The sequence below is a fragment of the Kluyvera sp. 142486 genome (genome assembly GCF_046569695.1).
In the GTDB taxonomy this organism is placed as follows: Bacteria; Pseudomonadota; Gammaproteobacteria; order Enterobacterales; family Enterobacteriaceae; genus Kluyvera.
The window spans coordinates 1-115,343 of the sequence record NZ_JBKHUI010000013.1 but is presented as its reverse complement, the minus strand read 5'-3'; the positions used below and the strand labels follow the sequence as shown (position 1 = coordinate 115,343).

The 115,343-nt window shown below is 56.1% G+C and carries 100 protein-coding genes, 1 rRNA gene, 2 pseudogenes and 1 riboswitch; of the genes and pseudogenes, 51 read left to right on the top strand and 52 right to left on the bottom strand.

The genetic code is table 11. The features are described 5' to 3' along the window. Positions 1–1,044 precede the first annotated feature (1,044 nt). The 4 genes from ACLGE8_RS15395 to ACLGE8_RS15380 all read left to right on the top strand — a co-directional run bounded on the left by ACLGE8_RS15395 (position 1,045) and on the right by ACLGE8_RS15380 (position 7,698). On the top strand, positions 1,045–2,556 hold the full coding sequence (locus ACLGE8_RS15395) for a hypothetical protein (RefSeq protein WP_410999780.1): 1,512 nt from the start codon (positions 1,045–1,047) through the stop codon (positions 2,554–2,556). 158 nt (positions 2,557–2,714) lie between these two features. Continuing rightward, positions 2,715–4,070, top strand: a complete 1,356-nt coding sequence (locus ACLGE8_RS15390; RefSeq protein ID WP_410999708.1) for a TolC family outer membrane protein — start codon at positions 2,715–2,717, stop codon at positions 4,068–4,070. Positions 4,071–4,169: 99 nt separating this feature from the next. Continuing rightward, entirely contained in the window at positions 4,170–6,356 is a 2,187-nt protein-coding gene (locus ACLGE8_RS15385) for a type I secretion system permease/ATPase (RefSeq protein ID WP_410999706.1), read from the top strand. Then, complete coding sequence (locus ACLGE8_RS15380; protein WP_410999704.1) at positions 6,343–7,698, top strand: HlyD family type I secretion periplasmic adaptor subunit; 1,356 nt, start codon at positions 6,343–6,345, stop codon at positions 7,696–7,698. The genes ACLGE8_RS15385 and ACLGE8_RS15380 overlap by 14 nt, the downstream gene beginning before the upstream one ends. Before the next feature lie 118 nt (positions 7,699–7,816). Here ACLGE8_RS15380 and proP read toward each other — a convergent pair whose 3' ends face one another. Further along, a complete protein-coding gene (gene proP / locus ACLGE8_RS15375) occupies positions 7,817–9,319 on the bottom strand; it encodes a glycine betaine/L-proline transporter ProP (RefSeq protein WP_333497052.1) in 1,503 nt (500 codons plus the stop codon). 683 nt (positions 9,320–10,002) lie between these two features. On the opposite strand from proP, the gene kdgT reads away from it, so the two are divergent. The 17 genes from kdgT (at position 10,003) to phnP (ending at position 23,306) form a co-directional block, all read left to right on the top strand. Then, entirely contained in the window at positions 10,003–11,001 is a 999-nt protein-coding gene (kdgT, locus tag ACLGE8_RS15370) for a 2-keto-3-deoxygluconate transporter (RefSeq protein ID WP_410999702.1), read from the top strand. A gap of 244 nt (positions 11,002–11,245) precedes the next feature. Next, on the top strand, positions 11,246–11,581 hold the full coding sequence (locus ACLGE8_RS15365) for a zinc ribbon domain-containing protein YjdM (RefSeq protein WP_333500044.1): 336 nt from the start codon (positions 11,246–11,248) through the stop codon (positions 11,579–11,581). A 184-nt stretch (positions 11,582–11,765) separates the two neighbouring features. Then, the gene (yjdN, locus tag ACLGE8_RS15360) at positions 11,766–12,212 is read left to right on the top strand and encodes a VOC family metalloprotein YjdN (RefSeq protein ID WP_410999700.1); all 447 of its coding nucleotides are present in this window, start codon (positions 11,766–11,768) and stop codon (positions 12,210–12,212) included. 132 nt (positions 12,213–12,344) lie between these two features. Then, positions 12,345–13,133, top strand: a complete 789-nt coding sequence (gene phnC / locus ACLGE8_RS15355) for a phosphonate ABC transporter ATP-binding protein (protein ID WP_410999698.1) — start codon at positions 12,345–12,347, stop codon at positions 13,131–13,133. Between the two features lie 23 nt (positions 13,134–13,156). After that, entirely contained in the window at positions 13,157–14,173 is a 1,017-nt protein-coding gene (gene phnD / locus ACLGE8_RS15350) for a phosphonate ABC transporter substrate-binding protein (RefSeq protein WP_333497056.1), read from the top strand. 117 nt (positions 14,174–14,290) lie between these two features. After that, positions 14,291–15,073, top strand: coding sequence for a phosphonate ABC transporter, permease protein PhnE (gene phnE, locus ACLGE8_RS15345; protein WP_410999696.1), 783 nt, complete (start codon positions 14,291–14,293; stop codon positions 15,071–15,073). Positions 15,074–15,093: 20 nt separating this feature from the next. Next, positions 15,094–15,819 carry a phosphonate metabolism transcriptional regulator PhnF gene (gene phnF, locus ACLGE8_RS15340; RefSeq protein ID WP_410999694.1) on the top strand — a complete coding sequence of 242 codons (726 nt, stop codon included), beginning with the start codon at positions 15,094–15,096 and terminating at the stop codon, positions 15,817–15,819. After that, on the top strand, positions 15,820–16,272 hold the full coding sequence (gene phnG, locus ACLGE8_RS15335; protein WP_410999692.1) for a phosphonate C-P lyase system protein PhnG: 453 nt from the start codon (positions 15,820–15,822) through the stop codon (positions 16,270–16,272). Then, entirely contained in the window at positions 16,269–16,853 is a 585-nt protein-coding gene (gene phnH / locus ACLGE8_RS15330) for a phosphonate C-P lyase system protein PhnH (RefSeq protein ID WP_410999690.1), read from the top strand. The genes phnG and phnH overlap by 4 nt, the downstream gene beginning before the upstream one ends. A 1-nt stretch (position 16,854) precedes the next feature. Further along, a complete protein-coding gene (locus tag ACLGE8_RS15325) occupies positions 16,855–17,919 on the top strand; it encodes a carbon-phosphorus lyase complex subunit PhnI (protein ID WP_410999688.1) in 1,065 nt (354 codons plus the stop codon). Next, entirely contained in the window at positions 17,912–18,757 is an 846-nt protein-coding gene (phnJ, locus tag ACLGE8_RS15320) for an alpha-D-ribose 1-methylphosphonate 5-phosphate C-P-lyase PhnJ (RefSeq protein WP_220438968.1), read from the top strand. Before ACLGE8_RS15325 ends, phnJ begins: the two co-directional genes overlap by 8 nt. Beyond that, positions 18,754–19,512, top strand: coding sequence for a phosphonate C-P lyase system protein PhnK (gene phnK, locus ACLGE8_RS15315; RefSeq protein ID WP_410999686.1), 759 nt, complete (start codon positions 18,754–18,756; stop codon positions 19,510–19,512). Before phnJ ends, phnK begins: the two co-directional genes overlap by 4 nt. A 228-nt stretch (positions 19,513–19,740) precedes the next feature. Further along, positions 19,741–20,427 carry a phosphonate C-P lyase system protein PhnL gene (gene phnL / locus ACLGE8_RS15310; RefSeq protein ID WP_220439002.1) on the top strand — a complete coding sequence of 229 codons (687 nt, stop codon included), beginning with the start codon at positions 19,741–19,743 and terminating at the stop codon, positions 20,425–20,427. Further along, positions 20,424–21,560, top strand: coding sequence for an alpha-D-ribose 1-methylphosphonate 5-triphosphate diphosphatase (gene phnM / locus ACLGE8_RS15305; protein ID WP_410999684.1), 1,137 nt, complete (start codon positions 20,424–20,426; stop codon positions 21,558–21,560). The genes phnL and phnM overlap by 4 nt, the downstream gene beginning before the upstream one ends. Beyond that, the gene (phnN, locus tag ACLGE8_RS15300; protein WP_410999682.1) at positions 21,560–22,117 is read left to right on the top strand and encodes a ribose 1,5-bisphosphokinase; all 558 of its coding nucleotides are present in this window, start codon (positions 21,560–21,562) and stop codon (positions 22,115–22,117) included. The genes phnM and phnN overlap by 1 nt, the downstream gene beginning before the upstream one ends. Beyond that, on the top strand, positions 22,104–22,538 hold the full coding sequence (phnO, locus tag ACLGE8_RS15295) for an aminoalkylphosphonate N-acetyltransferase (protein WP_410999680.1): 435 nt from the start codon (positions 22,104–22,106) through the stop codon (positions 22,536–22,538). The genes phnN and phnO overlap by 14 nt, the downstream gene beginning before the upstream one ends. 9 nt (positions 22,539–22,547) lie before the next feature. Next, a complete protein-coding gene (phnP, locus tag ACLGE8_RS15290) occupies positions 22,548–23,306 on the top strand; it encodes a phosphonate metabolism protein PhnP (RefSeq protein ID WP_410999678.1) in 759 nt (252 codons plus the stop codon). On the opposite strand, the gene yjdP is transcribed toward phnP, so the two are convergent. Continuing rightward, the gene (yjdP, locus tag ACLGE8_RS15285; RefSeq protein ID WP_270503496.1) at positions 23,303–23,632 is read right to left on the bottom strand and encodes a DDRRRQL repeat protein YjdP; all 330 of its coding nucleotides are present in this window, start codon (positions 23,630–23,632) and stop codon (positions 23,303–23,305) included. The genes phnP and yjdP overlap by 4 nt on opposite strands. A gap of 109 nt (positions 23,633–23,741) precedes the next feature. Then, a pseudogene (locus ACLGE8_RS15280) lies at positions 23,742–23,885 on the bottom strand (GNAT family N-acetyltransferase); the annotation flags it as partial. Positions 23,886–24,236: 351 nt separating this feature from the next. On the opposite strand from ACLGE8_RS15280, the gene fdhF reads away from it, so the two are divergent. Next, positions 24,237–26,384 (top strand): formate dehydrogenase subunit alpha, encoded by a 2,148-nt coding sequence (gene fdhF, locus ACLGE8_RS15275; protein WP_410999676.1) that lies wholly within the window; start codon positions 24,237–24,239, stop codon positions 26,382–26,384. Between the two features lie 92 nt (positions 26,385–26,476). Beyond that, positions 26,477–27,166, top strand: coding sequence for a tetratricopeptide repeat protein (locus ACLGE8_RS15270; protein ID WP_410999674.1), 690 nt, complete (start codon positions 26,477–26,479; stop codon positions 27,164–27,166). Between the two features lie 234 nt (positions 27,167–27,400). On the opposite strand, the gene gltP is transcribed toward ACLGE8_RS15270, so the two are convergent. Then, complete coding sequence (gltP, locus tag ACLGE8_RS15265; protein ID WP_333497071.1) at positions 27,401–28,714, bottom strand: glutamate/aspartate:proton symporter GltP; 1,314 nt, start codon at positions 28,712–28,714, stop codon at positions 27,401–27,403. Between the two features lie 414 nt (positions 28,715–29,128). Here gltP and acs point away from each other — a divergent pair, with 414 nt between their 5' ends. The 3 genes from acs to actP all read left to right on the top strand — a co-directional run bounded on the left by acs (position 29,129) and on the right by actP (position 33,190). After that, positions 29,129–31,087 carry an acetate--CoA ligase gene (acs, locus tag ACLGE8_RS15260; protein ID WP_410999672.1) on the top strand — a complete coding sequence of 653 codons (1,959 nt, stop codon included), beginning with the start codon at positions 29,129–29,131 and terminating at the stop codon, positions 31,085–31,087. 142 nt (positions 31,088–31,229) lie between these two features. Next, complete coding sequence (locus tag ACLGE8_RS15255) at positions 31,230–31,544, top strand: DUF485 domain-containing protein (RefSeq protein WP_106928512.1); 315 nt, start codon at positions 31,230–31,232, stop codon at positions 31,542–31,544. Continuing rightward, positions 31,541–33,190, top strand: a complete 1,650-nt coding sequence (gene actP / locus ACLGE8_RS15250) for a cation/acetate symporter ActP (protein WP_410999670.1) — start codon at positions 31,541–31,543, stop codon at positions 33,188–33,190. The genes ACLGE8_RS15255 and actP overlap by 4 nt, the downstream gene beginning before the upstream one ends. A gap of 207 nt (positions 33,191–33,397) precedes the next feature. Here the strand turns inward: actP and ACLGE8_RS15245 are convergent, their stop codons facing one another. Then, complete coding sequence (locus ACLGE8_RS15245) at positions 33,398–34,963, bottom strand: hypothetical protein (RefSeq protein ID WP_410999668.1); 1,566 nt, start codon at positions 34,961–34,963, stop codon at positions 33,398–33,400. Between the two features lie 47 nt (positions 34,964–35,010). Between ACLGE8_RS15245 and ACLGE8_RS15240 the strand changes: the two genes are divergently transcribed. Then, a complete protein-coding gene (locus tag ACLGE8_RS15240) occupies positions 35,011–36,306 on the top strand; it encodes a Gfo/Idh/MocA family protein (protein WP_410999666.1) in 1,296 nt (431 codons plus the stop codon). Between the two features lie 108 nt (positions 36,307–36,414). After that, positions 36,415–37,698 carry an ABC transporter substrate-binding protein gene (locus tag ACLGE8_RS15235; protein WP_410999778.1) on the top strand — a complete coding sequence of 428 codons (1,284 nt, stop codon included), beginning with the start codon at positions 36,415–36,417 and terminating at the stop codon, positions 37,696–37,698. Between the two features lie 84 nt (positions 37,699–37,782). On the opposite strand, the gene ACLGE8_RS15230 is transcribed toward ACLGE8_RS15235, so the two are convergent. Together ACLGE8_RS15230 and ACLGE8_RS15225 are read right to left on the bottom strand one after the other, a co-directional pair. Beyond that, positions 37,783–38,472, bottom strand: coding sequence for an LrgB family protein (locus tag ACLGE8_RS15230; protein ID WP_333497075.1), 690 nt, complete (start codon positions 38,470–38,472; stop codon positions 37,783–37,785). Then, a complete protein-coding gene (locus tag ACLGE8_RS15225; protein WP_185668468.1) occupies positions 38,465–38,875 on the bottom strand; it encodes a CidA/LrgA family protein in 411 nt (136 codons plus the stop codon). The genes ACLGE8_RS15230 and ACLGE8_RS15225 overlap by 8 nt, the downstream gene beginning before the upstream one ends. A 101-nt stretch (positions 38,876–38,976) precedes the next feature. Here ACLGE8_RS15225 and ACLGE8_RS15220 point away from each other — a divergent pair, with 101 nt between their 5' ends. Then, on the top strand, positions 38,977–39,861 hold the full coding sequence (locus tag ACLGE8_RS15220; protein WP_410999664.1) for a LysR family transcriptional regulator: 885 nt from the start codon (positions 38,977–38,979) through the stop codon (positions 39,859–39,861). Between the two features lie 161 nt (positions 39,862–40,022). Here ACLGE8_RS15220 and ACLGE8_RS15215 read toward each other — a convergent pair whose 3' ends face one another. From ACLGE8_RS15215 to soxR, 3 genes are all read right to left on the bottom strand, one after another. Next, positions 40,023–41,669: a Na+/H+ antiporter gene (locus ACLGE8_RS15215; RefSeq protein WP_410999662.1), complete on the bottom strand. Its 1,647-nt coding sequence runs from the start codon at positions 41,667–41,669 to the stop codon at positions 40,023–40,025. Positions 41,670–41,932: 263 nt separating this feature from the next. Beyond that, on the bottom strand, positions 41,933–43,282 hold the full coding sequence (locus ACLGE8_RS15210; protein WP_410999660.1) for an NCS2 family permease: 1,350 nt from the start codon (positions 43,280–43,282) through the stop codon (positions 41,933–41,935). Between the two features lie 409 nt (positions 43,283–43,691). Continuing rightward, complete coding sequence (gene soxR / locus ACLGE8_RS15205) at positions 43,692–44,150, bottom strand: redox-sensitive transcriptional activator SoxR (RefSeq protein WP_185668464.1); 459 nt, start codon at positions 44,148–44,150, stop codon at positions 43,692–43,694. Between the two features lie 87 nt (positions 44,151–44,237). On the opposite strand from soxR, the gene soxS reads away from it, so the two are divergent. Both soxS and ACLGE8_RS15195 read left to right on the top strand, forming a co-directional pair. Next, complete coding sequence (gene soxS, locus ACLGE8_RS15200; RefSeq protein WP_410999658.1) at positions 44,238–44,567, top strand: superoxide response transcriptional regulator SoxS; 330 nt, start codon at positions 44,238–44,240, stop codon at positions 44,565–44,567. A 250-nt stretch (positions 44,568–44,817) separates the two neighbouring features. Then, positions 44,818–45,099 carry a YjcB family protein gene (locus tag ACLGE8_RS15195; protein ID WP_185668462.1) on the top strand — a complete coding sequence of 94 codons (282 nt, stop codon included), beginning with the start codon at positions 44,818–44,820 and terminating at the stop codon, positions 45,097–45,099. Between the two features lie 47 nt (positions 45,100–45,146). Here ACLGE8_RS15195 and ACLGE8_RS15190 read toward each other — a convergent pair whose 3' ends face one another. Continuing rightward, complete coding sequence (locus ACLGE8_RS15190) at positions 45,147–45,893, bottom strand: IclR family transcriptional regulator (RefSeq protein WP_410999656.1); 747 nt, start codon at positions 45,891–45,893, stop codon at positions 45,147–45,149. Between the two features lie 152 nt (positions 45,894–46,045). Between ACLGE8_RS15190 and ACLGE8_RS15185 the strand changes: the two genes are divergently transcribed. After that, a complete protein-coding gene (locus tag ACLGE8_RS15185; RefSeq protein WP_410999654.1) occupies positions 46,046–47,557 on the top strand; it encodes a transglycosylase SLT domain-containing protein in 1,512 nt (503 codons plus the stop codon). A 154-nt stretch (positions 47,558–47,711) separates the two neighbouring features. Here ACLGE8_RS15185 and ssb1 read toward each other — a convergent pair whose 3' ends face one another. Beyond that, entirely contained in the window at positions 47,712–48,239 is a 528-nt protein-coding gene (ssb1, locus tag ACLGE8_RS15180; protein WP_035896752.1) for a single-stranded DNA-binding protein SSB1, read from the bottom strand. 254 nt (positions 48,240–48,493) lie between these two features. Here ssb1 and uvrA point away from each other — a divergent pair, with 254 nt between their 5' ends. Beyond that, on the top strand, positions 48,494–51,319 hold the full coding sequence (gene uvrA / locus ACLGE8_RS15175) for an excinuclease ABC subunit UvrA (RefSeq protein WP_395596636.1): 2,826 nt from the start codon (positions 48,494–48,496) through the stop codon (positions 51,317–51,319). Here the strand turns inward: uvrA and ACLGE8_RS15170 are convergent. The 6 genes and pseudogenes from ACLGE8_RS15170 to dnaB all read right to left on the bottom strand — a co-directional run bounded on the left by ACLGE8_RS15170 (position 51,316) and on the right by dnaB (position 56,724). Further along, entirely contained in the window at positions 51,316–51,672 is a 357-nt protein-coding gene (locus ACLGE8_RS15170) for an MmcQ/YjbR family DNA-binding protein (protein WP_410999776.1), read from the bottom strand. The two genes, uvrA and ACLGE8_RS15170, sit on opposite strands and share 4 nt — an antisense overlap. 225 nt (positions 51,673–51,897) lie before the next feature. Then, a complete protein-coding gene (gene aphA / locus ACLGE8_RS15165; protein ID WP_185668458.1) occupies positions 51,898–52,611 on the bottom strand; it encodes an acid phosphatase AphA in 714 nt (237 codons plus the stop codon). A 199-nt stretch (positions 52,612–52,810) separates the two neighbouring features. After that, on the bottom strand, positions 52,811–54,004 hold the full coding sequence (gene tyrB / locus ACLGE8_RS15160; RefSeq protein ID WP_410999652.1) for an aromatic amino acid transaminase: 1,194 nt from the start codon (positions 54,002–54,004) through the stop codon (positions 52,811–52,813). After that, positions 53,988–54,180: pseudogene (locus ACLGE8_RS15155) on the bottom strand (hypothetical protein); the annotation flags it as partial. The gene tyrB and the pseudogene ACLGE8_RS15155, both read right to left, overlap by 17 nt. Positions 54,181–54,191: 11 nt before the next feature. Further along, positions 54,192–55,271, bottom strand: coding sequence for an alanine racemase (gene alr / locus ACLGE8_RS15150; RefSeq protein ID WP_410999650.1), 1,080 nt, complete (start codon positions 55,269–55,271; stop codon positions 54,192–54,194). A 37-nt stretch (positions 55,272–55,308) separates the two neighbouring features. Then, positions 55,309–56,724 (bottom strand): replicative DNA helicase, encoded by a 1,416-nt coding sequence (gene dnaB / locus ACLGE8_RS15145; RefSeq protein WP_035896759.1) that lies wholly within the window; start codon positions 56,722–56,724, stop codon positions 55,309–55,311. Positions 56,725–56,790: 66 nt separating this feature from the next. Here dnaB and ACLGE8_RS15140 point away from each other — a divergent pair, with 66 nt between their 5' ends. Beyond that, complete coding sequence (locus ACLGE8_RS15140; RefSeq protein WP_410999648.1) at positions 56,791–57,774, top strand: quinone oxidoreductase; 984 nt, start codon at positions 56,791–56,793, stop codon at positions 57,772–57,774. A 172-nt stretch (positions 57,775–57,946) separates the two neighbouring features. Here ACLGE8_RS15140 and pspG read toward each other — a convergent pair whose 3' ends face one another. The 4 genes from pspG to ACLGE8_RS15120 form a co-directional block, all read right to left on the bottom strand. Next, a complete protein-coding gene (gene pspG, locus ACLGE8_RS15135) occupies positions 57,947–58,186 on the bottom strand; it encodes an envelope stress response protein PspG (RefSeq protein WP_410999646.1) in 240 nt (79 codons plus the stop codon). A gap of 139 nt (positions 58,187–58,325) precedes the next feature. Beyond that, entirely contained in the window at positions 58,326–59,324 is a 999-nt protein-coding gene (dusA, locus tag ACLGE8_RS15130) for a tRNA dihydrouridine(20/20a) synthase DusA (protein WP_410999644.1), read from the bottom strand. A 173-nt stretch (positions 59,325–59,497) separates the two neighbouring features. Continuing rightward, entirely contained in the window at positions 59,498–60,745 is a 1,248-nt protein-coding gene (locus tag ACLGE8_RS15125; RefSeq protein WP_410999642.1) for a conjugal transfer protein TraF, read from the bottom strand. 172 nt (positions 60,746–60,917) lie between these two features. Further along, complete coding sequence (locus tag ACLGE8_RS15120; RefSeq protein WP_035897345.1) at positions 60,918–61,406, bottom strand: cupin domain-containing protein; 489 nt, start codon at positions 61,404–61,406, stop codon at positions 60,918–60,920. Between the two features lie 126 nt (positions 61,407–61,532). On the opposite strand from ACLGE8_RS15120, the gene zur reads away from it, so the two are divergent. Then, positions 61,533–62,048 (top strand): zinc uptake transcriptional repressor Zur, encoded by a 516-nt coding sequence (zur, locus tag ACLGE8_RS15115; protein WP_035897338.1) that lies wholly within the window; start codon positions 61,533–61,535, stop codon positions 62,046–62,048. Positions 62,049–62,103: 55 nt separating this feature from the next. Here zur and ACLGE8_RS15110 read toward each other — a convergent pair whose 3' ends face one another. The 4 genes from ACLGE8_RS15110 to ACLGE8_RS15095 all read right to left on the bottom strand — a co-directional run bounded on the left by ACLGE8_RS15110 (position 62,104) and on the right by ACLGE8_RS15095 (position 64,914). After that, positions 62,104–62,313, bottom strand: a complete 210-nt coding sequence (locus ACLGE8_RS15110; RefSeq protein WP_331388551.1) for a CsbD family protein — start codon at positions 62,311–62,313, stop codon at positions 62,104–62,106. A 136-nt stretch (positions 62,314–62,449) separates the two neighbouring features. Further along, positions 62,450–63,769, bottom strand: a complete 1,320-nt coding sequence (dinF, locus tag ACLGE8_RS15105) for an MATE family efflux transporter DinF (RefSeq protein ID WP_410999640.1) — start codon at positions 63,767–63,769, stop codon at positions 62,450–62,452. Positions 63,770–63,837: 68 nt separating this feature from the next. Further along, the gene (gene lexA / locus ACLGE8_RS15100; protein ID WP_035897335.1) at positions 63,838–64,446 is read right to left on the bottom strand and encodes a transcriptional repressor LexA; all 609 of its coding nucleotides are present in this window, start codon (positions 64,444–64,446) and stop codon (positions 63,838–63,840) included. A 99-nt stretch (positions 64,447–64,545) separates the two neighbouring features. After that, on the bottom strand, positions 64,546–64,914 hold the full coding sequence (locus ACLGE8_RS15095; protein WP_185668449.1) for a diacylglycerol kinase: 369 nt from the start codon (positions 64,912–64,914) through the stop codon (positions 64,546–64,548). Positions 64,915–65,042: 128 nt separating this feature from the next. Between ACLGE8_RS15095 and plsB the strand changes: the two genes are divergently transcribed. After that, positions 65,043–67,472: a glycerol-3-phosphate 1-O-acyltransferase PlsB gene (gene plsB, locus ACLGE8_RS15090; protein WP_410999638.1), complete on the top strand. Its 2,430-nt coding sequence runs from the start codon at positions 65,043–65,045 to the stop codon at positions 67,470–67,472. A gap of 156 nt (positions 67,473–67,628) precedes the next feature. Here plsB and ubiA read toward each other — a convergent pair whose 3' ends face one another. From ubiA to malK, 5 genes are all read right to left on the bottom strand, one after another. Continuing rightward, positions 67,629–68,501 (bottom strand): 4-hydroxybenzoate octaprenyltransferase, encoded by an 873-nt coding sequence (gene ubiA, locus ACLGE8_RS15085; RefSeq protein ID WP_410999636.1) that lies wholly within the window; start codon positions 68,499–68,501, stop codon positions 67,629–67,631. Positions 68,502–68,515: 14 nt separating this feature from the next. Next, positions 68,516–69,013: a chorismate lyase gene (ubiC, locus tag ACLGE8_RS15080; RefSeq protein ID WP_410999634.1), complete on the bottom strand. Its 498-nt coding sequence runs from the start codon at positions 69,011–69,013 to the stop codon at positions 68,516–68,518. A 198-nt stretch (positions 69,014–69,211) separates the two neighbouring features. Next, the gene (gene malM, locus ACLGE8_RS15075) at positions 69,212–70,159 is read right to left on the bottom strand and encodes a maltose operon protein MalM (RefSeq protein WP_410999632.1); all 948 of its coding nucleotides are present in this window, start codon (positions 70,157–70,159) and stop codon (positions 69,212–69,214) included. A 115-nt stretch (positions 70,160–70,274) separates the two neighbouring features. After that, positions 70,275–71,600 (bottom strand): maltoporin, encoded by a 1,326-nt coding sequence (locus ACLGE8_RS15070; RefSeq protein WP_410999630.1) that lies wholly within the window; start codon positions 71,598–71,600, stop codon positions 70,275–70,277. A 101-nt stretch (positions 71,601–71,701) separates the two neighbouring features. Further along, the gene (gene malK, locus ACLGE8_RS15065; RefSeq protein ID WP_410999628.1) at positions 71,702–72,811 is read right to left on the bottom strand and encodes a maltose/maltodextrin ABC transporter ATP-binding protein MalK; all 1,110 of its coding nucleotides are present in this window, start codon (positions 72,809–72,811) and stop codon (positions 71,702–71,704) included. Positions 72,812–73,182: 371 nt separating this feature from the next. Between malK and malE the strand changes: the two genes are divergently transcribed. From malE to malG, 3 genes are all read left to right on the top strand, one after another. Beyond that, entirely contained in the window at positions 73,183–74,373 is a 1,191-nt protein-coding gene (malE, locus tag ACLGE8_RS15060) for a maltose/maltodextrin ABC transporter substrate-binding protein MalE (RefSeq protein WP_185668442.1), read from the top strand. Between the two features lie 125 nt (positions 74,374–74,498). Further along, positions 74,499–76,043 (top strand): maltose ABC transporter permease MalF, encoded by a 1,545-nt coding sequence (gene malF, locus ACLGE8_RS15055; RefSeq protein WP_333497095.1) that lies wholly within the window; start codon positions 74,499–74,501, stop codon positions 76,041–76,043. A gap of 13 nt (positions 76,044–76,056) precedes the next feature. Further along, a complete protein-coding gene (gene malG / locus ACLGE8_RS15050; protein ID WP_410999625.1) occupies positions 76,057–76,947 on the top strand; it encodes a maltose ABC transporter permease MalG in 891 nt (296 codons plus the stop codon). A gap of 199 nt (positions 76,948–77,146) precedes the next feature. Here the strand turns inward: malG and psiE are convergent, their stop codons facing one another. Beyond that, positions 77,147–77,557 (bottom strand): phosphate-starvation-inducible protein PsiE, encoded by a 411-nt coding sequence (gene psiE, locus ACLGE8_RS15045; RefSeq protein WP_035896861.1) that lies wholly within the window; start codon positions 77,555–77,557, stop codon positions 77,147–77,149. 282 nt (positions 77,558–77,839) lie between these two features. On the opposite strand from psiE, the gene ACLGE8_RS15040 reads away from it, so the two are divergent. Then, complete coding sequence (locus ACLGE8_RS15040; protein ID WP_410999623.1) at positions 77,840–78,580, top strand: GntR family transcriptional regulator; 741 nt, start codon at positions 77,840–77,842, stop codon at positions 78,578–78,580. A gap of 44 nt (positions 78,581–78,624) precedes the next feature. Here the strand turns inward: ACLGE8_RS15040 and ACLGE8_RS15035 are convergent, their stop codons facing one another. The 5 genes from ACLGE8_RS15035 to ACLGE8_RS15015 form a co-directional block, all read right to left on the bottom strand. Beyond that, positions 78,625–78,942 carry a PTS sugar transporter subunit IIB gene (locus ACLGE8_RS15035; protein ID WP_410999621.1) on the bottom strand — a complete coding sequence of 106 codons (318 nt, stop codon included), beginning with the start codon at positions 78,940–78,942 and terminating at the stop codon, positions 78,625–78,627. An 8-nt stretch (positions 78,943–78,950) separates the two neighbouring features. Then, entirely contained in the window at positions 78,951–79,610 is a 660-nt protein-coding gene (gene rpe / locus ACLGE8_RS15030; protein WP_410999619.1) for a ribulose-phosphate 3-epimerase, read from the bottom strand. An 11-nt stretch (positions 79,611–79,621) separates the two neighbouring features. After that, complete coding sequence (locus ACLGE8_RS15025) at positions 79,622–80,914, bottom strand: PTS sugar transporter subunit IIC (RefSeq protein ID WP_410999617.1); 1,293 nt, start codon at positions 80,912–80,914, stop codon at positions 79,622–79,624. Positions 80,915–80,977: 63 nt separating this feature from the next. After that, positions 80,978–81,937 carry a type I phosphomannose isomerase catalytic subunit gene (locus ACLGE8_RS15020; RefSeq protein ID WP_410999615.1) on the bottom strand — a complete coding sequence of 320 codons (960 nt, stop codon included), beginning with the start codon at positions 81,935–81,937 and terminating at the stop codon, positions 80,978–80,980. Continuing rightward, a complete protein-coding gene (locus ACLGE8_RS15015; protein ID WP_410999613.1) occupies positions 81,927–83,336 on the bottom strand; it encodes a glycoside hydrolase family 1 protein in 1,410 nt (469 codons plus the stop codon). Before ACLGE8_RS15015 ends, ACLGE8_RS15020 begins: the two co-directional genes overlap by 11 nt. Positions 83,337–83,786: 450 nt before the next feature. Here ACLGE8_RS15015 and ACLGE8_RS15010 point away from each other — a divergent pair, with 450 nt between their 5' ends. Together ACLGE8_RS15010 and ACLGE8_RS15005 are read left to right on the top strand one after the other, a co-directional pair. Next, positions 83,787–84,296: a GNAT family N-acetyltransferase gene (locus ACLGE8_RS15010; RefSeq protein ID WP_410999611.1), complete on the top strand. Its 510-nt coding sequence runs from the start codon at positions 83,787–83,789 to the stop codon at positions 84,294–84,296. Positions 84,297–84,305: 9 nt separating this feature from the next. Then, entirely contained in the window at positions 84,306–84,761 is a 456-nt protein-coding gene (locus ACLGE8_RS15005; RefSeq protein ID WP_410999609.1) for an acyltransferase, read from the top strand. Between the two features lie 120 nt (positions 84,762–84,881). Here ACLGE8_RS15005 and ACLGE8_RS15000 read toward each other — a convergent pair whose 3' ends face one another. The 5 genes from ACLGE8_RS15000 to pgi all read right to left on the bottom strand — a co-directional run bounded on the left by ACLGE8_RS15000 (position 84,882) and on the right by pgi (position 90,650). Further along, the gene (locus ACLGE8_RS15000) at positions 84,882–86,978 is read right to left on the bottom strand and encodes a YjbH domain-containing protein (RefSeq protein WP_410999607.1); all 2,097 of its coding nucleotides are present in this window, start codon (positions 86,976–86,978) and stop codon (positions 84,882–84,884) included. Next, on the bottom strand, positions 86,978–87,715 hold the full coding sequence (locus ACLGE8_RS14995) for a capsule biosynthesis GfcC family protein (protein ID WP_410999605.1): 738 nt from the start codon (positions 87,713–87,715) through the stop codon (positions 86,978–86,980). Before ACLGE8_RS14995 ends, ACLGE8_RS15000 begins: the two co-directional genes overlap by 1 nt. Further along, positions 87,712–88,350: a YjbF family lipoprotein gene (locus ACLGE8_RS14990; RefSeq protein ID WP_410999603.1), complete on the bottom strand. Its 639-nt coding sequence runs from the start codon at positions 88,348–88,350 to the stop codon at positions 87,712–87,714. The genes ACLGE8_RS14995 and ACLGE8_RS14990 overlap by 4 nt, the downstream gene beginning before the upstream one ends. A 61-nt stretch (positions 88,351–88,411) precedes the next feature. Further along, complete coding sequence (gene yjbE, locus ACLGE8_RS14985) at positions 88,412–88,663, bottom strand: exopolysaccharide production protein YjbE (protein WP_410999601.1); 252 nt, start codon at positions 88,661–88,663, stop codon at positions 88,412–88,414. 337 nt (positions 88,664–89,000) lie between these two features. Continuing rightward, positions 89,001–90,650 carry a glucose-6-phosphate isomerase gene (pgi, locus tag ACLGE8_RS14980; protein WP_410999599.1) on the bottom strand — a complete coding sequence of 550 codons (1,650 nt, stop codon included), beginning with the start codon at positions 90,648–90,650 and terminating at the stop codon, positions 89,001–89,003. 243 nt (positions 90,651–90,893) lie between these two features. Then, a riboswitch (Lysine riboswitch) is annotated at positions 90,894–91,091 on the top strand. A gap of 114 nt (positions 91,092–91,205) precedes the next feature. Between pgi and lysC the strand changes: the two genes are divergently transcribed. Continuing rightward, positions 91,206–92,555, top strand: a complete 1,350-nt coding sequence (gene lysC / locus ACLGE8_RS14975) for a lysine-sensitive aspartokinase 3 (protein WP_410999597.1) — start codon at positions 91,206–91,208, stop codon at positions 92,553–92,555. A gap of 86 nt (positions 92,556–92,641) precedes the next feature. Here lysC and ACLGE8_RS14970 read toward each other — a convergent pair whose 3' ends face one another. Continuing rightward, a complete protein-coding gene (locus ACLGE8_RS14970; protein ID WP_410999774.1) occupies positions 92,642–93,427 on the bottom strand; it encodes a nucleotidyltransferase domain-containing protein in 786 nt (261 codons plus the stop codon). An 8-nt stretch (positions 93,428–93,435) separates the two neighbouring features. Continuing rightward, entirely contained in the window at positions 93,436–94,563 is a 1,128-nt protein-coding gene (locus ACLGE8_RS14965; RefSeq protein ID WP_410999595.1) for a slipin family protein, read from the bottom strand. Positions 94,564–95,012: 449 nt separating this feature from the next. Between ACLGE8_RS14965 and rtcR the strand changes: the two genes are divergently transcribed. The 3 genes from rtcR to ACLGE8_RS14950 all read left to right on the top strand — a co-directional run bounded on the left by rtcR (position 95,013) and on the right by ACLGE8_RS14950 (position 98,070). Then, on the top strand, positions 95,013–96,593 hold the full coding sequence (rtcR, locus tag ACLGE8_RS14960; RefSeq protein ID WP_410999593.1) for an RNA repair transcriptional activator RtcR: 1,581 nt from the start codon (positions 95,013–95,015) through the stop codon (positions 96,591–96,593). A gap of 111 nt (positions 96,594–96,704) precedes the next feature. Then, the gene (gene panS / locus ACLGE8_RS14955) at positions 96,705–97,631 is read left to right on the top strand and encodes a ketopantoate/pantoate/pantothenate transporter PanS (protein WP_410999591.1); all 927 of its coding nucleotides are present in this window, start codon (positions 96,705–96,707) and stop codon (positions 97,629–97,631) included. A 166-nt stretch (positions 97,632–97,797) separates the two neighbouring features. Then, positions 97,798–98,070, top strand: coding sequence for a DUF3811 domain-containing protein (locus tag ACLGE8_RS14950; protein ID WP_220440464.1), 273 nt, complete (start codon positions 97,798–97,800; stop codon positions 98,068–98,070). Here ACLGE8_RS14950 and rluF read toward each other — a convergent pair. After that, entirely contained in the window at positions 98,067–98,945 is an 879-nt protein-coding gene (gene rluF, locus ACLGE8_RS14945; protein ID WP_410999589.1) for a 23S rRNA pseudouridine(2604) synthase RluF, read from the bottom strand. The two genes, ACLGE8_RS14950 and rluF, sit on opposite strands and share 4 nt — an antisense overlap. Positions 98,946–99,164: 219 nt before the next feature. Between rluF and ACLGE8_RS14940 the strand changes: the two genes are divergently transcribed. The 3 genes from ACLGE8_RS14940 to pepE all read left to right on the top strand — a co-directional run bounded on the left by ACLGE8_RS14940 (position 99,165) and on the right by pepE (position 101,725). Then, positions 99,165–100,088, top strand: a complete 924-nt coding sequence (locus ACLGE8_RS14940) for a sugar-binding transcriptional regulator (protein WP_410999587.1) — start codon at positions 99,165–99,167, stop codon at positions 100,086–100,088. A gap of 21 nt (positions 100,089–100,109) precedes the next feature. Then, positions 100,110–100,922: a shikimate 5-dehydrogenase gene (locus ACLGE8_RS14935; protein ID WP_410999585.1), complete on the top strand. Its 813-nt coding sequence runs from the start codon at positions 100,110–100,112 to the stop codon at positions 100,920–100,922. A 113-nt stretch (positions 100,923–101,035) separates the two neighbouring features. Then, positions 101,036–101,725, top strand: a complete 690-nt coding sequence (pepE, locus tag ACLGE8_RS14930) for a dipeptidase PepE (RefSeq protein WP_410999772.1) — start codon at positions 101,036–101,038, stop codon at positions 101,723–101,725. Between the two features lie 157 nt (positions 101,726–101,882). Here the strand turns inward: pepE and ACLGE8_RS14925 are convergent, their stop codons facing one another. Beyond that, on the bottom strand, positions 101,883–103,514 hold the full coding sequence (locus ACLGE8_RS14925) for a Na/Pi cotransporter family protein (RefSeq protein ID WP_410999583.1): 1,632 nt from the start codon (positions 103,512–103,514) through the stop codon (positions 101,883–101,885). A 220-nt stretch (positions 103,515–103,734) separates the two neighbouring features. Then, the gene (gene metH, locus ACLGE8_RS14920) at positions 103,735–107,418 is read right to left on the bottom strand and encodes a methionine synthase (protein WP_410999582.1); all 3,684 of its coding nucleotides are present in this window, start codon (positions 107,416–107,418) and stop codon (positions 103,735–103,737) included. Positions 107,419–107,617: 199 nt separating this feature from the next. On the opposite strand from metH, the gene iclR reads away from it, so the two are divergent. Next, positions 107,618–108,442, top strand: a complete 825-nt coding sequence (gene iclR, locus ACLGE8_RS14915) for a glyoxylate bypass operon transcriptional repressor IclR (protein WP_035895219.1) — start codon at positions 107,618–107,620, stop codon at positions 108,440–108,442. Between the two features lie 51 nt (positions 108,443–108,493). Here iclR and aceK read toward each other — a convergent pair whose 3' ends face one another. The 4 genes from aceK to metA all read right to left on the bottom strand — a co-directional run bounded on the left by aceK (position 108,494) and on the right by metA (position 114,519). Then, positions 108,494–110,278, bottom strand: coding sequence for a bifunctional isocitrate dehydrogenase kinase/phosphatase (gene aceK, locus ACLGE8_RS14910; protein ID WP_410999770.1), 1,785 nt, complete (start codon positions 110,276–110,278; stop codon positions 108,494–108,496). Between the two features lie 102 nt (positions 110,279–110,380). Beyond that, complete coding sequence (gene aceA / locus ACLGE8_RS14905; protein WP_185668424.1) at positions 110,381–111,685, bottom strand: isocitrate lyase; 1,305 nt, start codon at positions 111,683–111,685, stop codon at positions 110,381–110,383. A 31-nt stretch (positions 111,686–111,716) separates the two neighbouring features. Continuing rightward, the gene (aceB, locus tag ACLGE8_RS14900) at positions 111,717–113,318 is read right to left on the bottom strand and encodes a malate synthase A (protein ID WP_410999580.1); all 1,602 of its coding nucleotides are present in this window, start codon (positions 113,316–113,318) and stop codon (positions 111,717–111,719) included. 271 nt (positions 113,319–113,589) lie between these two features. Continuing rightward, positions 113,590–114,519 carry a homoserine O-succinyltransferase MetA gene (gene metA, locus ACLGE8_RS14895; protein ID WP_185668422.1) on the bottom strand — a complete coding sequence of 310 codons (930 nt, stop codon included), beginning with the start codon at positions 114,517–114,519 and terminating at the stop codon, positions 113,590–113,592. 155 nt (positions 114,520–114,674) lie between these two features. Here metA and ACLGE8_RS14890 point away from each other — a divergent pair, with 155 nt between their 5' ends. After that, positions 114,675–115,130, top strand: a complete 456-nt coding sequence (locus ACLGE8_RS14890) for an acetyltransferase (RefSeq protein WP_410999578.1) — start codon at positions 114,675–114,677, stop codon at positions 115,128–115,130. Between the two features lie 123 nt (positions 115,131–115,253). On the opposite strand, the gene rrf is transcribed toward ACLGE8_RS14890, so the two are convergent. Next, positions 115,254–115,343: ribosomal RNA gene (gene rrf, locus ACLGE8_RS14885) — 5S ribosomal RNA — on the bottom strand; the annotation flags it as partial.

The following is a 115,343-nucleotide window of genomic DNA, read 5'->3' as shown; positions in this document are numbered from 1 at the left end:
GCAGATGCAGATGCGGACACTGATGCTGATGCTGATGCCGACGCGGATGCCGATGCGGACGCCGACGCTGATGCCGATGCGGATGCCGATGCAGACGCCGACGCGGATGCCGATGCAGACGCCGATGCTGATGCAGACGCCGATGCGGACGCGGATGCGGATGCAGATGCGGATGCCGACGCGGATGCAGATGCCGACGCGGATGCCGACGCGGATACCGATGCGGACGCTGATGCCGATGCCGACGCAGATGCTGATGCGGATGCGGATGCAGATGCGGATGCGGACGCTGATGCCGATGCGGACGCCGATGCAGACGCAGATGCTGATGCGGATGCCGATGCGGATGCAGACGCAGATGCCGATGCGGACGCCGATGCCGATGCTGATGCAGACGCAGATGCAGATGCCGACGCGGATGCCGACGCTGATGCAGATGCGGACGCTGATGCAGACGCCGATGCGGATGCCGACGCTGATGCGGATGCGGATGCGGATGCAGATGCCGACGCGGATGCCGATGCAGACGCGGATGCAGATGCCGACGCGGATGCCGATGCAGACGCGGATGCCGATGCAGACGCCGACGCAGATGCCGATGCCGACGCCGATGCGGATGCCGATGCGGATGCCGATGCCGATGCGGACGCCGATGCCGATGCGGACGCGGATGCTGATACAGATGCAGATGCCGACGCTGATGCAGATGCAGATGCAGACGCTGATGCGGACGCCGACGCTGATGCGGATTCGGACGCCGATGCAGACGCCGATGCCGACGCTGATGCGGATGCAGACGCGGACGCCGATGCGGACGCCGATGCGGATGCGGATGCGGATGCAGATGCCGACGCCGATGCCGATGCCGATGCCGATGCTGACGCTGATGCCGACGCCGACTCCGACATCACCCTCAACGTCAACTTTACAGCCTCTAACCCTACAAAGGTCATCGAAGTTAACGGCGGCAGCAAAGATCCTAGCGGTAACGGCTTTGATGTCGACGGCAGCGGTATGATTGTTGCGGTTGGGGCGAATGTCGTTGTGTGGGTATCTCAAGGTGATGTCGGGAAATATGTTTCTAAGGATATCCCTTCATCCAACATCCATGAATACACCTCCGGTAACGCGAATGGTACCGTGGGTAGATCCGATATCTTTATTCTGCACGATGGCAGTACCTACACGCAGGGAGATAACACCCAGCATGCGATGAATGCGGTCAACGGTAACCGCGAAGCCAGCACCAGTACTGCGCACGACTATATCTTTGTCCCTGGCGACTCATCGTGGAGCAACACGGATGGCACAAAAAACGTCAATGGCAACATTAACTACATCGAAAGCGTCAACCTTACCGTTAATGGACAAACGTTTTATGGTAATAACCGCTTAACCGAAATTATCTCCGGAACGGGGAAAGAAGGTCTGGATCCCGGTCATTCCGACAGTAAAGTCTCCTGGCAGTACGATCTGAATATTGATGCGAATATTGAGGGAAGCAGCGATCACAACATTACCTCAATCAAATTCAGTGGGTTAGCCCCAAAAGCCACCGTCAACTATCTGGGTGTTGACTACACGGCGGACGAAAAAGGGAATCTCACCATCGATGTTCCGGATGGCACCCATCTGGATGCGCATTTAACCCTGACATCGCCAACGCAGATAACCGATCTGGGCTCGGTCAAAGTCGATATTGTCACCGACGTTGACGACTCATCGCCATCTTCCGGGCCGATTGATGCCAACAGCGGCGATCACTCAATCGTCCTCGCTGGCGGTGAAGACAACCACGCCGACGATTCAGCTCATACGCTATCGACGGAGGGAGACGTTCACCACGCGACGCTGGCGCACGCCGGCACCGTTGACTCAACCGAACATACCGACGATGTCTCGGCAAGCGATCACTCGACGGAAAGCGACTCCGCAAATCTGGCGGCGTTGAGCGGTGACAATACGCCTACGGCAACAACCGATTCTGGCGATACCGCGAATACCGGTGAAACCGATACCTCCGAATCGACAGATAACCTTGCCGGAAACCAAACGGTAGACACCGCAGGTCAGGCAGAGGAAACGGATTCAGCAAACGATCATGCCGCAGCAGATCAGGATACCGCTGGCCTGCTGGGCGACAATGAAACTATCGATCTCAGCGCGATTGAGCACGATACCTCCCAGGTGCAGAGCGTGGCGAGCGAAAGCCCTGAGACATCGTTAAGCATGCTGCTGGACGATATTGATAGCCAACTGCATGAGGCCGATACCGCCCAGAACGCCGAGCCGCTAGAGGAGAAACCTGCCTCAACGGCGACGACAGATACACATCAGGTGGAGACTATCGATCTCAGCGAGATTATCCACGATGACAGCACCAATGATGTCAGCTCAATGATTCAGGTAGAAGCGCCAGCGGGAAATACCGAGGCGGCGGGACACGTTCAGGATGTTCCGGCGGAAAGTTCTGGCGGTGAGGGGGCGGATAGCTGGAATGCCCATAATAGTGCGGAGCTGGATCATTTAATACCGCAGCCTGATACGGACGCCTGATGCGTTAGGGTCGGCTACCGCCGACTCTTTTTATTATGAGTTCATCATAGCCACCGTTATTGGTCTGGATGAACCCTTAGCAGTAAATGATATTAATGACATTGCCTCTGGTGGCCAAAGACCTGCAGCCAGGGAAATAAACGTAAGGAAAGGGCGACATGATCAACAAACACATCCGGGTACTCACCAGCTTCTCTCTGCCGCTGCTGTTCGTCAGCAACGTTAGCGCGGGCACGCTCGAACAGGCCGTCAAAGACAGCTTGCTCTGGCACCCGCAGGTGAGCGCGTCGGTCAACAGCCGCTATTCTGCCGATGAGGATTTACAGGCGGCTAAAGGCGGCTACCTGCCCACCTTAAACCTTTCCGCCGGCACCGGCTGGGAACAGACCGATAACGCCAGCACCCGCGCGGCTAACGATCATCGTCGCAACCTGAACCGCAGCGAATCCAGCCTCAATCTGCGCCAGAATGTGTTTAACGGCTTCGCGACCACCAGCGAGGTAGCCCGGCAAAAGGCGACCGTGAACTCCCGGGCATACACGGTGATGAACACCAGTGAAGTGACCGCGCTGAATGCCATTCAAAGCTATCTCGACGTGCTGATGCGTCAACAGATGGTGCAACTGGCGCAGGATAACCTGAAAAGCCACGAGCGCGTGTTTGACCAAATCCGTCTGCGTACCGAACAGGGCGTAGGCCGTAAGGCTGACTTTGAGCAGGCGCAGGCGCGTCTGGCGCAGGCAAAAAACAACCTGCTGACCGAACAAACCAACCTTGAAGATGCCCAGGCCAACTACTACAGCGTGGTCGGCAAAGAAGCGAGCGGCCTGTCAATGCCGATGACCACCAAAGTCCCAGACTCACAGGCGGAAGCCCGTAAACAGATGCTGGAAAACAGCCCGCTGCTCAAGCAGGCCGATGCGGACGTTGAAGCCACCCGCCAACAGTATGAAGCCGCGAAATCCCGCTTCTACCCGAGCGTAGATGTCGACCTCGGTCGCCGCATGGATAACAACACCGACGGTACGCGCGGCCACGATCAGGAGTGGCAGGCGATGGTTCGCATGAACTACAACCTGTTCAACGGCGGCAGCGATAAAGCACAGCTGTCATCTTATGCCTATAAAATGCAGGAAGCGCAGGACGTCAAACGCAACGCTCTTCGCCAGCTGGATGAGGAACTGCGTCTGTCCTGGAACGCCTGGCAGAACGCCAAACAACAGGTGCCGATCGCCAAAGATTACGCCGATCGCAGCGCCGTGGTGCGCACCGCGTATCAGGAGCAGTTCAGCATCGGTGAACGTAGCCTGCTGGATATGCTGGACAGCGAAAACGAAGTGTTCAACGCCAAACGCCGCTACGTCGAAATGCAGTTTGTGGAGATGTTCACCACCTACCGCATCAACGCCCGTATTGGCGATCTGCTAAAACAGCTGAATATTCAGGCACCAACGGCCGCACAGCCGGTGGATGAACAACAGACGGCGCACACCAACTTACCCGAACTGAAATAATTGATTTTGGGCCTGTGGGTTAGCTTACTTTACGGTGAGGTAACCCCTTATACTCTTCAGCCTGTGCGAGTTTTATTCGCTGGTATATAAGGTCTGACTATGGCGTCTTATACTGATCCACTTGAGCAAGTGACTGCTTCTGCTGATAACACCATCAGGCACGATCCGCGGCAACATCATGACGATCCCCTACTTGATTCACTGATGATCGTCTGCCAGTTGCACAACATCGTGACCAGTCGCAACGTATTAACCGGCGGTTTGCCGCTGGATGAGCATCGGCTCACGCTAAGCGCATTTCCACGTGCCGCAAAGCGCGCGGGGCTAAAAGCGCGCGTACTACAGCGGCCGCTGGAGAAAATCACCGCCCTTTCGCTACCCGCTATCGTACTTCTCAAAAACGATCAGGCCGCCGTGCTGATCGAATGGGACGACCAGCAGCGCGCCCGTCTTCTGACAACCGAAACGGAAGGCGGCGAAATAGTGCTTGAGCGCGAAACGCTAGCGGAAAACTACAGCGGGAAAACCATTTTTATCCAGCCAGGACACGAATACGACCGCCAGCCGACGGCGACGATTCCACGCACCCGTTCCTGGTTTAAAGACACGTTAAAACTGTCGAAATTCCTCTACCTGGATTCGGTTGTCGCCAGTTTTATCATCAACGTGATTGCGATTGCTACGCCACTGTTCGTGATGAACGTCTACGATCGCGTGGTGCCAAACCAGGCCACCGCCACGCTCTGGGTGCTGGCAATCGGCATCTCAATCGCCTTTGTGTTTGATCTCATACTCAAGGTATTACGCGGTATTTGTCTTGATATTGCAGGGAAAAAGACCGATCTCATCGTTTCGGCAGCGATGTTTGAACGCCTGCTGGGCATGAAGATGAAAGAGCGGCCACAGCGGGTTGGCAGCTTTACGCAGCAGTTCCAGGAGTATCAGTCGGTACGCGATTTTCTCTCGTCATTCACCCTGACGGCGCTCATCGACTTCCCGTTTACCTTATTGATTTTATTGGTTATCGGTATTATTGGCGGCCCGCTCGCCCTGATTCCGCTGCTCTGTTATCCGATTGCGCTGGGCATTAACTGGATGCTTCAGCGCCCGCTGCTGGAACAGGTGCAAAAAACCTATCGCCTCTCCACTGAACGCCAGGCCATGCTGGTTGAGACGATTACCGGCCTCGACGCGATTAAGGTCAACAACGCGCAAAGCGAGCGTCAGTACCAGTGGGAACAGATTATCGGCCAGTTAAGCAAGCTGGAGCTGCGGGTAAAATCGCTCTCCTATCTTGCGGTCAACCTGACGGCATGGATCCAGAAAATTGCCGGCGTCGTGATGATTGTCGTGGGCGTGTACAGCATTATTGCCGGTAACCTCAGTATGGGCGGCCTGATCGCCTGCTACCTGCTCAACCGCCGTGCCATGATGCCGATTGGCCAACTTTGCAGCCTGATCACCCGCTATCAGCGCGCCAAAATGACCAAGGCCACCATCGACCGCATGATGGATCTCGACCAGGAAGTGCAGGAGGACGAAGTACCACTGAAGCGTGAAACGCTCTCTGGCGCAATCGAGTTCCGCGACGTGACCTTCCACTACCCGCAAAACCAGTACATGTCGTTAAACAGCATTTCGCTCAAAATTGAGCCGGGCGAGAAGGTGGGGATAATCGGCCGTAGCGGTTCCGGCAAAAGCTCGCTGGCAAAGCTGCTGGTCGGTTTCTACCAGCCAGATGAGGGCACCATCCTGATTGACGGCATTGATGCCCGCCAGCTCGACGTCCACGATGTCCGGCATAACATCGGCTACGCGCCGCAGGACATTCACCTATTCAGCGGAACCCTGCGCGATAACCTGTTGAGCGGCGCCAGCTATGTGGATGAAGAGACCATGTTGCACGCAGCCACGCTGGCTGGCGTACATGAGTTCGCCCGTCGCCATCCTTCCGGCTACAACATGCAGGTTGGAGAGCGCGGCATGAATCTTTCCGGCGGCCAGCGTCAGGCCGTCGCGCTGGCGCGCGCGCTGCTGCTCGACCCACCGGTGCTCCTGATGGATGAACCCACCAGTTCAATGGACAACACCAGCGAAGATTTGATTAAAAAAGCGCTGACGCCGCTCGTGAGCAATAAAACGCTGCTGCTGGTCACCCACCGCGCCTCGCTGCTGACGCTGGTCGACCGACTGATCATCCTCGATAACGGCAAAATCATCGCGGATGGTCCGAAAGAAAGCGTCATGACCGCACTGAAGAAGGGACAAATTCATGCGCAACGTTAACCGAATGATGAAGTGGCTTTTTGGCGATAGAAACGCCTCAACGCTCACCTCAAACGAGGTGAACAAAGCGCTACTCGATGACTCTCCGCGCGTGGTACGTATCACGCTGTGGGCGATCCTCGGCTTCTTTATCATCATGATTGCCTGGGCGTCGCTGGCTGAAATCGACGAGGTAACCCGCGGTGACGGTAAAGCGATTCCCTCTTCCCGACTGCAAAAAATCCAGAACCTGGAAGGGGGGATTGTCGCCGAAGTGTTCGTGCACGAAGGGGAAGTCGTCAAAGCAGGCGCGCCGCTGCTGCGTCTGGACGATACCCGTTTTCGCTCTAACGCCGGGGAGTCCGAAGCCGATCGACTGGCGCTGGAGGCGCGCATTCAGCGCCTGACCGCACAGCTGGGTGACAAAGAAACCCTCACCCTGTCGCCGGATATTGTGGAGAAGTCGCCGGATATCGCTAACGGTGAAATGGAGCTCTTTGCCAGCGTGAATAAACGGATTCAGAGCGAGTTATCAGGCCTGGATGAGCAACTGGTGCAGAAGAAACAGGAGCTGCTGGATTACCAGGCCAAAGGCGAGCAGTACCGCCGCAGCCTGGGGCTGCTGCAACAGGAAATCAGCATGTCTGAGCCGCTGGTTGCCAAAGGGGCCATCTCGAAGGTCGAGGTGCTGCGCCTGCGCCGCTCCGAAGTAGAAACCCGCGGGCAGCTGGAGTCGGTCACGCTGTCGGTGCCAAGAGCCCAGGCGGCGATTAAAGAGATTGAAAGCAAAATGGGTGAGACGCGCGGCCGCTATCGCAGCGAAGCGCTGTCCCAGCTCAACGAAGCCCGCACCGAACTCAGCAAGCTTACCGCCACCGGCAAGGCCATCGAGGACCGGGTTAACCGTACGCTGGTCACTTCACCGGTACGCGGCATCGTCCAGCAGCTGATGGTCAACACCATCGGCGGCGTTATCCAGCCGGGTAACGACCTGGTAGAAATTGTCCCGCTGGACGATACGCTGCTGATTGAAGCCAAAATCCGCCCGCAGGATATCGCTTTCCTGCGTCCTGGGCAGGAAGCGATGGTCAAGTTCACCGCCTACGACTTCACCATTTACGGCGGCCTGAAGGCTAAGCTGGAGCAAATCAGCCCTGATACGGTGACGGACAAAGACGGCAAAAGCTTCTATGTCATCCGTCTGCGTACGGAGAAAAACCACCTCGGCAGCGATGAAAAACCGCTGATTATTATTCCGGGGATGGTGGCGTCGGTGGATATTATTACCGGCAAGAAAACCATTCTGGCCTATCTGCTGAAGCCGATTCTGAGGGCCAAAGCCGAAGCGTTCCGCGAACGATAAGCATAAAAAAACCCCGGCATTTCGATAAGGTCGGGGTTTTTATTTGTAGGCCTGATAAGCGCAGCGCCATCAGGCAGTTCGGTGCACCTTGCCGGATGGCGGCGTTGCCTTATCCAGCCTACTCGTTAATTTTCGGATGCTGCATCACCAGCTGCGAACGTTTCTCCTGCAGCGCGGCAATCTCGGCATCGATATCTTCAATCTTATGCTCGATATGGTCGTGATGCTCCTGGAGGATCTCCTTCGCTTCAGCCATATCCGATGCCGCAGGGGTCGCGCCTTTCAGCGGTCGGTTGGCGGTCTCTTTCATCATCACACCGGTCATCAGACCGATTACCGCCACCACCATCAGATAGTAGGCCGGCATCATCAGGTTCTGCGTTGACTCCACCAGCCAGGCGGCCAGCGTCGGTGTTACACCGGCAACCAGCACCGAGATGTTAAAAGCACTCGCCAGCGCACTGTAGCGGATATGGGTCGGGAACATCGCCGGTAACGACGACGCCATCACCCCGGTGAAGCAGTTCAGGATCACCGCCAGCAACAGCAGGCCGGAGAAAATCAGACCAATCGAGTTGCTGTTAATCAGCACGAAGGCCGGAATCGAGAACACCAGCAGCGCAACGCTACCCACCACGATAAACGGACGACGGCCAAATCGGTCACTCAGCAGCCCCATCACCGGCTGCACGAACAGCATACCGATCATAATGGCGATGATAATCAGCACGCCGTGGTCTTCCGAGTAGTGCAGGTTATGCGACAGGTAGCTCGGCATATAGGTCAGCAGCATGTAGTAGGTCACGTTGGTGGAGATAACCAGACCGATACACGCCAGCAGGCTGCGCCAGTGCTTGGTGGCAATCTCTTTAAACGATACCTTTGGCCCATCCTGCAGACCCTGACGATCGCCCTGCTCCAGCTTATCGACGTGCTGCTGGAACGCCGGGGTCTCTTCTAACGCGTGACGCAGATAGAGACCGATAATCCCTAACGGCAGCGCAACGAAGAACGGAATACGCCAGCCCCACTCAAGGAAGTTCGCCTCACCTACCGCAGTAGAGAGCAGCACCACCAGACCCGCACCCATCACGAACCCGGCAATCGAACCAAAGTCCAGCCAGCTGCCCATGAAACCGCGCTTACGGTCAGGGGAGTATTCGGCCACAAAGATAGACGCCCCGGTATATTCACCGCCGACCGAGAAGCCCTGCGCCATTTTACACAGCAGCAGCAGGATTGGTGCCCAAATACCGATGGTCTCGTACGAGGGAATAAGGCCAATACAGAATGTACTGAGCGACATGATAATAATGGTGATGGAAAGGATCTTCTGGCGACCGTATTTATCCCCCAGCATCCCGAAGAATAGACCGCCCAGCGGACGAATCAGGAAGGGAACGGAGAAGGTACCCAGTGCGGCAATCATCTGCACGCTGGGGTCGGCATCCGGGAAAAAGACTTTACCCAGCGCATAAGCCACAAACCCATAAACCCCAAAATCAAACCACTCCATCGCGTTACCCAGTGAAGCCGCGGTAATCGCTTTGCGCAACTTGGCATCGTCGATGATAGTGACGTCACGAATCGTGATCGGTTTTACTTTTTTCCTTTTAAGCATGGTTTTCCTCGTTCAATTTCGCCTTGAACGCACACCCAGTGGTGACAAACACACGATGTGTTTGCGAGGGTGCGTAAAGGGAACCGTGGAGATTCTGGTTCCGTTTATCCAAGCGTAGCAGGTTTGCATGTCTGCGTGAGTTGATATTTGCGGACAATCAAACCTGTTGGGCCTGCTGGCGAGTCAGTTAAAAAGCCGCCCCTCGAAAAATGACCGTTTGAGGGACAATCCTATTTACCCTAACAGCGATTAATATTGTGATCAACTTAACAAAAGATTGAATCATGCTACTAAAGCGAAATATTCCGCTCACATTTGTCTGCTCATTTCCCGCTCAACGCTAGCCCCACCATATCCTTCGCCCCGTTTTTTTGCCTCAATTTCGAAAAGAGTTTTTTCAGAATTTTTCACATTCACTTCACAGCATTTTTATCTTTTCGCTGCGCTCAATGTCAACATTTGAAATATGTGATCCATATATATAAAACGCTGTTTTATTTTCATTGAATCATCATTTCTACAAATGCATTATAACTTCCGAAACAGCGTTGAATATGTCGATAAGTTTCCCTTAATACGAAAACTGACTGACATAAGAACACCAGATGATAGCCATATAACACACTGAAATTATTATACTTAACCTCTTCTATTGCTTGGGCAATACGAAGCGAGGATGTCACATGAAAATCAAAGCAACAATGGAACGAATCCCTGGCGGGATGATGCTTATCCCGTTACTGTTAGGCGCGGTATTAAATACCCTGGCCCCAACAACCGGTGAATATTTCGGCTCTTTCACGAAAGGTATGATTGGCGGAACGGTACCGATTCTGGCGGTGTGGTTCTTCTGTATTGGGGCATCCATTGATTTACGCGCTACCGGCACGGTATTACGCAAATCCGGCACGCTGGTGCTGACCAAAATCGCCGTCGCCTGGGTCGTTGCCATGATTGCGGCCTCCTTTATTCCTGACACCGGTATTCAGACCGGTTTCTTTGCTGGCCTCTCGGTGCTGGCGATCGTTTCTGCGATGGACATGACCAACGGCGGTCTGTACGCCAGCCTGATGAACCAGTACGGCACCAAAGAAGAGTCCGGCGCGTTCGTGCTGATGTCGCTGGAATCCGGCCCGCTGATGACCATGGTGATCCTCGGTTCCGCAGGCCTGGCTTCCTTTGAGCCGCACCACTTTATCGGCGCCGTGCTGCCGTTCCTGATTGGCTTCACCCTCGGCAACCTGGATCACGACCTGCGTGCGTTCTTCAGCAAAGCCACCCCGGTACTGATTCCGTTCTTCGGCTTCGCACTGGGTAACACCATCAACCTGAACGTCATCCTCGACACCGGCCTGCTGGGTATCGTGCTGGGCGTGGCGGTCATCATCATCACCGGTATTCCACTGATTATTGCTGACCGCGTCATTGGCGGCGGTAACGGTACCGCAGGCGTGGCAGCCTCTTCTGCCGCCGGTGCTGCCGTGGCGAACCCGGTTATCATCGCGCAGATTAACCCGTCGTTTGCCCCGGTTGCGGCCTCCGCAACGGCACTGGTCGCCGCCAGCGTGATTGTCACCGCAATTCTGGTGCCGATTATTACCGCGCTGTACGCCAAACGTTATGGCGCCCCACAACCTACTGAAAATAAAACAGAAACGGCACCACAGCCCGCGCACCACTAATCACTCCCCTCTCCCCTTGGGGAGAGGGTTAGGGTGAGGGGAAATGCGCCCGCTGTACCCTCACCCCGGCCCTCTCCCTGCAAGGGAGAGGGGGATTTCCCCCTCTCATTTTCTAACCATTCGTCAACCAAATTCCGGATAACACCGACAAATGCAGGGTTTTATTGTATAATCAGGGCCATTTTCGGCGATTTGCCGTTTTACAGGCCTTTGCCTTTCGCACTGCACTTTTGAGGATATATCCATGTCATTACCCCACTGCCCACAATGCAACTCCGAATACACCTACGAAGACAACGGCATGTTCATCTGCCCGGAGTGCGCGCACGAGTGGAACGATGCTGAACCGGCACACGACAGCGACGAGCTGATCGTTAAAGATGCCAACGGCAACCTGCTGGTCGACGGCGACAGCGTCACCGTGATTAAAGACCTGAAGGTCAAAGGTAGCTCTTCAATGCTGAAAATCGGCACCAAAGTGAAGAACATCCGCCTGGTGGAAGGCGACCACAACATCGATTGCAAAATCGACGGTTTCGGCCAGATGAAGCTGAAATCTGAGTTTGTGAAAAAGAACTGATTTAGTTTGTTGCATAGTATTGCCGGATGGCGCTTCGCTTATCCTGCCTACAGAATGCACTGCTCGTGGTAGGCCGGATAAGATGCGTAGCATCGCCATCCGGCAATACGCCCCCCGCCACGCTTCGCCCCCTGAACCGACACGCACTACACTTAATGAGCACTTCTTACCTGAGGTAACGATCATGCCGTTAAGCCCCTATCTCGCCTTTTCCGGAAACTGCGCCGATGCCATTGCCTATTACCAGCAGGCGCTGGGTGCGGAACTGCGCTACAAAATCACCTTCGGCGAAATGCCGCCCTCCGCCATGGATGAAGAAGGCGGTTGCCCGTCCGGCCTGAAGTTTCCCGATAGCGCCATCGCCCACGCCAACGTCGTCATCGCGGGCAGCGATATCATGATGAGCGACAGCACCTCGCCGGATGCCGTTAGCTACGCCGGCTTTACCCTGGTGCTCGACACCCAGGACGTAAAAGAGGGCAAACGCTGGTTCGACAATCTCGCCGCCAATGGCAAGGTTGAAATGGCCTGGCAGGAGACCTTCTGGGCGCACGGCTTCGGCCGCGTCATCGACCGCTACGGCGTACCGTGGATGATTAACGTGGTCAAACAACAAGAGCCCACGCTTTAACCACGCGGGAGGCCACGGCCTCCCGCCCTGTCATCAAACCTCGGTCAATTATTCATCTTCAAGTAACTATCTCTTAACCCAAATGTCACATTAATTCGCCACGATGAGGCCACCTTAAATGAGGGTCTCAGCATGCAAACGATTATTCGCGTTGAAAAGCTCAACAAAACGTTCAATCAGCAACAGGTGCTCCACGCCATTGATTTGAACGTCCACGCTGGTGAGATGGTGGCTTTGCTTGGCCCATCTGGTTCTGGCAAATCCACCCTTTTACGTCATCTGAGCGGCCTTATCGTCGGCGATAAAACGCCGGGCAGCCGCATCGAACTGCTGGGCAACACCGTGCAGCAGTCGGGCCGTCTGGCGCGTGACATCCGCAAAAGCCGCGCCCACACCGGCTACATCTTCCAGCAGTTCAACCTCGTTAACCGTCTGAGCGTGATGGAGAACGTGCTGATTGGCGCGCTCGGCAGCACGCCGTTCTGGCGCACCTGCTTTAGCTGGTTCACCCGCGAGCAGAAACAGCGCGCCCTGCAAGCGTTAACCCGCGTGGGCATGGCACATATGGCCCACCAGCGCGTTTCAACACTCTCCGGCGGCCAGCAACAGCGCGTGGCGATTGCCCGTGCGCTGATGCAGCAGGCGAAAGTGATCCTCGCCGATGAACCTATCGCCTCGCTGGACCCGGAATCCGCGCGCATCGTGATGGACACGCTGCGCGACATTAACCAGACCGACGGCATCACCGTCGTGGTGACGCTGCACCAGGTCGACTATGCGCTGCGCTACTGCGAACGCATCGTCGCGCTGCGTCAGGGACACGTGTTCTACGACGGCAGCAGCCAACAGTTTGATAACGAACGATTTGACCATCTCTACCGCAGCATTAATCGCGTCGAAGAGAACGCGCAGGCTGCTTAACGTCCCCACAATGAGGAATGGAAATGAGTTATAAAGCCGTTGCCGCGCTGGCCTTTACCAGCATGTTTAGCCTCAGCACCCTGTTAACCCCAGCCCACGCGGAAGAGCAGGAAAAGGCGCTGAACTTCGGCATTATTTCGACGGAATCACAGCAGAACTTAAAGCCGCAATGGGAACCGTTCCTGAAGGACATGGAAAAGTCGCTGGGCGTAAAGGTTAACGCCTTCTTTGCACCGGACTACGCCGGGATCATCCAGGGGATGCGCTTTAACAAGGTCGATATCGCCTGGTACGGCAACCTCTCCGCCATGGAAGCGGTGGACCGCGCTAACGGTCAGGTATTCGCTCAGACCGTGGCCGCCGACGGCTCCCCAGGCTACTGGAGCGTGCTGATCGTCAACAAAGACAGCCCAATCAACAACCTCAACGACCTGCTTGCCAAGCGCAAAGAGCTGACCTTCGGCAACGGTGACCCGAACTCCACCTCCGGCTTCCTCGTCCCGGGCTACTACGTCTTCGCCAAGAACAACGCCTCCGCCAGCGACTTCAAGCGCACGGTCAACGCCAGCCATGAAACCAACGCCCTGGCCGTTGCCAACAAGCAGGTGGATGTCGCCACCAACAACACCGAAAACCTCGACAAGCTGAAGGTCTCTGCGCCGGACAAGCTGAAAGAGCTGAAGGTTATCTGGAAGTCACCGCTGATCCCAGGCGACCCGATTGTGTGGCGTAAAAACCTGTCTGAGTCCACCAAGGACAAGGTGTACAGCTTCTTTATGAACTACGGCAAAACGCCGGAACAGAAAGCGGTGCTGGAACGTCTGGGCTGGGCACCGTTCCGCGCCTCCAGCGACCTGCAGCTGCTGCCGATTCGTCAGCTGACGCTGTTTAAAGAGATGCAGACCGTGAAGGGCAACGGCACGTTGAACGACGCTGAAAAGGCAACTAAAACCGCCGAAATTCAAGCGCGTCTGAGCGACCTTGACCGTACTACGGCGGCGATTGGCGCGATGACGTCGGTGACCAAAGCGGTGCAGTGATCGATCCCCTCTCCCCTATGGGGAGAGGGTTAGGGTGAGGGGGCAACGGCGCACGCTGATGCCCTCACCCCGGCCCTCTCCCACAGGGAGAGGGAGAACTAACCTCGGAGCTCAACCATGCAACACACCATCACCGTTCCCCCGCCCAAGCGCAGCTGGTTCTCGCTTATCAGCTGGGCCATCCTGCTGGCGGTGCTCGTCGTCTCCTGGAAAGGGGCGGAAATGAACCCGGTCACGCTGTTCAAAGACGCGGGCAACATGGCGACCTTCGCCGCCGACTTCTTCCCACCGGACTTTAGCCAGTGGCAGGACTATCTCAGCGAGATGGCCGTGACCCTGCAAATCGCCGTCTGGGGTACCGCGCTAGCGGTTGTACTCTCCATTCCCTGCGGCCTGATGAGCGCCGAAAACCTGGTGCCGTGGTGGGTTTACCAACCGATGCGTCGCCTGATGGACGCCTGTCGCGCTATCAACGAAATGGTCTTCGCCATGCTGTTCGTGGTGGCCGTCGGCTTAGGGCCATTTGCCGGGGTACTGGCGCTGTTTATCCACACCACCGGCGTGCTCTCCAAGCTGCTTTCCGAAGCGGTGGAAGCTATTGAACCCGGCCCGGTTGAAGGTATTCGCGCCACCGGGGCGAACAAAATCGAAGAGATCCTCTACGGCGTACTGCCGCAGGTGATGCCGCTCTTAATCTCCTACTCGCTCTATCGCTTCGAGTCCAACGTCCGCTCCGCCACGGTAGTCGGCATGGTGGGCGCAGGCGGTATCGGCGTGACGCTGTGGGAGGCGATTCGCGGTTTCCAGTTCCAGCAAACCTGTGCGCTGATGGTCCTCATCATCATCACCGTCAGCCTGCTGGATTTCCTCTCTCAGCGTTTGCGTAAGCACTTCATCTGATTAGCGAGGTCTTGTTGGCTATGCACTTGTCTACACATCCGACCAGTTATCCGACGCGTTATCAAGAGATTGCGGCTCGTCTGGAACAGGAGCTGCGCCAGAACTACCGCTGCGGCGACTACCTGCCCGCCGAGCATCAGCTGGCGGCGCGCTTTGAAGTGAACCGTCACACCCTACGTCGCGCCATCGACCAACTGGTGGAGAAAGGCTGGGTCCAGCGCCGTCAGGGGATTGGCGTACTGGTGCTGATGCGCCCGTTCGACTACCCGCTGAACGCCCAGGCGCGCTTTAGCCAGAACCTGCTCGACCAGGGCAGCCACCCCACCAGCGAAAAGCTGCTCTCGGTGCTGCGCCCGGCCTCCAGCCATATTGCCGAAGCGCTGGGGATTGCCGAAGGCGACAACGTTATTCATCTGCGCACCCTGCGCCGGGTCAACGGCGTGGCGCTGTGCCTTATCGACCACTACTTTCCCGACCTGCAGCTCTGGCCGACGTTGCAAAGCTTCAGCAGCGGCTCACTGCACGATTTCCTGCGCGAGCAAACCGGCATTGCGCTCAAACGCAGCCAGACCCGCATCAGCGCGCGCCGGGCGCAGGCCAAAGAGAGCCAGCGCTTAGAAATTCCCAACATGGCGCCCCTGCTGTGCGTGCGCACCCTGAACCATCGTGAAGGCGATGACCAGGTGATGGAGTACTCCGTCAGCCTGACTCGTGCCGACATGATCGAATTTATTATGGAGCACTGAATGCACCTCGATACCGCGACTCGTCAGCACTGGATGTCGGTGCTGTCCCACAGCGACCCCGCCAATCTGGCGGAAAAAATGGTCGCCCTGAACATTACCGCCGACTACGAGACGCTCCGCGCCCCGGAAACTGGCCTGGTCCAGCTCCAGGGCCGCATGGGCGGCACCGGAGAACGCTTTTTTGCTGGCGATGCCACGCTGACCCGCGCCGCCATCCGCTTGAGCAACGGCACCGTGGGCTACAGCTGGGTGCTGGGGCGCGATAAACCGCACGCCGAGCGCTGCGCGGTGATTGATGCGCTGATGCAGCAGCCGACCCATTTTCAAACCTTACTAGAAACCCTGATTACCCCGCTGGAAGCCGACCGTACCGCGCGCATTGCCGCACGTCAGGCCGAAATCAACGCCAGCCGGGTCGACTTCTTTACTCTGGTTCGCGGAGATAACGCATGACCCTGGAAACCGCTTTTTCCCTTCCCGTGCAGGATGCCCAGCACAGCTTTCGTCGCCTGTTAAAAGCCATGAGCGAGCCGGGCGTTATCGTCGCGCTGCATCAGCTCAAGCACGGCTGGCAGCCGCTGAACGTTGCCACCACCAGCGTGCTGCTGACCCTTGCCGACAACGACACCCCGGTGTGGCTATCTAACGCGCTGCATAACGATATTGTCAGCCAGAGCCTGCGTTTTCACACCAACGCGCCGCTGGTTGAGCAGCCGCAGCAGGCAACTTTTGCCGTCTCAAGCGACACCATCAGCAGCGAACAGCTGAACGCCCTGTGCGAAGGCAGCGCCGTGGCGCCAGAAACCAGCGCCACGCTGATTGTGCAGGTCTCAAGCCTCAGCGGCGGCCGCATGCTGCGCCTGACCGGCGCAGGCATTGCCGAAGAACGGATGATCGCCCCACAGCTGCCGAACTGCATTCTGCATGAACTGACCGAACGCCCGCACCCGTTCCCGCTTGGCGTGGATCTGATCCTCACCTGCGGCGAGCGTCTGCTGGCCATTCCCCGCACCACTCACGTCGAGGTTTGCTGATATGTACGTTGCCGTCAAAGGGGGCGAGAAGGCGATAGCCGCCGCCCATGCGCTACAGGAACATCGACGTCGGGGCGACACCGCGCTGCCGGAACTCAGCGTCGCCCAGATTGAACAGCAGCTTAACCTGGCGGTGGACCGGGTGATGACCGAAGGCGGCATCGCCGACCGCGAACTGGCCGCGCTGGCGCTGAAGCAGGCAAGCGGCGATAACGTTGAAGCGATTTTCCTGCTGCGCGCCTACCGTACCACGCTGGCGAAGCTGGCGGTGAGCGAGCCGCTGGAGACCAGCCGCATGCGCCTGGAGCGCCGCATCTCTGCCGTCTATAAAGACGTGCCCGGCGGCCAGCTGCTTGGCCCGACCTACGACTACACCCACCGTCTGCTGGACTTTACGCTGCTGGCGAACGGCGAAGCACCGACCCTGAAAACCGACGACGGCGAGCAGTCTGCCGCCCCACACGTCTTTAGCCTGCTGGCGAAACAGGGGCTGGCGAAAGCGGAAGAGGATAACGGCGCGACGCCGGATGACATCACCCGCACGCCGCCGGTCTACCCCTGCTCACGCTCCTCGCGCTTACAGCAGCTGATGCGCGGCGACGAAGGCTACCTGCTGGCGCTGGCCTACTCCACCCAGCGCGGCTACGGGCGCAACCACCCGTTCGCCGGCGAAATTCGCAGCGGCCATATTGATGTGGAAATTGTGCCCGAAGAGCTGGGTTTTGCGGTGAACGTCGGCGAACTGCTGATGACCGAATGCGAAATGGTTAACGGCTTCGTTGACCCGACGGACGAACCGCCGCACTTCACCCGCGGCTACGGCCTGGTGTTCGGCATGGGCGAGCGCAAGGCGATGGCGATGGCGCTGGTCGACCGCGCGTTGCAGGCCCCGGAGTATGACGAGCACGCCGCAGGCCCGGCGCAGGACGAAGAGTTTGTCCTTGCCCACGCCGATAACGTTGAAGCCGCCGGTTTCGTCTCACACCTGAAACTCCCCCACTACGTCGATTTCCAGGCCGAACTGGAACTGTTGAAACGCCTGCAACGGGAGCAGAAAAATGGCTAATCTCAGCGGCTATAACTTCGCTTACCTCGATGAACAGACCAAGCGCATGATTCGTCGCGCCATCCTCAAAGCGGTGGCAATCCCCGGCTATCAGGTGCCGTTCGGCGGCCGTGAAATGCCGATGCCCTACGGCTGGGGTACCGGTGGCATTCAGCTTACCGCCAGCGTAATTGGCGAAGCGGACGTGCTGAAGGTGATTGACCAGGGTGCGGACGACACCACCAACGCCGTGTCGATTCGTCAGTTCTTCCAGCGCGTGACCGGGGTGAACACCACCGAACGCACCGAGGACGCCACCTTGATCCAGACCCGTCACCGGATCCCGGAAACGCCGCTGGTTGAGGATCAGATCCTGATCTTCCAGGTGCCGATCCCCGAGCCGCTGCGCTTTATCGAACCGCGCGAAACCGAAACCCGCACCATGCATGCGCTGGAAGAGTACGGCGTGATGCAGGTGAAGCTGTATGAGGATATCGCCCGCTTCGGCCATATCGCCACCACCTACGCCTACCCGGTGAAGGTGAACGGCCGCTACGTGATGGACCCATCGCCGATCCCGAAATTCGATAACCCGAAAATGGACATGATGCCCGCGTTGCAGCTGTTCGGCGCCGGGCGCGAGAAACGCATCTACGCCGTGCCGCCGTTTACCCGCGTTGAGAGCCTCGATTTTGACGACCATCCGTTCACCATCCAGAGCTGGGATGAGCCGTGCGCCATCTGCGGTTCGCAGCACAGCTATCTCGATGAAGTGGTGCTCGATGACAGCGGCAAACGGATGTTTGTCTGCTCCGATACCGATTTCTGCCGCCAACAGAGCGAGGCGAAAAACGCATGACGCAACCATTACTCTCCGTTGACCGCCTGACCCATCTCTATGCGCCGGGCAAGGGCTTCAGCAACGTCTCCTTTGACCTGTGGCCGGGCGAAGTGCTGGGCATCGTCGGCGAATCCGGTTCCGGTAAAACCACGCTGCTGAAATCCATTTCAGCGCGTCTGACGCCGCAGGCAGGGGACATTCGCTACGAGGATCGTTCGCTGTACGCGATGACCGAGGCCGACCGCCGCCGCCTGCTGCGCACCGAGTGGGGCGTGGTGCATCAGCATCCGATGGACGGCCTGCGTCGTCAGGTATCGGCGGGCGGCAATATCGGCGAGCGGCTGATGGCTACCGGCGCGCGCCACTATGGCGATATCCGCGCCACCGCCCAGCGCTGGCTGGAGGAAGTGGAGATCCCGGCGTCGCGCATCGATGACCTGCCGACCACCTTCTCCGGCGGGATGCAGCAGCGCCTGCAGATTGCCCGCAACCTCGTCACCCACCCGAAGCTGGTGTTTATGGATGAGCCTACCGGCGGGCTGGACGTGTCGGTGCAGGCGCGCCTGCTCGACCTGCTGCGCGGCCTGGTGGTGGAGCTGAACCTGGCGGTGGTGATTGTCACCCATGATTTGGGCGTCGCACGCCTGCTCGCCGACCGTCTGCTGGTGATGAAGCAGGGTCAGGTGGTGGAAAGTGGGCTGACCGACCGGGTGCTCGACGATCCGCATCATCCGTATACCCAGCTGCTGGTGTCGTCGGTGTTGCAGAACTAACCCTCGCGCGGCGGGTTTTCTCCCTCTCCCTTTCAGGGAGAGGGCCGGGGTGAGGGTAATAACGCACGGATAAAACAGCGAATCCCCCTCACCCTAACCCTCTCCCCAAAGGGGCGAGGGGACCGTCCGTGCTCTTTTTTAAGTTTGTCAGCATTCTAAAACGCTTGTAGGCCTGATAAGCGAAGCACCATCAGGCAATCGAACGCACAAATGTTAAAGAGGCAAAAAATGAACGCGATCCGCGTCGAAAACGTCAGTAAAACCTTTGTTCTGCACCAGCAAAACGGTGTTCAGCTTCCGGTGCTGCGCGAAGCCTCGCTCACCGTCAACGCCGGGGAGTGCGTGGTGCTGCACGGCCACTCTGGCAGCGGTAAATCGACCCTGCTGCGCTCGCTGTACGCCAACTACCTGCCGGACGAAGGCCATATCCATATTAAACACGGCGACGAATGGGTCGACCTGGTCAGCGCCCCGGCGCGCAAAGTGGTGGAAGTGCGCAAAACCACCGTCGGCTGGGTGAGCCAGTTTCTGCGGGTGATCCCGCGCATTTCCACGCTGGAAGTGGTGATGCAGCCGCTGCTCAACATCGGCGTACCCCGTGAAGCCTGCGCCGCAAAAGCCGCCCAGTTGCTAACCCGCCTGAACGTGCCGGAGCGCCTGTGGCACCTTGCGCCGTCGACTTTCTCCGGCGGCGAGCAGCAGCGCGTCAACATCGCCCGTGGCTTTATCGTCGACTACCCGATTTTGCTGCTCGACGAACCCACCGCCTCGCTGGACGCCAAAAACAGCGCTGCCGTGGTCAGCCTGATTACCGAAGCCAAAGCTCGCGGCGCAGCTATCGTCGGCATTTTCCATGACGAAGCCGTCCGCAACCAGGTCGCCGACCGCCTCCACCCAATGGGTACACCTGCATGATTATCAATAACGTAAAGCTGGTTCTTGAGAACGACGTGGTTCACGGTTCCCTTGAGGTACAGGACGGCGAAATTCGCGCCTTTGCCGAAAGCCAGAGCCGCCTGCCGGAAGCGATGGACGGCGAAGGCGGCTGGCTGCTGCCAGGGCTGATTGAGCTGCATACCGATAATCTGGATAAATTCTTCACTCCACGCCCGAAGGTTGACTGGCCCGCCCACTCGGCGATGAGCAGCCACGACGCGCTGATGGTCGCTAGCGGTATCACCACCGTGCTGGACGCGGTGGCGATTGGCGATGTGCGCGACGGCGGCGACCGTCTGGAAAACCTTGAGAAGATGATCAACGCCGTTGAGGAGACGCAAAAACGCGGCGTAAACCGCGCCGAGCACCGCCTGCACCTGCGCTGCGAACTGCCGCATCACACCACCCTGCCGCTGTTTGAAAAACTGGTGGGCCGCGAGCCGGTATCGCTGGTCTCCCTGATGGACCACTCGCCGGGCCAGCGACAGTTCGCCAACCGCGAGAAGTACCGCGAATACTACCAGGGCAAATATTCACTGACCGATGAGCAGATGCGTCAGTACGAAGAAGAACAGCTGGCACTGGCCGCCCGCTGGTCACAGCCGAACCGTGCGGCGATTGCCGGGATGTGCCGGGATCGTAACATCGCGCTGGCGAGCCACGACGATGCCACCCATGAGCACGTGGTCGAATCGCACCAGTTGGGCAGCGTGATCGCCGAGTTCCCCACCACCTTTGAAGCGGCAGAATCCTCGCGTCGTCACGGCATGAACGTGCTGATGGGCGCACCGAACATTGTGCGCGGCGGCTCGCACTCCGGCAACGTCGCGGCGCACAAGTTAGCGGCGCTAGGGCTGCTGGATATTCTCTCCTCGGACTACTATCCGGCGAGCCTGCTGGACGCGGCGTTTCGCGTCGCCGAGGACGATAACAACGCCTTCACCCTGCCGCAGGCGATCCATCTGGTGACCCGCAACCCGGCGCGATCGCTGAACCTGCACGACCGCGGGGTGATTGGCGAAGGCAAACGGGCCGACCTGGTGCTGGCGCACCGCAAAGGTGAGCATATTCATATCGACCACGTCTGGCGTCAGGGAAAAAGGGTGTTCTGATGAAGGGAAAACTGGTCTGGTTAATGGGGCCGTCTGGCTCCGGGAAGGACAGCCTGCTGGAAGTACTTCGCCAGCAGGAGCTTTCCCAACTGTTAGTCGCGCATCGCTATATCACCCGCCCGGCGAGCGCCGGGTGTGAAAACCATATCGCGCTGAGCGAACAGGAGTTTTTCACCCGCGCCGGGCATAATCTGCTGGCGCTAAGCTGGCACGCCAACGGCCTGTACTACGGCGTGGGCGTGGAGATTGACCTCTGGCTGCACGCCGGGTTTGACGTGGTGGTCAACGGTTCGCGCGCCCATCTCGCCCAGGCGAAAGCCCGCTATACTGAGGCGCTGCTGCCAGTCTGTTTGCAAGTTTCACCGGAGATCCTCCGCCAGCGGCTACATGCCCGCGGGCGGGAGAACGGCGTGGAGATTGCCGCCCGGCTGGAACGCGCCGCGCGCTATACGCCATCGGAATGCCATACGCTCAACAATGACGGCAGTCTGCTACAGTCGGTAGAGACCCTCCTCACACTGATGGGGAGAAAGGAGTCACGCTATGCTTGTCTGTGAACTGCGCCATGCCACCTTCGAGGATATCGAGGACGTCTACGCGCTGATGTGCGAGCTGAAACAGGCCGAATACGACAGAGACGCCTTTTACACCGGCTTCGCCGCCAATCTTCAGGATAGAAATCTGCACTATCAGCTGGCCGTGCTCGACGACGAGGTGGTGGGCATGGTGAGTTTGCATTTGCAGTTCCACCTGCATCACGCCAACTGGATTGGCGAGATTCAAGAGCTGGTGGTGATGCCGCAGGTGCGCGGCACCGGCATTGGCAGCCAGCTGCTGGCGTGGGCGGAAGAGACCGCACGCGAGGCGGGTGCGGAGATGACCGAGCTGTCCACCAGCGTCAAACGTCTCGACGCCCACCGTTTTTATCAGCGTGAAGGCTATGCCCCGAGCCACGTTCGTTTCACCAAAGCGTTATGAGGATGCTGTATGAGTTTGAGCCTCACCCTCAGCGGTACCGGCGGCGCGCAGGGCGTGCCCGCCTGGGGCTGCTATTGTCTGGCCTGTACGCGGTCGCGCCGCGCCCCGCAGTATCGGCGGAAAGCCTGTAGCGGCGTGGTCCGCTTTAACGACGCCGTGACCCTTCTCGATGCCGGGCTGCACGATCTTACCGATCGCTGGCCCGCCGGATCTTTTCAGCAGTTTTTGCTCACCCACTATCATATGGATCATGTGCAGGGGCTGTTTCCGCTGCGCTGGGGCGTGGGCGATACCGTCCCGGTTTACGGCCCGCCGGATGAACAGGGCTGCGACGATCTGTTTAAACATCCCGGTCTGCTGGATTTCAGCCATACCGTAGAACCGTTCGTGGTCTTTGATTTGCAGGGATTGCAGGTCACGCCCGTGCCGCTCGAACACTCAAAGCTGACCTTTGGTTACCTGCTGGAAACGCCGCACAGCCGCGTCGCCTGGCTCTCGGATACCGCCGGGTTGCCGGAGAAGACGCTGACCTTTTTAAGCAATAATCGCCCGCAGGTGATGGTGATTGATTGTAGCTATGCGCCACGGGAGCAGACGCCGCGCAACCATAGTGACCTGGCGACGATTCAGATGATTAACGACGAGATCCGCTGCCCGCGGGTCATCCTGACGCATATCAGCCACCAGTTTGATGAATGGATGATGACCCACCTGCTGCCGCCCGGCATTGAAGCGGGCTACGACGGCATGGAAATCTACCTGGATTAACGGTCGTAATCGTCGTCGAGGCGCTGTTCATCGTCCGACAGCTGACGGCGCTCCTGGTCGAGCTGGCGCTGGCGATCGTCAAGCTGGCGACGGCGGTCATCCAGTTGCCGGCGACGATCGTTATATTGCTGGCTGCTCTGCGTGCTGCGGCGATCGTTATAGGATCGATCGTCGTCATCCCGATCGCGGCTGGAGCGATCGCTGCTGCCCGGGTTATAGGCATCGTTGATCGCCTGCTGAATATTGCCGATGGCGTCATCAATAATGTCGGCATGGGCCGTCAGCGAAAACAGGCTAAATAAACAAATGGTGATATAGCGTTTCATAAGCCAATCTCATAGATAGACTGGCGTTACGTTAATAAATGGTTAACAAAGTATGTAGCGGAGTAATCTCAAATTCGGTAAGGCGCACTGGGTTCCATCAGTTGATGAACACGTTGCTTACATAAATCACCTCTAAGACGCGCCCTGAAAGCGAGAACTCTTCGACCACTTCAAAGATACGAGCGATAGTCGCCGGGCTGTAGGTAGCTGGCATCACAATCATATGTGAGTCCCCTTTTATCAGTACTGGCATAATTCCCTTTATATCCTGTTCCACTTAATTTTGCTCAGATTATCAGCACTTGCCGAACAGTGACATTGGTCAATCCTTAATCCGATATCGAAAAGTGAATTTCAGAAACGTGCTCGCATATCTAATGAAAGTGTATGAAACGGCTATCCGTTCATCCGCTTCTGCTGCGTGCTTTGCGTGTCAGTCTTTCCCTTCGACACGTCAAATATGACGACAGCCTGTTTTTCGTCAGCGTTTTGTCCAAAAATCACCCGTATTATCAGGGAATGCCCACAATAAAAAAGTGGCATAAAAGATGCATACTGAGGGCGACAGCGCGTATGCGCGATTTGATTAACTGGAGCGAGACCGATGAAAAAAGTCGTCACGGTTTGCCCGTATTGCGCATCAGGTTGCAAAATCAACCTGGTGGTCGATAACGGAAAAATCGTCCGGGCAGAGGCGGCTCAGGGGAAAACCAACCAGGGTACCCTGTGTCTGAAAGGCTATTATGGCTGGGATTTTATTAACGATACCCAGATCCTGACGCCACGCCTGAAAACCCCAATGATCCGTCGCCAACGTGGCGGCAAGCTGGAATCCGTCTCCTGGGACGAAGCGCTGAATTACGTGGCTGACCGCCTGAGTGCGATCAAAGCGAAATACGGCCCGGATGCCATTCAGACTACCGGTTCCTCACGCGGGACGGGTAACGAAACCAACTACGTCATGCAAAAATTTGCGCGTGCGGCGATTGGTACTAACAACGTCGACTGCTGCGCACGCGTCTGACACGGCCCTTCGGTTGCAGGTCTGCACCAATCGGTCGGTAACGGCGCAATGAGCAATGCCATCAACGAAATTGATGACACTGACTTAGTCTTTATTTTCGGGTACAACCCGGCTGATTCCCACCCTATCGTGGCGAATCACGTGATTAACGCCAAACGTAAAGGGGCGAAAATCATCGTCTGCGATCCGCGCAAAATTGAAACTGCGCGTATTGCCGATATGCACATCGCGTTGAAAAACGGCTCGAACATCGCGCTGCTCAACGCCATGGGTCATGTCATTATTGAAGAAAACCTGTACGACAAAGCGTTCGTCGCTTCCCGTACTGAAGGTTTTGAAGAGTACAGCAAGATTGTCGAAGGCTATACGCCGGAGTCCGTCGAAGAGATTACCGGTGTAAGCGCGCAGGAAATTCGTCAGTGTGCGCGTATGTATGCCGGTGCGAAAAGCGCGGCCATCCTGTGGGGCATGGGTGTTACCCAGTTCTATCAGGGCGTGGAAACCGTCCGTTCGCTGACCAGCCTCGCCATGCTGACCGGTAACCTCGGTAAGCCAAGCGTGGGCGTGAACCCGGTTCGCGGTCAGAACAACGTTCAGGGTGCCTGCGATATGGGCGCACTGCCGGATACCTATCCGGGCTATCAGTACGTCAACAACCCGGCTAACCGCGAGAAGTTCGCCAAAGCCTGGGGCGTGGAAAGCCTGCCTGCGCATACCGGCTATCGCATCAGCGAACTGCCGCACCGTGCTGCGCATGGCGAAGTTCGCGCCGCGTACATTATGGGTGAAGATCCATTACAGACCGACGCTGAACTCTCCGCGGTGCGTAAAGGCTTCGAGGATCTGGAACTGGTTATCGTCCAGGATATCTTCATGACCAAAACCGCTGCTGCCGCAGACGTTATTTTACCGTCTACGTCATGGGGCGAGCATGAAGGCGTCTTCTCGGCGGCTGACCGTGGCTTCCAGCGTTTCTTTAAAGCCGTTGAGCCGAAGTGGGATCTGAAAACCGACTGGCAGATTATCAGTGAAATCGCGACCCGTATGGGCTACCCGATGCACTACAACAACACTCAGGAAATCTGGGATGAGTTGCGTAATCTGTGCCCGGATTTCTACGGTGCCACCTACGAGAAAATGGGCGAACTGGGCTATATCCAGTGGCCTTGCCGCGATACCGGCGATGCCGACCAGGGGACCTCTTATCTCTTTAAAGAGAAGTTCGACACCCCGAACGGTATGGCGCAGTTCTTCACCTGCGACTGGGTAGCGCCAATCGACAAGCTGACCGAGCAGTACCCAATGGTGCTGTCGACGGTGCGCGAAGTCGGCCACTACTCTTGCCGTTCGATGACCGGTAACTGTGCGGCGCTGGCAGCACTGGCGGATGAACCGGGCTATGCCCAGATCAACACCGCCGATGCGGCGCGTTTAGGCATTGAAGATGAAGCGCTGGTGTGGGTGAACTCCCGCAAAGGCCGCGTCATCACCCGTGCCGCAGTGAGCGATCGTCCGAACAAAGGCGCGATTTACATGACCTACCAGTGGTGGATTGGGGCCTGTAATGAGCTGGTAACCGAGAACTTAAGCCCGATTACCAAAACGCCTGAGTATAAATACTGCGCCGTAAACGTTGAGCCGATTGCCGACCAGCGTGCCGCAGAGCAGTATGTTATTGATGAGTATACGAAGCTGAAGGCCGGACTGCGCGAAAGCGCAATGGGCTAAGCGGACTCGTTTCAACGCCCCCATTCGGGGGCGTTTTTTTATCCTGCCAATCTCTTTATACTGCCCCCTTCCTCGACTACCTACACAATAAGATGACACGACTTTTTGCAATGCTATGGTTATGCCTGACGGCGCTGTCAGCGTACGCCGACGAGCCGGGCAGTCAATACCTGGAAGCTGCCGAAGCGGGAGACGCACGGGCGCAATATTATCTGGCCGATACCTGGTTTAGCTCCGGTGACCTGAGTAAAGCCGAATTCTGGGCGCAAAAATCCGCCGACAGCGGCGATGCCGATGCCTGCGCGCTGCTGGCGCAGATTAAAATCACTAACCCGGTAAGCCTCGACTATACCGAAGCCAAAGCGCTGGCGGAGAAAGCCGTCAAGGCAGGCAGCCGGGCCGGTGAAGTAATCCTCGCGCGTATTCTTATCAACAGCCAGGCGGGCCAGACCGACTACCCGCGGGCCATTACCCTGCTCCAGCAGGCGTCGATGAACGCCGAGAGCGATTTCGCGGTGGATGCGCAAATGCTGCTCGGGCTGATTTACGCCAACGGCGTGGGCGTGAAGGAAGATGACGAGAAGGCAACGGACTACTTCAAAAACAGCTCTGCGCTTTCCCGCACCGGCTACGCCGAGTACTGGGCTGGAATGATGTTCCTGAGCGGCGAGAAAGGGTTTATCCCGCAGAACAAACAGAAAGCCTTACAGTGGTTGAACCTGAGCTGCACGGAAGGGTTTGATACCGGGTGCGAAGAGTTTGATAAGGTGAGTGCGGAGTAACAGCCCGCACCAGCCAGTCCCCTCACCCCTTGGGGAGAGGGTTAGGGTGAGGGGTATGTCAGTGATGTAGGCCGGATAAGGCAACGCCGCCGTCCGGCAACCTGCGCCGAATTGCCTGATGGCGCTACGCTTATCAGGCCTACAAGGCGTAGCCCGGCCAAGCGAAGCGCCGCCGGGATCTGCGCCACCCTCCAAAAACAATAATGCCGGGCTTGCCCGGCATTATTGTTCTATTTATTGATCGGCGGTTTTATCAAACCTGCCCAACACCTCGCGCTCATACGCCAGCGCTTTCTTACGGTCAAACTTGTGTTCCCACTTGGCGATAACCAGCACCGCCAGCGCATTACCCACTACGTTCAGCGCGGTACGCGCCATGTCGAGGATACGGTCAACGCCGGCAATAAACGCCAGACCTTCCAGCGGAATACCAACGCTGCCCAACGTCGCCAGCAGTACCACGAAGGAGACGCCCGGCACGCCCGCGATCCCTTTTGAGGTCACCATCAGCGTCAGCACCAGCACGATCTCCTGCCAGATAGAGAGGTCGATACCGTACAGCTGCGCGATAAAGATAGCCGCGATGCTCTGGTACAGCGTCGAGCCATCGAGGTTAAACGAGTAACCGGTCGGCACCACGAAGCTGGTAATAGAAGCCGGTGCGCCGTAGGCCTCCATCTTCTCAATAATACGTGGCAGTACGCTTTCGGAGCTGGCGGTAGAGTACGCCAGAATCAGCTCGTCTTTCAGGATACGAATCAGGATCCAGATGCTCAGCCCGCAGATACGCGCCACGATGCCGAGCACCACCAGCGCGAAGAACAGGATAGCGAAGTGCACCAGCAGCACCAGCTTCGCCAGCGGCCACAGCGAGGCGAAACCGAAGTTCGCCACCGTCACGGCGATCAGCGCGAATACGCCAACCGGCGCGTAGCGCATCACCATGTGGGTGACTTTGAACATGGTTTCCGAGATGGAGCGGAACACCGTGACCAGCGGTTCGCGGTGGGTGGCAGGCAGCGAGGAGAGCCCCAGGCCAAACAGCACCGAGAAGAAGATAATCGGCAGCATGTCGCCTTTCGCCATCGAGGCGATGATATTGGTCGGTACCAAAGACAGGATAGTGCCCATCAGGCCATGCGCGTGGCTTTGCACTTCAGCGGTAGTGCTTTGGTATTTCGAAATGTCCACCGTCGCCAGCTGTGACATGTCGATCCCTGACCCAGGCTGGAAGACATTCGCCATGGTAATACCGATAATAATCGCTACCGTGGTGATCACTTCGAAATAGATGATGGTTTTTGCACCAATTCGTCCTAACTGCTTTGCATCGCCGACGCCGGCTATTCCCACGATCAGCGTAGAAATAACGATCGGCACCACAATCATTTTAATCAGGTGGATGAATATATCGCCAGCAGGTGATAACAGATTCATAACCAGCCAGTCGCGGCTATCACTATGATAATGCAGGTAACTACCGAGAATAATACCCAGCACCAGGGCAATAAGAATTTGCCAGGCTAGGCTGATTCGAGCTTTTTTCATAACTGCAGACTTCCTCAATGAAAAATACCATGCCAAACCGGAATGGTATCCATTTGAAAGGGGGTGATTTGTGTTGCGTTTACTTTTAGAGGTTTTTAACGCGCAGTATCAGTACCATCTGCACGGTATCTCGTGCAAGCCTTTCAGAACAGGGCTTTTCGCTACAAAAAGCCCTATTACCACTGATTTCCACCAGCAATTAATTATAAGTTTTTGTTATAAAAAAAGAAAAATATCATATTTTTCTATAAATCCCTTCCCGTAATTATTTTTGTTCAAAGAATCAAATGAACGTTATTTGAACAATTCCAGTATTGCGTGATCTGCCGCGCAAATAGTAAACAAAGCGTCTTCTCCCTCTGTTATTAACTTTTATGAGACATATTATTAACATCTTACAAGGAGAAAAAAAGCATGAGCCAAATTCACAAACACTCTATTCCTGCAAATATTGCAGAACGCTGCCTGATAAACCCGGAGCAATACCAGACCAAATATCACCAGTCAGTCACCGACCCGGATACATTCTGGGGTGAAGAGGGAAAAATCCTCGACTGGATGCAGCCTTACACCAAAGTCAAAAACACCTCCTTTACCCCTGGCAACGTCTCCATCAAATGGTACGAAGACGGCACCCTGAACCTGGCAGCAAACTGCCTGGACCGTCATCTGGAGACCCGTGGCGACCAGACCGCCATCATCTGGGAAGGCGACGATGCCTCCCAAAGCAAACACATTACCTACCGCGAACTGCACCGCGACGTCTGCCGTTTTGCCAACACCCTGCTGTCATTGGGTGTGAAAAAGGGCGACGTAGTGGCTATTTATATGCCGATGGTGCCGGAAGCGGCGGTGGCGATGCTGGCCTGCGCCCGCATCGGCGCTATTCATTCTGTTATCTTTGGCGGCTTCTCACCGGAAGCGGTCGCGGGTCGTATCATCGACTCCAACTCTCGTCTGGTGATCACCTCTGACGAAGGCGTTCGCGCCGGGCGTAACGTCCCGCTGAAGAAAAACGTCGACGACGCGCTGAAAAACCCGAACGTCAAAACCATCGAAAACGTGGTGGTGCTCAAGCGCACCGGCGGCAATATCGACTGGCATGAAGGCCGTGACCTGTGGTGGCACGACCTGATGGAAAAAGCCAGCGATCAGCACCAGCCAGCCGAGATGAACGCGGAAGACCCGCTGTTTATCCTTTATACCTCCGGTTCCACCGGCAAGCCGAAAGGCGTGCTGCACACTACCGGCGGTTACCTGGTGTACGCCGCGACCACCTTTAAATATGTCTTCGACTACCATCAGGGCGACATCTACTGGTGTACCGCTGACGTAGGCTGGGTTACCGGTCATAGCTATCTGCTGTACGGCCCGCTGGCCTGCGGCGCGACGACGCTGATGTTCGAAGGCGTGCCAAACTGGCCGACCCCGGCGCGTATGTGCCAGGTGGTGGATAAGCATAAGGTCAACATTCTCTATACCGCGCCGACGGCGATTCGTGCGCTGATGGCGGAAGGCGATAAAGCCACCGCGGGCACCGACCGCTCTTCCCTGCGCATTCTCGGTTCCGTCGGCGAGCCGATTAACCCGGAAGCCTGGGAGTGGTACTGGAAGCAGATCGGCAACGAGAAGTGCCCGGTGATGGACACCTGGTGGCAGACCGAAACCGGCGGCTTTATGATCACCCCGCTGCCGGGCGCTATCGAACTGAAAGCCGGTTCCGCCAGCCGTCCATTCTTCGGCGTGCAGCCCGCGCTGGTCGATAACGAAGGCCATCCGCAGGAAGGGGCAACCGAGGGCAACCTGGTGATCACCGACTCCTGGCCAGGCCAGGCGCGTACCCTGTTCGGCGACCATGATCGCTTTGAGCAGACCTACTTCTCCACCTTCAAAAATATGTACTTCAGCGGCGACGGCGCGCGTCGTGATGAAGATGGCTACTACTGGATCACCGGCCGCGTCGATGACGTGCTGAACGTCTCCGGCCACCGTCTGGGTACCGCAGAGATCGAATCGGCGCTGGTATCGCATCCGAAAATTGCCGAAGCGGCCGTCGTTGGTATTCCGCACAACATTAAAGGCCAGGCGATTTACGCCTACGTCACGCTGAACCACGGCGAAGAGCCGACCCCAGCGCTGTATACCGAGGTGCGCAACTGGGTCCGTAAAGAGATTGGCCCATTGGCAACCCCGGACGTGCTGCACTGGACCGACTCGCTGCCGAAAACCCGTTCAGGCAAGATCATGCGCCGCATTCTGCGCAAGATCGCCGCTGGCGACACCAGCAACCTGGGCGATACCTCTACGCTCGCCGATCCGGGCGTGGTGGACAAACTGCTGGAAGAGAAGCAGGCCATCACGATGCCGTCATAAGACTATTTTGCCCGGTGGCGCTTCGCTTACCGGGCCTACTACGGGAGTCAACCGTAGGCCGGATAAGGCGCCAGTCGCCATCCGGCAATAGACAGCTCTACCTATAACAACAACCCCTACCTGTACCTCTGGAGATTCTGTGATGAATGATCAAATTTGTCAGCAGATAGAAGATAGTGCGCATTTCAGGGAGCTCGTCGAAAAACGGCAACGGTTTGCCACCTTCTTATCGCTGATTATGTTAGTGGTGTACGTCGGCTTTATTTTACTCATCGCTTTTGCCCCTGGCTGGCTTGGCACGCCGCTGCATCCAGGCACCAGCGTCACGCGCGGCATCCCTATTGGGATCGGCATTATCGTCATTTCCTTCTTGTTGACCGGCGTCTACGTCTGGCGGGCCAACAATGAATTCGATCGCCTGAACAAGGCCGTACTGCGTGAGGTAAAAGCATCATGAAGAAAGTCCTGACGGCGCTGGCCGCCACACTTCCTTTCGCAGCCAACGCGGCCGATGCGATTAGCGGGCACGTTGAGCGCCAGCCAACCAACTGGCAGGCGATTGTCATGTTCCTGATTTTCGTCATGCTGACGCTGTACATCACCTACTGGGCCTCGAAACGCGTACGTTCGCGCAGCGATTACTACACCGCGGGCGGTAACATCACCGGTTTCCAGAACGGGCTGGCGATCGCCGGTGACTTTATGTCAGCGGCCTCGTTCCTCGGTATCTCCGCGCTGGTGTACACCTCCGGCTACGACGGGCTGATCTACTCGCTCGGCTTCCTCGTCGGCTGGCCAATCATTCTGTTCCTGATTGCTGAACGCCTGCGTAACCTCGGCCGCTACACCTTTGCCGACGTCGCCTCGTATCGACTTAAGCAAGGGCCAATCCGCATGCTCTCTGCCTGCGGCTCCCTGGTGGTGGTGGCGCTGTACCTGATCGCTCAGATGGTCGGTGCCGGTAAGCTTATCGAACTGCTGTTCGGCCTCAACTACCACGTCGCCGTGGTGCTGGTTGGCGTGCTGATGGTGATGTACGTGCTGTTCGGCGGCATGCTCGCCACCACGTGGGTACAGATAATCAAAGCGGTACTGCTGCTGTTCGGCGCCAGCTTCATGGCCTTTATGGTGATGAAACACGTCGGCTTTAGCTTCAACAACCTGTTCACCGAAGCGATGGCGGTACACCCGAAAGGCGCGGCTATCATGAGCCCAGGCGGGCTGGTGAAAGATCCGATATCGGCGCTGTCGTTAGGTCTCGGCCTGATGTTTGGTACTGCGGGTCTGCCGCACATCCTGATGCGTTTCTTCACCGTAAGCGACGCCAGCGAAGCGCGTAAGAGCGTATTCTACGCTACCGGCTTTATGGGCTACTTCTACATCCTGACCTTTATCATCGGCTTTGGCGCGATCATGCTGGTCGGGGCGAACCCGGCGTTTAAAGACGCGGCGGGCGCGCTGATTGGCGGCAACAACATGGCGGCGGTTCACCTGGCCGATGCCGTGGGCGGCAACCTGTTCCTGGGCTTTATCTCTGCGGTCGCCTTCGCCACCATTCTGGCGGTAGTCGCCGGTCTGACGCTGGCCGGGGCTTCCGCGGTCTCTCACGACCTGTACGCCAACGTCTTTAAGAAAGGCGCGACCGAACGTGAAGAGCTGAAGGTGTCGAAAATCACCGTGCTGGTGCTGGGTGTGGTGGCGATTCTGCTGGGCATTCTGTTCGAGAATCAGAACATTGCGTTCATGGTGGGTCTGGCGTTCTCCATCGCGGCAAGCTGCAACTTCCCAATAATCCTGCTCTCCATGTACTGGTCGAAGCTGACCACCCGTGGCGCCATGATTGGCGGCTGGCTGGGCCTGCTGACGGCGGTGGTGCTGATGATCCTCGGCCCAACCATTTGGGTGACGATCCTCGGACACGAGAAGGCTATCTTCCCGTATGAGTACCCGGCGCTGTTCTCTATTGCCATCGCCTTTATCGGTATCTGGTTCTTCTCTGCCACCGATAACTCTGCTGAAGGTAATCGTGAACGCGAGCAGTTCCGCGCGCAGTTCATCCGTTCGCAAACCGGTCTGGGCATCGACCAGGGCCGCGCACACTAAAATCCCCTCCCCGGCCGCCTGGTCGGGGATCACATTTTTTCCCCCTTCAGGTGACGTTTATCACGTCGCCAAAACGAAAAAAGCCGATGCGCATCACAAGCTTTATCTGCGATTCGCAAAGGCCATCACACTTTTCCCGTTTTCACGCCAATCCTCGGTTTTACCTCTACGACGTTTACAGACAACCCGCGCCGCGCTTTTTATTCTTTACTCAAGGCTTCTGGCAAAGCGAGTTAAGCGCTCCGGGCTTAACAGCAGCGGCAGGAACAGCGGGCCGCTGGCGGGCGGATTCACCAGCCAGCGTTCCAGCGTATCGGCGTAGCGAAGCAACTGCTGTTGATGCTTTTGCAGCGTGTCGGCAGGCAGGCTTTGCGGGCCGTAGTGGTCAAGCCACAGGGCATCGGTCACCGCCGCCGAGACGCGAGAAAACATCTGGCTGTAGATTTCCGCGCTGCGCCAGGCGGCCAGCAGCACCTCCAGCGTGTCGTCCGGGCAGGTAATCCGCGGCATCAGCTCCCGCAGATTTTGCACCGTACGGGTCGCGAGGAAGCAGGCGGCCTCTTTTTCCAGCGTCACCCGCTCGCGCTGCTCTTTGCCAAGCGTCGGGTCGTCGGTCGGCATTAAGGGCTGCCAGGCGTGCATCCAGTTGGCGCTGCGGGTGTCCATGTGCAGCAGCTGCTGCGCCTGAGAGAGACTCTCCGGGATCTGGCTTTGGTAGTGCAGCCGTCGCCCGAGGAAGTTCGGCGTTTTACACAGCCAGTCGTAGCTGGCGTGGACGATGGCAGAGAGCTGATGTTTATCCTGCGTCGAGCGAAAGCCCAGCTGCTGATGCTCGGCCCAGCGTTCAAAGGCCGACGGCACGGCATCGTCGACCTGATTGGCGGCGGACAGCCCAAAGAGATTAATGGCGTTGGCGGAGTCCGTTACCCGGCTATCGGGCAGCCACTGCCAGCTTACGCGAGAGGTAATGGCCTCAATTTCGTTTTCGGCGGCGCTCAGCGCCCAGCTCAGGCGGCCGCTGATTTCATCGGCCAGATAGCACGGTAGCGCGGTCCAGCCGTAGCCGGTGCCGAAAAGATCGTACTCGATCCACTTTTTATGCCCCGGCAGCGTGGCGATATGCGGGTGGTTGGCAAAACCGGGGTGATAGTCCAGCTCGGTAGCTTTGATAGAGGCGCGAACGTCGTCCGAGAGCCGGGCAAGAATGTTGGAAAGCTGCTGGCGCGGCCAGCTGTCATCGATAAAGTCGCGCAGCACCAGCTTTTTCCCCTGGGCGCGCAGCAGGCTCCAGACATCGTGCAGGCTCTGCTGCCAGCGGGCGGTCTGAAAGTCCGGGGTGGTCAGGCTCAGAATCATGCCGCTGAGGTGCGGCAACGACGGTAATAGCGAATGCAGTATCGCGGCATAAAACTGCTGCCAGAAATCCGGCGCGCTTTTTTCGTCGAAGGTCAGTTCGGGAAATTTGCGCTTAATAATATCGTCATTAGGCGCCGCTTCCCCCTGTAACCAGAACGACAGGTTATTTTCCGCCAGATAGCGGTCAACGCGTTTTAAATACTGCAACGCGTAATGTTGCTGATGAATTAAGTTCTCGACGTGGAGTTTCTGACTCAACGGCGAGGGCGTCGCAAGAATAGAGAGCAGTTCCTGTTGGTGCAGGATGATGCCGGTGAAACCGTGCTGTTTCGCGCTTTTAACACCCTGAATAAACCAGGGCCAGTGCCAGATAAAAGTGCTGTTCAGCTCCATCAACTGATGCGGAATACGTTTCATTGCGTCGCCTTGCGGATTTTGGTGTTGATATATTAATCGAGGATGTCATGAAAAAATATGCGTTGGTCGGGACCGGGGGTCGTGCAGGTTTATATATTTCCGCTATTGGTGGAACCTGGCGTAATAACGCCAAAATGGTCGCCTTTTGCGACACCAACCAGACGCGAATGCACTACGCCAATACGCTGCTGCAAAAAGAGGGAGCCGAGCCGGTATCTACCTGGAAAGCGGCGCAGTTTGAAGAGATGATCCGCGAAACCCGCCCGGACATCGTCATCGTCACCACCATGGACCGCACCCACGACGACTATATCGTGCGGGCGCTGCACGCGGGCTGCGATGTGATCACCGAAAAGCCGATGACCATCGACGAGAAGCGCGCGCTGCGTATTCTGGATGCTATCGAAGAGACCGGGCACACCGTGCGCGTGGCCTTCAACTATCGCTATGCGCCGCACCACAGCAAAGTGCGTGAACTGCTGATGCAGGGCGTGATTGGCAACGTCACCTCGGTTCACTTTGAGTGGCTGCTCAACACCGAACACGGCGCAGACTACTTTCGCCGCTGGCACCGCGAAAAACGCAACAGCGGCGGCCTGCTGGTACATAAATCGACCCACCACTTCGACCTGATGAACTTCTGGCTGGCAAGCTATCCGGAGCGCGTGTACGCCGAAGGCAGCCTGCAGTTCTACGGCAAAGAGAACGCCGAGAAGCGCGGCGTCAGCCAGTTCTACCCGCGCACCCATGGCTATGCCGAAGCCAAAGACGATCCGTTCGCGTTAAACATGGCCGACAACGAACAGCTGAAAGCGCTGTATCTGGACGCCGAGCATGAAGATAACTACTTCCGCGACCAGAGCGTGTTCAGCGACGGCATCACCATCGAAGACACCATGTCGGTGCTGGTGAAATACCAAAACCAGGTGCAGCTCACCTACTCGCTGAACGCCTATCTGCCGTGGGAAGGGCTGAACGTGGTGTTTAACGGCACCGAAGGCCGTCTGGAGATGAAAATCGTCGAGAAATCCTACGTTAACGCCGGCGGCAAACGCGAAAACGAAGGTAGCCTGGAGCAGTGTGATATCACCGTTTTCCCGATGTTTGCCGAACCGTGGAAAGCGGAATTTAACCTCGGCGAAGGCGGCCACGGCGGCGGCGATAACGCCATGCTGGCGGACCTGTTCGGCGAACCGGGCAACGACCCGCTGCAGCGCGCCGCCGACCACCGCGCGGGGGCGATGTCTATCCTCACCGGCATTGCGGGCAATATCTCGATGCAGCAGCAGCGCCCGGTGAACTTTAAGGAGTTTGAACTGGTTTCCCGTCTGACAAAACGTTAAGCCGCACATCTTCCGGCGCGGCAGGAGGCTGCGCCGGAGCGACTGGTCAGTATTTTGCTGTTACTCACCTGTTTAATAACGCTATTAATGCCTCTATCCTGGAGACAAATAATGAATAAACTCGTTTCAGGTGTCATCGCATCGCTGTTATTTTCCTGTACCTCTGCCTGGGCGCAGCAGCCCGTTGAATTACGCATGTCGTGGTGGGGCGGCAACAGCCGTCACCAGGCGACGCTGAAAGCGCTGGAAGCCTTCGAGAAAAAGTATCCTGATATCAAAGTGAAGGCCGAATACACCGGCTGGGACGGGCACCTTTCGCGCCTGACCACCCAGATGGCCAGCGGCACCGAGCCGGACGTGATGCAGACCAACTGGCCGTGGCTTATCATCTTCTCCAAAAATGGCGAAGGTTATTACGACCTCAATAAACTCAAGGGCGAGCTCGATTTTAGCCAGTATCAGGCCAAAGATTTGCAGTCCACCACCGTCAAAGGCAAGCTCAACGGCCTGCCTATCTCGGTCAACGCGCCGGTCTTTTACTACAACGATGTGACCTGGCAGAAAGCCGGGCTGGCCTATCCTAAAACCTGGGACGAATTCTTTGCCGCCGGCAAGGTGTTCCAGCAAAAACTGGGCAACAACTACTATCCGTACACCATGGTCGATCAGGACGTGATTCTGCTGCTCAACGCCTACATGATGCAGCAACACCAGACGCCGATGTTCAACAGCGACGGTAAATTTGCCTGGAACGACGCGCAGTGGATTGAAGCGTTCAACTTTGTGAAGCGGCTGAGCGATGACCACGTGCTGCCGTCACCGAAAACGCTCTCTGCCTACGGCAAGGGCAATCTGTATGAGATGAAGCCGCGGATTAACGGCGAATGGGGCGGCCTGTTTACCTGGAACATTACCATCCGGATGTTTGCCAACAACATGACGCCACCGGCGAAGCTGGTGCTCGGCGACTACGTGATGCAGCCGGGAACGGACGAGTCTGGCGTTTACTTTAAAACGTCACAGATGTTCTCGATAGCGAAGTCGACAAAGCATCCGAAAGAGGCGGCTATTCTGCTGAACTTCCTGGTCAGCGACCCGCAGTCGGTGGAGGCATTAGGGCTGGAACGCGGTATTCCGTTGAATAAGGCGGCGGAAACGCTGCTCACCGAAAAAGGGGTGATTGACCCGAACGACCCGGTCATTGCCGGGTTGCGCCAGGCGCAGTCGCTGCACACCACCGCTGTCGCCACGCCGTATATTGAGGATTTGCAGGTTATCGATCAGTTTACCTCGGCCCGCGAGAAGCTCGACCTCGGTAAGCAGACAACCGCGGAAGTGGTCGCCGATTTCCGCCAGCAGGTGGAGCGCATTGTACGGCGGTTAAATCGCTAGTTTTTCCTGATGGCGGTCGCTTATCGGGCCTACGGGATTGCGCCCCTGTAGGCCGGGTAAGCGCAGCGCCACCCGGCAGCAGCATCAGAACATAATCCAGCCCACTAACGGCGCCACCAGCACCATCACCACGCCGGACAGCATCATCACCAGGCTCGCCACTACGCCTTCCTGCGGCCCCAGCTCATAGGAGCGCGCCGTCCCGGCACCGTGCGATGCCGCGCCGAAGCCCGCGCCTTTTGCCATCCCTTCACGAATGGATAAGCGCAGGAACAGCACGTCGCCAATCGCCATACCGAACACGCCGGTCACCACCACAAACAGCGCCACCAGCTCAGGCTGGCCGCCGAGTGACTTTGCCGCCGCGAGGGCAAACGGCGTGGTGATGGAACGCACCGCCAGGCTGCGCTGGATTTCATCCGGCAGCGTAAACAGCCGCGCCAGCCAGACAGAGCTGGTCACCGCCACCACCGTCGCCGTGATCACCCCCGCCGACAGCGACATCCAGTGGCGCTTGATGATCGCCAGGTTGTCGTACACCGGCACCGCAAACGCGATGGTCGCCGGGCCGAGCAGCCACAGCAGCCAGTGCGCTTCGCCCATGTAGTTCTGATAGGAGATATGGCCGAACACCAGCATCAGCACCAGTAACACCGGAGTGAGTACCAGCGGCATCAGCGGCAGCTTGCGAAAGCGGCGGTACAGGCGCTTGTTGGCAAAGTAGAGCACCAGCGTAATCGCCAGGCACAGCACGCTCAGCTGAAAGTTACTCATGGCGCATCCGCTTTAGTTCGTAACGATAGACCTTATCGACTACCCACGCGGTCGCCGCCAGCACCATCATCGTGCTTAGGGCAATCACCACAAATATCCGCCAGCCGTCGACCATCAGCAGTTGGGCATAGTTCACCACCGCTACCACCGCCGGGACAAAGAACAGCAGCATTTCCGCCAGCAGCCAGCGCGACCCGGCGCGCACCCATTTCAGCGGCACAATATGGCAGACGATCAGCGCCAGCAGCAGCACCATGCCGACCAGGTTCGCGGGCAGCGGCAGATGCCATCGGTTCACCAGATAGTCAGCAAAAACAAACAGACCCGCGTACAGCACAACCTGCACCGGAACCTGGAGACGGTTTAAAACGGAGGGCACAACGCGCCCTAAGGCCTCAGCCATGGAGGGATGTCCAGAAAAAAGAGAGGGGCACAGTATAGTGGGGCAACGATGATGACAAAAATGAATTAAACTCATTGGTAGCATAGTTTAGAGGCATAATTATGGACATCAGAACGCTGCGTTACTTTGTCGAAGTCGTGCGTCAGCAGAGCTTTACCCGCGCGGCGGAGAAGCTCTTCGTGACGCAACCCACCATCAGCAAAATGCTCAAAAACCTGGAAGATGAGCTGAATTGCACCTTACTGATTCGCGATGGCCGCAAGCTGCTGATGACCGATACCGGGCAGGTGGTATTCGACCGTGGGCTGGCTATTCTCGACGAATTTCGCCAGCTGGAGGCCGAGCTTAGCGACATTAACCATCTCAACAAAGGCGTGCTGCGTCTCGGCATTCCGCCGATGGTCGGCATGCTGATGGCCGGGCCGATTAGCCTTTTCCGCCAGCGCTACCCCGGCGTGGAGCTGAAAATCTCCGAGGGCGGCGGCCTGACCGTGCAGCAGGCGGTAATGAACGGCGAGTTGGATCTGGCAATAACGGCGCTGCCGGTGGAAGAGGATATCGCGCTCACCACCCTTCCCCTTTTTAGCCAGCCCCTTTGCGTACTGGTGCCGCGTTCCGGCGACTGGCTGGAGCAAACCTCAGTTTCGCCGCAGCAGCTAGCCGCCCATCCGCTGCTTATCTACAACGAAGACTTTGCCCTTAGCCGCCAGCTGATGCAGCTGTTTACGCGCCACGAGGTGAAGCCGCGTATTGCGGTGCGCAGCGGGCAGTGGGATTTCCTTGCCGCGATGGTGCAGGCAGGCGTTGGCGTGGCGATTTTGCCGGAGCCGATTTGCCGCAGGCTTGATGAGAAAACCCTGCGCTGGCTACCGCTGGAGAGCGATCTGCGCTGGCAGTTAGGGATGATTTGGCGGGAAGGGGTATATTTATCTCACAGCGCCCAGGCGTGGCTGAAGTGCTGCGAGGGGTTTAAGGTGCCGGAGTAGACACGGTGCCATCCCCGGGGTCGGCGTAAACGCCTCGCCCGGGCTACGCGACGTGAGTGCCTGATGGCGCTACGCTTATCAGGCCTACAGGTCCGTAGGCCGGATAAGGCGAAGCCGCCATCCGGCGATGGTAGCCCGGCCAAGCGCAGCGCCGAGCCTAACTACGCATCTTCAATCAACAGCGCTTCCAGCAGGTCGAGATCGTGCAGCAGCTTCTGCAAGGTCTCATTGCTGATCTGACGCGTCGCACGCAGGTGATACAACTCCCCACGCTCGGAACGAAGCGCTGCCAGACGGAAACGGCGTTCAAGCTGCTCTTCCAGCATCGAGGTTTCCACATCGTTACGCCCATCGACGCGGCGACGCAGGTTACCAATCACGCGCGAACTGACCTCGGTCAGCAGCTGGTTATCGATATTCTCGGTGGTATCGGCAGCAAGACGCTCTTCCATTTTCTGGATGGCGACAATCGCTACATCCGCCGTCGCGGCCCGCGCCAGACGCTCTTCTTTGTGCTGTTGTACGCTATCGCCCGACTCAATATGACGCAGCAAAATCGGCAGCGCGATCACCCCGACAAACAGCGAGAACAGAATCACCCCTGCGGCGAGGAAGATAAGCTCATAGCGCGCCGGAAACGCCTCGCCGGAGGGCAGCAGCAGCGGGATGGAGAGCACACCGGCAAGGGTAATCGCCCCGCGCACCCCAGCGACGGAGGAGATCAGCAGCTCACGATTGGTCCAGGAGCCAAACTCCATTGGTTTCTTTTTCAGGAAGCGCTGGCTCAGCTTGCGCATCGTCCACAGCCAGCCAAAACGCACCAGCATCAGCGCCACGTAGATCAGGATGATATCGGTAAACAGCATCCAGGTTTCAACGTTCGGGTCAGCCTCTGCCGCCACCAGCGAGCTTTCGAGGATATCCGGCAATTGCAGGCCCAACAGCAGGAACACCATGCCGTTAAACACGAACTCCAGCATCGCCCAGGTGCTGTTGGCACGCAGACGCATCGCCAGCGGCGCGGTGCGCATCACGCCGGAACGGGTGATGGTCATCCCGGCCGCCACCGCCGCGAGGATGCCGGAAAAACCGATATGTTCAGCAATCAGGTAAGACGCAAACGGCAGCAGGAACAGCAGCACAATCTGCGTGGCCGGTTCATCGCCGCCCCAGCGGCTGAGGAAACGCATTGAGCGCCCGTACGACCAGCTCACCACAAAGCCCGCCAGGATGCCGCCAAACGCCACCTTGAAGAATTCCATCGCTGCGCCACCGACGGTAAAGACCATCGTGCCCATCGCTACCGCGACGGCAAACTTCAGCGACACCAGGCCAGAGGCGTCGTTCATCAGCGCCTCGCCTTGCAAAATCCCCATGATTTTTTTCGGAATACGCCCTTCACCGACAATCCCGGAGAGCGCCACGGCATCGGTTGGCGACAGCACGGCGGCCAACGCGAAGGCGGGGATCAGCGGAATTCCCGGCACAATCCAGTAGATCAGGAAGCCAATGCCGACCACCGTCACCACCACTAATGCCAGCGCCAGCCCCAGGATCTCTCGCCCATGTTCAATAAATTCGCGGGTCGGCGTTTTCCAGCCATCAGCAAACAGCAGCGGTGGGATGAACAAAACGAGGAACAGTTCAGGGTCAAATTCAACGTGCAAACCAAACGTCGGCCACGCCAGCAGTGCGCCGATGGCGATTTGCATTAAAGGTAGTGGGATCTGGAAGGGCATTACGCGCGTAACCACCCCGGAGAGCGAAACCACGAGGGTCATGATGAGTATGGTAAAGAATATTTCCATGCGTTCCCTGTTTACAGCGTTGTCTTATTATTCAAAACATGAAGCGTCGTGCTTCCGAGTTTACGTTACCCAGATTAACGCAAAAGGAAACGAGAGGTGGCTGAAAATAGAAAAAAAGTCCGGACCTGTAGGCCAGCATGAGTGTAGCCCGGCCAAGCGCAGCGCCGCCGGGGCAGGCTCCGAACCGATCCCGGCGGCGCTGCGCTTGGCCGGGCTACAAAAAACCCGCCATCAGGCGGGTTCTTTTTACAGCAGTGGCGAGATTAAATCGCCCAGCCGCCCGCATAGAACGCCACCAGCGCCGCGGCAATAACCACGGTGCCAATGTTCAGCTTGCGCCATTCACCGGACACTACGCGGCCAATCACCAGCGTTGCGAAGCCAATCATAATGCCGGTAACGATGTTACAGGTAAGCACGATCATCACCGCCGTGATAAGCCCGGACATTGCGTCAACGAAGTCGTTGAAGTCGATGCGCGCCACGTTGCTCAGCATCAGCAGGCCGACGTACATCAGCGCAGGTGCAGTCGCATAACCAGGAACCAGGTAAGAGAGCGGAGAGAGGAACAGAATCAGCAGGAACAGAATGCCGACGGTGATCGCCGTTAAACCGGTTTTGCCGCCTGCCGCTGTACCCGCTGCGGATTCGATATAGACCGCTGCCGGGGATGCGCCTACAACTGCCGAGAACACGCTGCTCAGGGAGTCAGTGGTCAGCGCTTTGCCGCCGTTGATGATCTGGCCGTCTTTATCCAGCAGGTTTGCCTGACCGGCTACCGCACGGATAGTACCGGTGGCGTCAAACACCGCGGTCATCACCAGCGCCAGCACGCTTGGCAGCACAACCGGGCTCAGCGCGCCCATAATATCGAGGCTGCCAATCAGCGAATTGCCTTTGTCATCGCTCAGCGATGGCATGGCGAACACGCCGGAGAAGTGCACGTTTGGATCGAAAATCAGGCCAACGATGGAAACACCGATGATGGTCAGCAGAATGCCGCCCGGTACCTTCAGTTTTTCCAGACCGATGATCATCGCCAGACCGATAAGCGTCATGATAACCGGGAAGCTATCGAACTGGCCCAGCGCAACCGGCAGGCCGTCCAGTGGGTTTTTCACCACCATGCCAACGCCGTTCGCGGCGATCAGCAGCAGGAACAGGCCGATACCAATCCCCGTGCCGTGCGCAATGCCCTGCGGCAGATTGCGCAAAATCCAGCTACGAATACCGGAGGCAGAGATGATGGTAAACAGCACACCCATCAGGAATACCGCGCCCAGCGCAACCGGAATGCTGATGTGCTGGCCCAGCACCAGGCTGAAAGCGGTGAAGGCGGTCAGTGAAATCGCACAGCCGATCGCCAGCGGCAGGTTTGCCCACAGGCCCATCACGATTGAACCGACGCCGGCTACCAGACAGGTCGCCACGAAGACCGCAGCCGGTGGGAAACCGGCTTTACCCAGCATGCCCGGCACCACGATCACCGAGTAAACCATCGCCAGGAAGGTAGTGAGACCGGCGACAATCTCCTGACGGACGGAGCTACCACGTGCAGAAATTTTAAACCAGGCGTCTAAAGAACCGCCGGTACGCGCTGAAGGCGTAGACATAGAAAACATCCCCTGAGAGTTTTTATCATTCGTTCGTCTGCGTGGTGGAACATCCACTTCCAGCTAAGCGTCATCTCCATGTGCTACTTGCGGCAATAGGGGAGCCACAAAAAAGCAAACGATTAACTCCGCGCAGACAAAACGATATTCGGAATTCCTTATTCTCGGCGTGTGCGAAATAAGGTTGACCCGCTCATTTTCGGCGTAAGAGACGTCCGAAATTTGAAGGCAAACGATTATCTGGCTTTTATGCCCCTTTTTTCAACAGAAGTTTGCCCTGGTTTATGAAAATTAACGAATGCCGATGAAGAATTGCTCAACCCATGCGCAAACGTTATCGTCCATGCGCAATCCGGCAACATTTCTATGGCAAAAATGTCGCAATTTTACGGGGAGGAATGAGTAAGGATTATTCCTCTTCCAGCAAACGCGCCCCGGTCCCCTCTTCCCCCAGCTTATCGCCGGGGTTACGCAGCGGACAGTCGCGCAACGACATACAACCGCAACCAATACAGCCGTCAAGCTGGTCACGCAGCGCCTCCATGGCGTGAATGCGTTTATCCAGCTCTTCGCGCCACTGGGTGGTGAGATGCTTCCAGTCTTTTGGCCCGAGGGTATGGTTTTCCGGCAGCACGCTGAACGAGTCGCCGATAGTCGCCAGCGGAATCCCAAGGCGCTGGGCAATTTTAATGATCGCCACATAGCGCAGCACGTCGCGCTTGTAGCGCCGTTGGTTGCCGCTGTTACGTGTGCTGTGGATCAGCCCTTTGCTTTCATAAAAATGTAACGCCGAGACCGCAACTCCAGTTCGTTTCGCTACTTCACCGGGTGATAGCAGCGTTTTTATGCGCGTCGTCTTTTTTTCCATAATCCGCTTTACCTCAAGTTAACTTGAGGAATTATACTCGCCAGCAGAACAGAAATCGACGCAAAAATAGACAACGGGGAGAGCCTTATGTCCCATCGGGAAATTATTCAGACGCTAATTGAATGGATAGATGAACATATCGATCAACCGCTTAATATCGATATCGTGGCCAGAAAATCCGGCTACTCGAAATGGTACCTGCAGAGAATGTTCCGCACCGTGATGCACCAGACGCTGGGCGACTATATCCGCCAGCGACGCCTGTTGCTTGCCGCAGAGGCGCTACGCAATACGCAGCGGCCTATCTTTGATATCGCCATGGATCTCGGCTATGTCTCGCAGCAGACCTTCTCACGCGTATTCCGCCGCGAGTTCGACCGCACGCCGACGGACTACCGTCACCAGATCTCCGCATAACCCTCTTCAGGCTGCCGCACAGAGTGCGGTAGCTGATTCATGTTGAAAAAATCGCCATGGGATTGACAAAAATCCTGCGTTTACCTCTGGTGAATAAAACACCAAACGTGATATAGTTCACACATTACAGTGAAACAGAAACACTGTTTCATTCAAGTTGTGAACGCCTTCAGATAGCCAGAGCGCCTCGTGCCTCATTCCACAAGTGCTGTCAGGGCGGCTTGTTGATTATCTCTGAGGAAAAGGTCCCATGCTTTCACTTACCGCAGGCGTTACGCTGTTACGCTGGCCGTTAACCAGCGCCGTGCTGATGTTCGTTGCCAGCACTCTGAAAATCAAACTTCGTAAAGCCGACTACATCGGTCTGGGGGCTATTTGCAGCATGCTAGGTCTTGCGGCCGCCTGCTGGTTTGCCACCAGCTTATTAGGGATAACCATGGTCGAAATTTCCACCATCACTAACAATATCAAAGATGTGATGGTTGAAGTGATGAGCCAGACGCCGCCAGAATGGCCGGTCGCGCTCTATTAATTGCAGAAAACCCCGCCACGGCGGGGTTTTTTATTATCTCAATGCGGCTACTCCCCGTCTAAGGCCAACGCAATCCGCCGGGCCGCTTTTTTGAGTTTGTCCTGCCACTCCCCCACGTTGCTTTGTGCAAAATGTTGAGTCGATGAGACCAGCGCCAGCGCGGCGCAGTGCTCTTTTGGTGCAAAACGCAGCGGCACCGACAGCGATGACACCCCCGCTGCCAACTCTTCATCCGCCCGGTAACAGCCCGCTTTACGAATTTGCTGCATCCGTTTCAGGAACGCGTCTTCCGTTTCTCCTAACCCTGCCGCCAGCACCTCTTCATGATAACGTTCGAACAGCCCGCGCTGCTGCTTCGAGGTTTGGTTAGCGATCACCACCTTTGGCGCGCTGCCGGAGAACATCGGGCGCGGGCGGCCTCGGCCGTAAACCAGCGCAATCTCCTGATTCGAGCACTCATGGTGCAGGTCGAGAAACACATCACCATCAAGCCTGGAGAGCGTACAGTGGCAGCCCGTCAGCGTCACCAGTTCGCGCATCTGCGGGATGCTGGCGGCCAGCAGCGGGTCAGTGCTGCGGATGACATAATCCAGCAGGGTGATGCGCGGCCCCAGCGCATAATAGCCACCGTTAAAGCGCTGCAGCAGGCCAGCGAGCATCAACTCTTTCAGGTAGCGATAGCCGGTGGGCGTGGAGCATCCCAGCGCTTCTACGATACGGTCGGCTTCCCACACGGGGCGTTCTGCAGTGAACAGGTCAAGTACCGACAGCATCCGATTCAGGCTGGTCATCATGTCTCTCCATGGCACAAAATGTGCATTGTAGCGGTTGCCATCGATGCGAGCCAGATAGCGGCCTCCGACGGCCCGAAAAAGCCACACACCTGCCAGGTTTTTTAGCCGCATTCGACTAAAATTGACGAATGCGCCTTGCGGAGTGCCGCACCATGAACGCCATCCCTTTTCATCGCTTCATTACCGCTTGTTTAAGCGCCCTGCTGCTGTCCAGCCCGGTTTATGCCGACCCCAAACCGGATGAGCAAAGCGACGCGTTGGAAGTGAATATCGAGAGCATCATGCAGCCATGGAAAGGCGACCTGCCCGGCATGCTTGACCGTCGCGTGATTCGCGTTTTAACCACCTACAGTAAGACCTTCTTTTTTATCGATAAAGGCCAGCAGCGCGGCGCAACGCACGATATTTTCGCCGCCTTTGAGCGCAGCCTGAATGCACAGCTGGCGAAAGATAAGAAACTTGAGCATAGGCATCTGAAGGTACGGATTATTTTTGTGCCGGTGACCCGCGATAACCTGTTTACCGCCCTCAATGAGGGGAAGGGCGATATCGCCGCCGCTAACCTGACCATCACACCGTCCCGCCAGCAGGAAGTTGCCTTTACCGATCCTATCTATAACGATATCAAAGAGCTGCTGATCTCCGGCCCCGCGTCACCACAGGTCAAAGACCTGGATGACCTCTCCGGAAAAACGGTTTTTGTGCGTAAATCGTCGAGCTATTACGAGAGCCTGACCACGCTCAACGCGCAGTTCGTCAAAGCGGCAAAACCACCGGTCATCATCAAAGCAGCCCCAGAGGCGCTGGAGGATGAAGATCTGCTGGAGATGCTCAACGCCGGGCTTATCCCGTTGACGGTAGTCGACCATCACAAAGCGGTTTTCTGGAAGCAGGTATTCCCCAAAATTCAGGTGCATGAGGATGTGGTACTACGTGATAACGGCAGCATTGCCTGGGCGGTGCGCAAAGATGATCCTAAGCTCCTCGCTGAGCTTAACGGCTTTGTAAAAGATAACCGCCAGGGCAGCACGCTGGGCAATACGCTGCTGCTGCGCTACCTGAAGAGTGCGAAATACGTGCAGAACGCGGCGGCGGAAAAAGAGCGGCGTAAGTTTTTGAAGATGGTAGAAATTTTCAGAAAGTACGGCGAGCGCTATGACGTTGACTGGCTGTTGATGGCGGCGCAGGGCTACCAGGAGTCGCGGCTCAATCAGTCGGTACGCAGCCACGTTGGGGCCATCGGTGTGATGCAGGTGATGCCAAAAACCGGCAAAGAGCTGAAGGTCGGTGATATCAAACAGCTCGACCCCAATATTCACGCCGGGGTGAAGTATATGCGTTGGATGATCGACCGTTATTACGGTGATGAACCGATGACGCAGCTGGATAAGGCGCTGTTTTCGTTTGCCTCTTATAACGCCGGTCCGGCGCGTATTGCACGTTTACGGGTGGAGACGCAAAAGCGCAGTTTTAATCCGAACATCTGGTTTGGCAACGTGGAGAATCTGGCCGCCGAGAAGATCGGTGCAGAAACGGTGACCTACGTTGGCAATATTTATAAGTATTACATTGCCTATCGGCTGGTGCTGGATGAGATCAACCGCAAGCGGGCGGCGACCGGGAAGCCACCGATTATTCCGGCGAGCGATAAGGCGCAGCAGTAGGCACCGAGCCGCCCCGGGGTCGCAGCGCTCGCCCAGGCTACATGATGTAGGTAGCCCGGCCTAGCGCAGCGCCGCCGGGATCGGCCCCAACCCAACAGACATAAAAAAGCCCCGACGAAGCGGGGCTTTTTTTCAGACGGTTATCTGCCGTTTATCAGAACGGGATATCGTCATCGAAGTCCATCGGCGGTTCGTTAGACGGTGCCGGAGCGGACTGCTGCTGCGGGCGAGACTGCGCGCCGCCGCTGAACTGGTTGCCGCCCTGTGGCTGCTGAGGCTGACCCCAACCGCCCTGCTGCTGCTGACCGCCACCTGCTGGTGCACCGCCGCCCTGACGGCCACCCAGCATCTGCATGGTGCCGCCAACGTTAACCACCACTTCGGTGGTGTATTTTTCAGCGCCGGACTGATCGGTCCATTTGCGGGTACGCAGCTGGCCTTCAATGTAGACCTGAGAGCCTTTACGCAGGTATTCGCCTGCTACTTCCGCCAGCTTGCCGAACAGCACAACGCGGTGCCATTCAGTCTGCTCTTTCATTTCACCGGTCGCTTTGTCGCGCCAGGATTCGGAAGTAGCCAGCGTAATGTTGGCAACTGCGCCACCATTCGGCATGTAGCGTACTTCCGGGTCCTGGCCCAGGTTACCGACGAGAATCACCTTGTTTACGCCTCTGCTGGCCATGTTTGTCTCTCCTGAAAATGTATTCTTGATTAAGTGTAAACGCGCCAGTGTATCATTTCCAGACGGTATTTTGGTAGCTGCGAGGCATATTCCACTAAACATCTTATCGCGCTGCAATTTTCACCGGCATCCGCAATCGGCATTCCAATACTGTATATTCATTCAGGTTAAGTTGTGTCATAATTAGCCGTTTCTGCCGTTTGTCCTTCTAACAAACCAGGCAATCCGTGTATCTCCTCTACCGGGAAAGGTGAATGGATAAGATCGAAGTTCGGGGCGCCCGCACCCATAATCTCAAAAACATCAACCTCGTCATCCCTCGCGACAAACTGATTGTCGTGACCGGGCTGTCCGGGTCTGGCAAATCCTCACTGGCTTTTGACACCCTCTACGCCGAGGGGCAGCGTCGCTATGTAGAATCGCTTTCTGCCTATGCGCGCCAGTTCCTGTCGCTGATGGAAAAGCCGGATGTCGATCATATTGAAGGGCTGTCGCCTGCGATTTCTATCGAGCAGAAGTCGACGTCACACAACCCGCGTTCGACGGTCGGTACCATTACCGAAATTCACGACTACCTGCGTCTGCTCTACGCTCGCGTAGGCGAGCCGCGCTGCCCGGATCACGATGTGCCGCTGGCGGCGCAAACCGTCAGCCAGATGGTCGATAACGTGCTGTCGCAGCCGGAAGGCAAACGCCTGATGCTGCTGGCCCCGATCATTAAAGAACGTAAGGGCGAACACACCAAAACGCTGGAAAACCTGGCAAGCCAGGGCTATATCCGCGCGCGTATCGACGGCGAAGTCTGCGACCTGTCCGATCCACCAAAGCTGGAGCTGCAAAAGAAACACACCATCGAAGTGGTGATTGACCGCTTTAAAGTGCGCGATGACCTGACGCAGCGTCTGGCGGAATCCTTTGAAACCGCGCTGGAGCTCTCCGGCGGCACGGCGGTGGTCGCCGATATGGACGACCCAAAAGCGGAAGAGCTGCTGTTCTCCGCCAACTTCGCCTGCCCGATTTGCGGCTACAGCATGCGCGAGCTTGAGCCACGTCTGTTCTCATTCAACAACCCGGCAGGCGCGTGCCCAACCTGCGATGGCCTGGGCGTACAGCAGTATTTCGACCCTGACCGCGTGATTCAGAATCCAGAACTGTCGCTGGCCGGCGGCGCGATTCGCGGCTGGGATCGTCGTAATTTCTATTACTTCCAGATGCTGAAATCGCTGGCGGAACACTATGAGTTTGACGTCGAAGCCCCGTGGGAAAGCCTCGGCGCGGTAGCGCAGAAAGCCATTCTCTACGGCTCCGGCAAAGAGTCGATTGAATTCAAATACATCAACGACCGTGGCGATACATCCGTGCGCCGCCATCCGTTTGAAGGCGTGCTACACAACATGGAGCGCCGCTATAAAGAGACGGAATCCAGCGCGGTGCGCGAGGAGCTGGCGAAGTTCATCAGCAACCGTCCGTGCGCCAGCTGTGACGGCACCCGTCTGCGTCGTGAAGCGCGTCACGTGTATGTGGAAAATACGCCGCTGCCGACTATCTCAGATATGAGCATCGGTCACGCGATGGACTTCTTCAATAACCTGAAGCTCTCCGGCCAGCGTGCGCAAATTGCTGAAAAAGTGCTGAAAGAGATCGGCGACCGCCTGAAGTTCCTGGTCAACGTCGGCCTGAACTACCTGACCCTCTCCCGCTCCGCAGAGACCCTCTCCGGCGGCGAGGCGCAGCGTATCCGTCTGGCAAGCCAGATTGGCGCGGGGCTGGTTGGCGTGATGTACGTGCTGGATGAGCCGTCCATCGGCCTGCACCAGCGCGACAACGAACGTCTGCTCGGCACGTTGATTCACCTGCGTAACCTTGGCAACACGGTGATTGTGGTAGAGCACGACGAAGACGCCATTCGCGCCGCCGACCACGTTATCGACATTGGCCCAGGCGCCGGTGTCCACGGTGGTCAGGTGGTGGCTGAAGGGACGCTGGACGACATTATGGCGGTGCCGGAGTCGTTAACCGGGCAGTTCATGAGCGGGAAACGCAAAATTGAAGTGCCGAAAAACCGCGTTCCGGCGAACCCGGAAAAAGTGCTTAAGCTGACGGGCGCCACGGGTAACAACCTGAAAGACGTGACTCTGACGCTGCCGGTCGGCCTGTTTACCTGCATCACCGGCGTCTCCGGTTCCGGTAAATCAACGCTGATTAACGATACGCTGTTCCCGATTGCGCAGACGCAATTAAACGGCGCAACCATCGCGGAACCGGCACCGTACCGCGACGTTCAGGGGCTGGAACATTTCGATAAAGTTATCGATATCGACCAGAGCCCGATTGGCCGTACCCCGCGCTCAAACCCGGCGACCTACACCGGCGTCTTTACGCCAGTGCGTGAGCTGTTTGCCGGCGTACCGGAATCCCGTTCACGTGGCTATACGCCGGGTCGTTTCAGCTTTAACGTCCGCGGCGGGCGCTGCGAAGCCTGCCAGGGTGACGGCGTAATTAAAGTCGAAATGCACTTCCTGCCGGATATCTACGTGCCGTGCGATCAGTGCAAAGGCAAACGCTATAACCGCGAAACGCTGGAGATTAAGTACAAAGGCAAGACCATCCACGAAGTGCTGGATATGACCATTGAAGAAGCCCGCGAGTTCTTCGATGCCGTACCGGCGCTGGCGCGTAAGCTGCAAACGCTGATGGACGTTGGCCTGACCTACATTCGTCTCGGCCAGTCAGCCACCACGCTCTCCGGCGGTGAAGCCCAGCGCGTGAAGCTGGCGCGCGAGCTGTCAAAACGCGGCACCGGTCAAACGCTGTATATTCTGGATGAACCAACCACCGGCCTGCACTTTGCCGACATCCAGCAACTGCTGGAAGTGCTGCATCAGTTGAGAGATCAGGGCAACACCATTGTGGTTATCGAGCACAACCTGGACGTGATTAAGACCGCGGACTGGATTGTCGATCTAGGTCCGGAAGGCGGCAGCGGCGGCGGTGAGATCCTCGTTTCCGGTACGCCAGAAACGGTGGCTAACTGCGAAGCCTCGCACACGGCTCGTTTCCTGAAGCCTCTGCTGGGTTAATCAGAGTACATCTGCTGTCGGAGCGTTTCCGGCAGCAGCTCCACCGCCAGCTTATACGACGCATCCACCAGATAGTAAATTTGCGAGCCTGGCAGCGAGCCGTCCAGGTAGACGGTGCTCCAGTGCGCTTTGTTGAGATGGCGGCTTGGGCGAACGTCTTTATGCTGCTGGCGCAGCAGCTCTGCCAGTTCGGGGCTGGTTTTCAGCGACACCGCCGGGCGATCTTCAACATCCTTCACCATCGCAAACAGCACGTCAGCCACTTTAACCTGTGTTGCTTTCCAGTCGCTGTGCACGCTCTGTTCCGCGCCACGCTTCGCCATGCAGTACTGCAGAAGATCCGAACTGGTCATCATTTTATACTCCTCAGTCTCGCAAACCATGTTGTGCAAAAAAGCATCACCTCAGTGTGCAACAAGACGCCGAAAGGATAAACCTTTCAGCGACTGATTTTGACTAAAAAAGCATCATTTATTGGTGCAAATGGTAGGCCGGATAAACAAAGCGCCATCCGGCAGCATAGAGCAGATTGCCGAATGGCGGCGTAAACGCCTTCTCCGGCCTACAACGGTTTGCCGTTAGTACTCGGAGTTAACGATCACTTCTTCGTTAAACGCACCGGCCTGCGGCAGCGGACGATAGGTCGAGTTAGAGGCGCGCAGAACGCGGATACCGCGGGCTCCCACTTCACGCGCGGCGGTGATGTCGTTATCGGAATCACCGTAGAACACCCTGATGTTCTTCTCTTTCAGCCACTGGGTCTTGGTGTTCTGGCCCGGTTCATCACCGGCAAAAATCACCGGGTTCATGTTCGCGCCGGGGATCAGGAAATCATCCTGCAGCGTTTTAGAGACGGTTTCGGTTTTGGTCTGGCTACGACCGGTCACGAAGTAGATGCTGTCGCCGCGCTTCACGTGCATCGCAATCAGCGAACGGGCCACTTCTTTCGGGATGCTGAACGCGTCCCAGCCGTTATTCATTTTTTCCCAGAACTCAGGGTTCTTCAGGTAGTCCTGGCTGTCCGGGGAGTAGGTTCGTTGCCCGCGCCAGAAGCCTGGGCTTGAGAACAGGACGGTATCGTCGATATCAAAACCGACCGCCATTGGCGGATGGCCCATCAGGCTGTTTTCAATTTGCGCCACGGATACCCAGTGGATAGGAGCCTGTTCGGCCAGCTTCGCAACGTCGGTGCCTGGATAGATTGGAGAAGGTGACGAGGCGTGAGCCGTCACCGAAGCATTCAGTGCAAATAACAAGCAGACGGCACTGAGAGCTTGCGTGATCTTGCGCATATTTTCCCTTAATTCGTCGAGTCGTTATTGTAATAAAGTGAGTGTTGCTTCAAATAAAAGTACTGCGACCTTACCGTCTGAGGGATACGATTGAAAGGTTTATCTCAGAATAATCCTGAAAAAAGTAAGGGGATCACAGTTTAGTGCTTTGAAAGGACGCTGGCTCAGAATATACCTCCAAGCCAGTGTGAGCACTTACTTACATCACTGCTGCAAATGCTTTTGCCACACGATGCACGTTGCGGCTGTTGAGACCCGCCGCGCACATACGACCGCTGGCAATCAGGTAGACGCCAAACTCATCGCGCAGGCGATCGACCTGTGCGGCACTCAGGCCGGTGTAGCTAAACATCCCACGCTGTTTGAGCAGATAGTCGAAGTTGCCGTCCGGCATCTCTTCTTTCAGTACGTTTACCAGCGCCTGGCGCATCTCCAGAATACGGGTACGCATCCCTTCCACTTCCGCCAGCCACATGGCTTTCAGCTCAGCATCGCCAAGTACCGCCGCCACAATCTGGGCGCCGAAGTTTGGTGGGCTGGAGTAGTTACGACGTACCGTTGCTTTCAGTTGGCCCAGCACGCGCAGTGCGGTTTCATTGTCTTCGCAGACAATCGACAGGCCGCCGACGCGCTCGCCGTACAGGGAGAAAATTTTAGAAAACGAGTTACTGACCAGCGCTGGCAGGCCTGCGTGGGCAATCGCGCGGATCGCATAAGCATCCTCTTCCATGCCCGCACCGAAGCCCTGATAGGCGATATCGAGGAACGGGATGAGATCGCGCGCTTTCAGCACCTCAACCACGCCATCCCACTGTTCGTTGGTGAGATCGGCACCGGTTGGGTTGTGGCAGCACGGATGCAGCAGCACGATGCTGCGCGCTGGCAGCGTGTTCAGCGTTTCCAGCAGCGCGTCGTAGCGTACGCCGTTGGTTTCACTATCAAACCATGGGTAAGTGCCGACCTTGAATCCTGCGCCTTCAAAAATCGCGATGTGGTTTTCCCATGTCGGGTCACTGACCCATACGCCGGAGTCCGGGAAGTAGCTCTTGAGGAAATCTGCGCCCACTTTCAGCGCCCCGGAGCCGCCCAGCGTCTGGATAGTCGCCACGCGCTGTTGCTGGAGAACCGGATGATCGGCGCCAAACAGCAGCGGTGCTACCGTGTGACGGTAGCTGTTCAGCCCTTCCATCGGCAGGTACAGCGACGCGCCGTGCGGCTGCGCGTTCAGGCGCGCTTCGGCCTCGGCCACTGATTTCAGCTGCGGAACAATGCCGTTTTCGTCATAAAACAGGCCGATGCTGAGGTTAACTTTGTCGCTGCGCGGATCTTCTTTGAAGCGTTCCATTAAAGAAAGAATCGGGTCGCCCGCATAGGCGTCAACTTTTTGAAACACGCGATGGTTCTCCAGGTTTACAGAAGGCAGGAAATAACACAATAAACCGGATGGGGAGGAAGGTCGAGCGGTTGTTGCTGTTGGCGAAAAGATTGCCGGATGGCGGCGTAAACGCCTTATCCGGCCTACGGACAATACGCGATGTAGGCCGGATAAGCGCTAGCGCCATCCGGCACTCGGACAATGCTTAATCGATATACTTCATCGCCACCCGCGACGTCAGGCGCGTAATAAGTTCGTAAGCACTCACCTTCGTGATTTCAGCAATGCGTTCAACCGGCAGACCTTCGCCCCACATAATCACTTCATCGCCGGTTTTATCCTCGGCGTTCGGGCCCAGATCGACGCAGATCATATCCATCGCCACGCGGCCCACAATCGGCACTTCACGGCCGTTGACCAGCACAGGCGTACCGGACGGCGCCGCGCGCGGGTAGCCGTCGCCGTAGCCCATCGCCACCACGCCGAGGCGGGTATCACGCTCGCTGACCCAAGTGCCGCCATAGCCAACCGGCTCGCCCGCTTTGTGCTCGCGCACGGCAATCAGGCTGGAGGTCAGCGACATCACTGGTTGCATGCCGAAGTCCGGGCCCCACGGTTTCTGTTCCAGCGGAGAGACGCCGTAGAGAATAATGCCAGGGCGCGCCCAGTCGAAGTGCGACTGCGGCCACAGCAGAATGCCCCCGGATGCCGCGATTGAACGCAGACCCGGTTTGCCGTCGGTAAAGGCGGTGAAAATGGCGAGCTGTTTTTCCGTTGCACCGCATTCCGGTTCATCGGCACGGGCAAAGTGGCTGACCACGTTAACCGGCTGACGCACGTTTTTGCACTGGCTCAGACGCTGATAGAACGCATCGGCATCTTCCGGAAGTACGCCCAGACGGTGCATACCGGTGTCGAGCTTCATCCACACGGTGACCGGCTCGCTGATATCAGCCGCTTCCAGTGCTTCAAGCTGTTCGATGTTATGCACAGCGGTATGCAGATGCTGTGCGGCAATCGTCGGCAGATCGGTCGCATTAAAGAAGCCTTCCAGCAGCAGGATCGGCTGAGTAATGCCGCCCTCACGCAGGCGCAGCGCCTCTTCAAGACGGGCAACGCCAAAAGCATCGGCGTCGGGGAGCGTTCGCGCGGTCTCAAGGAGGCCGTGTCCGTAAGCGTTCGCTTTCACCACCGCAACCAGCCTGCTGGCAGGTGCCAGTTCACGCAGGCGTTGCAGGTTGTGTCGCAGAGCGCGGCGGTTAATGACTACAGTTGCCGCTTGCATTTGTGTTCCTTGGTATGTGTTTTCTGATTCAGCGTTGTTATTCGTCGTCGTACTGCGGACCGGCGTAGTTATCGAAGCGCGACCATTGGCCGTTAAACGTCAGGCGTACCGTGCCGATGGGGCCATTACGCTGTTTACCGATAATAATCTCAGCGATGCCTTTTAAGTCACTGTTTTCGTGATAAACCTCATCACGATAGATAAACATGATTAAGTCGGCATCCTGCTCGATGGAGCCGGATTCACGCAGGTCGGAGTTGACCGGGCGTTTATCCGCACGCTGTTCCAGGGAGCGGTTAAGCTGCGACAGCGCCACCACCGGCACGTGCAGCTCTTTGGCTAACGCTTTGAGCGAGCGGGAAATTTCGGCGATCTCCAGCGTACGGTTGTCGGAAAGCGACGGCACGCGCATCAGCTGAAGGTAGTCGATCATGATAAGGCCAATGCCGCCGTGTTCACGGGCGATACGGCGCGCGCGGGAGCGCACTTCCGTCGGCGTCAGGCCGGAGGAGTCATCAATATAGATGTTTCGTTTTTCCAGCAAAATGCCCATGGTGCCGGAGATACGCGCCCAGTCCTCGTCATCGAGCTGGCCGGTACGAATGCGGGTCTGGTCAACGCGCGATAGCGATGCCAGAGAACGCATCATAATCTGTTCGGAGGGCATCTCGAGACTGAAGATCAGTACTGGTTTATCCTGCAACATCGCCGCGTTTTCGACGAGGTTCATCGCAAAAGTGGTTTTACCCATCGATGGACGCGCCGCCACGATGATCAGGTCCGACGGCTGTAAACCGGCGGTTTTCTTGTTGAGGTCATCATAGCCGGTATTGACCCCAGTGACGCCATCGTGCGGCTGCTGGAAAAGCTGTTCGATGCGCGCGACGGTGGCGTCGAGCACCTCGGTGATATTTTTCGGGCCTTCGTCTTTATTGGCGCGGCTTTCGGCGATTTTAAAGACGCGGGACTCGGCGAGATCCAGCAGGTCTTCGCTGGTGCGCCCCTGCGGGTCGAAACCGGCTTCGGCGATTTCGTTCGCCACCGCAATCATTTCACGAACAACGGCACGTTCGCGGACAATATCGGCATAAGCGCTAATGTTCGCCGCACTTGGCGTGTTTTTGGACAGTTCTGCCAGATAGGCAAACCCGCCGACGCTGTCCAGTTGGCCCTGTCGCTCCAGCGATTCCGCGAGCGTAATCAGGTCAATCGGGCTACCGCCTTCCTGTAAACGGCCCATCTCCGTAAAGATGTGACGGTGCGGACGGGTATAAAAATCTTCCGCCACCACGCGCTCGGCAACATCGTCCCAGCGCTCGTTGTCCAGCATTAGCCCGCCCAACACCGATTGTTCCGCTTCAATCGAGTGCGGCGGTACTTTCAGCCCGTCTACCTGAAAATCGCGGACGCGAGGTTCGGTTTGCGGTTTGTTGAAGGGTTTATTTGCTGCCATAGTGAATGGTATTACCGAGATAAAGAGTGGGTCGAAAGATTACCACATAATCGTTCTGGAGGAAGCATGGCAACCCGTATTGAATTTAGCAAACATGGCGGCCCGGAAGTGCTGAACGCCGTTGAATTCACCCCATCAGCCCCTGGCGAAAACGAAGTTCAGGTGGAAAACAAAGCCATTGGTATCAACTATATCGACACCTACATTCGCAGCGGGCTCTATCCACCGCCGTCGATGCCAAGCGGTTTAGGTACCGAAGCGGCGGGCGTGGTGAGCCAGGTGGGCAGCAACGTGAAGCATATTAAAGCGGGCGATCGCGTGGTCTACGCGCAGTCCGGGCTTGGCGCTTACAGCTCGGTGCATAACGTCCCGGCGGATAAGGTCGCCCTGCTTCCGGCAGCCATCTCCTATGAGCAGGCTGCCGCCTCATTCCTCAAAGGGTTGACCGTCTTCTATCTACTGCGCAAAACCTACGAAATCAAACCCGGTGAAGCCTTCCTGTTCCATGCCGCAGCAGGCGGCGTAGGGCTGATTGCCTGCCAGTGGGCGAAAGCGCTGGGGGCTAAGCTTATTGGCACCGTTGGTAGCCAGGAGAAGGCAGATCGTGCGCTTCAGGCTGGTGCCTGGCAGGTGATTAACTATCGCGACGAGAATATCGCCGAGCGCGTCAAAGAGCTAACCGGGGGCAAAAAGCTGTCGGTGGTGTATGACTCGGTGGGCAAAGATACCTGGGAAGCGTCGCTGGACTGCTTAAAGCGTCGTGGGCTGATGGTCAGCTTCGGTAACTCTTCCGGCCCGGTAACCGGGGTTAACCTCGGCATTCTCAATCAAAAAGGCTCACTGTTCGCCACCCGCCCTTCCCTGAACGGCTACATCACTAACTATGATGAGCTGAAAGAAGCCAGCCACGAGCTGTTCTCGCTGATTGCGAGCGGCATTATCAAAGTGGACGTGGCGGAAAGCCAGAAGTACCCGCTGAAGGAGGCGCGGCGCGCGCATGAGATTCTGGAGAGCCGGGCGACGCAGGGTTCAAGCCTGCTGATTCCGTAACGGTTGTATCGCCCAAAAGACTAGGGCTTCCCGTAGGAAGCCCTTTCTTTTTTTAGTTCGGCTGTATGTAGGGTACAGCTCGATGAATTCGTTAACGCTGGCAATAGTGACAGATTTATTACTCAAATCCTATGGGGTTTTATGCAAAATTATTGAGGTTGTGACGAGTACCTCAATACCTCCGATAATTGCCGCGGTACGGCCGATTTTTCGGTGAATTAATCGCCCGGATAATCCACACCACCGCCACCGCGAGGATCAGCCACGGCAGTAACTTAATCATAATCGCAAACAGCCCCCCAACGAACATTAATACGGTGGCCACCACCAGCGCGGCAATAATACCGAGCAGTGAAATCCCGGTGACCAGCAGCATCACAAAAAATCCAATCACAAATAACAGTTCCAGCATGGTGGTTCTCCCAGAATTCAAACATCGCTGTCTGAACTATTACAAAAACCGTGCCAAAACTAACTTATTGATTATCAATAAAAACGCCCCGCAACACTGTGCAGGGCGTGGTGAATTTGACCAGGATTTAGCGAAAAAATTAACGCTTATTGGCCACCAGCTGTAACGCGTGTTCCAGTACGTTGATATCGGCACCGGCTTTATGGGCGTTCTCACTCAGGTAGCGACGCCATTGGCGCGCGCCGGGAATACCCTGGAACAGGCCCAGCATATGACGGGTGATATGGCCCAGATAGGTGCCGTTGCTCAGCTCGCGCTCGATGTACGGATACATCGCGCGCACCACCGCGATAGGGTCGGCGTCTACGTCGGTAGCACCAAAGATTTCACGGTCGACCGAGGCCAGAATGCCTGGGTTCTGATAGGCTTCGCGGCCCACCATCACGCCGTCCATATGTTCCAGATGCGCTTTGGCCTCTTCCAGCAACTTAATGCCGCCGTTGATGGACATGGTCAGGTGCGGGAAATCACGTTTGAGCTGGTAGACGCGCGGGTAGTCCAGCGGCGGAATTTCGCGGTTCTCTTTCGGGCTTAAACCAGAAAGCCAGGCTTTGCGGGCGTGAATAATAAACATCTCGCACTCGCCGCGGCCGGAGACCGTGTCGATAAAATCACAGAGGAATTCGTAGCTGTCCTGGTCATCGATACCGATACGGGTTTTGACCGTCACCGGAATGGAGACCACGTCGCGCATCGCCTTCACACAATCCGCCACCAGCTGCGCGTTGCCCATCAGGCAAGCGCCAAACATGCCGTTCTGTACGCGGTCGGACGGGCAGCCAACGTTAAGGTTAATTTCATCGTAGCCGCGCTCTTGCGCCAACTTCGCGCAGTGTGCCAGCGCCGCCGGGTCGCTGCCGCCAAGCTGCAACGCAATCGGATGCTCTTCATCGCTATAGGCCAGATAGTCGCCCTTGCCGTGAATAATCGCCCCGGTGGTCACCATTTCGGTATACAGCAGCGTGTGCTGTGACAGCTGGCGCAGGAAGTAGCGGCAGTGTCTGTCGGTCCAGTCGAGCATGGGCGCGATGGAGAAACGGTGAGCGGGGAAAGCAGGAGTCGAAGTTTCTGACAGCATGGTGATTATTTAAGCATCCGGAAAAATGGGGCGCTACTATAGCATAAAGCTTGAGCAGAGATGTAATGCTGGAGGAGGGCCCCCGGCGGCGCTTCGCTTGGCCGGGCTACAGGATAGTATGGCCCTGTAGCCCGGACGAGGTGCGAAGTACCGACTCCGGGAAGGGAGCTAAGTTAGAACGCGACGCTCAGCTGCGCCCCCGCCCCCCAGGTTTGGTTTTCGCCGTACAGCCCCATCAGGTCGACGTGTACCCGGTTAAACGGTGCAAAGCCAACCCCGCCGGTGAAGACGTTGCTGTCGTTGTTTTTCACATCGGCACGATAGCCCGCGCGCACCGCCAGCCAGTCAAGCGGCCGCACTTCCGCACCCACGCCAACGTACTGCGAGGTGTCTTCGCTTTTAAAGCCTTTGGTTTCGGTGAGATCGCCATCGGCGCTGAGGGTCAGCATATCGGTGTGCCAGGCCACCCCAGCGGTGACCAATGGGCGAATCTGGTAGGTATCGCGTACGCCATCGACCTCTTTGGTGTCGATATCGCGGGAGAACAGGTTTTGCCCGCTCAAGCCCACCGTCCAGTTATCGCCAAAATCGGCGGCCAGACCAGCGTCAACGTTAAAGCCGGTGTCGTCGTTGCGGTAACGGCTGCTGTTGATGTCGTCGCTGCTGAAGTTGTAGATGGAGGTGGTGTAGTTATAAAGCCAGGTTTGCTGCAGCTTTGGCGTAATACCCAGCGACACCGGCACGCCGCCGATATCAAACTGGCGCGCGATAGCCACGCCATAGTCACTGACGATCGCCGCACGGCCATAGCCTTTCGACTTGAGATCCTGCGGATTCACGCCAAGCGCGCTTATCGGTGCCGCTTCAACGCCGTGCAGCAGGTTGATATCGCCCTGATCGATATACGAACTGACCCGCGCTCTGGCATTCGCTTTCGCCACAAAAGCAACGTCCAGCACATCGTTGGGAATACTGATCGCCAGGCCTGCGCCCGCTTTCGCATCCGCCTTCTTCCCCTTTAATGAGGAGAGTTGATCGGCCAGATCGCCCGCCGCCGCGGAAACCTGGCGGGAAGAGGCGCTGTTCGGATTGATCAGATCGGCAAGGTTGATGGTGCGCAGTACCCGCCGGTAGGTGTTGATATCATCGCTGATGTCGTCAATTTTGCTGCGCAGATCGTCCTTATCGGAAATCTGCGCACCAATGGTCGGCGCGATCAGCGTGACATCATCATCCGGCTTCGCCTTCGCCAGCAGCGCCGGGTTGATGAGGACGCCGCTGCCATAATTCGCAGAAGCCACCCCCGTGCCGCCCATCGCGTCGTTACGCGCCTCCGTCCAGCCATTTGCCGCCCCTGCCTGTCCTGCCACGAAAAAGGAGACAGCGACCCCCATTAGCGAAAATTTGTCTTTTTTATTCACAGTTTGCTCGTCTTTTTGTCGGTAATGAAACAACCCTCCACCCGTTATCACCCAGATGGAGACGAACTGTTGCTGTGAATAGTGGGGAAAAAAGCACTCTGTTCCCCTAACTGAAATTTTCTGCGGTTATCGTTATTTTTAATAAGCACCCTAATCTTTATAGAAGACGATGCTAATTTCGCCCAGGTTTTCCGTCGTGAGGGCCGAAGAACTGCGGCGGGTGATCGACCCAGCGATCCTCGCGCGTCACGGCGTACGAGGCGTTCAGAGGGTAATAGATCCGGTTGTGTTTTTTGTTCGCCTCGCCCACCACCAACAACCGTACCTCTTCGGAGGTGTTGTTGATAAAGGTATGGCAAACGCCGGTTCCGGCAGGAAAGCCAACGCTATCCCCCGGCTGCAGCTTCCACAGATAGCCGTTGATCCACGCCTGCGGGTAGCCCTCAAGCACGTAGATAAACTCCTCTTCGTCGCTCTCCGCATGCGGGTATGAGGTGCGACGGCCGGGTGGGAGACGCTCGTGGTGAATACCGAGATGCCGCAGCCCCAGCGCGCGGGCCAGCGGCGCGCCGATAGCAAAAAGCTCGTTGCTGTCGGGGTAAGTCGAGTCATCGGGTCCTTCAACGTCATGCCAATGGCGAATGCAATCGGGTCTTTTCATCATTTTTCATCCTGAGTGTGAAGTACACCTGCTATAACACACCTATAGCACACCTGCGGAAACTCGGCGTTTCCGGCATAACATGATAAAGTAGACGTTTGTTTCACCCGTAACCCGAGGACGCCAATGGATAAGACCACCACGCAAGAACTGTTAGCGCAGGCTGAAAAGCTGTGTGCGCAACGCGGCGTGCGCCTGACTCCGCAACGTCTGGAAGTGTTGCGTCTGATGAGTCTTCAGGAAGGGGCGATTAGCGCATACGACCTGCTAGACCTGCTGCGCGTTAAAGAACCTCAGGCTAAACCACCTACCGTCTATCGCGCGCTGGAATTTTTGCTCGAACAAGGCTTCGTGCATAAGGTGGAATCGGCTAACAGCTACGTGCTCTGCCATCTGTTCGATCAGCCAACTCATACCTCCGCGATGTTTATCTGCGATCGCTGCGGCGTGGTGAAGGAAGAGTGTGCGGAAGGGGTAGAAGACATTATGCACGCGCTGGCAGCCAAAATGGGCTTTGCTCTGCGTCATAACGTGATTGAAGCGCACGGTCTGTGCTCAGCCTGTGTGGAAGTGGAAGCGTGCAGCGCACACGAACACTGTCATCACGATCATACCATTCAGATTAAGAAGAAATCCCGCTAGCAGGCGCTAAACAGGGGGAGCGTACTTCCTTGTACGCACGGGCAGGAGGACGCTATTACCAGTGGTGGTTGTGGCGTTTATCCCAGCTATCCACCTCTTTTTCGGCCTGATCTTTCGCGTAGCCGTAGCGTTCCTGAATTTTACCGACCAGCTGATCGCGTTTGCCTTCGATCACCGTCATATCATCATCGGTCAGTTTGCCCCATTGCTCTTTCACTTTACCTTTAACCTGTTTCCAGTTACCGCCGACTTCGTCTTTATTCATCATTGAATCCTCGTTAGTCAGTGAGTGAATAGCGAAAAGCATGTTTCAGGAAAGACATCTTTTTCGCTAAGCGTGAGGTTAATTGTAGTCAGTCATTCTAAGGTCATTTCATTATTCGGAATCTTTAACCATTTGGTCAGGCAAACCAGCTGTTGTTTTTCCAGTGGCGACGCCAGATAAAGGCCAGCGACAGCCCGCGCAGCGCAAGGAATACGGCGAGCGCCAGCCACAGCCCGTGGTTGCCGAGCAGCGGTAGCGCCAGCATGGTAAGCGCGAACCCAGCGGCGGCCACCGCCATGCTGTTACGCATCTCCGCGCCGCGGGTGGCGCCAATAAACATTCCGTCCAGCAGATAGCACCATACGCCAATCACCGGCAGCACCGCCTGCCAGAGCACATAGCTGTCGGCAAGCTGCCGCAGTTCAGGCAGCGAGGTCAACAGAGCCACAATATGCTCGCCCAGGAGGGCGTAAATTAGCGCAAAGGCCAGCGCCACGACGCCCGCCTGACGGCATGCCGCCCGCCAGACCTCCAGCAGCTTGCTGCCGTCGCGCGCACCGTAGGCCTGCCCCGAATGGGCTTCCACCGCATAGGCAAAGCCGTCAAGCGCGTAGGCGGTGAAGGTCAGCATGGTCATCAGCACGGCGTTCACCGCCACCACTTCGCTACCCAGGCGGGCGCCGAAGACGGTTACCGCGCCAAAGCAGAGCTGGAGCAGCAGCGAGCGCAGCATGATGTCGCGGTTAAGCGCCAGCAGGCGGCGAAAATCCCCCTGCCAGGCCGTTTTCAGCATTGCCCACGAGATCCCGCGCATCACCAGTACCTTACGCGCCATTCCCAGCCCCACCAGCAGCGTGGCGTATTCAGCAATCGCCGTTGCCAGCGCCGCGCCCTGCACGTTCATGTGTAGCCCCATCACCAGCCACAGGTCGAGCACGATATTCAGCACGTTGCCGACCACCAGCAGTACGACCGGCGCACGGGCGTACTGCACGCCCAGCAGCCAGCCGAGCAGCACCAGGTTCGCCAGCGCGGCTGGCGCGCTAAGCCAGCGGATAGCAAGGAAGCGTCGCGCCTGCTCCAGCACCTCGCCGCTGCCGCCAACGATAGAGAGCGCCAGATTTATCAGCGGCGTTTTGAAAAGAACGATCAGTAGCCCGGCGCCTAGCGCCAGCATCAACGGTTGCACCAGCGCACGGGCCAGCGCCTGCGGATTTTTCGCGCCGAACGCCTGCGCCGTGAGCCCGGTAGTGCTCATCCGCAGGAACAGCAGCAGCATAAACAGGAAGCTGGTTGCCGTAGCACCAATGGCGACGCCGCCGAGATAAACAGGACTATCGAGATGGCCGATCACGGCGGTATCCACCAGCCCCAGCAGCGGAACGGTGATGTTGGAGAAGATCATTGGCAGCGCAAGGCGCCACAGCGCCTTATCGGCGTGAGTAAGTAGCGGCATGAGTTTTGACCAGAACGAAAAAAGGCTGCGATAGCGGAAGTATCGCAGCCATGAGAATCAGGGGAGAGTTACAGCCACTCGCCGTTGCGGATAACGCCAACGGCCAGCCCTTCGATGGAGAAGTTTTGCTGACGGAGATCGACAACGATAGGTTTAAATTCGCTGTTTTCCGGCAGCAGTTCGACGACGTTACCCTGTTTTTTCAGGCGTTTTACCGTCACTTCTTCGTCGATACGCGCGACCACGACCTGGCCGTTGCGCACGTCCTGGGTTTTATGCACGGCAAGCAGATCGCCATCCATAATACCGATATCTTTCATCGACATACCGCTGACGCGCAGCAGGAAGTCGGCGCTCGGTTTAAACAACGACGGATCAACCTGATAGTGACCTTCGATGTGCTGCTGCGCCAACAGCGGTTCGCCCGCCGCGACGCGGCCCACCAGCGGCAGGCCCTCTTCTTCTTCTACCAACAGGCGGATGCCGCGAGAAGCGCCTGAGACAATCTCAAGGACGCCTTTACGCGCCAGCGCTTTCAGGTGCTCTTCAGCCGCGTTCGGGGAACGGAACCCCAAGCGCTGAGCAATTTCCGCACGCGTTGGCGGCATGCCCGTCTGGCTGATGTGATCTCGAATGAGATCAAACACCTCTTGCTGCCTGGTCGTTAACGCTTTCATTCCGCCCCCTGGGTGTATATACAGTTATGCTGTGAGTATATACAGCTACTGCCTATTTTGGAACCATAAAACTCACGAAATCAGGCAGTTTTCACGACTTTAGTGAAAATGAGACCACAGCAGCGTCGCCCAGGTGAACACCGCCACGAAAATAGACAACAGAACCGCCGCAGAACCCATGTCTTTCGCCCGGCCGGAGAGCTCGTGATAATCAGAGCCGATACGGTCAACGACCGCTTCCAGTGCACTATTGAGAATTTCCACTATCATCACCAAAAGGACGGACCCGATGAGCAGGACACGAGTGATGGCATCGACATCCAGCCAGCAGGCGATAATAATCGCGATAACAGAGGCAACGCCTTCCTGGCGGAACGCCGCTTCATTGATCCACGCCGCGCGGAATCCTTTCCAGGAATAGCCCGCAGCTTTGATGATTCGGGTAATCCCAGTGGTATTATTGGCCATCTCAAGAACCTTTTTCGTTTTTACGTCAATGACAATGCTTGTTATGAGGCGGTAGAACAGAAATTTCACCGACTTTCTGATATTCTTGCCGCGCATTTGCATGATTAACCAGAGGCTTTACATCGTTTATGTCCGGCTGGCCACGAATTTACTACAAATTACTGAATTTACCATTAAGTGTTCTGGTAAAGAGCAAGTCTATTCCGGCACAACCTGCCCAGGAATTGGGGCTTGATACGTCGCGCCCGATTATGTACGTCCTGCCTTATAACTCTAAGGCTGACTTGCTGACGCTGCGCGCTCAGTGCCTGGCGCACGATTTACCCGACCCGCTTGAACCGCTTGAGATCGACGGTACGCTGCTGCCGCGCTACGTCTTTATCCACGGCGGCCCGCGCGTGTTCACCTACTACACGCCGAAAGAAGAGTCGATCAAACTGTTCCACGACTACCTCGATCTGCACCGCAGCAATCCTGAACTGGATGTGCAAATGGTGCCGGTGTCGGTGATGTTTGGTCGCTCGCCGGGTCGCGAGAAAGGCGAGGTTAACCCGCCGCTGCGTATGTTGAACGGCTTCCAGAAGTTCTTCGCCGTCTCCTGGCTCGGTCGCGACAGCTTTGTCCGCTTCTCGCCGTCCGTCTCCCTGCGCCGCATGGCGGACGAACACGGTACCGATAAAACTATCGCTCAGAAACTGGCTCGCGTCGCGCGTATGCACTTTGCTCGTCAGCGCCTGGCGGCGGTCGGCCCGCGTCTGCCTGCTCGTCACGACCTGTTCAAGAAGCTGCTGGCGTCAAAAGCGATTGCCAAAGCGGTAGAAGACGAAGCACGCAGCAAGAAAATTTCCCACGAGAAAGCCCAGCAGAACGCCATTGCGCTGATGGAAGAGATCGCCGCGAACTTCTCCTACGAGATGATTCGTCTGACCGACCGTATCCTCAGCTTTACCTGGAACCGTCTGTACCAGGGCATTAACGTTCACAACGCCGAGCGCGTACGCCAGCTGGCGCACGACGGGCATGAAATCGTCTATGTGCCGTGTCACCGCAGCCACATGGACTACCTGCTGCTCTCTTATGTGCTCTATCACCAGGGGCTGGTGCCGCCGCACATTGCTGCCGGTATCAACCTGAACTTCTGGCCAGCAGGCCCGATTTTCCGCCGCCTGGGCGCGTTCTTTATTCGCCGTACCTTTAAGGGTAACAAGCTCTATTCCACCGTGTTCCGCGAATACCTCGGCGAGCTGTTCAGCCGCGGTTACTCCGTGGAGTACTTTGTGGAAGGCGGGCGTTCCCGTACCGGCCGTCTGCTGGACCCGAAAACCGGTACCCTGTCGATGACCATTCAGGCGATGCTGCGCGGTGGTTCCCGCCCTATCACATTAGTGCCGATTTACATCGGCTACGAACACGTGATGGAAGTGGGTACTTACGCCAAAGAGCTGCGCGGGGCGACCAAAGAGAAAGAGAGCCTGCCGCAGATGCTGCGCGGCTTGAGCAAGCTGCGCAATCTGGGCCAGGGCTACGTCAACTTCGGCGAACCGATGCCGCTGATGACCTACCTGAACCACCATGTGCCGGAGTGGCGCGAGTCTATCGACCCAATCGAAGCCGTGCGTCCTGCGTGGCTGACGCCGACCGTCAACAAGATGGCGGCCGAGCTGATGGTGCGTATCAACAATGCAGGCGCGGCGAACGCCATGAACCTGTGCTGTACCGCCCTGCTGGCTTCGCGTCAGCGCTCGCTGACCCGCGAGCAGCTAACTCAGCAGCTCGATTGCTATCTGGCGCTGCTGCGTAACGCACCGTATGCGCCGGATGCAACGGCACCAACCTCCTCTGCCAGCGAGCTTATCGATCACGCGCTGCAGATGAACAAGTTCGAAGTCGAGAAGGACACCATCGGCGACATCATCATTCTGCCGCGCGAGCAGGCGGTGCTGATGACCTACTACCGCAATAACATCGCGCATATGCTGATCATGCCGTCGCTGCTGGCGTCGATTATGACTCAGCATCGTGAGATTTCGCGTGAGCAGGTGCTGAGCGTTATCGATACGCTGTATCCGATGCTGAAAGCCGAGCTGTTCCTGCGCTGGGATCGCGCGGAGCTGCCAACAGTTATCGATACGCTGATTGCGGAGATGGTGCGTCAGGAGATGCTTACCGAGCAGAACGGCGAGCTGCGTATCAACGCTTCCCACTCCCGTACCCTGCAGCTGCTGGCTGCCGGCGCGCGCGAAACGCTGCAGCGTTATGCGATCACCTTCTGGCTGCTGAGCGGCAACCCGTCGATGAACCGCAGCACGCTGGAGAAAGAGAGCCGTACCCTGGCTCAGCGTCTCTCGGTGCTGCACGGTATCAACTCGCCAGAGTTCTTCGATAAAGCGGTGTTCTCTTCTCTGGTGTTAACCCTGCGTGATGAAGGCTACATCAGCGACAGCGGTGACGCCGAGCCGGAAGAGACGATGAAGGTGTACCAGATGATGGCAAGCCTGATTACCTCGGACGTGCGCTTGACGATTGAGAGCGTGACGCAGGAAGAGGCGGCGCAGTAAAAACAAAAATCCCCGGCTGAGACCGGGGATTTTTTTATCCGTTGATTTTGTAGGCTCCGAGCCAATCCCGGCGGCGCTTCGCTTGGCCGGGCTACGGTCGGGCAACGGTTTGTAGGCCGGATAAGGCGTTTACGCCGCCATCCGGCAATGCCCGTCTCAAAACTGCCAGTAGCTCATCGCCAGACCAATAAACAGCACCAGCCCCACGTAGTTATTATTCAGAAACGCCTGGAAGCATGGACCACGTTCGCGGTGGCGAATCAGCTTCTGCTGGTAAACGAATAGCGCGCCAGCAATCAGGATTGACCAGTAAAACTCCCAATGCAGACCGTTCAGCCAGCCGATAAGCGCCATCAGCCCCAGCACACACGCCTGCAGAATGCCGATAATCAGGCGGTCGTTATCGCCGAACAGAATCGCCGTCGATTTAATGCCGATTTTCACATCGTCGTCGCGGTCAACCATCGCGTACTGCGTGTCGTAGGCCACCGCCCACAGGATGTTAGCCAGCAGCATCAGCCAGCAGCTCAGCGGCAGCGTTTCACTGACGGCAGAAAAAGCCATCGGGATCGACCAGCCAAACGCTGCGCCTAGCACCACCTGCGGCAGATGGGTGTAGCGCTTCATAAACGGATAAATCCAGGCCAGCGCCAGTGCGGCAATCGACAGCAGAATGGTCATGGTGTTGAGGGTCAGCACCAGAATGAAGGAGAGCAGCACCAGCACGATAAACAGCGTACGAGCCTCTTTCTCCGTCACCGCCCCGCTCGGCAGCGGCCGATTAGCGGTGCGCTTTACGTGGCCGTCAAATTTGCGATCCGCATAGTCATTCACCACGCAGCCCGCGGCGCGCATCAGCCAAACGCCGGCGACGAACACCGCCAGGATCCACAGCGGCGGTACGCCAGGGGACGCCACCCACAGCGCCCACAGCGTCGGCCACAGCAGTAATAGCGCGCCAATCGGTTTGTCCGTACGCATGAGTCGATGGTAAGCGAGCAGCTTATTCGACCTAAGACTCCACTCCATTTTTCTTCTTCCTCTTAGTACAGCGGCGATGCGGGTAAAAAAAGCTCCGTCAGCAGCAGCGGTTTGCCGCTCAGACGCAGGCGGGAACGTCGCCCCCACAGCGCATCATGACACCCTATTTCGATAAAATCCCGGGTCAACGTCGATGACGTAAACAGATAGCGCCCGAGCGGCGTTTTCCCCAACTGCTGTAGCGCCAGTTCCGGGCCGCACAGCGTCGACTCCGGCACCACGGTACGCCCGGCGAGCCAGGGTTCGTCGCCCACGCACAATAATATTTCTCGTAGCCAATAGCGAGGTTCATCCGGCAGCAAGTGCTGCTCACCGTCCAGCGCATCCCGGCCCACGAAGGCTTCATTCAGCAGTGTGACGCTAACGGGTTTCCCGAACTGCTCAAACCGTTTGGTCATGGAATCTTCCAGCATCAGCCAGTCGCGCTGTGCCGATTCAAGCGGGGGAACGACGTCAAAATAGCGCAGCGCGCGGAGTTGCGTCAGTGCGGGGTGCGACATGCCTGTCTCTCCAATACATAACTTCTGGTCATTGTATCGCAGAACACAGCGGGAGGGGGTGCAGGAATGGTCAAATACGATCATTAGCGCAACAGCAGTGCAACAGTTTGTTGTCACGCTATGAAGTGTAGAAAAATGATGTGCCCGGATGGGCACACCAAAAGGCTTCGCCTAAACATCGGCGCTGCGGGGTAAAACTTACCCCTTGCCTTTTACAGCGCCGATAAAGGTGGAACGAGCAGATTTCGAGCCCAGACGTTCGGCTTCATTCATCAGCTTCAGGGCTTTGTCGATATCCCCTTTCGCTACCGCCTGTTTAATACCGTTGTTGAAGTAGGTTTCCGTGTCATCCAGCATCGGCTCAGCTTTCGCAGCCGGAGCCGCGACTGGCGCAACCACAGGCGTGGCAGCGGCAGGTGCGCTGTAGGCCGGTGCGGCGGTGTTACCCACGGTGACCGGTGCCGGGCCGGAGGAGCCAAACAGTGGGCCGACCAGCACGCTGGAGCTGCTGTTGGTTTTGACCTTCAGCTTCACGAGGCCGTCAGTGGTGTGTTTTGCCACCGGATCTGGGATATCAGGTACCGCGTTACCGGTGCCTTTGGCGTAGGCCTTAGCCGGGTCCAGCAGCGTAGTGGTCTGCTGGAGATCTTTATCCGTGGTAAAGACCAGGACGTAGAGCTTCTGCTGGCCTAACGCCGGGGTCAGGCGCATCACGCCTTCCAGACGGTCGGCGCTCATCACGCCCGGAGCCTGATAGGTAAAGTAGCTGCTTGGGAAGTACGCAGATGGCGTCATGTTCTGATCGAGAATCAGCACGTTCGGCGCAAAGACGTTAGTTTGTTTGTTCACTTCGCTGGTCAGCGTCAGCGTGAGTTCGCCAATGTTGGCCGGCACGCTGTAGGCCACGACGTTACCGGTGATCCCCGGTACGTTCAGGCTCTGACCACCGGTAGAAATTTGGGTGGACTGCACTTTAGATTGATCAACCGGCGTCCAGGTTAACTGCTGGAGGGCCGAGGTTGGGATAGCTGGCGCGGCGCTGGTGTTTTGCGGCACATAGTTGACGTCCGCAAGGCTGATGCCCGGAACGCTCGCCAGCAATCCAGCGGATAAGCACAGAGCAACGAGACTTTTTTTCATTTTCATTATGATGACCTCAGAAATCGTCAGTCTAGCGGTAGCCAGGCAATAGCGCGCTAAACCTTACGGAACAGAGGGGCTTTCGCCCCTCGTCAGTTTATTGCTTCAGGTTAGTGCTGAATTACCACCAGATTTCCATCTGTGCACCGAAGGACCACTCATCGTTGTCGCCACGGCTGTAGGTTTTCGCGCTTGTATCTTTGTATGCAATACCGTTGTCATAACCCCATTTCTCATCCCACTTCGCATAGGTTGCGAACACACGGATAGCTGGACGGGACCAGATGCTGTCGCCCGCCTGCCACTGTTGCGCCAGGGTGATTTTGTACTGGTTGTTGGTGTCGCCCGTTTTCTGGGACTTGACGTTGTCGTAACCCACTTCCATCAGGGTGCTCATGATTGGCGTCCATTTGTACATAGGACGAACGCCGACGGTCCACCACTTGGTGCCGTTGCCATCATCACGGTCGATATTCTGGTACATACCGACGTACATCAGGTCAACTTTCTCACCCAGGGAGATTGCACCGTGGTCGAGAACACGCCACATGTCACCGTTGTTGTTGATTCTGTTATCTACAGCACCAATTTCGGCATCTTTATCGTAGTCGTTACCCGTGAAGGAACCCTGAGACAGACCTTTACCCTGGGTAGTCATCGCATCAGTAGCGTACTGAACAACAAACTTGTTGTAGCCCTTCAGCATGCTCTGGGTATGTTCAGCGGTGAACATCCAGCCATCTTTAGAAGCGCCATCTGCAAAGCTATAGCCGTCAGTTTTGTTTGCACGACCGTAGTCAACACCCAGTTCCAGCACGCCGTCCGGGTTGGTTTCAAGGCCAGCTAAACGGACGTCGAATACGTCGTTCGCGGTGTCTTTGTATTTGCTATAGGTATCGTTGCTGGTGAAGATGTAAGAACCGCCAGCTTCCTGAGAACGAGTCGCTGCCAGAGACAGTTTACCGAAGCCCAGGTCAACGTTTTCGATACCGGCACCAGGACCAGAAATATCCCAGTAGTAGAAGTCGATCATGTGAACGTCATGACGCTGGTAGAAGCGCTTACCGGCCCAGATGGTGGAGCCTGGCAGCCATTCAATCAGGTTTTTACCCTGGACGTTCGCTTCACGGAACGCAGGGTCAGTTGCTTCCCAGTCGTTCTGCTGTGCTACGGAGTAAGCCACGTTAGTGTCGAAGTAGAAGCTCTTATCGCCCTCTTTCCACACTTCCTGACCTAATTTAATTTCGGCGTAGGTTTCACATTCGTTACCAAGACGGTATTTACTGCCGGCACCAGTTGCCTGGAAGCACTGTTGTTCACCGCCGCTGCCCGTCCAGCCAATGCCGGAACGCGCGTAACCATGGAAATCTACGGCCATTGCCTGAGCAGACATAATGCCTGCTGCGACGGCAACCGCCACGGGGAGTTTGCGCAGAGTAATCATCATTCTATCTCCTGAGATCATTGCTTTTCTTGAACATTCCACCCTTCTCGCCTTATCGCTGGCGACGTAAGAGCTTCATGCTTGTTTTGTTTTATGGGACTTCTTTAAACGCCTGGCTCTTGGTGCAGCCGACGACATGCGGTGCCATCCTCACGGAACAGGTGGCAGCGCTCTGGCGGCAAGCCGATAGCGAATGTGGCTCCCTCTTCGACCAACACCACGTCGTTCTGGCGGTAAACCAGGTTTTGACGGATGGCAGGGATCTGGATATGAATTTGCGTTTCGTGACCAAGCTGCTCGACAACATTGACCACCCCTTCCAGCGTCACATCGGCGATGTGGCTCGGCAGCAGGTGTTCCGGGCGAATACCCAGCGACATGTTGGCGCCAACCTGAACGTTGTTACTCTCCACCGGTAGCCAGATCTGCTGACGGTTCGGCAGCTCGACCTGTACCTGGTCGATGGCGGTGGCGGTGACTTTGACCGGCAGGAAGTTCATCTTCGGCGAGCCAATGAAGCCCGCAACGAAGCGGTCTGCCGGGTAGTGATAGAGTTCCAGAGGCTTACCGACCTGCGCGACGCGACCGGCGTCCAGCACCACGATTTTGTCGGCCAGCGTCATGGCTTCGACCTGATCGTGGGTGACGTAAATCATCGTGCGGCCCAGACGTTTGTGCAGGCGGGAGATTTCAATACGCATCTGCACGCGCAGTGCGGCGTCCAGGTTAGAAAGAGGTTCATCCAGCAGGAACACGCGCGGCTCGGCCACCAGCGTACGACCAATCGCCACGCGCTGGCGCTGGCCGCCGGACAGGGCTTTCGGTTTACGTTCCAGAAGATGGGCTAACTGCAGCACTTCGGCGACCTGGGTCACGCGCTGGTTGATAATCTCTTTTTTGGCACCGGCCAGCTTCAGGCCAAAGGACATGTTTTCGGCGACGGACAGATGGGGATACAGCGCGTAAGACTGGAATACCATGCCCACGCCGCGTTCGGCGGGCGGGATCTCGTTCATGCGGGTTTCACCAATGAACAAATCACCGCTGGTGATGGTTTCGAGGCCCGCGATCATACGCAGCAGCGTCGATTTACCGCAGCCGGATGGCCCGACAAACACCACGAACTCCCCTTCCTGGATATCGAGGTTGATATCTTTTGATACCACCACGTCGCCCCAGGCTTTCGTTACATTGCGTAGCTGTACGTTCGCCATGCCCTTCTCCCTCGTTACAACTTGTCACCAACAGAAACATTCAAGATGGGCTGACTATGCCGTACACATCAACTTGGTGAATCCTCCACCCCCCCGGTTTTTTATGGGGGAGGAGACGGGAGGATGAGAAGGCGCGCTCTGCCCCCGATGACATCTCATCAAAACGAAAATCGTGATGGGGCCTACAAAAAACGGCGCTTTTTTTTGTGCGCCAAGACGCATAACGGGGATTTATGTTACGGAGATCACACTACAGACCCCCAGGGCGTAGACTCCAGGAGGATGGAAAGGGGTTGCTAAAAAAGGAAACTCATCGACGTTAAACCACCTCTGTGTATCCACAAGTACATAACCTGGAAAGGACGGGATATATGAAAATTAAAACTGGCGCTCGCATCCTCGCGCTGTCCGCATTGACCACGATGATGTTTTCCGCCTCAGCCCTGGCAAAAATTGAAGAGGGAAAACTGGTTATCTGGATCAACGGCGACAAAGGCTATAACGGCCTGGCCGAGGTAGGTAAGAAATTTGAGAAAGACACGGGGATTAAAGTCACCGTAGAACACCCAGATAAACTGGAAGAAAAATTCCCGCAGGTGGCAGCGACCGGCGATGGCCCGGACATCATCTTCTGGGCACATGACCGCTTTGGCGGCTACGCACAGTCTGGCCTGCTGGCAGAAGTCACCCCGGACAAAGCGTTCCAGGACAAGCTCTACCCGTTCACCTGGGATGCCGTTCGCTACAACGGCAAGCTGATCGCTTACCCAATCGCGGTTGAAGCGCTGTCGCTGATTTACAACAAAGACCTCGTGCCAAATCCACCGAAAACCTGGGAAGAGATCCCGGCGCTGGATAAGACGCTGAAAGCGAAAGGCAAATCTGCGTTGATGTTCAACCTGCAAGAGCCGTACTTCACCTGGCCGCTGATTGCTGCCGACGGTGGTTACGCGTTCAAGTTTGAAAACGGCAAATATGACGTGAAAGACGTGGGCGTGGACAACGCTGGCGCGAAAGCGGGCCTGACCTTCCTGGTTGACCTTATCAAGAATAAACACATGAATGCGGATACCGACTACTCCATCGCAGAAGCGGCCTTCAACAAGGGCGAAACGGCGATGACCATCAACGGTCCGTGGGCGTGGTCCAACATCGACAAGAGCAAAGTTAACTACGGCGTCACGCTGCTGCCAACCTTCAAAGGCAAGCCGTCTAAACCGTTCGTTGGCGTACTGAGCGCCGGTATCAACGCGGCAAGCCCGAACAAAGAGCTGGCGAAAGAGTTCCTCGAAAACTACCTGCTGACCGACCAGGGTCTGGAAGAAGTGAACAAGGACAAACCGCTGGGCGCCGTTGCGCTGAAATCCTTCCAGGATACCTTAGCGAAAGACCCACGCATCGCGGCCACCATGGATAACGCCCAGAAAGGCGAAATCATGCCGAACATCCCACAGATGTCCGCTTTCTGGTATGCCGTTCGTACCGCGGTCATCAACGCCGCTAGCGGTCGTCAGACCGTCGATGCTGCGCTGAAGGACGCGCAGGGTCGTATCACCAAGTAATGTTTTTATCCCCTCTCCCTCAGGGAGAGGGTTAGGGTGAGGGTTGTGTTGCAACATCCGCCCTCACCCCGACCCTCTCCCCCAGGAGAGGGAGAAAAGCTCAAACGCTGTAGAGGAATATCCCCATGGATGTCATTAAAAAGAAACATTGGTGGCAAAGCGACACGCTGAAGTGGTCAGTGATTGGTCTGCTGGGCCTGCTGGTGGGTTACCTTGTAGTTTTAATGTACGCACAAGGGGAGTACCTGTTCGCCATCATGACGCTGATCTTAAGCTCAGCGGGCCTGTATATTTTCGCCAACCGTAAAACCTACGCCTGGCGCTACGTTTACCCTGGCATGGCCGGGATGGGGCTGTTCGTCCTCTTCCCACTGATCTGTACCATCGCCATCGCCTTTACCAACTACAGCAGCACCAACCAGCTCACCTTCGAACGCGCCCAGCAGGTGCTGATGGATCGTTCTTATCAGGCGGGCAAAACCTACAACTTCAGCCTGTTCCCGGCGGGTGATGAGTGGCAACTGGCCCTCACCGACGGCGAGAGCGGCAAAAATTATCTCTCCGACAGCTTTAAGATTGGCGGCGAGCAGAAGCTGCAGTTGAAAGAGACGGAAGCGCTGCCGACCGGCGAGCGTGCGCAGCTTCGCGTGATCACCCAAAACCGTCAGGCGCTGAACCAGCTGACCGCCGTGCTGCCGGATGAAAGCAAAGTCACCATGAGCTCGTTGCGCCAGTTCTCCGGCACCCAGCCGCTCTACACTCTGGCCGATGATGGCCTGCTGACCAACAACCAGAGCGGCGTGAAATACCGTCCTAACAACGACGTCGGTTTCTACCAGACGGTGAATGCCGATGGTTCCTGGGGCGATGAGAAGCTGAGCCCGGGCTATACCGTCGGTATTGGCTGGGACAACTTCACCCGCGTCTTTACCGACGAAGGCATCCAGAAGCCGTTCTTCGCTATCTTCGTCTGGACGGTGGTCTTCTCGGTGCTGACCGTGATCCTGACCGTCGCCGTCGGCATGGTGCTGGCCTGCCTTGTACAGTGGGAATCGCTGAAGGGCAAGGCCATCTACCGCGTGCTGTTGATTCTGCCGTACGCCGTACCGTCGTTTATCTCGATTCTGATTTTCAAAGGGCTGTTCAACCAGAGCTTTGGTGAAATCAACATGATGCTGAGCGCGCTGTTCGGTATCAAACCGGCCTGGTTTAGCGACCCAACCACCGCGCGTTCGATGATTGTGATCGTCAACACCTGGCTCGGCTACCCGTACATGATGATCCTGTGCATGGGCCTGCTGAAGGCAATTCCGGATGACCTGTATGAAGCCTCGGCAATGGATGGCGCGGGCCCGTTCCAGAACTTCTTTAAGATTACGTTACCGCTGCTGATTAAGCCGCTGACGCCGCTGATGATCGCCAGCTTCGCCTTTAACTTTAACAACTTCGTGCTGATTCAGCTGTTGACCAACGGCGGACCGGACCGTCTCGGCACCACCACGCCAGCCGGCTATACCGACCTGCTGGTGAGCTATACCTACCGTATCGCCTTTGAAGGCGGCGGCGGCCAGGACTTCGGTCTGGCGGCAGCGATTGCGACGCTTATCTTCCTGCTGGTCGGTGCGCTTGCGATAGTGAACCTGAAAGCCACGCGCATGAAGTTTGATTAAGGGAGACTCGAACATGGCTATGGTACAACCCAAATCTCAGAAACTGCGTCTCTTTACCACGCACCTTCTGCTGCTCGTTTTCATTGCGGCGATTATGTTCCCGCTGCTGATGGTTATCGCCATTTCGCTGCGCGAAGGTAACTTCGCCACCGGCAGCCTGATCCCGGAGAACATCTCCTGGGAGCACTGGAAGCTGGCGCTGGGCTTTAGCGTTGAACATGCGGACGGCCGCGTGACGCCGCCGCCGTTCCCGGTCCTGTTGTGGCTGTGGAACTCGGTGAAAATCGCCGGTATCACCGCGATTGGTATCGTGACGCTCTCCACTACCTGCGCCTATGCATTTGCCCGCATGCGCTTCCCGGGCAAAGCCACACTGCTCAAAGGGATGCTGATTTTCCAGATGTTCCCAGCGGTGCTGTCGCTGGTTGCCCTGTACGCGTTGTTTGACCGTCTGGGCCAGTACATTCCGTTTATCGGCCTGAACACCCACGGCGGGGTGATCTTCGCCTACCTCGGCGGTATCGCGCTGCACGTCTGGACGATTAAAGGCTATTTCGAAACGATTGATGGTTCTCTGGAAGAAGCGGCGGCGCTGGATGGCGCAACCCCTTGGCAGGCGTTCCGTCTGGTTCTGCTGCCGCTGTCGGTACCGATTCTGGCGGTGGTGTTTATCCTGTCGTTTATCGCCGCTATCACCGAAGTTCCGGTTGCATCACTGCTGCTGCGTGATGTGAACAGCTACACCCTGGCCGTTGGTATGCAGCAATACCTCAACCCGCAAAACTACCTGTGGGGCGACTTTGCCGCGGCGGCCGTACTTTCCGCTATCCCGATTACCGTGGTCTTCCTGCTGGCGCAGCGCTGGCTGGTGAATGGCCTGACGGCCGGGGGCGTGAAGGGCTAATTTTCATCAGCAATGCCACTGCTATTATCCTCAACTTGAACGTACCCTAACTTGTGACTGTTTGGCGCTCTTCGGAGCGCCCTTTTTTTTGTCGCAGGTAGCTCCGAGCCATTCCCGGCGGCGCTTCGCTTGGCCGGGCTACAGGGCCTGGTATTTGTAGGTCCGATAAGCGCAGCGCCATCGGGCAATCCAGCGCTGATTATTCTCGTTTAAGCCGCTTCGAGTTACACAGCCACAGCGTAATCACCAGCAGCAGAATAGCGGCGGAGTAAATCAGCACGTCCAGCGGTGATTTATGGTCGACGATAATCAGCCGCACAATCGCCGTAATGCCGATGTAGACAAAATAGCGCAGGGGAAAGTGAAAGCCTGACTGGAAGTACTTCACAATCAAGGCGATAAATTCAAAATAGAGGAAATAGACCACCAGCCCTTCCACCAGCTCGTACTTGCTGGTGCTTTCGGGGGCGAACAGCACGTCCGCCAGATGCAGCGTCTCTTTACCGAGGAAAACGACCAGGATCAGGCCAAGACTGAGCAGACCCAGGTTCAGCACGGTCTGCAGAATGGTGGAGATAAATTCCACGCGGGGACGAGATAGTGACGTCATGGCTAGCACCTCTTTCTCTGGGCCGGGATCTTTGTATAGCGCAGAAGTGTGATCCAGATCTACTTTTTTCGTGTATAACTTTATCTCTACCCACATCAAGCCAGTTAATTATCTATAAATTGAATATATATAAATAGAAATATAAATTGCATGAATGTTTATGATTAATAATTTTTTTTAGATGTTACTCGTCACGCTATTTCGTGTATTATCCATTTTTGTAATAATTAAACTTGGGCATCAGTATTAATCAGCGGATCGCATTTCAATGCAGGTATGATAATGAAAAAGATATTTAATAAAAGAATAATCAATAAACATATTGCCATTCCACTTTATTTTCAGATAAAGACTTTCATCGAAGACAATATTAAAAATGGACAATTAATTGAAGGCGATATGCTCCCTCCAGAAGATGAATTGTCAAAACTCCTGGATGTCAGCAGACCCACGGTAAGGCAAGCATTAAATGAGCTTTCAGCGGCCGGATATCTGGAAAGGAAAAGAGCGAAAGGAACCTGCGTTACGACCCCCAAAATTTATAATAACTATCTCAGTAAACTCGAAAGTTTCTATCATGAAATGGTTGATCAGGGCCAACAACCCGTCACAAAGGTATTATCATTATCTTTAGTAGAAAATGATGAAACTGTTGCGAACATTCTTGGCTGCAAGAGTGCAGTATATCTGGAGCGGGTTCGCTATATCGACCAGAAACCCGTCCTTTACATTGAATCATGGTTACCGGCTGCAATCTATAGCGGCCTTATCAAGGTTGATATGGAGAACAACTCCTTATATGACAAAATGAAGGAGTTAAAAAACCCTGTCGTGCGCGTAGAACGTCTGATCTCCGCCATCGCGGCGGAAACAAAAGATTCGCTCTTAATGGAAGTGCCGAGAAAATCTCCGCTGCTGCTATCAGTCACCACGGGTTATGATGTTAAGAATACTCCAGTTGAATACTCTATTGCTCGCTATAAAGGCAGCAGCCATAAATTCAAAATTGAATTACTAGTGTAAAACGTGATGCCAGGTATCACCTGACATCACACCCAAACCGAGAATCAATCATGCTTTATTAGCGTTAATGCATGCTTAAATACATTCTCACCATTCATCACACCATAATCACTCATATTGATTACATCACAATCAATACTATATTCTGCACAGATTGCCTTAGTAGTGCTTAGTTTATATCTCGCCTGTGGGCCAAGTAGAATAACATCAACGGCACTTTGTTTTAACGTTGATTCAATATCATTGACTGAAATTGCCCATATTGTCGCTTCAACGTCAATGGATTCCGCATATTTTTTCATTTTCGTGACTAACAGGCTGGTGGACATTCCAGCGGAACAACAAAGAAGAATATTGTACATAGCGCTACCTATTGATGACAATTTTTCATATTTTCGATTGCTGTTGAATAATCAACATCATCGCGAAATAGTCCTGAGGTGCCTGCGACAAAAATCCGAGCACCAGCTTCATAAAGCGGCGGGATGGTAGACAAGCTAATTGCTCCATCAACCGAAATTTTAATATCACGTGTCCCTAAAGAAATACCCTCGCTCAGTCTGGCGATTTTATCGATAGCGCCAGGGATAAACGTCTGCCCGGCAAAGCCAGGATCAACGGACATCACCAGCACATAGTCTATAATATCCATGACCTCTTCGATTACTGAGATAGACGTCCCCGGATTCAGCGCTACCCCCACTTTTTTACCGCATAACTTAATTTTCATTAACGTGCGATGAAGATGTGTGCAGGCTTCAGGGTGCACATAAATAATATCAGCACCGGCATCAGCAAAAAGTTGAATATAATCCTGTGGTTGGCTAATCATCAGATGCACTTCGGTTTCAATCCTGCTCATCTTCTTCACGGCCTGTAAATCGTGCAGTCCCAGGGAAAAATTGGGAACAAAAATGCCATCCATAACATCAATATGGAAATAGTCCGCACCGGCCGCCTCCAGACTTTTTATCTCATCAGCGAGATATGAGAGGTCAGCGCACATGATTGACGGAGATATTTTTATCATAATATTACCTATTATTTAGTAACGGCATCAGACTGCTTTCTTTTTTCAACATTCTCAAACATTCTGAAGAACGGGAAGTAAATAACGAGACCAAGGACAAACACGATTGCCTGAACGATAATAACTTTCCAATCCCCGGTGGAGAGAATCCCGCTAATAAACGGCGGCGTTGCCCATGGAACTCCAGCAAATGTACGAGAGATAAAGCCAATATCGGTTAGCAGATAAGCAACGGAGCACCCCAACGTTCCGGAAATGATAAATGGAATCATCAGGTAAATATTCATTGCCATTGGTAAACCAAAAACAATAGGTTCAATAATATTGAACATTGCGGCTGGAATAGAGGCAATGCTAATTGCCTTATAACCTTTAGAACGGGAAAACAGCATCAGGAACAGTAGCGGATAAATTGACGCGATCCAGATATAGCTAAAGTTAAAGGTTTCAGTCCAGATATGTGTCAGCGGCACACCGTCTAACTTCGCCTTGGCATTGCTGGCTAGCGATGCGGTGACGATTGGCGTCGTGATGGCAGACAGCAATGCTGGACCGTTAAGTCCAACTGACCATAAGATCATAGTGATCAGCATAATGATGGTAAATACACCGAAGCTATCAGCAGCAGACAGCAACGGCGTTAAAAAATTACTCATGAATGCTGGTAGGTCAATGTTCAGTACCGAGCGAATGAGCCACGATACGGTGATAATGACAAACAGCGGGATCAGTACTGTAAAGGCATTCCCAACGTTTGGTGGCACGCTCTCAGGCAGTCTGATAACAATCTTTGCATCCAGTAAAAACTTATAGAGTTTAATAGAGCAAAGACTGGTAACCATTGAGACAAACAGCCCCAGCGCACCAAAATATTGAACGGACAGCGTACCGTTGGTTGTCCCTTTGAAGGATATAAACAGGAACGTCAACAGACCAATCAAACCACACTGCTTTGTATTCAGGTCTAACTGTTCACCGTAGCTGCTGGAAATCGTCAATGCTGCATAGAACCCCACAAAACCAAGCGTCATCGAGTTTACGCTGTTCAACAACGGAACATAGGGCACTAATAATGGGACCAACGGCTGACCGCTATTACCCAACACTGGCATGCCGAAGATAGCGACAATTAAAAATAAACTACCAATAATGATAACCGGCATTACGGTTGTTAGACCATTCTGCACTGCTGCTACGGCTGGAATCTGGCTAAATCGAGCAAGTGGATCGGAGAGTTTCATAACAGAATCAGTAAATCTGTCAAAAATTCCGGGCTTCACTTTGGCCATTTCTTTTTCAGACATAAAACCTCCCTGGCAACAATTTTTATATTATTACCTTCTGCATTATTTAATTAGTTCACTGCATTATGATTGTTTATTTTCCGATGTTATCATTAGCGTAAAATCACCGGCAAAGTCTATACTGTGGCAATCAGCAATGATCACAAAGTTGTCACCGCAAGAAATGTTTTCACCGTTAATCATCCCCTTCCCTTTTGTCACCGTACATAGCCAATAGCGATCTTTCATCAGATGCCCAGAACCATGGCATAATAATTTTGATACCGAGAAAACGGTTTCCGTGCGATAGCTATCTAATTCATAGCCACTACCCTTTTGCGTGCTTTTTACCACGCTGTTTATTGCACTTTTAATTGCATCATCAGCAACATTATTAAGCACCTCTAATGCCTGTGATATATGCAGTTCGCGCTGCTGACAATGATTATCAGTACGCTCGTAATCATAAATTCGCCAGGTAAGATCCGTGGCCTGCTGAATTTCATAAACAATATTGCCTTTACCCAGGGCATGTATCATCCCTGCGGGGAGATAAACAAAACTATCCTTCTCTGCCGGAATGGTTTTAAAAAGCCCAGTAAAATCATTTTGCCCAATGCGATACAGCAGTTGTTCTTTTGAATCAGCACAATGCCCATAAACCAGAGAACTATTATTCACTTCAAGAAAGTACCAGGCTTCATTTTTCCCCGTATGGAAACCATATTTTTGCGCAGATACCTTATCCGGGTGCAACTGGATGCTCAGGTCAGCTTCCGGACCAACCAACGACACAATAAAAGGAAAATGCCGATACTGACTGTTGAAAAATTCCGGATGCCCCTCCCAGATATCATGCAATGTCATGCCCGACAGCGGCAAAGTGACGCAGATATTGCTCAGGCCGTCAGGCTGATCGGCAAAGGCCCAGGCCTGCCCGACATCATCCGTCATTTCTGGATAATGAAAGTAGTCTTTAACGGTGGTTCCACCCCATACCGTTTTGCGCCCAATAGGCGTGAAAAAAATCAGCTCAGGCTTCATCAAGCTGCGCTCCATGGCTATTGATAACCGACTGGTACCAGTACCATGATTTTTTTGGCGTTCTGCGCAGACAGCCATTTTGATCGGGCATGGTATCAATACGAACAAAGCCATAGCGCTTACGCATTTCTTTATGGCTGCTTAGAAAATCAATCGGTGACCAGGCTAAATAGCCAATAATATCAACGCCATCATACTGCATAGCCTGGTAGACGCTTTGCAGGTGATCGCGATGATACTGAATACGAACATCGTCGCTGACAAACTGATTTTCATCCGGAGTTTCCAGAAGCGCGATGCCGTTCTCAACAATGAAAATAGGCTTGTTATAGCGCTGGTAGACGGCAGACAGCACCGTCCTGAAACCAACAGGGTCGATAGCCCAACCCCACTCCGTCGCTTTCAGGCACTCGCTGACTTCAACCGGTTGATCAAAAATAATCGCGTCTTCCATCGCGATCACGCTGTCTTTTTTAACGCCGCGGATAGTATTCGTTTGATAGTAACTAATGGAAAGGTAGTCGAGTTTCTCTGCCGCTTGCTTAATATCGGCCAACCCATCGATATCCAGCGACATTCCCCGATTTTCCAGAAATTTAAGATAATAAGCAGGATACTCACCGGAAGTCATCACATCAAAGGTCAACCACAGATGGTAAGTATTATGGATATGGCTAGCCAAAACATCTTCGGGAGCAGAAGTCGCAGGGACAACCCACGGTGTATTTGTCATACCTGACACTTTGGCATCGGGTATTGCAGATTTGATGGTTAATACTGCACGGGCGTGGGCCACCTGCGTGTTATGAACGATAGTTTTAAAGAAAACAGATTGTTCAACGTTAGCTGGTCGTATTGCCCCAGCGACAAGCCCTGGATGGAATGGGGCAAGATTCATCTCATTGTAGGTGATCCAATACTTCACCTTGCTCTTTAATCTTTCGACGACAATACCAACATGTCTGATATAGAAATCGATAACCTGCTTGTTATAGAAACCATTGTATTCTTTCGCAAGGTTATCTGGCATATCAAAATGTACTAGTGAAACAACTGGCTCAATTCCTGCAGCAATCAGTTCATCAACCATCTCTTCATAGAAACGTAGCCCAGGCTCATTTGGTTCCAGGTCATCACCGCGAGGATGAATGCGTGACCACACAACGGAAAATCGGTATGCCGTGAATCCCATATCTTTCATCAATTTGATATCTTCGCGATATTGATAATAATGATTTGATGCAAGTTCGCTGCTGTTAATAACCGTCTGACCGGATTCCAGAATAATGTCTTGCGTGTCGTAGACATTAAGTCCTTTACCATCAGTTAACCACGCCCCTTCGGCCTGAACGTTGCTGACAGCCCCGCCCCATAAAAAATTGGCAGGAAATTTAGTCATAAAAAACTCCTTTTCAAAAAGTGTGTTATTTCATTTGTAATTACATTATGACTTATAAAATCCATGGGTAATGAAAAGCAAGAGATTATTATCCAGTAAGTATTTTTTGAGAACGATTTCACAAATAATCGCCCTATGGCCGTACGTATAAATAGATGGGGGAAATAACACCTAAAAACATATTCAAATTATTGATGCTTATGTTACACCATCACCATCACAATTAATTTCAATATAAATTTTAAATGTATATTTGCCATTACATTTACCAATTAAATAAATCATCATTATGGTTCCCAGGTAAATTTCGCCGCAGGCCCGATAATACTGGGCCACTCAACGCATCTCTTAAACCCTGCGAGAGTGCACAATTCTTCCCCTTTCCGCTTACCCCTGCGCCTAACCTGCTGGCACAATCAGCCTCAATTTTTCATCTGGAATGGACGGCATATGCTCAGCATTCGTCAGGCAACCGCGGAAGACATTCCCCTGTTGAGCCACATGGGCTATACCAGCTATACCCACCATTTTGCTCATCTGTGGAAAAACACGGATGAGCTTCATCAGTTCCTCGCGCAGGAATATGGGCTAGCGGCGCTGCGCCAGTCGTTCGCCGAGGCGGGCAGCCACTGGCTGATTGCCTCCACGTCAACAGCGGTGGGCTTTGCGAAATACTCGCCGGGACAATACGTCGAGCCCGATGGTTTGTGCGGCACGCTGCTGCACAAACTCTATCTGATGCCGGGAGAAACGGGTCAACGGTTCGGCGAGCAGCTATTTTCTGAGGTCATCCGTCGTGCCAAAGCACAGCATGAAACGTCGCTGTGGCTTGAGGTGCTGGCAGATAACCCACAGGCGCGGAAGTTTTATGAACGCCTGGGAATGCAGCATATTAAGGACGTTCACTTCACCACCGCCACGCAGACCAGCACGCTGCATATTCTGGCAAAAACGCTCTGAGAGGATACGATGACCTCATTTCGTCCGGTCGCCACACGCAATGTCACCTGCGGGGAAAACGTGGTTATCTACGAACCCGCCAACCTCTATGACTGCACGCTTGGCGATAACGTGTTCGTCGGTCCATTTGTGGAGATTCAGGGCAATACGCGGATTGGCGACAACAGCAAAATCCAGTCGCACACCTTTATTTGCGAATACGTCACCGTCGGGTGCGACTGTTTTATTGGCCACGGGGTGATGTTTGCCAACGATATGTTCCGCGACGGAAAGCCCAACGCCGACCGCGAGAGTTGGGGGCGTATTACGATTGGCAATAACGTCTCTATTGGCAGCGGTGCGACCATCCTGGCCGTGTCGATTTGCGATGGCGTGGTGATTGGCGCGGGCAGCGTGGTGACCCGCTCCATTGAGGAGAAAGGGGTGTACGCCGGGAATCCGGCGCGGTTGTTACGGCGGCTATAACGCCTATGGAACCTAACGGCTCCCTCTCCCCTTTGGAGAGAGGGTTGGGGTGAGGGGCAACAGGCACAGAGCCGAAAAATCCCCGGCGGCGCTTCGCTTGGCCGGGCTACAGGGGGAACGTTATCTGAAGTTCTGGCTCTTATCGCCGGTCATGTTATACAGCTCGAACTTACGACCCAGCATCTGACCACCGTCACGCGTCAGCGGCGTCCAGCCAACGACCGCACGGCTGCGGGTTGGGCCGGAGGTGAAGAGATCCATTGGGATATTCACATAAACCCCTTTGGTGAACTCCCCTTCGCCATATTCGTCCGCCGAGACGTTGGTAATCGTGGCGTATGCACCAACCACAATGCCGCTGTCGAAGTGTTTTGAGATATCCAGCGTGCCGCCTTTATCCCCCGCCAGATACTGCCCGACGCTGGCTTTCACCAGCACATCCTGCGCGAACGACGGCGTCCAGTAGGCGGTCAGATGACCGGTTTTCACGCTGTAGTCGGTGAACTTCATCATGTCCTGCGCGCTGCGCCAGTCACGCTGCTTCACGTAGTTGGCGTTCAGACCAAAGGCCCAGTTGCTGTCCACCGGGCGATAGAGCACTTCCGCCCCCGCGCCGCCGTACATGGTTTCCAGATAGCCGCCGTAGACCTGGCCGTAGAAATCGTTGCCCAGATACTGGAAGTAGTTGGCCTGCAGGTTATTCACGTAAACGTCGTTTTCCACATATTCACGGATATGCGTACGCACGCGCGGCAGGGCTGAGTCCTTCGGTGGGTTGGTGTAGTTAAATTTGTCGTAGTTGTTCGCCACGTTGGCAAACAGGCTGCCGCTGGTCAGCAGGTGGTCGGTCACCCACCAGTCCGCCGAGCCCATTACGCCCACCTGGTACATATAGAAGCTTTCCGCCCCGCCGATAGACTGGCTCAGCACCGGGTCGATATGGAAATCAAAGCGCGATTTGTCGATGTACCAGCCCTGTTCGGTTTTCTCCGGCACGATTGGCGCGACACGTTTTTGCACCAGCGGCGTCTCCTGCCCCAACGGCTCACCGGCGAGATGTCGTTGCAGGCTCTCCACATCGGTTTCCGTGGTCACTTCCGGCAGATTGAGCCGCGTTTCGGTAATGCGGATCGTACGGATCCCTTCCGGAAGATCGTTGGCGATGATCCGATTGGCACGTTCGATCCCTTCCCGCGAGTCACGATACTTCACCTGCTCGCCGGTCACGTACAGCGTGTCGCCCTGCACCTGAATATTCGGCGCCGCAAAGCCCGCGTTGTACTTAAGCTGGGTGAGCTGATTTGCCACCACCGAATGCTGGAGAATCGGATCCTGCGGCTGAGGTCGATAGGTCGGGCGCGCGTTGTCGTTATAGGATGGACGTAGATCGTTAAAGTTGGTGCGCAGGGTAAAGCCGAACATCACCGTATTGCCGCGCTCGTAGCTCAGGTTCACGTCGGCCCAGTCGGTGACGCGATAAATAGCGCCAACGTTAATTTTACTCTTCTGATCGAGCTTGCCGGCAAAGTCCTGCTGATAGTTATTACCTTCATACTCCAGCTTCAGGCGCAGCGGCTGCCACGGCGTCTGGTACTCAATACCGCCAAAGTAAGCCGCCGGGCCGTGGAACATCTGGCTGCCGTCGACCGAACCCGCTTTACGATAGCTATTATCGCGATAGCAGTATTTGTCGCTGTAGGAGCAGAACGGGTTGGTGGCATTGCCGCTGGTGCCGAGGTAGCCCCAGCCTAAGCCGAGGGTAAAATCGAACGGCCCCCAGGCTTTACTGGCGACAATATATTCCGAGTCAAACAGGCCGGTACCGCCGATATCGCGCGCCCCGACCGCCACCTGCGGCATCCAGTAGCTCTCTTCCCACAGGCGCAGCTTCACGTCGAAGGCTTTATCTTTGTAGGTTTGCGAGCCAGAGAAAGCCTCCACGCTACTGTAGTCTTTGGTGCGCACGTCGGTATAGCGCAGCGTGGTTTCAAGCCATGGGAAAAGCTGGACAGAGGCGGAGTAATAACGGTACTGATCGTTATCGCGATAGTTCAGGCTGAACTCACCGTCACGCGCCATGCGTGCCGTTGGGGTTTGCAGCAGGCCTACGCCACCAAAGTCTGACTGCGAGGGGCCAATCGGCGCGGGATAAGTTTCCGCATGGCAAGCCGCGCTGACCGATAGGGCCAGCAGGCTGTAAAGACAGGTTTTTTTCATTATTCAGGTCTCCGCTGCGACAGGGAGCGAAGGATTTCAGCATTCAGCGCGTCGTATTTATTCGTCCACAATGAGTCGGCAAAGCCGACAAACAGGATGCTGCCGGGCATCGGTTCGATGTGCCGTTTATTCCAGTACGCCACCGGCGCTTTTTGCGTGCGACCGTCCGGGTAAATCACCCAGGCATAGCTGCGATCCGCACCGCTGAGCAGGCTGACATCATCAAGGTAGCTGGCGGCATCGCGCCCCGGCGTGAAGGGAATTTTTCCCGGTTTATCCACCAGTCCCACCAGCGTAATGGTGGAAGGTTCGCGCCCCAGCCACAGGGTGTAATTGCCTTCGAGCGGCGGGTTGTTCTTGCTATGAACCCGCACGGTGTCAGGGTCCAGCGGCACCAGTAAACGCCCGGTCACCGGGATGGCCTGCAGTTGGTTGCGTAGGGCATTAATCGCTCCCGCCTCGCTGCCGCCCTGATCCGCCGCCAGCGCGGCCAGTTCTGCCAGCAGCGCCTGATGTTCACGCTCGGCTTTAGCGGTTGCCAGCGGGGAGGTGATTGCTGCGCCGGGCCACCAGCTTCCCGCCAGCCTCGGTTGCCCCACCAGGTCGGCCAGCCGTTCGGCATGGGTTAAGGTCAGCGGCTTTTCAACGCCCGCCATATGAACCTCGATGGTGCCTGCCGCCAGGGCGGCAAAGGAGATAGCGCTTAGCATGGCGGCGATAATTAACGGTTTTTTCATGATTTCGCCGCCTTGATAAGCGTAGTTTTCACCGGGAACGTCCCTGCGCCGAGGTACTGTTCCGACTGGCGAATTTGACCTTCGCTGTCGACCCAGTAGCGGTTGCGCCAGCTCGTTTCAGAGGTAGTCACCTCCTCTTCCAGCACGCGTACGGCGGTGTTCTGGCCTGCCATGCTCAGCGTGTCGTTATCGTCCCAGTGGAAGGTGGAGGTAGCGGTGGCATAGCGCACCTGCTGGTGCTCGGTCCAGCCCATCGTCCGCGTCCAGCGCGCGCCGTCGGTAATCTGGTTCGGGCGAGCTAGAGGATCGTTGTCGAGGTTATTCACCGTGAGCAGGTTGTCGCCCCCCAGTTGCGTTTTCACCAGCCGTCCATGCTGGGTGACCAGCATTGCCCGGTCCTGCGTCAGCCATTTTTGCTGGCCGTTTTCGGAATACGCTAGCACCACGAAGATCTGCGGGCCGCCGTTGAGCTGCATATATTGGCTGGCGTAGGGCATGGTCTGGATTTCGTCGTCGGTAAGCTGTACGCCCGACTCGCCAGATACGCTTTGCCAAAGCGATTTCCCCAGCCCCTTGGTGCTGGGTGAACACGCCTGAAGCAACAGGCAAATAAGGGGAATAACAAGTCGCTTCACGACGCTTCTCCAGGGGTAAAATAACCACACCGAAGTGTGGTTAGGATTAACGTACCGATTATTACTGGGTACGGGTGGTCGTTGTCGTGCTGGTCGTGGTGGTGGTCCCGGTGTTGGAACCATCGCCGCCAGCCGCTGCCAGCGCCATACCGACCGCGGAACTCACGGTGCTGGCGCTGGTGGCAGTTGAACTCCCGGCCGACACGGACGTTGCTGCTGCGCCAGCCGCTTCACCGGTTTCAATAGGTGCCGCGCTGGCGCTTGCCGCAGCAAACGCCGATATGGCAAAAATGCCATAGAGGATTTTCTTCATGCTTATTCCCTTCATTAGATGAATGGAGATGTACCTGAGAATACTCAGGCGTCATCGAGTATACACAACCAAATGAATGGAATTCGGTGATGGGAAATAGGGAAAGGTTTTTTCGGAAAATATGAAAGTGAAAGATAAGAAAATAAAATATCAATAAATAACAATGTGTTAATTATTAAATTGAGAATGGCAATATACGGTTAATCCGAAACAGATGTCTGGGATAGGTGATATTTAGGATTATGCTCAATATCAATATAATTCAGAAATCGAAGATATACGGAATTATCTGACAAAAAAATGCCGGCATTACGCCGGCATTGAAAAATATATAACCTTACGCGCGCCAGGATTTATAACGGTTGATCAGGCCGTTGGTAGAGCTATCGTGGCTGTCGATGGCTTTATCATCATTCAGCTCCGGCAGGATGCGGTTAGCCAGCTGTTTACCCAGCTCTACGCCCCATTGGTCGAAGGTGAAGATGTTCAGGATAGCGCCCTGAGTGAAGATTTTGTGCTCGTAAAGGGCAATCAGCGCCCCCAGGCTGTACGGGGTAATTTCGCGCAGCAGGATGGAGTTGGTTGGGCGGTTGCCTTCGAACACTTTGAACGGCACTACGTAGTCCAGGGTTGCGGGATCTTTACCCTGGTCACGGTATTCCTGCTCAACCACTTCGCGAGATTTACCAAACGCCAGCGCTTCGGTCTGGGCGAAGAAGTTAGACAACAGCTTCGGATGGTGGTCAGTCAGCGGGTTGTGGGTGATCGCTGGGGCGATGAAATCGCACGGTACGATTTTGGTGCCCTGGTGAATCAGCTGATAGAACGCGTGCTGGCCGTTGGTGCCCGGCTCGCCCCAGATGATTGGGCCAGTCTGGTGGTCAACTTTGTTGCCGTTACGGTCAACGTACTTACCGTTGGACTCCATGTTGCCCTGCTGGAAGTACGCGGCAAAGCGGTGCATGTACTGGTCGTACGGCAGAATCGCTTCAGTTTCGGTACCGTAAAAATTGTTGTACCAGATGCCGATCAGCGCCAGCAGTACCGGCAGGTTTTTCTCCGCTGGGGTGGTGGAGAAGTGCTTGTCCATCGCGTGCGCGCCGGAGAGCAGTTCAACGAAGTTGTCGTAGCCTACGGACAGGATGATAGACAGACCAATTGCGGACCACAGAGAGTAACGACCGCCAACCCAGTCCCAGAACTCGAACATGTTGGCCGTATCAATACCGAATTCAGATACTGCTTTACCGTTGGTAGACAGCGCGGCGAAGTGTTTCGCCACGTGCTTCTGGTCGCCCGCGCTTGCCAGGAACCAGTCGCGCGCGCTGTGGGCGTTGGTCATAGTTTCCTGGGTGGTGAAGGTTTTAGAAGCGACCAGGAACAGCGTGGTTTCTGGGTTCAGGTTTTTCAGCGCTTCGGCGATGTGGGTACCATCGACGTTAGAGACGAAGTGCATGTTCAGATGGTTTTTGTACGGACGCAGCGCTTCGGTCACCATGAATGGGCCGAGGTCGGAGCCGCCGATACCGATGTTCACCACGTCGGTGATGGATTTGCCGGTATAGCCTTTCCACTGACCGGAGATGATCGCTTCAGAGAAGGCTTTCATTTTCTCCAGCACCGCGTTCACTTCCGGCATCACGTCTTTGCCATCAACGATAATCGGGGTATTGCTGCGGTTACGCAGCGCCACGTGCAGCACGGCACGGTCTTCGGTGCGGTTAATCTTCTCGCCGGAGAACATGGACTTAATCGCGCCGCTCAGATCGGTCTCTTTGGCCAGATCCAGCAGTTTTGCCAGGGTCTCTTCGGTAATGCGGTTTTTGGAGAAATCGACCAGCATCTGATCGTCGAAGGTGGCGGAAAACTTGCTGAAACGGTCGCTATCTTTAGCGAACAGTTCCGCAATGGTCACGTCCTTCATGGTATCGAAGTGTTTTTGTAGTGCCTGCCACGCAGCGGTCTGCGTTGGGTTGATGTTTTTCATTAGCAATACCCTTCTGATTTAAGAATCAAACTGCCCTCGATTGTAGCGCCTGTCACAAAAAATTGTGATGGTTTTAATGTTATCCCCCCTAAGGCTGACAAAATCGCGCAGAAAACAGACAAAAGTATAGCCTTTATAAGCCCCGTTTCTGTGGGGCTCGCCTGCATGAAAAATCCGCATAACCCCAGCGTTGACAAGGTACCCGCTAACCCTTTATTTATAAACGTACTACCTGCGCATGCGCAGGCCAGAAGAGGCGCGTTGCCCAGGTAAAGGGTGTGGGAGGAACCAATCCTGTGAAAACACCTGAGGGGGAGCAACGCCGAGATGCGTGAACAACAGGTTGCGTTCACCATCGGCTGCAGGGGCTGAATCCCCTGGGTTGTCACCAGAAACGTTCGCAGTCGGGCGTTTCGCAAGTGGTGGAGCACTTCTGGGTGAAATCGTAGTTGTTTATCGCTCTGCGCCCACCCGTCTTTCGCTCTTCCCTTGTGCCAAGGCTGAATAATTTGGTCCGGTTTATCTGAACCTGGCCTCCCCTGACACGAGGTTATTATGACAGCATTAGTCGTCGCCAAATTTGGTGGCACCAGCGTGGCCGATTTTGACGCCATGAACCGTAGCGCCGATGTGGTGCTCTCCGACGCCAACGTCCGCGTGGTTGTGCTGTCTGCTTCGGCGGGCGTCACCAACCTGCTGGTTGCCCTGGCCGAAGGGCTGGAGCCAGCCGATCGCCAGGCCAAACTGGAGGCCATCCGCGCCATTCAGTACGCCGTGCTTGAACGCCTGGCAAACCCTGCCGTTATCCGCGATGAAATCGAACGCCTGCTGGAAAATCTGGGTACGCTGGCAGAAGCCGCTTCTCTGGCAACCTCTACCGCCCTGACCGATGAACTTGTCAGCCATGGTGAGCTGATGTCCACCCTGCTGTTTGTCGAAATTCTGCGTGAGCGCAACGTGCAGGCACAGTGGTTTGACGTGCGTAAAGTGATGCGCACCAGCGACCGCTTTGGCCGCGCCGAGCCGGACGTTGCCGCGCTGGCCGAACTGGCCACCCAGCAGCTGGCTCCGCGCCTCGACGAAGGTCTGGTGATCACCCAGGGCTTTATCGGCAGCGAAAGCAAAGGCCGCACCACCACGCTTGGCCGTGGCGGTAGCGACTACACCGCCGCGCTGTTGGGCGAAGCGCTGCATGCGACCCGTGTCGATATCTGGACTGACGTGCCGGGCATCTACACCACCGACCCGCGCGTAGTGCCAGCGGCAAAACGTATTGATGAAATCGCCTTTGAAGAGGCCGCTGAACTGGCGACCTTTGGCGCGAAAGTGCTGCACCCGGCGACCCTGCTGCCCGCCGTTCGCAGCGATATTCCTGTGTTCGTCGGCTCCAGTAAAGATCCGAAAGCGGGCGGCACCATGGTCTGCAATAAAACCGCTAACCCACCGCTGTTCCGTGCGCTGGCGCTGCGCCGCAAGCAGACCCTGCTGACCCTGCACAGCCTGAACATGCTGCACTCCCGCGGCTTCCTGGCGGAAGTGTTCGGCATTCTGGCGCGCCACAGCATCTCCGTAGATCTGATCACTACCTCTGAAGTCAGCGTTGCACTGACGCTGGATACCACCGGTTCAACCTCTACCGGCGATACCCTGCTGACGCAGTCGCTGCTGATGGAGCTGTCGGCACTGTGCCGCGTCGAAGTGGAAGAGAACCTGGCGCTGGTGGCGTTGATTGGTAACAACCTGTCGAAAGCCTGCGGCGTGGGCAAAGAGGTGTTTGGCGTGCTTGAGCCGTTCAACATCCGCATGATTTGCTATGGCGCATCCAGCTATAACCTGTGCTTCCTGGTGCCGGGCGCAGAAGCTGAGCAGGTGGTGCAGAAACTTCACCATAACCTGTTTGAGTGACAAAAAAGCCGGATAGTAAAATACCTATCCGGCCTACCGTTGTTGATCCCCGCCCGATAGCCTTCCGCCATCGGGCCATCTCCCCCTCATCGCATCACCGTCGACATCAGCAATTGATCTAACTCCCTGACGTCACCTTCACGGCTATCGGGCAGCGCAGGCGGCGTTTCCCCTCGCGCCAGTTCAGCATGGATAAACGCATGCAGCAGGGGGCGACGCAGGCCATACATCGCCTCACCGGCCCGCTGTTTACGCTCAAGCAGTTCATCTATCTCCTGGCGCAGCGGCGCATCCAGCTCACTTCCTGCCAGCAACTCCGCAAAGCGCATAGGCGGTACACCTTTCCCCGCCTCAACCCAACGCACGGCCAGCAGCGGACGCAGAACATAGAAGTATTTTTTTAGTCTGACCTCTTCCCCCTGCAGATAGCCACGGAAGTTTTTCCGCGCCATCGAATAGTAGTGCCAGCGGGCGCGCAGCGGAGAAAACCATTTTGGCACCAGCGCTTTTAGCGCCGAGACCGTGGCCTCATCCTGCTGATAGACCACCGGTGAATCCAGCCACTCGATAAGCGTCGGGTTAGCGCCTTTCAGTAAACCCAGTGCTTTACGCCACTCCCAGCCGCAGACGTCCAGCTCATCATCGATAGGCAGCTCAATAACATCCCGCGGGGCTTCAACCCGCAGGTACCATTCCGGTGGGTGGACGTACAAAAATCGCACATCATAGTCGCTGTCGGGTGAAGCGAATCCCCAGCCGCGGCTGCCGGATTCACAGGCATAAAGCACCCTCACGTTGTAGCGCTGCTCCACCATTTTTAGCTGCATCAACACCCGCTCGCGCATAGCCGTATCGACGCCATTTTCTCGCATCATTGTCATTATCCTTTTATGTTCACAAGGCCGTGCAGAACCTGGTCCAGACCACCGAATACCGAGATTTTATCAATACGCTCCGCCACTCTTTCGAGGGTTTCCAGCTCTTTTAAACGCAGCGCCACCGGGTTGTTTTCCATCACCTTCGCCGTGTTCAGCAACGAGCGAGTGGCTGCGGTTTCTTCACGTCGACGAATCACGTTGGCCTGCGCCGATTTTTCGGCTTCAACCAGTTGCGACAAAATGGTTTTCATATCGCCAGGCAGAACGATATCCTTCACGCCCAACGAAGCGACCTCAATACCAAACGGCGCCACGCGATTCTGCACCTGCGTGCTCACCACCTCGTCAATAACCTGCTTATCTTCCAGCAGCTCATCCAACGTTCGCGTCCCTACCGCTTCACGCAGCGCAAACTGCAATTCACGGTACAGATGCTCTACCGGTTTAGTCAGTTGACCAAACGCCTGCAGCACATCGTGATAACGCCAGTTCGCCGCCAGATTAAGACGCAGGTTGACCTTATCTTTGGTCAGGATCTCTTGCCCGCTCACTTCCAGCGCCTGCAAGCGAGTGTCGACGGTTTCCGCTTCGATCAGATGGTTCACCTTCCAGTAAGCCGTCAGACCCGGCTGCAGCAGCGGCTGTGTCTCGCCATCAATTTTGAGGACACCAACATGCCAGGCCGGAACCTGAACCGTTAATATCGCTTCGCGTCCTTTTACCGCACCGTTTCGGCGAGGTTGTAGTACGGCATTCATGATCTCCGCAGGCACCTGAACCTGGCGAGTATCCAGACGAACCAGTGCGAGTGCCTCGTCTGCACGCCAGTAGAGCCGACGCGTAGAGGGGGGTAATATCTCCTGTAAGATGCCGTTCACATACAGCGCCCCGGCTTCGGCATCGCTTAAATCAACGGCCAGGCAGTATTGCGCCACCCACTCAGGCTGGAATCGTCGTAAATAGGTCGCCAGCGCCTCCGGGACTTCACTACCATCGGTATTCACCACCAGCACGTCTGGCGTGTTAAACCAGGGCAAACGGTGTTCACCGGCTTCCATTACCCGCTCGTAATCGCCCTCGCGGGATACCAGGCCGAGCTGGCCTTTACGGATTGTAATTTTCTTCATCATGCTTTTTTTCCTTATTGAGTCAGGCGCGGGCGCAGGGGCGAAGCGGCAGGGGAATTCCCTTTTGCCTGCCGCACGGCATCGTTACCGGCAGCCTGTTTTGAGGTAGGCAAACTGCACCCCACCTCGTTATATACCTATGATTAACAACCAGTTTTCATCTGGAGAATGAAATTGGGAATCGAACCCATGGTGTGTCTTCGGCTGACGGAACACGTCGGGAATACAGCCACTGCCGTTCCTGAAGTGCCGGCGGGGTTTAACCCCCTGCGCTTTCAGCGTTGTTGACCTATCAGGTATTGCCAGAAGCGTGCCAGAAAGTAAAAATAGCGATATTAATTTTTAAATACCTGATTATTAATCATTTTATTTTCAACGCCAATATTAGCGATTGCCGTGACCCATTCGTTTTCTTATCTTTAAATATCGAAACTTATCTTTTTGGATAAACCATGAAAAAGCGGCGGGTAGTCATTGGCGTGCTGGGCACGGTGCTGGATAAGCGTGGGAAGCGGGCGAATCGGTTCAAAAAATGGCGCCCTACGGTCGGTATCTGCCAGCAGGCGGATTTCCCCATCGACCGGCTGGAGTTGCTCTATCAGCCACGCGATGAAAGCATGGCGCAAAGACTGATTGAAGATGTGGCCCTGCTTGCGCCCCATACCCACGTTCGGCCTCATGCGGTGACGATTAACGACCCATGGGATTTTGAAGAGGTATACGCCGCACTCCTCGACTTCGCGACCCACTATGCGTTTGATACCGAAAATGAAGAGTACCTGGTGCATATCACCACCGGTACCCACGTCGCGCAGATTTGCTGGTTCCTGCTCACCGAGGCGCGCTATCTCCCGGCTAGCCTGCTGCAATCGAGCCCGGCCCCAAGAGGTTCATCCGATGAGGCCGTCGCTGCGGGCGTCTGTTCGGTTATCGATCTGGATTTAAGCCGCTATGCCACCCTGACCAGCCGCTTCCAACGTGAGCAAGCGCAGTCCGTCTCTTTCCTGAAAGATGGTATTGATACCCGCAATGCAACCTTCAATACCCTTATCGACCGTATAGAACGGGTCGCGCTTCGTTCTGGCGATCCGATTCTGCTGACCGGCCCCACCGGGGCAGGGAAATCTTTCCTTGCGAAACGCATTTTCCAGCTGCGTCAATCTCGCCACCTGGTTGCCGGAAAACTGGTGGCGGTAAACTGCGCCACCCTGCGCGGCGATAACGCGATGTCGACGTTATTTGGCCATGTAAAAGGGGCATTTACCGGGGCGCTAACGCCACGCACCGGGCTATTGCGCGAAGCCGATGGCGGCGTGTTGTTTCTGGACGAGATCGCCGAACTGGGTCTCGATGAGCAGGCAATGCTGCTAAAAGCCATTGAAGAAAAAACCTTTTTCCCGTTTGGCGGGGATAAAGAGGTACACAGCGATTTCCAGTTGATTGCTGGCACCCACCGCGATATGCAGCAGTGGGTAGCAGAGGGCCGTTTCCGAGAAGATCTCTACGCGCGTATCAATATGTGGCGTTTTGCCCTTCCCGGCCTGGCGCAGCGGCGAGAAGATATCCCCCCCAATATCGAGTACGAACTACAGCGCTTTTCCAGCCTCAAACAGACGCAAATTCGCTTCGATAAAGAGGCCCGCGAGCGCTATCTGGCCTTTGCCTGTTCAAGCCAGGCACAATGGCGTGGCAACTTTCGTGAGCTCAGTTCCTCCATCGCGCGTATGGCCACGCTCGCCGAACAGGGCCGCATCACGCGAGCGTTGGTTGAAGAAGAGATCTTGCTGTTACAGGAGAGCTGGCAGACAGCGGGGCCGTCGCTGGAGCTGGAGGAAGAAATTGACCTGTTTGATCGGCGCCAGCTAGAAACGGTGCTCGAGGTATGCCGCCGTAGCGCATCGTTGTCAGAAGCGGGTCGTGAGCTGTTTGCCGTTTCCCGGCAGAAAAAAACCAAGCCGAATGATGCCGACCGATTACGTAAATATCTGGCGCGTTTTGGGCTGAGCTGGGAGAGCCTGCATCGCGGAACATGAACATAATTTGTTTGAATAATATTCCACCACGCGATAAACAATAGCTATAGCCGGGCTCGAACCCGGCTTTTTTATAACAACACAACACCAATATATCGCAAGGAATACAACATGCTCTCCGTCATCACCCGGCTGTTCCCGTTATGGGCGCTGCTGCTCTCTGTTATTGCCTACTTCACCCCCACCACCTTCACGCCTATCGGGCCGCTGGTTCCCTCGCTGCTAATGCTGATTATGTTCGGCATGGGCGTGCATCTAAAGGTGGACGATTTTAAACGCGTACTGTCGCGCCCCGCGCCGGTTGCGGCGGGAATTTTCCTGCACTATTTGGTGATGCCGCTCGCCGCGTGGCTGCTGGCGCTAGCTTTCCATATGCCGCCGGAGCTGTCCGCCGGGATGGTGTTGGTGGGCAGCGTCGCCAGCGGGACGGCGTCAAACGTGATGATCTTTCTGGCGAAGGGCGATGTGGCGCTGTCGGTCACCATCTCGTCCGTCTCCACGCTGGTTGGCGTAGTTGCCACGCCGCTGCTGACCCGTCTGTACGTCGATGCGCATATTCAGGTCGATGTGATGGGCATGCTGCTCAGCATTCTGCAGATTGTGGTGATCCCGATTGCTATGGGTCTGGTTATCCACCACCTGTTCCCACGCGTAGTAAAAGCGGTTGAGCCTTATCTGCCGGCGTTTTCGATGATCTGTATTCTGGCGATTATCAGCGCGGTGGTTGCTGGTTCCGCGTCGCATATTGCCTCCGTGGGCTTTATGGTGATCATCGCGGTCATTCTGCACAACACCATCGGCCTGCTCGGCGGTTACTGGGGTGGGCGTCTGTTTGGTTTTGATGAGTCGACCTGCCGCACGCTGGCGATTGAGGTCGGCATGCAGAACTCCGGGCTTGCCGCAGCGCTGGGGAAAATCTACTTCGGGCCGCTGGCCGCCCTGCCGGGCGCGCTGTTCTCCGTATGGCATAACCTGTCTGGGTCGCTGCTGGCGGGGTACTGGTCTGGGAAGCCTATCGAGCAGACAAAGCAAAAATAGAATCTGGCGGCGCTTCGCTTGACCGGGCTTGTAGGCCCGATAAGCGTAGCGCCATCGGGCAACATGACGCACATTGCCGGATGGCGGCGTAAACGCCTTATCCGGCCTACAAAGATATGCCCCTTTGCCGTACACTGGGTTAATTATCCGATTGAGGGCAACCCTTATGGCACTCCCCCGCATTACGCAAAAAGAGATGACCGAGCGCGAGCAGCGTGAACTGAAAACCCTGCTTGACCGCGCGCGCATTGCGCATGGCCGCCCGCTGTCCAACGCGGAAACCAATAGCGTGAAAAAGGAGTACATCGATAAGCTGATGGTTCAGCGCGAAGCCGAAGCGAAGAAAGCCCGCCAGGTGAAAAAACAGCAGGCTTATAAACCGGATAGCGAAAGTTCGTTTTCGTGGTCGGCGAACACGCCGACGCGCGGCAGGCGTTAACGGCCTTTCTTTTTACGTCCCGGTGCGGTGAAACGTTTACCGTTTCCATTCCCCGCCGGGCGCGCTGGTTTCTCGCTGGTCTTTTCCATCTTCACCACCGGGCGCTTGATGCCGGTGGTTTTTGGCCTGGACTTCACCTTCGGTTTCGCTTCCGAAGACGAGTTTTCAATCAGCTTGAACAAATCCACCAGCTCGTCATCGGTCAGGTCACGCCACTCACCCAGCGGGATCCCCGTCAGGCTGACGTTCATAATGCGAGTACGTTCCAGCCTGGTGACTTCAAAACCGAAGTGCTCGCACATACGGCGAATCTGACGGTTTAAGCCCTGCACCAGGGTAATACGGAAGACGAACGGTGCCTCTTTCTTCACCTTACACTTCTTCGTCACCGTACCCAGAATCGGTACGCCCGCGCCCATCCCACGAATAAACTCATCGGTAACCGGTTTGTCGACGGTAACCAGATACTCTTTCTCGTGGTCGTTGCCAGCACGCAGGATCTTGTTCACCAGGTCGCCGTGGTTGGTGAGGAAAATCAGCCCCTGGGAGTCTTTATCCAGACGGCCAATCGGGAAGATACGCTTGCTGTGGTTAACAAAATCCACAATGTTATCGCGCTCGCCGTCTTCGGTGGTACTGACGATACCAACGGGTTTGTTCAGCGCAATCAGCACCAGATCATCCGCTTCCCGCGGTTCAATCAATCGACCGTTAACCTTCACAACGTCGCCCGGCACGACCTGATCGCCAATCGTTGCGCGCTTGCCGTTGATAAAGACGTTGCCTTGTTCGATAAAGCGATCCGCTTCGCGACGCGAGCAGATGCCGCTTTCGCTGATGTATTTATTTAATCGGGTGGATGAGTCTGGCAGCATAAATTCTCCTGTAAAAGCGAAATATACCCTACCTTTCGGGTGAGAAAAAATAGTCCGCGACAAATCATTGTTTTCATCATGCCCTTTCTGCACAAAAGTGCACATCTCTGACCAGCGGCTTTACCGCAAATACGCTTGAACTCCCGACAGGACGGCGTTATACCAGATCGAGAACCCGTTTTTACGTTTTGCACATATGTGCAGGAGCCAGCCACTTTGATGGAAAACAGCGACGATATCCGCCTGATAGTGAAAATTGCCCAGCTTTATTACGAGCAGGAGATGACGCAGGCGCAAATCGCCCACGAACTAGGGATTTACCGCACCACCATCAGCCGCCTGCTCAAGCGCGGGCGCGAGCTGGGCGTGGTGACCATCGCCATCAACTATGACTACAACGATAGCCTGTGGCTGGAGGAGCGGCTGAAGCAGAAATTTGGCCTGAAAGAGGCCGTTGTCGCACCGCTGGAGAGCGAGGCCGGAGCTTATGGCGCGCAGCTGTTTGAACGACTGCTGACGCCCAACGCCGTGATAGGCTTCGGCTGGGGTCGCGCGGTCAGTGCGCTGGTCGAAGCGTTACCACAGTCCAGCCAACCCCACCCGCTGGTATGCGTGCCTATCGTTGGCGGGCCGTCCGGTAAGCTTCCGAGCCGCTATCACGTCAACACGCTGACCTACAGCGCCGCCACGCGACTCAAAGGCGAGTCGTATCTCGCTGATTTTCCGGCCCTGCTGGATAACCCGCTGATCCGCCGGGGCATCATGCAATCGCTGCACTTCCAGACGCTGGCCGACTACTGGCAGCGGCTGGACATCGCGGTGGTGGGCATCGGCTCACCCGCCATTCGCCATGCGGCCAACTGGCAGGCGTTTTACGGCAATGCGCAAAGCGATGAGCTGGAGGCGCTTCAGGTCGCAGGTGATATCTGCTCACGCTTTTTTGCTGGTAACGGCATACCCGTTGCCACCGCGATGCAGGAAAAAACGCTCGCCATTGAGCTCAAGACCTTAAAGCAGGCCCGCTATGTCATCGGTCTGGCGAGCGGTGAAGAGAAGCACGCCGCTATTCTTGGCGCGCTGCGCGGGCAGCATATCAATACGCTGGTCACCGACCGGGCCACCGCAGAATATTTAGTGCAGTAAGACATTAACGAGGACATGACCATGATTAACCGCGATACCCAGCTGTGCATGTCGCTTGCCGGCCGCCCCGGCAACTTTGGCACGCGCTTTCATAACTATCTGTATGAAAAACTGGGGCTGAATTTTATCTATAAGGCCTTTACCACGCAGGACATTGAAGCGGCGGTGAAAGGCGTTCGTGCGCTGGGCATCCGCGGCTGTGCGGTGTCGATGCCGTTTAAAGAGAGCTGCATGGCATTTCTGGATGCTATCGATCCGTCGGCCAGGGTCATTGACTCCGTCAACACCATCGTCAATGACAGCGGTCATCTGACCGGGTTTAACACTGACTACATCGCGGTAAAAAGCCTGATTGCCAGCCACCAGCTTGATACCGCCTCCCGTGTAATGATTCAGGGCAGCGGCGGGATGGGGAAAGCGGTGATTGCCGCCTTCCGCGACGCAGGCTTTAGCGATGTAATTATCGCTGCCCGCAACGAGGCTAACGGCAGCGCGCTGGCTAAACAGTACGGGTTCCAGTGGCAGGCACAGCCGGACGCTGACGGTATTGATATTCTGGTTAACGTCACGCCTATCGGCATGGCGGGCGGCAAAGAGAGCGAGCAGCTAGCCTTTAGTGAAGCGATGGTCGCACGCGCCAGCGTGGTGTTTGACGTGGTGGCTCTGCCGCCGGAAACGCCGGTTATTCAACTCGCCCAGCGCTTGGGGAAAAAGACTATCAGCGGTGCTGAAGTGATTGCCCTGCAGGCGGTGGAGCAGTTTGTTATGTATACCGGTGTGCGGCCGGATGATGCGCTGGTTGTTGAGGCCGCAGCGTTTGCCAGAGCGGGGTAAGCGCCCCTTCCCGGCACTCTACTGCAACATCGTGAACTACATCAGTAAGCGGCCTGGCGCAGGGTGATAACATGCCGCCCTGCTCGATAATTTTCTGATTAATAGGAGAAATGATGGACTTACTTCTGCTGAGTAACTCGACGCTGCCGGGTAAAGCCTGGCTGGAACACGCGCTGCCGCTGATTGCGGGTCAACTGAACGGCCGCCGTCGCGCGGTGTTTCTGCCGTTTGCGGGCGTGACGCAGACCTGGGACGAGTACACGGCAAAAACCGCCGCGGTTCTGGCGCCGCTGGGCGTCACGGTCACCGGTATCCATAGCGTGGCAGACCCTATCTCCGCGATTGAAAACGCCGAACTGATTATCGTTGGCGGCGGCAACACCTTCCAGTTGCTGAAAGAGAGCCGCGAGCGCGGGCTGCTCGGACCGATTGTCGATGTGGTGAAGCGCGGTGCGCTGTATGTAGGCTGGAGCGCGGGCGCGAACCTCGCCTGTCAGACCATCCGTACCACCAACGATATGCCGATTGTCGATCCGAAAGGGTTTGATGCGCTGGGGCTGTTCCCGCTGCAGATTAACCCGCACTTCACCAACGCGCTGCCGGAAGGCCATAAGGGCGAAACCCGCGAGCAGCGTATTCGCGAACTGTTGGTCGTGGCGCCGGAATTAACGGTGATTGGTCTGCCGGAAGGCAACTGGATTCAGGTGGCTAACGGTGAAGCGACGCTTGGCGGGCCGCGTACCACCTATGTGTTCAGAGCGGGTGAAGAGGCGGTGGTGCTGGAGGAAGGGCATCGCTTCTGAGCCGTGAACCCGGGGTCGGCGTGAACGCCTCGCCCGGGCTACAAACCGTAGGCCTGATAAGCGCAGCGCCATCAGGCTATTCGGCGCACATTGCCGGATGGCGGCGTAAACGCCTTATCCGGCCTACAAGGTGGCCCGGCCGAGGCCGGGTTTACCGCTAGTAATCGTCGCGATCGTCGTCTTCATCCGGCTGCTCCAGTACGCTGTAGGCCACAGAGCAAAACAGCGAGTTCAGGCGCAGCATGTCACCCAGCAGCGCCAGGTGCAGAGTACTGGTTTCAATACTCTGCACGTTCTGCTGGTGCAGACGGTCGACGTGCGCGTGCGCATAGCGGCGATTCAGAATACGGAACCGATGCTTGCTGCGGCGCAGGCGGCGGGCGCTGGTGACGTCACCGGCGAAGAACACCGACATTGCCAGTTGCAGGTTGCTTAGCAGCAGCTCATACAGCGCTTCCAGCTCTTTTAACCCTTCAACCGAGAAGGCACGGCGCGCGGCCAGCGATTTGTCGGCAATCTCACTGCCCATGCGCTCAATAATGTCCGAGGCCTGTTCAAGGTTGAGCGACATTTCGATAATCTCCGCCCAGCGGCGGGACTCCTCTTCCGCCAGCTCATCTTTCGGCATTCGTGCCAGATAGAGCTTGATGGCGGTGTAGAGCACGTTGATATCATCCGCCTGCTTACGCAGGTTTTTCTCCTCACGCGGCTCACCGTGCATCACCTTTTTAAGGCCGTCCAGCATCTGCTCGGTGGCATCACCGATGCGCAGCGTTTCGCGGGCGGCATTGGCCAGCGCCAGCGTTGGGGTATCCAGCGCGGTCACGTCCAGGTGCTTCGGCTTGAGGTTGGCGTCCAGCTCCGGCTCGTCGCGAATCAGGCGCTTGCAGAGTCGCGCCATTGGCTCGGCGAACGGCACCATCGCCAGGCAACGAATCAGGTTGTAGAAGACGTGGAAATAGATAACCAGCTCGGATTCCGGCAGCGGCAGCTTGTGCATCACGTCAGCCAGCATGTGAACGAACGGCAGGATAATCAGGCTGCCCACCAGCTTAAACAGCAGGCTACCCAACGCCACACGGCGGGCGGCGGCGTTCGCTGCGCTGTTGTTGAGCATCGCCAGCAGACCGGAACCGAGGTTGGCGCCAATCACCAGGCACAGCGCCACCGGGAAGGAGATAATGCCGGCGGCGGTCAGCGTCGCGGTCAGCAACACCGCCGCCAGGCTGGAGTAACTGATGATAGCGAACACCGCGCCAATCAGGGCATCCAGCAGAATATCACCGGTCAGCGAGGCGAAAATCACCTGTACGCCGTTGGCTTCGGTAATCGGCCTGACCGCCTGAACAATTAATTCCAGCGCCAGCAGGATAAGCCCGAGCCCAATCCCGACGCGGCCAAGCTGCCCTTCGCGGGTCTGCTTGCGGCCAAGGAAAAAGGCCACGCCGATAAATATCAGCAGCGGCGACAGCCACGACAGATCGAAGGTCAGGATACGCGCCATTAGCGCGGTCCCCACGTCGGCGCCTAGCACAATCACCAGCGCCGGCGTCAGGGCAACCAGATCCTGCGCGACAAAAGAGGTCACCAGCATGGTGGTGGCGTTGCTGCTCTGGACCAGCGCAGTAACGCCGATGCCCGCGCAGAAGGCGAGCGGTTTTTTCTCGACGCTGCGGCTGAGCACGGTACGCAGGCGCGCGCCGAAGACGCGCATTACGCCAGTACGCACGATATGGGTGCCCCACACCAGCAGCGAGACGGCAGAAAGCAGGTGCAGCAGAGTTAACACGGAATCAGTTTCTCCTTATTGTTATGGGTTCCTGAGGCTCCTATGCCTGATGGCGCTGCGCTTATCAGGCCTACAAATCATCCCTATGCAGGCCGGATAAGGCGATTACGCCGCCATCCGGCAACAGCCTTCTTTCAGTATAAGGGTTTACGCACAATAAAGAGACAGAGCGCTCATTGAGCGCCCTGTTAGTTGTAAGGAAAGATGACGGTTTTGTGAATCAGTCGGCGTCGTAGCCAAGGTTCGGCGCCAGCCAGCGCTCCACTTCCTCCACGCTCATTCCTTTACGGAAGGCGTAATCCTCCACCTGATCGCGCTGAATCTGCGCCACCGCGTAGTACTTGCTGTCCGGGTGGCTGAAATACCAGCCAGAAACCGACGCGCCTGGCCACATGGCGAAGGATTCCGTCAGCTTCATACCGGTATGGGTTTCCACGTCCAGCAGCTCCCAGATGGTGCCTTTTTCGGTGTGCTCCGGGCAGGCCGGGTAGCCCGGTGCCGGGCGAATACCCTGGTAGTTTTCGCGGATCAGCTCGTCATTGCTCAGGTTTTCATTCGGCGCGTAGCCCCAGTAAACCTTACGCACGCGCTCGTGAAGATACTCGGCGAAGGCTTCCGCCAGACGGTCGGAAATCGCCTTCACCATGATCTTGTTGTAATCGTCGTGCTGCGCTTCATACGCATCGGCCAGTGCATCCTCTTCCAGACCGCCGGTCACCGCGAAAGCGCCGATGTAGTCCGCTTTGCCGGAGGTTTTCGGCGCCACAAAGTCAGACAGGCAGTAGTTAGCAAAGCCGACTTTTTCGGTCTGCTGGCGCAGATGATGGCTGACGGTCAGCACGTGGGTACGCGTTTCATCGCGATAAATTTCCACGTCGTCGCCTACGCGGTTAGCCGGGAACAAGCCCACCACGCCGCGAGGGTTCAGCGCTTTCTCGGCGCTCAGTTTATCCAGCATGTCGTTGGCATCTTTAAACAGGCGCTTCGCCTCTTCGCCCACCACTTCATCTTCGAGAATGCGCGGATACTTCCCGGCCAGCGACCAGGTCATAAAGAACGGCGTCCAGTCGATGTAGTTACGCAGCGTTTCGATGCTGGCTTCCACTTCCTGCACGCCCAAGCGATGCGCCACCGGCGGAGTGTAGTTTTCCCAGTCGAACGCCAGATCGTTTTCCCGCGCCGCCGCCAGCGTTACCGGCGGAGTGCGTGGTTTTTTGCGCCCGTGCTGAATACGCACGGTTTCGTACTCTTTGCGCGTGCGGGCAACAAAGTCGTCGTGCTGAGTATCGGAGAGCAGCGCCGCCACTACACCAACGGTGCGCGAGGCGTTCTGGACGTAGACCGTTGGGCCGCTGTAGTTCTGCTCGATTTTCACCGCGGTGTGCGCTTTTGAGGTGGTCGCGCCGCCAATCAGTAGCGGAATGGTAAAGCCCTGACGTTCCATCTCTTTCGCTACGTTGACCATTTCGTCCAGCGACGGGGTAATCAGGCCAGAGAGACCAATCAGATCCGCATTCACCTCTTTGGCGGTTTTGAGGATTTTGTCCGCTGGGACCATCACGCCGAGGTCGATGATTTCGTAGTTATTACACTGCAACACCACGCCGACGATGTTTTTGCCGATATCGTGTACGTCGCCCTTCACGGTCGCGATAACCATCTTGCCGTTGCTGGAGCCTTTCTCTTTGCTGGCTTCAATGTACGGCTCGAGGTAGGCCACCGCCTGCTTCATCACGCGGGCTGATTTCACTACCTGCGGCAGGAACATTTTGCCCTCGCCGAACAGGTCGCCGACCACGTTCATGCCGTCCATCAGCGGCCCTTCGATCACCTCAATCGGGCGCGCGGCCTGCTGGCGGGCCTCTTCGGTGTCGAGTTCGATAAATTCGGTAATACCTTTCACCAGCGAGTATTCGAGACGCTTTTTCACGTCCCAGTTGCGCCATTCCGCCTGTTGCGCGTTGGCAGTCTCGTCGGTTTTGCTGCCGCGATATTTCTCGGCCAGCTCCAGTAAGCGCTCGGTGCCGTCGTCGCGACGATTGAGAATCACATCCTCTACCGCATCGCGCAGTTCAGCCGGCAGGTCGTCATAAATCGCCAGCTGACCGGCGTTAACGATCCCCATATCCATGCCGTTACGGATGGCGTAGTAGAGGAACACCGCGTGAATGGCCTCACGCACCGGGTCGTTACCGCGGAACGAGAATGACACGTTGGAGACGCCGCCGGAGATCAGCGCATGCGGCAGCTCGCGTTTGATGTCTTCACAAGCGCCGATAAAGTCCTGCGCGTAGTTGTTGTGCTCTTCAATGCCGGTTGCCACGGCGAAGATATTCGGGTCAAAGATGATGTCTTCCGGCGGGAAGCCCACTTCCTGAGTCAGAATGTTGTAGGCGCGGCGGCAAATCTCAATTTTGCGTTCGCGGGTGTCGGCCTGGCCCACTTCATCAAAGGCCATTACCACCATCGCCGCGCCGTAGCGACGCACTTTTTTCGCATGTTCGATAAACGGCTCAACGCCCTCTTTCATCGAGATGGAGTTGACGATACCTTTGCCCTGGATACACTTCAGCCCTTTTTCGATGACCTCCCATTTGGAGGAGTCGATCATAATCGGCACGCGGGCGATATCCGGCTCACCGGCAATCAGGTTGAGGAAACGCACCATCGCCGCTTCGGCGTCGAGCATCCCTTCATCCATGTTGATGTCGATGATCTGCGCGCCGCTTTCCACCTGTTGGCGGGCCACGTCGAGCGCTTCGTTGTATTTTTCTTCTTTGATCAGGCGCTTGAACTTCGCCGAACCGGTGACGTTAGTACGTTCACCGACGTTAACAAACAGGCTGTCGTCGCCGATGTTCAGCGGCTCAAGGCCGGACAGACGGCAGGCGACCGGCAGGTCCGGCAGTTTGCGCGGCGGCAAGCCTTCGACCGCACGGCTCATCGCCGCAATGTGTTCCGGCGTGGTACCGCAGCAGCCGCCGACCACGTTGAGGAAGCCCGCCTGCGCCCATTCCTGAATCTGGGCCGCCATGGTGTCGGCATCAAGGTCGTACTCGCCGAAGGCGTTCGGCAGACCGGCGTTCGGGTGCGCGGTCACGTAGCATTCCGCAATGCGCGACAGCTCCTGGACGTACTGGCGCAGTTCGTCCGGGCCGAGGGCGCAGTTCAGGCCGAAGGTCAGGGCGTCGGCGTGACGCAGGGAGTTGTAGAACGCTTCGGTCGTCTGGCCGGAGAGCGTACGCCCGGAGGCGTCGGTGATAGTGCCGGAAATCATGATCGGCAGGTCAACGCCCAGCGCTTCAAACTCCTCTTTCACCGCAAAGATTGCCGCTTTGGCGTTCAGGGTATCAAAAACGGTTTCAATCAGAATCAGGTCGCTGCCGCCCTCCACCAGCGCTTTGGTGGATTCACGGTAGGCCGCCACCAGTTGATCGAAGGTGACGTTACGGTAAGCCGGGTCGTTGACGTCCGGTGAGATAGACGCTGTACGGTTGGTTGGGCCAAGCACGCCCGCGACATAGCGCGGTTTGTTCGGCGTGCGCGCCGTCCATTCGTCGGCACAGGCACGCGCCAGCTTCGCCGCAGCAAAGTTAATTTCCGCCGACAGGGATTCCATCTGGTAATCTGCCATGGCGATGGTCGTGGAGTTAAAGGTGTTGGTTTCAATGATATCCGCGCCCGCTTCAAAGTAGGCGTTATGGATAGCGCTGATCACCTCCGGCTTGCTGAGTACCAGCAGGTCGTTGTTTCCCTTGAGGTCGCACGGCCAGTCGGCGAAACGCTCGCCGCGGAAGTCCTGCTCGCTCAGACGATAGCCCTGGATCATGGTGCCCATGCCCCCGTCCAGAACCAGAATACGTTCATTTAACTGCGTACGCAGTTGCTCCACTTTGCTGCTCACAAGCACTCCCGACACCGCTCAACGAAACCCAGGCCTAAAAAAGGCAATAAAACATACTGGCATAAACTGTGAGGGTGGAAAAGGAAACAACTTGCTACTTGAGACATGTTCAACATGACTCATCGGAGCAGTAATACGAACGGTTGTATTATAATCAATAAAAACGAAAACAATTTCCACGATACAGAAAGGAGTTGCGATGGTTGCCAACGTTCCTGCAAAACGCGGTAGAAAACCCGCCCCTGCCGCTGCTCCGGCGACCGGCCAGGTGCAATCGCTGACCCGCGGCCTAAAGCTGCTGGAGTGGATTGCCGAATCCCATAGCAGCGTCGCGCTGACCGAACTCGCCCAGCAGGCTGGGCTACCGAACTCCACCACCCACCGCCTGCTCACCACCATGCAGCAGTTGGGGTTCGTGCGTCAGGTGGGTGAACTGGGGCACTGGTCCGTGGGCGCACACGCCTTTATCGTCGGCAGCAGCTTCCTGCAAAGCCGCAATCTGCTGGCCATCGTCCACCCGATTCTGCGCAAGCTGATGGAAGACTCCGGCGAGACGGTGAATCTGGCGGTGCTTGATAAGAGCGATCACCAGGCGATTATTATCGACCAGGTGCAGTGTACACAGCTGATGCGTATGTCCGCCCCGATTGGCGGCAAGCTGCCGATGCACGCCTCCGGCGCGGGCAAAGCATTTTTATCCCAGTTGAGCGAGGAGGAAGTCACCAGCCTGCTGCACCGCAAGGGGCTGCACGCTTACACCCACGCTACGCTGGTGTCGCCGGTGCATCTGAAAGATGACCTTGCCCAGACGCGCAAGCGCGGCTATTCGTTTGATGATGAAGAACATGCGCTTGGCCTGCGCTGCGTGGCGTCGTGCATTTACGACGAGCACCGCGAGCCGTTTGCCGCTATCTCCATCTCTGGGCCGATTTCGCGCATTACCGACGACCGGGTCACCGAGTTTGGTGCGATGGTGATTAAGGCAGCGAAAGAGGTGACGCTGGCGTACGGCGGGATTAAATAAACAAAATGCCCCTGTGGGGCATTCTCGGTAGGCCTGATAAGCGTAGCGCCATCAGGCAGATCGGCGCACATTGCCGGATGGCGGCACAAGCGCCTTATCCGGCCTACGGTCGGTTTCATAACGTACGCTGAAACGCTGGCGGCGGCGGTAGGCGTAAACGTCTTCTACATGCCCATTCTTGATACGCGTTTGCAGGCCTCGCCAGTAGTCGGCGCTGAGCAGGTCGGCGTGCATCTCTTCAAACAGCGGCCCGATGCGCGGGTCGGCGCACAGCCAGTGGCGGAACTCTTCCGGGAAGACATCCCCCGGCGACACGCTGTACCAGGGCTCGCTGGCAAGCTCGTCCTCCGGGTAGCGCGGCGGCGGAATGTCGCGGAAGTTCACCTCCGTCATATAGCAAATCTCATCGTAGTCGTAGAACACCACGCGGCCGTGGCGGGTGACGCCGAAGTTTTTAAACAGCATATCGCCGGGGAAAATATTGGCGGCGGCAAGCTGGCGAATGGCGTTGCCGTACTCTTCCACCGCATCACGCAGCGGCTGGCCATCCACCCGCTCCAGCCAGAGATTCAGCGGCACCATTCGGCGTTCGATGTACAGATGGCTTATCGCAATTTTATCGCCCATATCGACGATCTTACCCGGTACTTCCTGCAACAACAGCGCCATTAAAGCGGGCGCAATCTGCCGCTTATCCAGCACGAAGTTTTCAAATTCCTGGGTATCCGCCATGCGGCCAACGCGGTCATGCTCTTTTACCAGCTGATAGCAGGCGCGCACGTGGGCGGCAGACATCTCTTTTTGCGGCGCGAATTTGTCTTTGATGACCTTAAACACCCGGTCGAAGCCCGGCAGCGTGAACACCAGCATCACCATTCCGCGAATGCCCGGCGCTTCGATAAACTGCTCGTCGGTGCTGGCGATATAGTTCAGGTATTCACGGTAGCTTTCCGTTTTCGCGTGTTTCTGGCAGCCAATCGCCATATACAGTTCAGCGGTGGTTTTACCGGGCAGGATCTCGCGCAGCCACTCCACCAGGGCGGCGGGCAGCGGAGCATAAACCATAAAGTAGGAACGCGCAAAGCCAAAGACGATGCTCGCCTCTTCGGTGGTGGTGAGGCAAGTATCGACGAAAAGCTCCCCTTCATCGGTACGATGAATCGGGATTAAAAACGGCAGCGTACCGTTTGGCGTGATGAGCTTACCGATAAGCCAGGCGGCTTTATTTCGGTAAAACAGCTCGTTAGCGATTTGCAGATGCGCACGGTGCAGCATCTCAGCGCCTAGCGTTTCGCTCAGGTGCGCCATGATGTAGCCGACATCGCGGGATTTGTTTTGCCACGGCAAGCGCAGCGGCAGGTCGCTGAGCATTTTGAAAATCACCGCTTCCCAGCCATATTCGGGGAAGAAGTCTTTCGCCAGCGGCCGGGGAATGGCGCGGAAGCGGCGCTCCGGCTGCGAGCTGAAAATAAATAACCGCTCGGGGCTAAGCGAGCGGTGATCGAATAATCGACAATAGACCGAGTTAAAAAAGCTCTCAGCAATTTCGAAGCGCGGGTAATCCGGCAGCAGTCGGGTGTACTGCGCTTTAACGCGCAGCAGAAAATCCGCATCGGTGCTTTTACCGTCGGTAATACAGCGCAGCTGTTCAACCACCAACCCCACGTGGTGGTCGTACAGATGGATACGGCTTTTCATCGCCTGCTGAACCGCATGCCAGTCGGCCTGTTCAAACCGTTGCTGTGCGCCGGAAGTGACTTCCAGAAAACGCCCGTACTGGGCGTCAAATCCTTGCAAAATGGTCTGCGCAATCAGTAATTCCAGGCCTCGCGTCATCATCGCTCCCCATCCGGCACCGAGTCATGCCGGATGGCGCGTTGGCTTATCCGGCCTACATGTCGTTGTAGGCCCGGTAAGCGCTGCGCCACCGGGCAGTAATCAGAACTGCGATTCTTCGGTCGAGCCGGTCAGCGCGGTCACCGAGGAGGTTCCGCCCTGGATAATGGTGGTGACATTATCGAAGTAGCCGGTGCCGACTTCCTGCTGGTGAGAAACGAAGGTGTAGCCATCTTTCGCCGCTGCGAACTCCGCCTGCTGAACCTTCTCAACGTAGTGCTTCATCCCCTCGCCCTGCGCGTAAGAGTGCGCGAGGTCGAACATGTTGAACCACATGCTGTGGATGCCCGCCAGGGTGATGAACTGGTATTTGTAGCCCATGTCCGACAGCTGCTGCTGGAAGCTGGCAATGGTTTTATCATCCAGCTTTTTCTGCCAGTTGAACGACGGCGAGCAGTTGTAGGCCAACAGTTTGCCTGGGTATTTCGCGTGGATGGCATCGGCAAAGCGTTTTGCCAGCGCCAGATCCGGGGTAGAAGTTTCACACCACACCAGGTCAGCATACGGCGCGTAGGCCAGGCCACGGCTGATCGCCTGCTCAATGCCCGCATGGGTACGGTAGAAGCCTTCGCTGGTGCGCTCGCCGGTGATGAAATCGCTATCGTACGGGTCGCAGTCAGAGGTGATGAGATCCGCCGCATCCGCATCGGTACGGGCGATCAGCAGGGTTGGAACGCCCATCACATCGGCCGCCAGACGCGCGGCAACCAGCTTCTGAATCGCTTCCTGAGTCGGTACCAGCACCTTGCCGCCCATGTGACCACACTTCTTCACCGAGGCCAGCTGATCTTCGAAGTGTACCGCCGCTGCACCGGCTGCAATCATCGATTTCATCAGTTCAAAGGCATTCAGTACGCCGCCGAAGCCTGCTTCCGCATCGGCAACGATCGGCAGGAAATAGTCCACATAGCGCGGGTCGTTTGGCTCAATGCCATTCGCCCACTGAATCTGATCCGCACGGCGGAAGGTGTTGTTGATTCTGTCTACTACAGCCGGAACAGAGTTCGCCGGGTAGAGCGACTGGTCTGGGTACATGCTGGAAGCCAGGTTCGCATCTGCCGCCACCTGCCAGCCGGACAGATACACCGCTTCAATACCTGCTTTCGCCTGCTGCAGCGCCTGACCGCCGGTCAGCGCGCCAAGGCTGTTGACATAGCCCTTTTTCGATTCGCCATGCAGCAGACGCCACATTCTGGCGGCACCGAGCTGGGCCAGCGTACATTCTGGATTGACCGACCCGCGCAGTTTCACCACTTCTTCCGCGCTGTACGGGCGACGAATGCCTTCCCAGCGAGGCTGCGTCCACTCTTTTTGTAAATCTTCGATTTGTTGGGTACGAGTTTTCATGTGCAGATGCTCCATATTGTTATGTGGTGAATTACGCCAGCAGGCGGTAGCCAGGCAGGGTCAAGAAGTCGATAAGTTCGTCGGAGGTGGTGATCTGCTCCATCAGGCGTGCGGCATCATCGAAACGGCCGCCGCTGAAGCGCGCATCGCCCAGCTCGTCTTTGATAACCAGCAGCTCTTCGGCCAGCATCTGGCGGAACAGCGGTTTGGTGACCGGTTTGCCGTTGCTCAGCGTCTTCTGGTGGTGGATCCACTGCCAGATAGAGGTGCGGGAGATCTCAGCGGTCGCCGCATCTTCCATCAGGCCATAAATCGGTACGCAGCCGTTGCCGGAGATCCAGGCTTCGATGTACTGCACCGCCACGCGAATGTTGGCGCGCATCCCCTCTTCCGTGCGCTCGCCGTCGCACGGTGTCAGCAGTTCTTCTGCGGTAATCGGCGCGTCGTCAGCGCGGGAAACGGCTAACTGGTTAGGACGTTCGCCCAGCACCTCGTTAAATACCGCCATTGCGGTATCCGCCAGACCGGGGTGCGCCACCCAGGTGCCGTCGTGGCCGTTATTGGCTTCCAGCGATTTATCCGCTTTTACCTTGTTCAGCACCTGCGCGTTGCGCTCGGCATCTTTGCTTGGGATAAACGCCGCCATGCCGCCCATCGCGAAGGCGCCGCGCTTGTGGCAGGTTTTAATCAGCAGGCGCGAGTAGGCGCTGAGGAACGGTTTATCCATTGTCACCACCTGACGATCCGGCAGTACGCGATCCGGATGGTTCTTCAGGGTTTTGATATAGCTGAAGATGTAGTCCCAGCGGCCGCAGTTGAGGCCAACAATATGGTCACGCAGCGCGTGCAGAATTTCATCCATCTGGAAAACTGCCGGCAACGTTTCAATCAACAGCGTGGCTTTGATGGTGCCGCGCGGCAGGTTGAAGCGGTCTTCAGCGAAGCAGAACACCTCGTTCCACCAGGCCGCTTCCTGCCAGGCCTGCGTTTTCGGCAGATAGAAATAGGGGCCGCTGCCTTTGGCCAGCAACGCTTTGTAGTTGTGGAAGAAGTAGAGCGCGAAATCAAACAGGCTGCCCGGGATGGCTTCACCGCGCCATGTGACGTGTTTTTCCGGCAGGTGCAGGCCACGCACGCGACAGATAAGCACCGCCGGATCGGGCTTAAGCTGGTAGATTTTTCCTGCATCGTTGGTATAGCTGATGGTGCCATTGACAGCATCGCGCAGGTTGATCTGGCCTTCAATCACCTTGCTCCAGTCCGGCGCGAGGGAGTCTTCAAAATCGGCCATGAACACTTTGACGTTCGCGTTCATCGCGTTAATCACCATTTTGCGCTCAACCGGCCCGGTGATTTCTACACGACGATCCTGCAAATCAGCCGGAATACCGCGAACCGTCCAGTCACTATCTCTAATGGAAGCAGTTTCCGAAATAAAACCGGGGAGTTTACCGTCATCGATATCCTGCTGCTGCTGAATACGAGCAGCCAGTAGCTTATTGCGTTTAGGCGTAAATCGGGTCACCAGTTCGGTCAGAAATTCCACCGCTTCCGCAGTCAGAACCTGCTGTTCCTGCGCGCCAGAAGGCTTCAGAAAAGCCAGTTCATCGGTTGTTGTGGCCTGTTGTGTCATGGTGCAGCTCCTCGTGAGTGATCCGAATAGTTTCCCCGCCAGCTGAGCAGAAGATCGTTGTGTAGTTTTCGCTCAACGTTTTTAATCCTAATCAATAAAATTAAAAAAACAAAAACAATTTCCATTTTTAATTCAAAACAAATACAACTTATTGATTAGTAATAAGATAAAAATTTATTTTGTACTGGAGGTGATTTCGGAAACAAAAAAGGCACCCGAAGGTGCCTGATTGAGAATGCTGAAACGCTTTAGGATCGTGGAAGGTAGAGGATCAATCCAGTGTAGGGTTCATATTCCGCAGATCGTACGGTGTGATCTGGTAGACGTAGTAGTTGAGCCAGTTGGCAAACAGCAGATTTCCGTGGCTGCGCCAGGTCGCGTGCGGTTTATTATTAGGGTCATCTTTCGGGAAATAGTTGTACGGTACTTCCGGGGTTAAACCCGCATCCACGTCGCGGAAAAATTCGCTCGCCAGGGTATGAGCATCGTATTCCGGGTGGCCGGTGACAAAGGCGATACGCTTATCTTTGCTGGCGAACAGATAGGCGTCACCACCTTCCGTTTCAGCGAGAATTTCCAGGTCGGTATAGTCACGAATCAACTGCGCCGGGAAGTCGGCATAGCGAGAGTGCGGCGCCAGGAAGCTATCATCAAAGCCGCGCGTCAGCAGGGCATGCGGGTGGAGAATGTGGTGTTCATAAACGCCGGAGAGCTTGTCGTTGCGGGTTTGCTTGGGAATGCCATACAGGATATTGAGTGCGGCCTGTACCGCCCAACAGACAAACAGCGTCGACGTGACGTGATCCTTGGCCCACTCGAGCACCTGTTTGATCTGCGGCCAGTAGGCAACGTCGTTAAATTCTACCAGCCCAAGCGGCGCACCGGTGACGATAAGACCATCGAAGTTCTGGTCGCGAATGTCGTCGAAATTGCAGTAAAAGTTATTAAGATGCTCCGTTGGCGTGTTACGCGACTCGCGCGCATCGATACGCAGGAGCTGGATATCCAGCTGCAGCGGAGAGTTTGACAGAAGACGTAAGAACTGGTTTTCTGTCTCAATCTTCTTCGGCATCAGGTTGAGGATCAGCACCTTCAAAGGACGAATTTCCTGACCTGTAGCACGCGACGTGGTCATCACAAAGACGTTCTCATCACGCAAGAAATTGACGGCTGGTAGCTCGTCCTGCACCCGAATCGGCATAACCTTATTACCTCACAGCATACGTATAAACGTTTAGACATCCAGACACCTAACGATACCCAGATTTCCATGAAATGTCGAGTCTGCATGTTGAAGGTGAGAAAGTTTCAATTACTCATAAGGTAGAATGTTGAAACGATTCGAAAAGGAGAAAAATGATGATAATTCGACGTTCACAGCGCCATGAGGGCGAACGGCTTATTGCGATTTGGTGTCGTTCGGTCGACGCAACGCATGACTTTCTTTCCGCACAGGATAGAGCAGACATTGAAGTTCAGGTGCGAGCCTTCCTGCCGGAAGCACCGCTCTGGGTGGCGGTAGATGACAATGATATGCCGGTAGCGTTTATGCTGCTGTCTGAGCATCATCTGGAAGCGCTGTTTGTCGACCCTGACACACGAGGAACCGGTGTGGGGCGTAGAATGGTTGAACATGCGCTGTCGCTGATCCCCGATCTGACCACGGATGTAAATGAGCAGAATGCGCAGGCGGTGGGGTTCTATCAGAAGATGGGGTTTGTCGTGACCGGCCGGTCGGAGACGGACGATCATGGACGACCTTATCCGTTGCTGCATTTGCGTTATTTCGGTGACGTCCCGGCATCGGCGTAGCCTACCCTACCAGGCGATTGTAGCCCGGGCGAACGCAGTGACCCCGGGATGTTCACCGCACTTTCATTTTCAACACACGCAAAAAAGCCCATCCGTCAGGATGGGCTTCTTCACTAAATTGATGCCTGGCAGTTCCCTACTCTCGCATGGGGAGACCCCACACTACCATCGGCGCTACGGCGTTTCACTTCTGAGTTCGGCATGGGGTCAGGT

Excerpts from the sequence above, each read along its gene's own strand:
- acs (WP_410999672.1), top strand. The coding sequence starts at position 29,129 with ATGAGCCAAATTCACAAACACTCTATTCCTGCAAATATTGCAGAACGC.
- ACLGE8_RS15005 (WP_410999609.1), top strand. The coding sequence starts at position 84,306 with ATGACCTCATTTCGTCCGGTCGCCACACGCAATGTCACCTGCGGGGAA.
- ACLGE8_RS15035 (WP_410999621.1), bottom strand. The coding sequence starts at position 78,942 with ATGTACAATATTCTTCTTTGTTGTTCCGCTGGAATGTCCACCAGCCTG.
- ubiC (WP_410999634.1), bottom strand. The coding sequence starts at position 69,013 with ATGTCGCACCCCGCACTGACGCAACTCCGCGCGCTGCGCTATTTTGAC.
- pgi (WP_410999599.1), bottom strand. The coding sequence starts at position 90,650 with ATGAAAAACATCAACCCAACGCAGACCGCTGCGTGGCAGGCACTACAA.
- ACLGE8_RS14890 (WP_410999578.1), top strand. The coding sequence starts at position 114,675 with ATGATGATAATTCGACGTTCACAGCGCCATGAGGGCGAACGGCTTATT.
- alr (WP_410999650.1), bottom strand. The coding sequence starts at position 55,271 with ATGCAAGCGGCAACTGTAGTCATTAACCGCCGCGCTCTGCGACACAAC.
- ACLGE8_RS15140 (WP_410999648.1), top strand. The coding sequence starts at position 56,791 with ATGGCAACCCGTATTGAATTTAGCAAACATGGCGGCCCGGAAGTGCTG.
- ubiA (WP_410999636.1), bottom strand. The coding sequence starts at position 68,501 with ATGGAGTGGAGTCTTAGGTCGAATAAGCTGCTCGCTTACCATCGACTC.
- ACLGE8_RS15385 (WP_410999706.1), top strand. The coding sequence starts at position 4,170 with ATGGCGTCTTATACTGATCCACTTGAGCAAGTGACTGCTTCTGCTGAT.
- ACLGE8_RS15230 (WP_333497075.1), bottom strand. The coding sequence starts at position 38,472 with ATGAGTAACTTTCAGCTGAGCGTGCTGTGCCTGGCGATTACGCTGGTG.
- ACLGE8_RS15170 (WP_410999776.1), bottom strand. The coding sequence starts at position 51,672 with ATGACCAGTTCGGATCTTCTGCAGTACTGCATGGCGAAGCGTGGCGCG.
- yjdP (WP_270503496.1), bottom strand. The coding sequence starts at position 23,632 with ATGAAACGCTATATCACCATTTGTTTATTTAGCCTGTTTTCGCTGACG.
- ACLGE8_RS15070 (WP_410999630.1), bottom strand. The coding sequence starts at position 71,600 with ATGATGATTACTCTGCGCAAACTCCCCGTGGCGGTTGCCGTCGCAGCA.
- zur (WP_035897338.1), top strand. The coding sequence starts at position 61,533 with ATGGATAAGACCACCACGCAAGAACTGTTAGCGCAGGCTGAAAAGCTG.
- ACLGE8_RS15245 (WP_410999668.1), bottom strand. The coding sequence starts at position 34,963 with ATGAAACGTATTCCGCATCAGTTGATGGAGCTGAACAGCACTTTTATC.
- ACLGE8_RS15365 (WP_333500044.1), top strand. The coding sequence starts at position 11,246 with ATGTCATTACCCCACTGCCCACAATGCAACTCCGAATACACCTACGAA.
- rpe (WP_410999619.1), bottom strand. The coding sequence starts at position 79,610 with ATGATAAAAATATCTCCGTCAATCATGTGCGCTGACCTCTCATATCTC.
- ACLGE8_RS15240 (WP_410999666.1), top strand. The coding sequence starts at position 35,011 with ATGAAAAAATATGCGTTGGTCGGGACCGGGGGTCGTGCAGGTTTATAT.
- ACLGE8_RS14950 (WP_220440464.1), top strand. The coding sequence starts at position 97,798 with ATGGCACTCCCCCGCATTACGCAAAAAGAGATGACCGAGCGCGAGCAG.
- malE (WP_185668442.1), top strand. The coding sequence starts at position 73,183 with ATGAAAATTAAAACTGGCGCTCGCATCCTCGCGCTGTCCGCATTGACC.
- lexA (WP_035897335.1), bottom strand. The coding sequence starts at position 64,446 with ATGAAAGCGTTAACGACCAGGCAGCAAGAGGTGTTTGATCTCATTCGA.
- ACLGE8_RS15380 (WP_410999704.1), top strand. The coding sequence starts at position 6,343 with ATGCGCAACGTTAACCGAATGATGAAGTGGCTTTTTGGCGATAGAAAC.
- aceB (WP_410999580.1), bottom strand. The coding sequence starts at position 113,318 with ATGACACAACAGGCCACAACAACCGATGAACTGGCTTTTCTGAAGCCT.
- yjdN (WP_410999700.1), top strand. The coding sequence starts at position 11,766 with ATGCCGTTAAGCCCCTATCTCGCCTTTTCCGGAAACTGCGCCGATGCC.
- gltP (WP_333497071.1), bottom strand. The coding sequence starts at position 28,714 with ATGAAAAAAGCTCGAATCAGCCTAGCCTGGCAAATTCTTATTGCCCTG.
- malF (WP_333497095.1), top strand. The coding sequence starts at position 74,499 with ATGGATGTCATTAAAAAGAAACATTGGTGGCAAAGCGACACGCTGAAG.
- kdgT (WP_410999702.1), top strand. The coding sequence starts at position 10,003 with ATGAAAATCAAAGCAACAATGGAACGAATCCCTGGCGGGATGATGCTT.
- malM (WP_410999632.1), bottom strand. The coding sequence starts at position 70,159 with ATGAAAATGAAAAAAAGTCTCGTTGCTCTGTGCTTATCCGCTGGATTG.
- rtcR (WP_410999593.1), top strand. The coding sequence starts at position 95,013 with ATGAAAAAGCGGCGGGTAGTCATTGGCGTGCTGGGCACGGTGCTGGAT.
- phnM (WP_410999684.1), top strand. The coding sequence starts at position 20,424 with ATGATTATCAATAACGTAAAGCTGGTTCTTGAGAACGACGTGGTTCAC.
- ACLGE8_RS14970 (WP_410999774.1), bottom strand. The coding sequence starts at position 93,427 with ATGCGAGAAAATGGCGTCGATACGGCTATGCGCGAGCGGGTGTTGATG.
- phnF (WP_410999694.1), top strand. The coding sequence starts at position 15,094 with ATGCACTTGTCTACACATCCGACCAGTTATCCGACGCGTTATCAAGAG.
- phnO (WP_410999680.1), top strand. The coding sequence starts at position 22,104 with ATGCTTGTCTGTGAACTGCGCCATGCCACCTTCGAGGATATCGAGGAC.
- panS (WP_410999591.1), top strand. The coding sequence starts at position 96,705 with ATGCTCTCCGTCATCACCCGGCTGTTCCCGTTATGGGCGCTGCTGCTC.
- aphA (WP_185668458.1), bottom strand. The coding sequence starts at position 52,611 with ATGCGCAAGATCACGCAAGCTCTCAGTGCCGTCTGCTTGTTATTTGCA.
- uvrA (WP_395596636.1), top strand. The coding sequence starts at position 48,494 with ATGGATAAGATCGAAGTTCGGGGCGCCCGCACCCATAATCTCAAAAAC.
- aceK (WP_410999770.1), bottom strand. The coding sequence starts at position 110,278 with ATGACGCGAGGCCTGGAATTACTGATTGCGCAGACCATTTTGCAAGGA.
- phnC (WP_410999698.1), top strand. The coding sequence starts at position 12,345 with ATGCAAACGATTATTCGCGTTGAAAAGCTCAACAAAACGTTCAATCAG.
- ACLGE8_RS14995 (WP_410999605.1), bottom strand. The coding sequence starts at position 87,715 with ATGAAAAAACCGTTAATTATCGCCGCCATGCTAAGCGCTATCTCCTTT.
- ACLGE8_RS15195 (WP_185668462.1), top strand. The coding sequence starts at position 44,818 with ATGCTTTCACTTACCGCAGGCGTTACGCTGTTACGCTGGCCGTTAACC.
- ssb1 (WP_035896752.1), bottom strand. The coding sequence starts at position 48,239 with ATGGCCAGCAGAGGCGTAAACAAGGTGATTCTCGTCGGTAACCTGGGC.
- ACLGE8_RS15190 (WP_410999656.1), bottom strand. The coding sequence starts at position 45,893 with ATGATGACCAGCCTGAATCGGATGCTGTCGGTACTTGACCTGTTCACT.
- soxR (WP_185668464.1), bottom strand. The coding sequence starts at position 44,150 with ATGGAAAAAAAGACGACGCGCATAAAAACGCTGCTATCACCCGGTGAA.
- phnJ (WP_220438968.1), top strand. The coding sequence starts at position 17,912 with ATGGCTAATCTCAGCGGCTATAACTTCGCTTACCTCGATGAACAGACC.
- ACLGE8_RS14935 (WP_410999585.1), top strand. The coding sequence starts at position 100,110 with ATGATTAACCGCGATACCCAGCTGTGCATGTCGCTTGCCGGCCGCCCC.
- ACLGE8_RS15015 (WP_410999613.1), bottom strand. The coding sequence starts at position 83,336 with ATGACTAAATTTCCTGCCAATTTTTTATGGGGCGGGGCTGTCAGCAAC.
- plsB (WP_410999638.1), top strand. The coding sequence starts at position 65,043 with ATGTCCGGCTGGCCACGAATTTACTACAAATTACTGAATTTACCATTA.
- ACLGE8_RS15215 (WP_410999662.1), bottom strand. The coding sequence starts at position 41,669 with ATGGAAATATTCTTTACCATACTCATCATGACCCTCGTGGTTTCGCTC.
- ACLGE8_RS15210 (WP_410999660.1), bottom strand. The coding sequence starts at position 43,282 with ATGTCTACGCCTTCAGCGCGTACCGGCGGTTCTTTAGACGCCTGGTTT.
- ACLGE8_RS15110 (WP_331388551.1), bottom strand. The coding sequence starts at position 62,313 with ATGAATAAAGACGAAGTCGGCGGTAACTGGAAACAGGTTAAAGGTAAA.
- ACLGE8_RS15270 (WP_410999674.1), top strand. The coding sequence starts at position 26,477 with ATGACACGACTTTTTGCAATGCTATGGTTATGCCTGACGGCGCTGTCA.
- metA (WP_185668422.1), bottom strand. The coding sequence starts at position 114,519 with ATGCCGATTCGGGTGCAGGACGAGCTACCAGCCGTCAATTTCTTGCGT.
- phnD (WP_333497056.1), top strand. The coding sequence starts at position 13,157 with ATGAGTTATAAAGCCGTTGCCGCGCTGGCCTTTACCAGCATGTTTAGC.
- dinF (WP_410999640.1), bottom strand. The coding sequence starts at position 63,769 with ATGCCGCTACTTACTCACGCCGATAAGGCGCTGTGGCGCCTTGCGCTG.
- phnN (WP_410999682.1), top strand. The coding sequence starts at position 21,560 with ATGAAGGGAAAACTGGTCTGGTTAATGGGGCCGTCTGGCTCCGGGAAG.
- malK (WP_410999628.1), bottom strand. The coding sequence starts at position 72,811 with ATGGCGAACGTACAGCTACGCAATGTAACGAAAGCCTGGGGCGACGTG.
- aceA (WP_185668424.1), bottom strand. The coding sequence starts at position 111,685 with ATGAAAACTCGTACCCAACAAATCGAAGATTTACAAAAAGAGTGGACG.
- dusA (WP_410999644.1), bottom strand. The coding sequence starts at position 59,324 with ATGCTGTCAGAAACTTCGACTCCTGCTTTCCCCGCTCACCGTTTCTCC.
- lysC (WP_410999597.1), top strand. The coding sequence starts at position 91,206 with ATGACAGCATTAGTCGTCGCCAAATTTGGTGGCACCAGCGTGGCCGAT.
- phnH (WP_410999690.1), top strand. The coding sequence starts at position 16,269 with ATGACCCTGGAAACCGCTTTTTCCCTTCCCGTGCAGGATGCCCAGCAC.
- ACLGE8_RS15020 (WP_410999615.1), bottom strand. The coding sequence starts at position 81,937 with ATGAAGCCTGAGCTGATTTTTTTCACGCCTATTGGGCGCAAAACGGTA.
- yjbE (WP_410999601.1), bottom strand. The coding sequence starts at position 88,663 with ATGAAGAAAATCCTCTATGGCATTTTTGCCATATCGGCGTTTGCTGCG.
- ACLGE8_RS15010 (WP_410999611.1), top strand. The coding sequence starts at position 83,787 with ATGCTCAGCATTCGTCAGGCAACCGCGGAAGACATTCCCCTGTTGAGC.
- iclR (WP_035895219.1), top strand. The coding sequence starts at position 107,618 with ATGGTTGCCAACGTTCCTGCAAAACGCGGTAGAAAACCCGCCCCTGCC.
- phnK (WP_410999686.1), top strand. The coding sequence starts at position 18,754 with ATGACGCAACCATTACTCTCCGTTGACCGCCTGACCCATCTCTATGCG.
- pepE (WP_410999772.1), top strand. The coding sequence starts at position 101,036 with ATGGACTTACTTCTGCTGAGTAACTCGACGCTGCCGGGTAAAGCCTGG.
- pspG (WP_410999646.1), bottom strand. The coding sequence starts at position 58,186 with ATGCTGGAACTGTTATTTGTGATTGGATTTTTTGTGATGCTGCTGGTC.
- proP (WP_333497052.1), bottom strand. The coding sequence starts at position 9,319 with ATGCTTAAAAGGAAAAAAGTAAAACCGATCACGATTCGTGACGTCACT.
- ACLGE8_RS15000 (WP_410999607.1), bottom strand. The coding sequence starts at position 86,978 with ATGAAAAAAACCTGTCTTTACAGCCTGCTGGCCCTATCGGTCAGCGCG.
- ACLGE8_RS15120 (WP_035897345.1), bottom strand. The coding sequence starts at position 61,406 with ATGAAAAGACCCGATTGCATTCGCCATTGGCATGACGTTGAAGGACCC.
- ACLGE8_RS15390 (WP_410999708.1), top strand. The coding sequence starts at position 2,715 with ATGATCAACAAACACATCCGGGTACTCACCAGCTTCTCTCTGCCGCTG.
- ACLGE8_RS15040 (WP_410999623.1), top strand. The coding sequence starts at position 77,840 with ATGAAAAAGATATTTAATAAAAGAATAATCAATAAACATATTGCCATT.
- dnaB (WP_035896759.1), bottom strand. The coding sequence starts at position 56,724 with ATGGCAGCAAATAAACCCTTCAACAAACCGCAAACCGAACCTCGCGTC.
- psiE (WP_035896861.1), bottom strand. The coding sequence starts at position 77,557 with ATGACGTCACTATCTCGTCCCCGCGTGGAATTTATCTCCACCATTCTG.
- ACLGE8_RS14965 (WP_410999595.1), bottom strand. The coding sequence starts at position 94,563 with ATGATGAAGAAAATTACAATCCGTAAAGGCCAGCTCGGCCTGGTATCC.
- ACLGE8_RS15095 (WP_185668449.1), bottom strand. The coding sequence starts at position 64,914 with ATGGCCAATAATACCACTGGGATTACCCGAATCATCAAAGCTGCGGGC.
- ACLGE8_RS15220 (WP_410999664.1), top strand. The coding sequence starts at position 38,977 with ATGGACATCAGAACGCTGCGTTACTTTGTCGAAGTCGTGCGTCAGCAG.
- ACLGE8_RS15025 (WP_410999617.1), bottom strand. The coding sequence starts at position 80,914 with ATGTCTGAAAAAGAAATGGCCAAAGTGAAGCCCGGAATTTTTGACAGA.
- ACLGE8_RS14940 (WP_410999587.1), top strand. The coding sequence starts at position 99,165 with ATGGAAAACAGCGACGATATCCGCCTGATAGTGAAAATTGCCCAGCTT.
- actP (WP_410999670.1), top strand. The coding sequence starts at position 31,541 with ATGAAGAAAGTCCTGACGGCGCTGGCCGCCACACTTCCTTTCGCAGCC.
- phnG (WP_410999692.1), top strand. The coding sequence starts at position 15,820 with ATGCACCTCGATACCGCGACTCGTCAGCACTGGATGTCGGTGCTGTCC.
- phnP (WP_410999678.1), top strand. The coding sequence starts at position 22,548 with ATGAGTTTGAGCCTCACCCTCAGCGGTACCGGCGGCGCGCAGGGCGTG.
- soxS (WP_410999658.1), top strand. The coding sequence starts at position 44,238 with ATGTCCCATCGGGAAATTATTCAGACGCTAATTGAATGGATAGATGAA.
- ACLGE8_RS15225 (WP_185668468.1), bottom strand. The coding sequence starts at position 38,875 with ATGGCTGAGGCCTTAGGGCGCGTTGTGCCCTCCGTTTTAAACCGTCTC.
- ACLGE8_RS15255 (WP_106928512.1), top strand. The coding sequence starts at position 31,230 with ATGAATGATCAAATTTGTCAGCAGATAGAAGATAGTGCGCATTTCAGG.
- rluF (WP_410999589.1), bottom strand. The coding sequence starts at position 98,945 with ATGCTGCCAGACTCATCCACCCGATTAAATAAATACATCAGCGAAAGC.
- phnL (WP_220439002.1), top strand. The coding sequence starts at position 19,741 with ATGAACGCGATCCGCGTCGAAAACGTCAGTAAAACCTTTGTTCTGCAC.
- phnE (WP_410999696.1), top strand. The coding sequence starts at position 14,291 with ATGCAACACACCATCACCGTTCCCCCGCCCAAGCGCAGCTGGTTCTCG.
- ACLGE8_RS15325 (WP_410999688.1), top strand. The coding sequence starts at position 16,855 with ATGTACGTTGCCGTCAAAGGGGGCGAGAAGGCGATAGCCGCCGCCCAT.
- ACLGE8_RS15185 (WP_410999654.1), top strand. The coding sequence starts at position 46,046 with ATGAACGCCATCCCTTTTCATCGCTTCATTACCGCTTGTTTAAGCGCC.
- malG (WP_410999625.1), top strand. The coding sequence starts at position 76,057 with ATGGCTATGGTACAACCCAAATCTCAGAAACTGCGTCTCTTTACCACG.